The organism is Paenibacillus paeoniae (genome assembly GCF_003388735.1).
GTDB classification, from domain to species: Bacteria; Bacillota; Bacilli; order Paenibacillales; family Paenibacillaceae; genus Pristimantibacillus; species Pristimantibacillus paeoniae.
The window spans coordinates 1-115,343 of record NZ_QUBQ01000008.1; the positions used below are offsets into that span (position 1 = coordinate 1).

Consider the following 115,343-nt stretch of genomic DNA (forward strand, 5'->3'; position numbering starts at 1 on the left):
AGACCCCTTGAAGACGACGAGGTTGATAGGTTCGGGGTGGAAGCACAGCAATGTGTGGAGCTGACGAATACTAATCGGTCGAGGGCTTATCCTAATCGTTTGTGGTTCATACAAGCCACGGACAAGCTAAAGTGAAAAAACAGCTACTTTCGTATCCAGTTTTCAAGGTGCAACACATCTTGTGAACATCCATATTCCCTGATAGCTCAGTTGGTAGAGCACTCGACTGTTAATCGAGTTGTCACAGGTTCGAGTCCTGTTCGGGGAGCCATTATCTGGAGAAGTACCCAAGTGGCTCAAGGGGACCCTCTGCTAAGGGGTTAGACTGCGTAAGTGGTGCGAGGGTTCGAATCCCTCCTTCTCCGTATGAACTTTTTCTACATATGTAAGGCCCGTTGGTCAAGGGGTTAAGACACCTCCCTTTCACGGAGGTAACAGGGGTTCGAATCCCCTACGGGTCACCAATTTTTATTAACGACGCGGGGTGGAGCAGCCCGGTAGCTCGTCGGGCTCATAACCCGAAGGCCGCAGGTTCAAATCCTGCCCCCGCAACCAATTCACACTTGTGGATATCAATCATTAATGTCTCGTTGTAGCTTAACTGTTAGAACGGATCACAAATTTTTTAACGACGCGGGGTGGAGCAGCCCGGTAGCTCGTCGGGCTCATAACCCGAAGGCCGCAGGTTCAAATCCTGCCTCCGCAACCAATCCACTACTTGTGGAAATCATCCATTAATATGCCGTTGTAGCTCAACTGGTAGAGCAACTGACTTGTAATCAGTAGGTTGGGGGTTCAAGTCCTCTCGACGGCACCATTTTTTTGCGGAAGTGGCTCAGCGGTAGAGCATCGCCTTGCCAAGGCGAGGGTCGCGGGTTCGATTCCCGTCTTCCGCTCCATTTAACGGGATGTAGCTCAGCTTGGTAGAGCACCTGGTTTGGGACCAGGGGGTCGCATGTTCAAATCGTGTCATCCCGACCATTTTTATAGTTAAGGTAACCGAACTCTTTAAGAGTGTCGGTTTTTTTGTTTTTATGATAAAGAAGAAACACGCAGATAGAATAACAGCGGGAAGGCTGCTTTCTGCGTGTTTCCTTTTTTTATAGCTAGCGAAAACTCCAGAACCAAATCCAAAGCAAAATACCGATGCACCTATAAATTAAATGTCTGAAGGCTCACTTTTTCATAGATTCAAGGAGCAGTCCCCCGTTCCACTTCCCTATTTACTTCGCTCCACCATATCCGGTCGATTCGGACCTGATACGCCCCTATATTGGTATTCATCGAGATGAGATCCCCCGATGTGCACATGAGCAGTTGCTCCGCAATTGGCGAGAAAAAAGAAATACGGTTGATATCAGGTTGGGCTTCATCAGGGAGTACGATTGTAAAGGATTCGGTCATGCCGTCATCCATATACGTCACCATGACACCGCATCCGATCAGCACAATATTGCGCCATTCGCTTGGCGGACGCTCCATTAACTGTTCCAGCATGCGGGTATAGGAAGTTAGCAGCTTCTCCACTTGAATTCGTCTGCTTCCGTAATTGGGGAAATATGCGGTAAGGAACTGATTCTTCTCATCGCGCAGCGAAATAAGCTGTTGCATGAACATCTCCTTTAGCTCATCACATTCGGACCTATGGCTCATAGTAGATATCACCTCCTATATGCTTGGCACGTGCATGGAAGGTTAAGCGATTTGTCATTCTCATGTCCAATTCCTCCTGAAATAATAATAGAGGCCGCCTGCGATAGCAGAGGCCTTGTAACCAGTGTAGCAAATTAACAGTGGAATACAACCTTTCTTTGATGAAACATTCGAATAGCACAGGGGAATAAAGGAAATAGTAATCTCATGTCGATTGTACCGGCAAAAAATCGTATGGCCTTTGATCGTTCGAGGCCTGAGAGGAGAGTTATTTTGCGCAGGAAGATTATGAGGCTGACAGCCGCGGTAACGGTTTTGGCAGCCATACTTGCAAGTCCTTGCGGTGTGCAGGCACAACCAGGGACCTTTCATTTCGGGTTCAAGAAAAGTGTAGATGGCAAGCTGCCTTCGATTGACGAGGAGGGATTCAAGCCGATTATAACGAAGCATGGCGCGTTATTTTTGGGAGATACGACGCGCAAGGAGCTATTCCTAACTTTCGATAACGGGTATGAAAACGGGCTGACCGGCAAAATTTTGGATGTGCTTAAGGAGAAGCAGGTGCCGGCCACGTTTTTTGTAACAGGCCACTATATTAAGGATCAGCCGGAGCTTCTGAAACGAATGGCTTCGGAGGGACATATCATCGGCAACCACTCCTGGAGCCATCCTGATATGACTACGTTATCTGACGATGCGATCCGGATTGAGCTGGAGAAGGTAAAGGAGCAGGTTCAAGAAGTGACGGGGCAGCAGGAAATGACTTATTTGAGGCCGCCAAGAGGGATCTTTAGTGAAAAGGTGCTGGCTGCGAGCAAAAGCTCAGGCTATACCAGCGTCTTTTGGTCGATCGCATACAAGGACTGGGACGTTAGAGCGCAGAAAGGCGCTTCCTACGCCTTCCAGCAAGTAACTAAGCAATTGCATCCAGGCGCAATCCTGCTGCTCCACTCCGTATCGCAAGACAATGCAGATGCTCTTGCGAGCATTATCGATGAGGCAAGAAGGCAAGGCTATGAATTCAAGGGTTTGCCGGAGCTAAGCTCATCTGCTGAGGAGGCCCCTGCTCCTCAACCAGCATCATAACTAATTGAACAAATACAAGCCCCTGGTACCTAAGTACCGGGGGCTTGCTTGCGCAGACGGTATTGATTTAGCCGATGATCCCCTCACGCTTCCGGAAAAACGACTTCAGCGCGTTGTACACCTCGCCCTTTTCTTTGATGACGTAATACATAAAATGCTGGAGATTAATATGTTTATAGGCCGACATGAGGGTGCTGGAGCGGTTGTATTGGTTCACTTCCCCGTAGCCGAACAGATTGGACCGTTTGAGCAGCTCGCCGATCAGCTTGACGCACCGCTCGTTGTCGCTGGTCAGATTGTCACCGTCAGAGAAGTGGAACGGATAAATATTGTATAGGCTCGGACTGAATCGGCTGTCGATAACCTCCAGAGCTTTCATATACGCCGAGGAACAAATTGTCCCTCCGCTCTCTCCACGGGTGAAAAACTCTTCTTCGCTAACTTCCTTTGCTTCCGTATGATGGGCAATGAACACGATATCAACCTTCTCGTATTGATGGCGCAGAAAACGAGTCATCCAGAAGAAAAAGCTGCGGGCTACATACTTTTCGAACGAGCCCATCGATCCCGATGTATCCATCATGGCCAAAATAACGGCGTTGGACTGCGGCTTGACGATCTCCTCCCAGGTTTTGTAGCGCAGATCATCCGGGCTGATGCCGTGGATTCCGGGCTGTCCTGACGTAGCATTACGCCGTAAGTTCTCGATAATGGTTCGCTTCTTGTCGATGTTGGACATGATGCCTTTTTTGCGGATATCGTTAAACCGGATCTCTTTGGTCTCCAGTTGATCCTTGTCCTTCTGCTTTAGGAACGGAAGCTCTAATTCTTCGAAAAGCATCGTCTCTAGCTCCGCTAAGGAAATCTCCGCCTCAATGACATCCTCGCCGGGCTGATCGCCGGCGCCTTCCCCTTTGCCGCCTTTTTTCGCCGCTTGCGGATCTACCCCCAGTACGTCGCCTACCTGGCTTTCTCCGTCGCCTTGGCCCACATGCTTGTTTTTATTGTAATTATAAACAAAGCGGTATTCATCCAGGCTCCGAATTGGCACTTTGATGACTTGTTTGCCGTCAGACATGACTATGCTTTCTTCGGATACAAGATCGGGCAAATTTTGCTTAATAGCTTCTCGTACTTTTTGCTGATGGCGAGCCTGATCCTGATACCCCTTGCGGTGCAGTGACCAATCCTCGCGCGATACAATGAACATGCCGTTGTCAGCTGGACTCATTTTCGGAGCACCTCCCTCGCTTATTTGTTTGCTGTTAATCAATATATTCAAGTGGCGTGCGGTTATGTGAACGAATTGAGTCCAATCCTATGAATCTATTAGACAAGCGTGGGCATAAGAAGGGAAGCTCTAGCTACTCAGCCTACAGGGGTGATAGAATAATAGGAAGGACTGCGGCGCCATGCTGCGGGAGAGGAAGTGAAGGAATGAAGCTGTTGCATACGGCGGATTGGCATCTGGGCAAGCTGATTCAAGGTGTCTATATGACAGAGGATCAGCGCTATGTGCTGGAGCAATTAATAGAAGCGATTCGGGAAGAGAAGCCCGATGCTGTCATTATAGCCGGCGATCTCTATGACCGGGCCATCCCGCCTACGGAGGCAGTTGAGCTGCTGGATGAGACGTTGAGGCGGATCGTGATCGATTTGGCGACGCCCGTGCTCGCGATATCGGGCAATCATGACAGTCCCGACCGGATCAGCTTTGGCACCAGCATGATGGAAAGTCGAGGCTTATATCTGACAGGACAATTACGTCTGGACAGGAGTCCCGTCATTCTTCGCGATGAATATGGAGAGGTGCACTTTCACCTGATTCCATACGCTGACCCGGCTCAAATCCGACATGGGTTGGCCGATGACACCATTCGATCGCATGATGATGCGATGAGGGCAATCGTAAGTCGTTTGGAGAAGTCGATGGACCCGGCTGCCCGACATGTGCTGATTGGACATGCATTTGTTACTCCTGCCGGCGAAGCCGCTCATAACACAAGCGAGTCGGAGCGACCTCTGGCGATTGGCGGTGCGGAGCATGTGAGTGCAGCCCACTTCGGGCCCTTTCACTATGTGGCACTTGGACATCTGCATCAGTCGCACTATGTACGGCATGAACATATACGTTACGCGGGTTCACCGCTGAAATATTCCATATCGGAAGAAAAGCATAACAAAGGTTATCTCATGGTGGAGCTGGATGAGCAAGGTCATGTGACAGTGGAAAAAAGAGAGCTTCGTCCGCTGCGAAACATGAGACGGGTGGCAGCGACCTTGGAAGAGCTGGAGCAGCATAAGGTCAGCGATGACTACGTCTTCGTCACGTTGTTAAGTGATCATCCTATCTTGTTCCCGATGGAGAAGGTGCGGGCTGTATACCCCAATGCCATGCATGTGGAGCGAAAAATAAAAACGGCCGCTTCGGAGGCCGCATCTGCATTTGAAGATACGGGTATGACATCTGCTCCTAAACGAAGCGAAAGCAATCCTGTGGAACTGTTCGCCGCATTCTACGAAGAGGTGAAGAGCATTCCGTTAACGAAGGAGAAGAGAGCGCTGTTTGAACGGGAATTTGGAGCTCTTCTCCAAGAGAGCGGAGGTGACGCATGAGACCGCTTAGACTAATGATGAAGGCATTCGGTCCGTATCGGGACGAGGAAGTCATCGATTTTACCGGGCTTGGCGAACGCAGGCTGTTTGTGATATCGGGCCATACAGGAGCGGGAAAGACGTCGATTTTCGATGCGATATGTTTTGCTTTATACGGTATGGCAAGCGGCGAGGATCGATCTGATCCCAGAATGCTGCGCAGCCAATTTGCCGACGATGAGACGCATACGGCTGTGGAACTGGATTTTTCGGTGGGCGCCAAGGCGTACCGTGTTTTTCGGCAGATGAAGCATCGCAAGGGCAGCAACCGCAGCGAGACGGGAGAGAAGACGGAGCTGTATGAATTAAAGGACGGCAAAGCTACTCCGGCTACGGATCGCTTCATCACGACGGAAGTGAATGCAAAGCTGCTTGCTATCGTTGGATTGACAAAGGATCAATTCAGCCAGATTGTGATGCTTCCGCAAGGAGAATTCCGCAAGCTGCTGACATCCGATACGGACAACAAGGAAGAGATATTGCGCCGCATCTTCCGAACGGAGCTATACGAGAAGCTTGAAGCCAGATTTCAGCAGCGCAACAGGGAGCTCCAGGATCGGTTGAAGGAAGCGCGAGCGGCAACATCAGCGACGATGCGGCAAGCGCAAGAGACGCTTCCTGTGCGAGAAGGCAGCCGGCTGGCAGACACGTTCACGCAAGAGGTATACAGTGTGACGCAGGTTTTGGAAGGGCTGGCAATCGAGACAGACTACTACCGGGATCAGGCTGAGCTGGCGGGTGAAAGCAAGCTTAAGCTGTCGAGCGAGATGGATGCGAAGCAAGATCAACTTCGCGTAGCCCAGGCAATCAACGCCAAGTATGACGAGCTTGAGACCAAACGTACGCAGCTTATCGCTTACCAGGAGCAAGAGCCGGGAATAAAGGAGCAAGAGCAGAGGCTTGAGCTTGCGAAGAGGGCCGCTGTACTGATTCCTTACGAAGAGCAGGCCAATCAAACGGTGCAGGCAAAGCGGATTAAGCATGAGGCGCTCCAGAACAGGGAATTGGCGCTCCAGGCAGCAGAGGTGGAATGGAGCGCTGCGCAAGCCGTTCATCGCGAGGAAGGGGAGAGAGAGCCGCTTCGCCGGAGCGCCGAGCGCGAGCTTATTAGGCTGCAAGACCTTGAGCCAAGCGTAGCGTCATTAAGCGTACAGCAGAAGCATGTTCATGAATTCATTCAGCTGGAGTCGAAGGCTCGAGGTTATCTGAATGCCAATGAGCAATCATTAGCGAAGCTTAAAGAGCAGAGAGTGCTGTTATCTACGGAGCTTCAAGGAATCGATGCTTCTATTGCGGAGCTTCCCGACAAGCTGGATAAGCTTAGAACGATTGAACAGCAAGGGAAGACGCTTAAGCGTCTATTGGAAGTCTCGGAAGAGGGCATGCGTCTTCAAGGGCTCGAACAAGAAGGACTGCGAGCGTTGGAAACGGCAGCGGCCGAGCATGAACGGGCAGAACGATTATGGCTGGAAGGTCAGGCAAGCCTGCTGGTTGTCCATCTGCTGGCGGGTGCTCCGTGTCCGGTGTGCGGAAGTACGGATCATCCTTCCAAAGCTCATGTCGAAGGAGAGCTCCCCTCAAAGGAAAAGCTGCAGCAAACCAAAGATACGCTTACAGCCATCCAAAACGAATGGTTCGCCGCAAAGGCCCAGGCAGCTTCAGCCACAGCTACTCATGCTACATTACTAGAGGAGCTTGAAGAGCTTGGGATTACACTCGATACAGGGTTGCCAAGTGAGCAGTTGGTAAGCGCGATACGTGAACGCCAGGGGGTCTTGCGTGATCAATGGAGGCAGCATAAGGACACGGTGCAGAAGCTTCAAGGGGATGCGAAACATGCCGAACAATTAAGAGAGACGCTTGGAAACACCGAAACGGAACTGATGCGGCAGGAGCCGGAGCGGGAACGGCTTCAAGCAGAGCTGCAGCAGCTCGCAGTGAAGCGGTCGGCGGGACAAGCCTCCCTTGATAAGGAACTGGAGAGAATCCCGGAAGATTTGCGAAGCCCGGACACATTGGCAGCTCGAACGAAGGAGCAAGGCGCCGTATTCCGGGATATGGAGCAGGTATGGCTGTCAGTCCAGCAACGACTTCAGAGTGCCGCATCGAGGATGTCAGAGTGCAAGGTATATGCCGAGCAGGCTAAAAGCTCATTGGCCGAGGCGGAGGAATACGCTGGAATTGCTGCAAAACGTCTGGAGCATGAGTTGCTGCTAGGGGGCTTCTCCTCGCTTGAGGAATATCGCTCTGCTGTTATGAAGGATGAGGATAGCAGGCGTGTCCGCGAGAGAATTGAAGCTTTTCGTTCCGCAGCAGCAGCGGTACGGGAACGGCTGGCGTCGCTTGCGCAAGAGCTACAAGGCTCTCCAAGGCAAGAGACAGAGGAGCTTCTGACCGCGATAGCAGAAACGAAGACTAACTATGAGTCTATTGTTGCAAGCGAAGGACGTTCGCGGCGTTATGAGGAAGAGGCGTCTCGCCTGGCCGAATCGATAAGACTATCGGGCTCTCGTATGGCAGGCTTGGAAGAAGAGATGGAAGGCGTGCTTGATCTCTATTCCATGCTTAAGGGAGACAATGCGCTTAAAATGTCCTTCGAGCGCTATATTCTCATTGAATATTTGGAGCAAATCCTGAGCATGGCTAACGTGAGGTTGAAGGAGCTGTCGAGTGGTCAATATGAGCTTCAACGGAGCGACAGACTGGAGACTCGCGGCAAGCAGAGCGGACTAGGCCTTGATGTCTACGATGCGTATACGGGTCAATTACGAGATGTAAAGACACTGTCGGGCGGAGAAAAGTTCAATGCTTCTTTATGCCTGGCACTCGGTATGACCGACGTCATTCAGAGTCATCAGGGAGGCGTCTCGATCGAAACGATGCTTATTGATGAAGGCTTCGGTTCATTGGACGAGGAGTCGCTGCACAAAGCGGTGGCAGCACTTGTTGATTTGCAGAAGGCGGGGCGGATGATCGGAGTCATCTCTCATGTGGCGGAATTGAAAGAAGCATTCCCGGCATGCTTGGAAGTTAGCAAATCACGAGAGGGATTCAGCAGAACGACTATCGTGCTTAAATCATGAAGCTGACCTTTAAAGTATAAAACCGAGTGATAGTTAAAAAAGTCCCGCATGGGATCGCAGATAGAGCGATTCCATGCGGGACTGCATAACGGTGATTGAAAACTAGACTGCAGTCATTATGCTGATCAGAAACATAAAGAAGGATCCGATCGTAATCAATGCGTTCAATACGATGCCGATTATGCTGAATACTTTCTTGCGATTCTTCATGCAGGCTCCGATAATGCCAAGCACCAGTCCGATGAACGAGATTACGATAGACAGGATCACAAGGAGTCCACCTGCGACAACGGCCCCGAATCCTGCTCCGTTGCCATCGAGGATTTGTTGTTGGATATCTTCAGTTGAAGTACCATTCACCAAATCATACGCGTTGGCTGCAATGATAACAATCGCGAGAATAAAAGTGATCACCGATGCCAAAGCCATGATAAAGGACGTAATTCCGAGTCCCGAATGCTTCAGAATGATAGGTGCTTGACCGTATGGCCCGTTGCCTACGGATGAAAATCCGCTAAATGCCTGTCCCTGATCTACCGGCTGTCCTTGCGGTTGTTGTTGTTCTTGCTGATTTTGATTGTCGTTCATAAATAGTCCCCTTCCAGCAGTATGGCAAAATTATACACAATAAAGAGAGGATTGAAAACGCATGTTGCCAAAATATTTTATAATCGGTGCTGTCAACGCCGCATTGGCCATTATTTTAGGTGCATTTGGAGCACATGGATTGGAAGATAAGCTATCCGAGCATTACCTGGACGTATTTGAGACCGGAGTGAAATACCATATGTATAGTGCGCTCGGACTCATGCTGATCGCCCTTCTCGATAAGATGATAGGTGGAAGCAGGAAAGTGCTTATCGGAGGAAGACTGATCCTTGCGGGAACCATCATTTTCAGCGGAAGCCTGTATATTTTGTCTCTTACCGGCTTCTCTAAACTGGGCATAATTACGCCTATCGGCGGAGTAGCGATGATTGCTGGCTGGGTCTTTGTAATTGTAGGAGCAGCCAAACAAGCGTCGAAATGAGTAGAAGTGTCACATATTTGGATTATTTTCGACAAAAACCGATCATTTTTGGTTATTTTTTATAAAATGCTAGCAAATATTTCTATGCCAAATCATCCATTTCGTTTATAATGTACCTAGCTATCACTTGACCGACTTAATGAGGAAGGAAGTTTGTGTGTGGCGAAACGAATGGGAGATTGGACTGAAACGAAGAAGCGGCCGCGCACGCTGCTGATGCTGGGCGAGACATGGACGATAAGCGCTGGAATAGCGGCTATCTCTGTCATATGGATCATTGTATCCTTTCTTGTGATCTCCAATGCGATGCACAGATGGGCCTCGCTTGCCGTAGCGGCATCATTGCTGGCTACAGCTGTTATCGTCTTCATCAAGCGCAATTCAATAGGCAATTTCCATAAATACCATACTGCCATCGTGGAGACGCTCCTTCGTTCCGAAGCTGTCCCCCTCGCCGTTTTGAACCGTGCAGGCGAACTGGTGGAGATGAATGAAGCTTCCAGCCGCATGCTGGGCTATCAACGATCAGAGATGATTGGACAGCCTATTATTCGAATGGTTGATCCCTCCAGCAGAATACAGCTGCAAGAATCTATTGACATGGCGCTAAACGGAGAGACAACTCAAAATAATATTCATATTACGCATCGATCAGGATTTCCTTTGGAGCTTCAGGTAGTCTATTCACCCATGATACAAGAGGATGAAGTGATCGGGACGGTTATGATCAGTCAGGATCTCAGTGATCGGAAGCGCAACGTTGAGCGTATCCGATACATGGCTTATTATGACGATATGACAGGCTTGCCGAATCGTACGCTTTTCCAGATGAAGCTGACCGAGAGTCTCACCAGGGCGCAGGAAGATGAGCAAATTGTAGGAATCTGCTACTTGGATCTTGATCGGTTTAAGCTAGTGAATGCGTCTTTTGGTCGAGAGTTTGGAGACATGCTCCTGATGCAAGTCGCCGAACGTCTGAATAGAGGTTTATCGGAGCAAGACTTTGTAGCCCGAATGGAAGGCGACGAATTCGCCTTACTTATTACTTCCATTCAGTCCGAGGAAGAGCTGCTGGATTATTCCAAGCGCATATTGAAATCAATTGAAGAGCCTTATGAATTAAAGGGATTCCCTCTACATATTACGGCCAGCATCGGTCTGGTCACGAGTCTTAACAATCAGGATGACGGATATACCCTGTTCAAGAAAGCAGATATGGCGCTTGTCAAAGCGAAGGAAAGCGGTAAAAATGATTGTCTTCTCTATTCTGATAGCTGGAGCAATTCTTCCTTCGAACGTCTCAAGCTGCAGCATGAGATGTATAGAGCCATTCAGCGGAGTGAATTTGTGCTTCACTATCAGCCGCAATATGATCTGGTCAGCGGACGAATGGTTGGTGTCGAAGCATTGGTTCGCTGGAAGCATCCCGTACAGGGACTTCTTTCACCGGGAGCGTTCATACCGCTTGCTGAAGAAAGCGGTATGATCGTTCAGATCGGCGATTGGGTGCTGGAAGAAGCCTGTCGTCAGAACAAGGCATGGCAGGACGCCGGATTTGCACCAATGCCTGTTGCGGTCAATCTATCTATACGCCAATTTCTGCAGCATGATCTCGCAAGCCGCATTGCGGAGGTGCTAGAGAAGACGGGACTTGAGCCCAAATATCTGGACCTGGAAATAACGGAGTCGATGACCATCGATGTGGGACTTGTATCGCGTTGTTTGCTTGCTATTACGGATTTGGGTGTGGGTATTAGCGTAGACGACTTCGGGACGGGCTACAGCTCGTTCCACTACTTGAAGAACTTCCCGATTGACCGTCTGAAGATCGACCGCTCCTTCGTGAGGGATATCCAACAAGACCCTAGCGATGCCGAGATCGTAGCCGCCATCATTGCGATGGCGCATAACTTGAATATTCAGGTCATTGCCGAAGGTGTGGAAACAGAGGAGCAGATGGAATTTCTGAAGAAGCATCAATGTGATGAAATGCAGGGCTTCTATTGGAGCCCGCCTGTCTCCAGCGACAATATCGAAGAAATGCTTAAAGCAGGTTGATGAATAAGGGACTATCTCGCCGACAGAGCGCTGTCGGCGGGATAGTCTCTTTTCTTCTCTATGAAATGAAAGGCATGCTAGGCAATCCGGAACATGCAAAAAGCCCGTTGCCCCAGAAGGAGGAACAAGTGCATCCTGGGACAGCGGGCTATTGGTTAGCCGGCTATGAAATCTTCAATTTCATTCAATCTGAACGTATAGACTTGCTTCTCGTCGACATGATAGACGGTAATCAAGTTTTCTCGTTCGTCCATATTGATAATACGGCAAGGAATGTTCAACTTGATGCCCAGACCTCTGTTCACGATTAAGCGAATCAGGGTGTTCGACTTCATAAAGTTGCGAATAGGTTCAAAACCATCTGACGCCTCTGGCTCTAGGCCCGCGCTGATTGGTTCGACCGGTACCGTTTCTTTATCGGGAATAGGAAGCGGGATGGTAGCAGCAGCTTCCGCAAGCTTCTGGTCGATCAGACTTCCTAATTGAATGCCGGAGGTGACGCGGTAGTCTCTCCATTCGGAACGATTCAAGCCTTGAATCAGCTTCTCTAATGCGTCGGCATGATGTCCATCTTCGACCATAATTTCAACGTTGAAGATGAAGGTTTGATTTTGCTTGTGTAATTGCTTTTTTGTCATATGCTTGCCTCCGCGCTAATGGTGATAGTCTAACTATACCACTATTTTGAATAGTGATATAGACCTATATCTGAGCGTATGACCACACTGGGAGAGATTAGCTGCATATACTAGTTGTGCGGCGGATTAGCCACGATTATCGTGTGGAAAGGAGGTAGGTGCCACTTGATCAGGATGGTTCCATTCGTGCTGGAAAGCGGGGAGACCGTTCTAGGAGTAGAGGTGAAGTTGCCCAAAACCACTCTCCTCTCCCTATCGACCGACCGAGGTTATATCATGTGCGGAGCTTTGGACGTGTCACTGTTGAACGAGCGGCTGCGAGATCGCGAGATTATTGCAGGACGCGCTGTCGGCGTACGAACCTTGGAGGAACTCTTCGAAGCGCCTTTGGAGTCGATTACGCATAAGGCAGAATTGCTAGGAGTCACAGTCGGTATGAAGGGCTCGGAAGCTCTTCGACTGATGGTATAATACGTTATCATTATATTTAAAGCCCCAAGCACTGAATGCTTGGGGCTTTCGTTGTTAATCTTGAAACAGCTTGCGCAGGTTTTCTTCGAAAGGCGCGGTAATGATGCCTTTCTCCGTAATAATGGCCGTAACGTATTCATGAGGCGTAACGTCGAAGGCAGGATTGTATACTTTTACACCTTGCGGCGCAGTACGTTTTCCAAAGCCCTCCGTAATTTCTTCGGCATTGCGTTCCTCAATCGGAATCTCTGCTCCCGTAGGCGTAGAGAGATCGATAGTGGAGAGCGGACATGCTACATAGAAAGGAATGCCATGCGCCTTGGCTAGAACAGCTACGCTGTAGGTGCCGATTTTGTTCGCCACGTCGCCGTTAGCCGCTACGCGATCCGTTCCGACGATGACGGCATCTATCCAGCCCTTGGACATAACCATACCGGCCATGTTGTCACAGATGAGCGTAACATCGATACCAGCTTGCTGAAGCTCGAATGCGGTTAGGCGAGCACCTTGCAGTACAGGACGCGTCTCATCGGCGAATACACGAATATTCATGCCTTGCTCCTTTGCCAGATAGAACGGCGCCAGTGCGGTGCCGTACTTGGCGGTTGCAAGACCACCAGCATTGCAATGCGTTAAGACGCCCATGTCATCCTTGAACAATCCCAGCGCATGCTCGCCGATCAAGCGATTGGTTTCTTCATCTTCGCTTTGAATGGCGATCGCTTCTTTGGTTAATGCTTCTTTGAGCTGATGAAGGGAGAAGCCCTCATTAGCGAAGCGGTCAGCTGCAGCTTTCATCCGATCCAGTGCCCAGAACAGATTAACGGCAGTCGGTCTGGATGTAGCCAAATATTGTGCGTGCTTCTTCACGCTTGCAATCCAATCCTCCGCGGTTACCGCATCGCGGCTGCCTAGCACAACGCCATAAGCTGCGGCAATGCCGATAGCCGGAGCGCCCCGAACTTTAAGATGTCTGATCGCTTCCCATACATCCTCGGATGTAGTAAGCGGCAAATATACGATTTCTTCCGGCAGCAGCCGTTGGTCCAGCAAATCCAGCTTGTCGCCGGTCCAGATAACGGATTGCAAGCCTGCGTAATTTTCGGTCATGATGTTAGTTCCTCCCTGCGTAAATTGCAAAGCCCGAGGGCTGTTATTGCATCGCTGTTTCTGTAATATCAATCAGTTCTTGAATCGATTGCGCGTTGCGGTGACGACGGATCAGCTCGGTGCCGATGGTGAGGGCGCCTCTTTGAGCATGCTCTCGGATGTCGTCATTCGGGATCTTATCGATGTCTGCTACATGGGCAAGCCCAACGATACGGCGAATGATTTTGCAACCGGTGAATCCAATTGTATCCTGCAGCAATCTTTTCATGTAAAAATCTTGATAGGCTGGCGTGGCATTAGCCAGTCGATCGATTCCGTACTCATTCCAGAGCACGCGGAACTTCCGGTCGAATTGGTTCCACACATCTTCAATGGTATCCAGCAGATAACGGCGGAAATCTTTGCGGGCCGCATCGTCGCTGATCCAATACTGCTGACCGGCGTAGTTCAAGATTAAATTCGCAAAGACGGCGCCGACATCGAAGCCCATCGGTCCGAAATATGCAAATTCGGGATCGATTACTTTAGTAGAAGCTGGCGTTGCGAAGATGCTTCCCGTATGCAAATCTCCGTGCAGCAGAGCCTGAGCGTTCGTCAAGAACTTGTCGCGCAATATGGCGACTTCGAGATGCAACTGGGTGTCATTGCGAAGCGCTTCTGCGGCATCTTCAATGGCTGGCGGTACGTTATTGTTAGCCGATACGGTATACGGATCGTCGAAAATAAGATCTTCCGTTATTTTGCACAGATCGGGATTAATGAAGTTCTTGACCTGCAGCTTCTTGTCCTGTTGGTTCATGCCGAGATCGGATGTATAGAACAGGGTGTTGGCCATGAACGTCGAGATATGATCCGCAAAGAGCGGATATCTCGTGCCGTTGATCAGGCCTTGCCTCATAATGACGTGATCGCTTAAATCCTCCATGACGGTGAGCGACAGCTCCGGATCGTATTTGTAGACGACCGGCACTAGTCCAGGAGCCATGGTTCCTTCCAAAATCAGTTTCTCACTCTCGATGCGCGCACGGTCTAGCGACAGAGGCCACGACTCGCCTACGACTTTGGCATAGGGAAGCGCCTGCTTCATGATCAGGCTTTTGCCGCTAGCGCTATCCGTAATATGAAAGACGAGATTCAGGTTGCCGTCTCCAATTTCCCGGCAAGCCAAAGGAGCGCCGGCAGGGAAAAATCCTTCAATTCCGCGCGCGATTTCAGTTGCTTCTTGTTCGTTCAAGGCATGATACGTGGTCAACTCGTCCACCTCCGATTTCTCTATTCGTTCCATTACCATGCCTATTAGTATAATGGATATTATTTCGCCATGGAATACCTTTGGGCGCCAATGATTGACTTCGCGGGCTGTTTTTTTCAAAATAGAGAGAGAGGAAGGCGGCATTCAGGAAATAACCGCCAGATGGAGGGGGAGCGAGGATGACAGAAGGATTGACACGACAGGCAATCGCATTGAAGGAATGGGCTGTTTCTGTAAAGGCGCTATATGATGGAGAGCAAATTATCGTCATGCGCAAGGGCGGCATAATTGAGGAAACGAGAGATTTTCAACTTTTGAGCCAAAGCTTCTACTTAATGCCCGCTTATGAGCATCAGCGGAAGGAGCTGCTGAAGGAGGAATATCGCGACGGGATGGATGAAACGCTGCGGGAGTGGTCGCCTGAAGCGGATACGATCAAGCTGTCGGCTTATGCAGAAGTAGAGCGGGATATTGAGATTACGGATCAAGAGACGCTGGACAAGCTGCGCGATACGCATATTTGGACCGATACATTCGCCGAGGAGCGCCTCAAGTGGAAGAAGAAGAATCCGCTTCACCTATTATTGCTGAGAGTGTACAAGCTCGAACAACCAGTCTATGCTCCCATGAGGCCTACATACTCCGGATGCAAATCTTGGGTAAGAATAGAGGACGAGATTGCCGAGCCGGCTATGAAGCCTGTTCTGACGCAAGAGCAGTTCGACATAGAAGTCGATCGAATCTTGTCGGCACTCGGAAGATAAGGACGTAAATTCTCGCTTGAAGAGGGCCTTTCCTCAACACGTACATTGATTTATAACTAAAGTTATATTAAAATGATTATTGAGAATCATTGAGAATCACCTAATCTACGATTAAACCAACCTTGGAGGGATCAGTATAATATGGCAACACAATTTGTCATCGACGGCCTGAAAGCCGAGATCGAAGGAAAAGAGATTTTGAAGGGCATCAACCTTGAAATCAAAGGCGGCGAAATCCATGCTATCATGGGCCCGAACGGCACAGGTAAAAGTACGCTTGCTTCGGCTCTGATGGGACATCCGAAATATGAAGTAACGGCTGGCAGCGCATCGCTTAACGGCGAAGATCTGTTGGAGATGGAAGTAGACGAGAGAGCTCGCGCAGGTCTGTTCCTCGCTATGCAATATCCAAGCGAAATTCCTGGCGTTACGAACTCTGACTTCTTGCGCAGCGCAATCAATGCCCGTCGCGAGGAAGGCAACGAAATCTCCTTGATCAAGTTCATTCGCCAAATGGAAGGCAAAATGAAAGAGTTGGAGATGAACCCTGAGTTCGCTCACCGTTACTTGAACGAAGGTTTCTCCGGCGGCGAGAAAAAGCGTAACGAAATTCTTCAAATGTTGCTGCTTGATCCGAAAATCGTCGTACTGGACGAGATTGACTCCGGTCTTGACATCGATGCTCTTCGCATTGTTGCGAACGGTGTGAACGCGATGCGTTCCGAAGAGCGCGGCTTCCTGATCATTACACACTACCAGCGTTTGCTGAACTATATTACTCCTGACTTCGTTCACGTTATGATGCAAGGTCGTATCGTGAAGTCGGGCGGACCTGAGCTTGCTCAGCGCCTCGAGAACGAAGGTTATGATTGGGTGAAGGAAGAACTAGGCATTACAGACGAAACCGTAGGCCAAGCTTAATCGGAGAAGGGGGACATATACTATGAGTACACAACTAACCACTCCGACTGACCGCGGTTCTGCCGAGACGCTTGCTCGCGGCAAGGGCGAGCCGGAATGGCTGGTCGCGCTTCGCGGAGAAGCAGCGGAGCTTGCTGGCACGCTTCCGTGGCCGAAGCCGGAGAAGGTTCGCATTGAGCGTTGGAACCTGACAGCTGTAGGCGGATACGAGACGCCTGCATCGGCGTCGTCGCTAGGGGATCTTCCTGCTGATGTGCAGGAGCTGATTGCAGAAGGTACGGAGAATCTGCTTGTGCAGCACAATTCCGGTGTTGTATGGAAGCAATTGTCGGCTGAACTGGCTGCCAAAGGCGTTATATTCACAGATTTGGAGACGGCATGCAAGGAGCATGGCGATCTCGTTCAGCAATATTTGTTCCAGGCTGTGAAGAAGGATGAAGACAAGCTGACCGCTCTTCATGCAGCACTATGGAACGGCGGCGTATTCGTATACGTACCGAAAAACGTAGAAGTGGAGCTTCCGCTTCAAGCCGTACTGTTCAATGACAAGGCGGAAGCGACTTTTGCTCCGCATGTGCTGATCGTTGCAGACAGCAACAGCCGTGTATCTTATGTAGATACGGTTGTATCTGACAAAGGCTCGATCAACGGTGAATTCGTTCATCCATCTGTCGTGGAAGTATTCGTTAAACCTGGCGCTTTGGTACGCTTCGGTTCGGTTCATTCTCTTGGCGAAAAGGGTGTGGACTTGACGCTGCGCCGCGCCATTGTCGAGAATGACGGACGTGTAGAGTGGGTTATCGGCGACTTGAACGACGGTCACACGTTATCCGACACGAAGTCGATCATGCAGGGCCAAGGCTCCACTTCCGAAGTTAAGGTCATCAGCGTGGGCAAGAATGCTCAGCAAATGAGCTTGACGACGCAAGCGGTACACTTCGGCAAGAGCTCCGACAGCAACATGATTACACGCGCAGTTATGAAGGACTCCGCATCGGCAATCATTAACGGCATCACGAAAATCGAGCATGGCGCGACTAAGGCGAACGGCGTACAGACTGAAAAAGTTCTGATGCTTAGTCCTAAAGCGCGCGGTGACGCGAATCCGATTCTGTTGATCGACGAGGACGACGTAACGGCGGGTCACGCGGCAAGCGTAGGCCAAGTCAACCCTGAGCAAGTCTACTACCTGATGTCCAGAGGAATAAGCAGGCAAGACGCTGAGCGGTTAATTATTTACGGATTCCTGGCTCCGGTCGTATCCGAAATTTCGGTCGAGGCGGTACGGACGCAGCTCCAGCGCTTGCTCGAAAGGAAGCTAGAGGGATGAATATACATGCGATACGGGAAGAGTTCCCGATATTGCATCAAGAGATAAACGGGCATCCGCTCGTTTACCTGGATAGCGCGGCGTCTTCTCAGAAGCCGCGCTCCGTCATTGATGCGGTCAAACGTTACTACGAGCTGGATAATGCGAACGTCCATCGTGGCGTTCATACGCTTGGCTCCAGGGCGACGGACGCTTATGAAGGCGCCCGTGCGAAGGTTGCCGCATTTTTGAACGCGGAGACGCCGGAGCAAATCATTTTTACAAGAGGTACGACAACAGCGCTTAATCTTGTAGCATCGGGTTATGCTAGAACCGTCTGTGGAGAAGGCGATGAGATCGTCATCACGCCGATGGAGCATCACAGTAACCTGATTCCATGGCAGCAGGCTGCCAAAGCGACAGGCGCTACGCTCAAATATATTCCGCTGCAGCCGGATGGCACGATCTCGCTTGCCGATGTGGAGAATACGATTACGCCGAATACGAAGGTTGTATCGGTCACTTACGTATCGAACGTGCTGGGTGTCGTTAACCCGATCAAAGACATTGCTGCCATTGCTCATCGTAATGGTGCTATAATGGTGGTAGACGGCGCGCAGAGCACGCCGCATAAGCGAGTTGACGTACAGGAGCTGGGCGTAGACTTCTACGCATTCTCAGGCCACAAAATGTGCGGTCCGACCGGTATTGGCGCTCTATACGGCAAGAAGGACCTTCTGAACGGAATGGAGCCTATTGAATTCGGCGGCGAAATGATTGATTTCGTGGAGCTGTACGACTCGACGTGGAAGGAAATACCGTATCGCTTCGAAGGCGGAACGCCGATGATTGCGGGTGCGGTAGGACTGGGTGCCGCTATCGACTTTCTGGAGAGCATCGGAATGGATGAGATTGACCGTCATGAGAAGCAGCTTGCGGCATATGCTTACGATAAGCTGTCGACGATTGACGGGATTACCATCTTCGGGCCTAAAGAAAATCGGGTAGGACTCGTTACGTTCAATCTGGACGATGTACATCCGCATGATGTTGCTACCGTGTTGGATTCGAAGGGCATTGCTGTAAGAGCGGGCCATCATTGCTGCCAGCCGCTGATGAGATGGTTGAATGTATCATCGACGGCTAGAGCAAGCTTCTATCTATACAATACCGAAGAGGATATCGATCGGTTAACCGACGGCCTAATTCAAACAAAGGAGTTCTTCGGTCATGCAATTGGATGATTTGTATCGCAGAGTTATAATGGACCATTATAAAAATCCTCGCAATCGCGGAACGCTGGAGGATGAGGCCGTTACGATTAACTTGAACAACCCGACCTGCGGAGATCGCATATCGCTGCAGCTTCAGGTTGTGGACGGCAAGGTCGTAGACGCCAAGTTCACGGGCGAAGGCTGCTCCATTAGCATGAGCTCCGCATCGATGATGACGGAAGCTGTGAAAGGACAGTCGTTCGATTCGGCTATTCAAATGGCGGAGAAGTTTTCCGCTCTGATGAAAGGCGAGCCGGTCGAGTTCGAAGAAAATGAGGATATTGAGGCGCTGTCTGGCGTAAATAAATTTCCTGCACGCATCAAATGCGCGACGCTTGCGTGGAACGCATTGCGCAAAGGAATCGAAAATCAAAACAAGGAGTGAGATGAATGGCTAAATCGATGCCGGAAATGGAAGAATATAAATACGGTTTTCGCGACGAGCATAAGGCGATTTTCCAATCGGGTAAAGGTCTGACTCCGGAAATCGTCCGCACGATCTCCGAGATGAAGAACGAGCCGGAATGGATGCTGGAATTCCGTCTGAAGTCGCTTGAGCAGTTCTACAAAATGCCAACGCCGCGTTGGGGCGGGGATTTGGATGATCTGGATTTTAACGAAATCCAGTACTATGTCAAGCCTTCCGAGAAGCAAGGCAAGACATGGGAAGAGGTTCCGCAAGAAATTAAGGAAACGTTCGACAAGCTGGGCATTCCTGAAGCGGAGCAAAAATTTCTGGCAGGCGTATCGGCTCAATACGAGTCCGAGGTTGTCTACCACAGCATGCAGGAGGATCTGGAGAAGCAAGGTGTTATCTTTACGGATACGGACACGGCTCTTCGCGAGTATCCTGAACTGATGAAAGAATATTTCGGTACCATCATTCCTCCGAATGACAACAAGTTCGCGGCGCTGAACAGCGCGGTATGGTCGGGCGGCAGCTTTATCTATGTGCCAAAGGGCGTACAGTGTGATATCCCGCTGCAAGCTTACTTCCGTATCAATTCCGAGAACATGGGTCAGTTCGAGCGTACGCTGATCATTGCGGACGAAGGCAGCTCCGTTCACTACGTAGAGGGCTGTACGGCCCCGGTTTACAGCACGAACTCGCTGCATAGCGCAGTTGTAGAAATTCTTTGCAAAAAGGATTCCCGCGTTCGTTATACAACTATTCAGAACTGGGCGCCGAACATCTACAACCTCGTTACAAAGCGTGCAGTTGCGGATGAGAATGCGCAAATGGAATGGATTGACGGCAACATCGGCTCCAAGCTGACGATGAAATACCCGGCTGTTGTACTTCGCGGTCGTGGTGCAAAAGGTATGGTACTGTCGATTGCGGTTGCAGGCAAAGGCCAGCATCAGGACGCAGGCGCGAAAATGACGCATCTGGCGCCTGACACAAGCTCCACTATCGTATCCAAGTCGATCAGTAAGCATGGCGGCAAAGTAACGTACCGCGGCCTTGCATCGTTCGGACGCAACTCCGATGGCGCGAAGGCGAACATCAAATGCGATACGCTTATTCTGGATAACGAGTCGACGTCAGATACGATTCCGTACAACGAGATTCTGAACGACAACATTACGCTGGAGCATGAAGCTACTGTATCGAAAGTGTCTGAGGACCAATTGTTCTACCTGATGAGCCGCGGCTTGTCGGAGGATGAAGCGACTCAAATGATCGTTATGGGCTTCATCGAGCCATTCACCAAAGAATTGCCAATGGAATACGCCGTAGAGATGAACCGTCTCATCAAGTTTGAGATGGAAGGTAGTATAGGTTAAGCCTTATATTACGGGGTTTTCGAGGATTTTAAGACGCCGTTGCCCATGTTTTGCCCACACTATTTTACGTATTGGGCATACAAGGCAAGGGCGTCTTGTTCTATTTTACGAGTTACATGTAAATACTTTTCTGTCGTTTTAATTGATGCGTGTCCTAGCCGACTAGCAACATATCTTATGGTTGCGCCTGCCTCAAGTAGATGGACGGCGTGGCTATGCCTTAGTGCGTGAGGAGACAACTGTGGCAAACCGATTCTTTTGCAAACTTCTTTCATGTATTCACGTACAACATTGATACGAAGCCATCTCCCGTCTTGTTGGTGAAAAACAAGATCCTTATCGGATTTTTTGTACCTGTACATAAGCAAAGTTTCCTTTTGATTAAGTTTATAGGATTTCATTAACTTTAGTGTTTGATCGTCCAATTTGATGGTTCGAATGCTTGATTTTGTCTTAGGTGACGTTATGCGTGGTGTAGAATTCAAGGGGTAGATCAATGTTTTATTAATCGATAGTGTGCTTGATGCAAAGTCGAAATCACCCCAAGTTAGTGCAAGCGCTTCTCCAATTCTTACGCCAGTTCTTGCAAGTAAAGTGAATAGAGCCTGGTAATGGCGCGAGTGTTGATACTTCGAGTTTTTAATTGGAACACTTGATGTGAGTAATTTTTCCAAGTCTTCTGTGGTAAAAAACTTAATCTTTCCTGTATTTTCACTCTCATCCTTTATGATCTTTATTTTTTTTAAAGGACTATCACGTAAAATCCCGAATTCATACACTGCATCATTAATGGCACTTGCAAAAATGCTATGAATTCTTCTGGTGGTTCCTTCACTATAATGATTGCGTAACTCGTTTACCCATTTCTGGTATTCAGAGCGAGTTATGTCTTTAAGACGATAATTTCCCCATCTAGGCAGTATGTTAAGCCGTACATTTCTTTCTTGAAGAAGATAAGTATTAAGTTTAACTGCAGGTCTCTTATATGTTTCCAACCACTTCTCAATATACGTGGCGATGGATTCATTTCCGTTCTCTGCAAATCCTCGTTCTTCAATGTTTAATTCCTCAGCGGCTGCCGCTAATTGGGCTTCTTTCTTAGCTGCAAACCCTCCCTTGGTCTTCTCCCGTCGTTTACCTGTCCTGCGATCTGTGTATGTGATTCTATATTCCCATTTTCCTCCACGCTTTCGAAATGAAGCCATCTCACCATCTCCTATAAGAATGTACGTTCTGTTAAATGCTATGTATAAACAGCCTTGCGGCTGGGATTCGCAAGAACTAAAAAGGGTATAAATTGGTCTAGAAGACTTCTATAACTCCGAGCGGGTCGAACATTACAATATGCCGGCCATCAGCTCTGACGGAAAGTCCGTGCTTTCCGGTAAAGCGATCAATTGCTGCTTGTAAAAACTCCTCAGGCACACCAAGATATTCGGCTAAATCGTAGCGCCCAGATATCCGTGCGTGGTGTGCTTGTACGATTCGATCCAGTGGGAGCATACATTGGTAAGCCCATTGTCTAGCGCGCAGTTCCTGCTTACGATTCATTAAATCAGTCTGATCGAGTATGTTGCCATCACTCGTAAAGTAGTGTCCGAGTTCTTCCGCAAGAATGGCGGTTTTTTCGGTTAAGGGCATTCGTTTATTGATCCATATAACTTTGTCCGCATAAAGTCCTTTTATTCCACGAGGCATTAGCTTTTCATAAGTGCAAATTCCTTGATTCTCAGCAACTTGTAGTAACGCCTCATACTCCATGTATTAATTCTCCTTTTGTCTTTTCATGCGAACAAACTTTTTGAACTGATCAATTTCGGCTAGTTCTTCCTCAGTCCATTCCTCTCCGTTGTGATGTGCGGCAATAGTGTCTGGCTCATTAATGCCAAGTAGCTCATCAAGTGAAATATTAAATATTTGGACCAAATATCTAGCATTCTCCAAAGTTGGTTCAGATGATCCGTTTTCCCATTTAGAAATCATACTTTTATTAATATTTATGTTAAATTGGCGGTTCATCTTATCGACAAGTTCATCTTGGGTCCAACCTTTTTTGTTTCTCAAGTCTCTTAATTTCCTACCCAATGAGTACACGTTAATTCCTCCAATTTTACCTCTGTTTAGATTAGTCTAAACAAATACTATCATATATGTTTCGATAACGCAACAAAAATTGGTCTAAATCATATAAAATGTTGTTGACATCGAAACAAGCGGGGTCTATAATCGGGGTACGGCGTTTCGAAAAAGAAATACGGAGGTGAGTGCATGAAGGAATTAAAACGTCGACACACCCCATACACTAAGTTCAAAGCGTACTTATTTGAAAATGGGTGTTCGCAGCAAGAATTGGCCACAATGCTTGGGAAGTCAAGGTATGCAGTAAATCAAAACCTAAATGGTACCGGTGGTGACTTTTCGCTGAAAGAAGTGCGAAAAATGTGTGCAATATTCAGTATTCCTGCGGATGACTTTTTTATTTACCCTCAAGTTTCGAAAACGAAACAAAGCGAGGAGGTAACCCATGAACAGTTCGTTGTCCATTCAAATTGACGAATCGATTGTTATGGATCAGATCCGAAAACAGATTAATGAAATGGTCAAGGAAGCAGATGCTGAGTACATCTATTGGGATGCCAAGGAGTTAATGCGGCGGACATGCATGAGCTGGAATTTCATTCAAGAGCAATTCTTTTTTAATCCAGGTTTCCCAAAACATAAGATCGGAAAGAAGTGGTACTTCCCGGCAAGGGAAACAAGATCTTTTCTTGAGGACTGGATACGTAAACAACCATCTTAATTGAGGAGGTTAGCCAGATGTCCTATCTGCAGGATCGATTAGAGCCCGGTGACCACTACTACAACCGCTACAAACGTGCGACGTTGCCATGTGACAGCTTGCTGGACAAGCCGGACGAGTTGGCTGCCTTATCTGGTCCAGTCAAGGTATATAACGTCCGAGACTCTAAGGGGGAGGTGGCAAAGGGTGCCGATACCGGACGAGCTGCTGGACCATCTAGCCGATCGTTATAATCGAGCTTGCATTGATTCAAACAGGTTTCCATTCTTGACCTGGGCGGTGATCGAGGCTGAAAAGCTTGGATGGAGAATTTGAAAGTGGGTGCTTAAGCATGGAACGAATCCAACAATTGATTGACCAGGGCGCAATATTCTTTTGCTCTCACAGTGGTGGCAAAGACAGCCAAGCCATGTACGCCTATCTTCGGACTCTGGTGCCTGATCATCAAATCGTTGTCGTTCATGCTGACCTCGGCGATGTGGAATGGCAAGGCGTTCAAGAACACATCTTGACTACAACAGAACATGAAGTGTTCACAGTACGGGCTAATAAAGAATTTCTCGAAATGGTTGATGCTCGCGGTATGTGGCCGTCAGCTAAGCATCGTCAATGCACCAGTGATTTAAAACGCGGACCGATTATGAAATTCATACGCCATTATCTTAAAGATCGCGGTTTGCGAATTGGAGTTAACTGCATGGGGATACGAGCTGCGGAATCCACGGCCCGTGCCAAGAAAGAGCCTTTCCGATTCAACGCTTCCGAAAGCTGCGGTCATCGTGATGTATGGGATTGGATGCCGATTTTCGATTGGACTACCCAACAAGTATTCCAGTACATCAAGGACGCCGGGCAAGAACCATTCTGGGCATATGCGGACGGCAACGAGCGATTGAGTTGTGTGTTCTGCATCATGGGAAGTGTCAACGACCTCCGGCATGGCGCCAGGTGCAATCCGGATCTCTACCGTCGATACGTGGACCTTGAAAGGAAAATCGGGCACACGATGTTTACGAAAGGCAGAGACCCGATCACCTTAGAAGAAAGAACCGGTATTTATATTTGAAGGGAGGTGAGAAGACAATGTCCAAGGCTCAGCGCCTTCGGGTAAAAGGTAACTTACTGCAGCTGATGTGCTGCACGGACAAGCCCAGCATGCGTAGCGTCTACAAAAGTCAGTACACCAGCATGAGCTGGCGGGAAAGTAAAAAGGCTATCGCGGCTCCTAACCCGCAATAACCTGCACAGCAATAACACTATTCAGGGTCAGTGTACCCCAACAGGAGGCAAATATCAATGGTTAAAGGTGTAAAGGCATTCAAAAAGGGTCTTATCTGTCGTGGTCATCAGTTCAAAGAGGGTGAGACGTTCAGCGTGAACGGTAATCCGAAAGCTTGCAGAAACGGATACCATTTTTGCGAAAATCCGCTGGACACGCTGGAGTACTACCCGTTAATAGATGATAACGGCGACGTATCCGAGTTTGCTGCAGTTGAAGCTCTGGGTGATATCGACCGTGACGGCAATAAAGTAGCTACGAATAAAATCCATATTGGCGCAAAGCTTGGTTTGCCTGGCTTCATCAAAGCATCATTCGATTTCCTGTGGGAGAAGTGCTGGAACGATCCAAATAAGGTTACCCCGTCAGAAGGCGACGCAGACGGTTACGGTGCCCGGCTTGCCAGCAGCGGTGACAGTGCCCGGCTTGCCAGCAGCGGTTACGGTGCCCAGCTTGCCAGCAGCGGTGACAGTGCCCGGCTTGCCAGCAGCGGTGACAGTGCCCAGCTTGCCAGCAGCGGTGACAGTGCCCAGCTTGCCAGCAGCGGTTACGGTGCCCAGCTTGCCAGCAGCGGTTACGGTGCCCAGCTTGCCAGCAGCGGTGACAGTGCCCAGCTTGCCAGCAGCGGTTACGGTGCCCAGCTTGCCAGCAGCGGTTACGGTGCCCAGCTTGCCAGCAGCGGTGACAGTGCCCGGCTTGCCCTAAAAGGCGAATCTTCTGTAGGGGCTGCAATCGGGGTGGATAGCCGTATTCGCGGACAGATCGGCAACTGGATCACTTTAGCGGAGTGGACTTGGAATCGTAATTTGGGACGATACGAACCTGTTTGCGTTAAGTCGGCTCAGATTGATGGTGAAACTCTTAAGCCTGACACATGGTATGAGCTTCGCAATGGTGAGTTTGTGGGGGTGTCTAGCTAATGCCTAAAGGTATCGTGCGTAAGCTTGATGATCTATGCCGTATCGTTGTCCCTCGGGAGATCCAGCGTCAACTCGAATGGATTCCTCAGGATGAAATCGAGATCACGGTCAGCGGACAAGTCGTCTCGCTGCGGCGCTATATGCCAGGTTGCGTCCTTTGCGCGGCGGAGGACAATCTGGCCAAGGTCAACGGGAAAAACCTTTGTCTATCATGCCGTACATCTGCGGCGCGGACGGTAGCAAGGCGATGAGTCGGGTGGATATCTACTTATTGCCTCCGGTCTGCGAGATTTGCGATCAGGAAGTTCATCATCAATCTATTAATAACCAATTCATTTGCACATATTGCGAGGAGGAACTTATTCATGCCAGTTCAAATTAACATTAACGGCGCAGACGCCGCCGAAGCTTTGAAAGAATTATCATCTCTTGCCGCGGGGTTCGGCAGTACAGCTCCAGTGCTAGTTGCACAGGAAGCGAAGCAGGAGGATGCACCGAAGCGTCAGCGTTCCAAGCCTGAGCCGAAGCCGCCGAAAGAAGAACCTGCGTCGGAGCCTGAGAAAGACGACGAACAAGAGCGACAAGAGGACGACCTGGGCTTTGAAGAGGAAGAAGTGCCGACTGATGTTCAGCTGCGTGCTGCATCATTGGAAAAAGCTAAGTCCATCGGCCGTGAGAAGGTCAAAGCGTTGCTGGATAAATACGGCGTGCCGAAAGTTTCGGATATTCCAAACAATAAGCGCTTTGCTTTCCTCAAGGAGCTGGAGGCACTGACTTGACGGCCCATGCTGCTCGCGCTCATTCCTTGTTGGGTGCATCTAAGGCGGCGCAGTGGATCAACTGCCCGCCGAGTGCCCGGCTGCAGGAACATATTCCTGATACCCGCAGCGCGTTCGCTGATGAAGGTACGCTGGCGCATGAGCTCAGTGAGAACAAGCTGGAGCGTAGGCTAATGATATGTAATTCGAAGCAACGGGAGCAGCTCGACAAAGAGCTTGAGAAGATCCAAGCGAATGAGTTTTACGGTCCGGAGATGGAAAAGGCGATTTCGGAGTATTGTGAGATCGTAGAAGAGCGGTATATGGAAGCTCGGGCTCGAACTGCGGACGCAGTGATGCTGCTGGAGGAGCGTCTGGATTTCAGCGAATGGGTGCCGAACGGTTATGGTACAGGCGACGTGGTGCTGATTGCTGATGGCGTGATGGAGATCATTGACCTTAAGTACGGCAAGGGCGTGCCAGTCAGTGCGTTTGATAACTCACAAATGCGGCTATATGCTCTTGGTGCCTGGTCGGCTTATAACTTTCTGTATGACATTCGTGAAATCCGCATGACGATCGTCCAGCCGCGCCTCGACAGTGTCAGCAGTGACACGATGACGGTGGATGAGCTGCTTGCTTGGGCAGAGGATATTGTGATGCCCGCAGCTGCGCTGGCTGACGCTGGCGAAGGTGAACATAAGGCAGGCGAGCACTGCCGCTGGTGCAAGGTGAAGGGAAACTGCCGGGCGCGTGCCGATCAGAACATGGCTGCGCTGGCTTACGAGTTCAAGGAACCGGCGCTGCTTAGTTTGGAAGAAGTAGGCTCGATTCTTACGATTGCCGAACAACTTCAAGCGTGGGCAAAGGATGTCCAAGGATTCGCGTTTGATCAAGCTAAAAGTGGTCAGCGTGTACCTGGCTGGAAGCTGGTCGAGGGCCGCAGCAATCGTGTTATCACGGATAAAGAAGCGGTGAAGGTGAAACTTGAAGCCGCAGCCATAGATTCTGATTACTACCTTAAACCGCAGGAACTGTTAGGAATCGGAGACTTGGAGAAGAAAATCGGCAAGAAGGAGTTAGCTGTGCTGATTGGTGATCTAATCCTTAAGCCTCAGGGCAAGCCTGTGCTCGTTGTAGAGACGGACAAGCGGCCGGAGCTGAATAGCGTGGAAAACGATTTTGATGGAGAAGAATTTGAAACTTAAAACCAAAGGAGAAATGTTCAAATGGCAACTGACAATCAAGCAACTAAAGTAATCACGGGTAAGGTACGTCTTTCATATACGCATGTTTTCGAGCCGCAATCCGTTGATGGTGGCGATGAGAAGTACAGCACAGCTATCCTGATCCCGAAAACGGACAAGGAGACGCTTCGCAAGATCAAGGCAGCTGTTGACGCCGCAAAGGAGCTTGGCAAGAGTAAATGGGGCGGCAAAATCCCGGCCAACTGCAAAACGCCTTTGCGCGATGGAGATGAGGAACGTCCAGACGATGAGGCATATGCCGGTCATTACTTCCTGAATGCCTCTTCTAAGAACAAGCCTGGTATCGCTAAGCCAATCGGCAAAGATTCAAACGGCAAAACCAAGTTCGCAGAGATCACGGACACCACTGAGGTTTACTCCGGGTGCTACGCAAAGGTATCACTCAACTTTTACCCATTCGATGCGAAGGGGAACCGCGGCGTCGCTGCTGGGTTGAACAACATCGTTAAAGTGCAAGACGGAGACTTCCTCGGTGGCCGTACCAGCCTGAATGAGGACTTCTCGGACGAGGATTTTGATACTGACGATATGGGTGAAGACGAAGATTTCTTGAGCTAAGTAGGAGTAAGGGGGTTCGGAAGGGCCCCCTTTTCTGTCTCTAGGAGGGGTAAACGTGACCGTTTTACAGATAGATATCGAGACATTCAGTAGCATCGACTTGAAAGAATGTGGGGTTCATCGATATGTCGAAGCGCCGGATTTCGAGATTCTTCTTTTCGCCTTCGCCTTCGATGATGATCCAGTTCAGGTCGTGGACCTGACCGACTTCCAGGACATTCCGAGAGACGTATTGGACGCCATGCGGGGCGATGTCATCAAGACCGCATGGAACGCAGGATTCGAGCGCACAGCGCTTGCGAAGCAGTTCGACATTGAGTGTCTGCCGAAATACTGGCGCTGCTCTATGGCCCATTCCTTCACACTGGGGCTGCCTGGTTCACTGGATAACGCCTCGAAAGCGCTCGGTCTTGGACCGGAGGCGCTCAAGGACGCTAAGGGTAAGGCACTTATCAAGTATTTCAGCCAGCCATGCAAGGAGACGAAGGTCAACGGCCACAGGAGCCGCAATTTCCCTCATCATGACCCGGAGCGCTGGCAGCAGTACGTCGAGTACAACCGGCAGGACGTGGTCGTAGAGCGTGAAGTGCGGCGTCGCCTGGAGAGATTCCCGGTCCCAAAGCACGAGTGGCGGCTATGGGCGCTCGACCAGAGGATTAATGATTTCGGCATCCGGGTTGATCAGAATTTGATCCAACATGCCATTGTCTGCTCCGACCAGTACACTGATCGCCTATTAATAGAAGCGAAGGAGCTGACCGGAGTAGATAACCCGAACAGCCCCACACAGCTTAAGACGTGGCTGGCCGATCAAGGTATGCAAGTGGATAGCTTGAACAAAGACGTTATGACGGACCTGTTGGCGCTGGCACCAAACGAGGAGACGAAGCGAGTGCTCGAGCTGAGGCAAGAGATGGGTAAAACGTCTGTCAAGAAATATGCTGCCATGCAGCTCGGTACCTGCGACGATGGCCGTGTGCGTGGGATCCTGCAGTATTGCGGGGCGAGCAGGACATGGAGATGGGCCGGGCGGCGAGTACAGATGCACAACCTGCCGCAGAATCACCTGGACGATCTGGAGGCGGCAAGGACTGTGCTGGCTTCCGGTGATTACGAGCTGCTGGAGATGCTTTATGGGGCACCGCCATTTGTACTGTCAGAGCTGATCCGCACCGCGCTCATTCCTACGGAAGGTAGCCGCTTCATTGTTTCCGACTTCTCCGCTATCGAAGCGAGAGTTATAGCGTGGCTTGCGGATGAACAGTGGGTGCTGGACGTCTTCCAGGGGCACGGGAAGATATATGAGGCCACCGCGTCACGTATGTTCGGCATCCCGTTCGATACCATCGTTAAAGGCCACGAGAACTACAAGTACCGCGCATCCGGTAAGGTGGCGACGCTTGCCTGCGGATTCGGCGGCGGTGCAGCAGCGATGGAGAAGATGGACAAAAAGAAGGAAATCGCCTCCAACCAGTACGATCCGCTCGTCAAGCAGTGGCGGGAAGCAAATCCGAAGATCAAGCGGCTATGGTACCGGACGCAAGACGCTGCCATGGAAGCCTTACGAACTAAGGGGACGGTTAAACTGGCACATGGCGTACAGTACCGCTATTCTGGCGGCGTCTTGTTCGCGGATCTCCCAAGCGGCCATAGCCTTGCGTATCCGTCGCCAGAGATCAAGAGGGATCCAAAATTCGAACGTGACGGTTTGACTTTTAAAGCCCCGGACGACTCCGGCAAGATGGTTCGCCAAAGGACTTGGGGAGGAACGCTTGTCGAGAATCTGGTGCAGGCTATCGCTCGCGACTGTCTGGCGGAGAGCTTGCTTCGGTTAGATGCTGCAGGCTTCGCCATACCACTCCATGTACACGATGAGGTGGTGCTGGACGTGCCTGTGGGTATTGGTAGCGTTGATGAAGTAACAGAAATTATGGGCCGACCCATTGATTGGGCGCCAGGTTTGCCGCTCCAGGCTGCTGGCTTTGAATGCCAATTCTATCAAAAGGACTGATATAGATGAGCTTCGCATCTGGAGGTAGGACACGTATACCAATTCGCGACTCGGCAAGAGAGGCGGTTTCCCGAGGAAGCGGCCCGGTCACTTCGTGGAAAATGAGCCCGGAAGAGTTGGAGGATTACCGCGCACGGACGGGACATAAGGCGCCGCGTAATTGGGACGGCGAGAAGATCAGTCCGTCAGTGCAGCAAAGAAGTGTAAGGCCAAATATAGGCTCAGAAGAGCAGACAGAGAGGGAGAAAATGAAACAGACTAAAGAACCGGATAAGCAGAAGTTCTTGGGGCTGATCGCTGCAAGGAAGTCTATAGCTTACGCAGAAAGAGAGCTTGGTGTAAGGCAGAACGGAATGTACTACTGGCTAAAAAAGTGGGACCTCATTGGTATTAATCCAGACAAAGCAAGCGAGCTGCTGGCAAAGTCCGCAGATCCTACGTTGCTACGGTCCACCTCACCAGTAGCGGAAGCAGTCGAGGAAAGGGCAAGAGGGCTTGTCAGCTTTAATGCTCAACAGGAAATCGATCGGCTGGGAAAGTCCATTGCGAAGCTGAAAGAGGAATTGAAGGCTACCCGAGAGCAGGCTTTGGGTTATGAGGGTGAGTTGTCGCGTTGGGCTCAGATCGACAATGAGAAGACGCTGCAGCTCACAGAGCTGGCCGAGGAACGGGACAACTGGAAGGCGGTTGCTGAGAACCGGAAAGAGGAAATTATGGAGCTGTCAGAGTTTCTGGGAGAAGCCAAGCGGCGCATTCGTGAGATTGAGGTGACCGGCATCTACCAGATTCCGAAAGAGTTCGCCATTGCCCATGACATGGTGAACAGCCCAAGCCACTACACACAGGGCGGCATCGAGACTATCGAATTTATCCGTGCCAAGCTGACGCCGGAAGAGTTTGCAGGCTACTGCAAGGGAAACGTCTTGAAGTACGTAGCGCGGGCGACGCATAAAGGCGGCATCGAGGATCTGCGCAAAGCTGGCAAGTATATCGAGTTCGCTACAGGAGGTGAGCGGTAATGTTTAAATCTATCAATGAATTGGTGAAGGAAGCCCATAGTAATGCCGTAGCAAAAGGCTGGTGGGAAGAGGATCGTAGCTTTGGCGAACTGATCGCACTGATGCACAGTGAGCTGTCCGAGGCACTGGAGGACTATCGAGACGGTAAGCCTATTGACCGGAATTGGTACGAGAAGAACGGTGTTCGGGACAATATCCAGCATGCCAGTGACTGGAAGCCTTGCGGTGTACCATCTGAGCTGGCCGATGTTCTCATCCGGGTGTTTGATGCATGCGGGCGTCATGGTATCGACCTGGAGGCAGCTATCACAGAAAAGATGGCTTTTAATGCAACACGGCCGCAACGTCATGGCGGGAAAGTCATATGATCGGCATTATTCTTTCAATTTATATCCTAATTGGGGCTGCCACTGCGCGGTGGCTTCATAAGGACTATATCCGTATAGCTGCAGAAATTGAAGCCGAAAAGCCTCTCTGTCCAGAAGACGAGGACGCGGCACGGGATGCCGATGTGGTGCAGCGAATGACTGGCGGCAGAATTGTTTCGCTTACCTATGCAATGCTTATGCTGTTCTGGTTGCCAGGGATGGTATGGGCTCTGATTGATAGGAGTGATGATTCGTGAACCCCTATGATTTCTACATCACGCCGGAGGAGTACGCGCAGGCAGCCGAAGTAGGGATAAGTGCATTCAGCCTTGAACGCCGGATCCGATTGCTAGGATGGTCAAAACAGCGTGCGATGACTATGCCGATGCGAACGCAAAAACCGCGAGGATATTACGATGAGTGGGCAAAAACCGCGCAGCAGAACGGAATTAAGTATGAATCATTTATGACTCGTATTCGTCAAGGGTGGACTCCAGAGCGAGCGGCCACAAAGTCACTCCAATCTGCAGATGAAGCCCGGAGACTTGCTCTAAGGGCAACTGATCATGTTCGAGTTCATCCAGAAAAGTATCTTCGGTTAGCTGAGCAAAACGGGATCCCATATGCAACATTTCATCGCCGCGTTAAGGTATCCAAATGGAATTATGAACGCGCAGCAACAGAGCCGATTTGGACACGGCAGCAAATTGGAAGGCTGGGAGCTCAGCGGCTAAGGAAGCGTGAGGGGGGCTAGGCTTCTCAGATATTCGGTAACGGGAGGAAATATGGAGCGAGCAAGCGCGGTACGTTGCATCAGTAAATTGCTTGATACTCAATGTTCTGGCTGTCAAAAGCGCGATGAACTGATAAAGCAATACGGCAGTACATTTTCTCGAATCGATGGATATTGCAATAAAAATTGCCCGATAGGTCAGGATCTCCAGTCATTAGGGGGCCTGCTAAGGAGGGATTACACTGCGAAGACTCATTTACGTAGCAGGAGTGAATCGCAAGCATCTGGCTGCAGCAACTCAGTCGGTTCCAGCGTGGCTATTGTCGGCAACGTTGCTCCGCAAGTATCCGGGGTGGGTTGAACAGTACATGACTCGGCATCGTGCTGTCAGATGGGATCCCGGCACATTTTCAAATGATGCAATCAGCTACCGGAGTTACCGCGACTATATCCACCAGCACGCAAAACCGTGGCATGACTATCTTCAATATGACGAGATCGGAGACCCGGAAGCTACAGCATGGTATCTGCAAGATATGCGAAGACGCGGGATGCACCCTATACCAATCCTGCAAGGCAACGCGTTTCATCTACTCCATTCAGAACGTCATATTGCTATAGGTGGACTGGTAGGAATGCCAGAGGCGCGGCGAGTTGATTATTTAGACGAAGTGTTCTACGAGCATAAGCCAGTCGGACGTATCCACCTATTGGGAATGGTGCAACACAAATGGTTTTCGCCTTATACAGCCGTTGAGGGAGACAATACGAGTTGGATACCGCGTGACGAATGGAACCGACGTAAAACGATTGCCGAATGGCTCGCAGAATACGGCGAACAGTGGGTACCTTTTCAACCTCGTGAAATGTTTCAAATGAAATTTTTTGCATAATGCAGAGACAGACGATATTTATCAATTGAGGTGACAGTATGAGAGCACTCACAGCATTGGAGAAGGTCGCCAGTGAAGCGGCGCGCAAGCGAGTGAATAAGGTTTTTGGCGCCAAGCGGACGGAGATCGGGGTGCAACTGAGGAAACTACCGATTACAGCTGAACGGAGACGCAAAGAGCTTTGGGCTCAGTGCGAATCGGTTCGAGATATTAAAGGTTTGCCTGTGAAGTTGCGTGTGAATGACGTGGAGATCGTAGTCAATTACGAGTTGTATCGGCGGATGATGCGGACGCTGAAAGGCCGGAGATGGTGCGCTTTCATTACCGTTACGCCAATTACTGGTGCACGGGCACTGATTATTGACCATAAAGATTGGCACAGCTCGAGTAATGGAACAATTACGTTCAATGAACTGCCGCAGTATCAACGAGACTTATTATCGGATTTACCCATTATTGAATCGACAGAGTAGGTGACAAAGATGCACGAACTGGATATAAGCCTTGGCAAGCACCGTGCCGACGCGAACTGGAAGCCGGAATACTGGTCATGGGATGAGCTGATTGAGCGGCTGCGGAAGGTGCGGCGGACGCCGGAGAACATGGCGCAGTACGACAAGATGAGTGTACCAGATAAGGGGAAGGCGAAGGACGGGCCCTCGTTTGTTGGGGGGCTTGTCCGGGGTGGTCGTCGGAAGAAGGAGAGCATCGATACGCGGAGCTTGATTACATTGGACGCTGACTTCGCGGATGATGGATTTCTTTTCGCGGTGGAGCTTATCTTGGGTGGCCTGGCATACGCGATCTACTCAACACATAGCCACAGGCCGAATAAGCCTAAATACCGTCTCATCGTACCGACTGATCGCTCCATGCTGCCGGACGAGTACGCTGCTGTTTGCCGCAAGCTGGCTGACCAGATCGGCATCACGTACTTTGACCGCACCACGTTCGATGTGCATCGCCTCATGTACTTCCCAAGCTGTAGCAAGGACGCTGAGCCAGTATTGGAAGTAGGCGAGGGTGGAGGGCTTGGCGTGGATGACATGCTGGGGCTATACGATAACTGGCAGGACGTCATGCAGTGGCCGCGGCACCCAGATGAAGAGAAGGCTGTTCAGCGGATCGGGCAGCGTGCGCAGGACCCAAGAGAGAAGCACGGCACCATTGGACTGTTATGTCGGGCATACAACATTGAGGAGGGGATCGACACGTTTCTCTCCGATATCTACAGCACCGGCACGATGCCTAACCGCTATACCTACACACGCGGCTCGAGCGCAAACGGGCTGGAGATTTACCCGGATCAGGATCTCGCATTCTCGCATCAGGACAGTGACCCTGTGGCAGATGGTCGGACATACAACTTGTTCGACCTCATCCGGGTCCATAAATTCAACCATCTGGATGAGCGCGTAAAGGACCATACACCGGACGCTAAGAAGCCAAGTCACCTCGCCATGGAGCACTGGGCGACTGCACTGCCAGAGGTCAAAAAGCTGGCGTTCGCAGAGCGGCAGGCGGACTTTTCGGAGATGGCCGATACATTCGATGAGGACTCCAGCGAAGACGAAGAGGATGACACCTGGCAAGAGAAACTAGAGGTTCATCACAAGTCCGGCGCGGTGTTGCCGACTGCCGGAAACGTGGAGCTGCTGCTTTCCCATGGCGCATGGCGTAACGTGCTTGCCTATGACGCGTTTGGTAATTCGGAGGTTATCCGGCGGGTGCTACCCTGGCGAGGGTTAGAACGTTCCCGGCGATCGTATGAGCCGTGGCTAGGCGCCGACGATAAGCGACTGCAGCATTGGTTTGATAAAATTCACGGCATTGGGTCCGCGAAAACCATTTCCAACGCTTTTACAGAAGTGGTCCATCGTAATACCTTTCATCCAATCAAGACTTATATAGAAGAAACACGTTGGGACGGTGTGCCGAGGGCTGAGCATTTGTTTACCGTTTACCTGGGCGCGGCCGACTCGCACTACGTTCGTCAGGTGACCCGGAAAATGCTACTGGCTGCCGTTATGCGACTCTTTCAACCTGGTTGCAAGTTCGATCAAATGCTTGTTCTTGTTGGCCCCCAAGGAGCTGGCAAGAGTTCGTTGCTGGCTAAGCTGGGCAAGGAGTGGTTCAGTGATTCACTGCGGACGTTTGAAAATAAGGAAGCTGGGGAGCATCTACAGAGCGGCTGGATATTCGAAATAGGCGAGTTATCGGCCATGAAGAAGACAGAAGTCGAGGAGGTCAAGGCGTTTTTGTCCAAGACGGAAGACCGTTATCGGGTTGCTTATGATCGCCAGGTTTCGGAGTTTCCGCGCAAGTGTGTTTTCTTCGGGACAACGAACACCCGTGGATTCCTGAGGGATATGACAGGAAACCGCCGCTTTTGGCCTGTAGAGGTATTTCCGGATCGGGCGGAACTGAGTCACTGGGACCATCTAACGGAGGAGGTCGTGAGCCAAATCTGGGCGGAGGTATTGAGCTGGTATAAGGCGGGGGAATCCTTACAGCTTGATGACGAGGCCCGCATGGAAGCTGAGCGACAACAAGCTGCACATATGGAGAGTGATCCGCGAGAGGGACTTATCCAGGAGTGGCTGGAGTCCGAGGAGCTTGACGAGTTGGACAGGCCGACAGGGGAGGTCCGACAGCGTGTATGTGCAGCCCAGATATGGGTGGAGTGTCTCAGTAAAAGAAAAGGCGACATGAAGCCTTGGGAAGCGAAAGAGATATGCGATATCTTACGTCGCATTCCAGACTGGACCGAGCGAAACGGGCGCGCCAAAGTACCGGGATATGGACTACAAACCGTTTTTATTCGTATCGAGTAAGGTATCAGTAACTGGTATCAGTAAGGTAACAGTAAACGGTTTACTGTTACCTCTCAAGTATCAGTAGTAACAGTGGCGTAACAGTAAAAAATTGATCACTGTTACGGAGCAAACCTGGACAGTATAAGGGTTTGAGGGATGCTGTAACAGTAGTAACAGTAAATTTCCTATTAAGTATAAAGTAGTAATTTAACTATATATAGCGGCACCCCTATATATAGTTAACATGCACATATAAACGCATACGCGTATAGAGTGTGACAACTGTTACACGAGATTGGAGGTTGAAATGAGAGAGTCAACACTGGAACGTAAACTGGTCCGCGAGGTGAAATCTATCGGAGGTCTGGCGCCGAAGTGGACGAGCCCGGGTAATCGAGGCGTACCGGACAGGTTGGTGATTCTGCCGAACGGTCAGACCATTTACGTCGAGATGAAGGCACCAGGAAAACCGCTTGAGCCGCTGCAGCGGAAATGGCAGAAGGATCTTCTGGCGCTGGGGCACCGACATTACAAAATCGATAGTGAAGCCGACATTGATCGGTTTATACAGGAGGTGATGCCGAAATGAAGTTCATCCCGCACCAGTATCAAGAATATGCAACCTCCCGCATACTGGACACGCCGTACATCGGCCTGTTCTTGGAGATGGGCTTAGGTTAGCAAAACGGTATCGACGTTGACAGCCGTTGACAAGCTGTTGAACGACTATTTTGAAGCAGGCAGAGTGCTGGTCATCGCACCCCTTCGGGTGGCTGACGACACGTGGGCCCGAGAGATTCATAAATGGGATCATCTGTCTCATCTTCGCATCAGCAAGGTGTTAGGTAGTGCAGACCAGCGCCGTAAATCACTGAAAGCTGATGCGGATATTTGGATCATCAACCGTGAAAATGTGGAATGGCTTGTAGGAGAGTATGGAAGTCAATGGCCGTTTGATACGGTTGTCATTGACGAAGTATCCAGCTTTAAGAATCACCAGTCTAAACGCTTCAAGGCATTACGCCGTGTCAGACCTTTTATCAAGCGCCTTGTTGGATTGACTGGCACGCCAGCACCAAATAGCTTGATGGACCTGTGGGCGCCTGTGTACTTACTTGATCAGGGTGAGCGACTAGGGAAGACAATAGCAGGTTACCGTGAGCGCTACTTTGTGCCAGGTGCCAGTAGTGGACATGTTGTCTATGACTGGAAAGCGAAGAAAGAAGCAGAGGAACGGGTTTACGAAGCGATCAGCGATATAGCCGTGAGCATGAAAGCCGAGGATTGGCTGGAGCTTCCTGAGCGGATTGACCGGAACGTGCCAGTTAAACTGTCACCAAAGGCCGGCGAACTTTATAAAAAGCTGGAGAAGGAGCTTTTGATCGAATACGCGGACGCCGATGTGGTCGCGCAGACAGCTGCTGTCCTGAGCAACAAGCTGCTGCAGATGGCATCCGGGGCCGTGTATGACGAAGAACGTGGTGTAAAGGAGATCCATGATGCCAAGTTGGATGCACTGGAGGACATCCTAGAGGCAGCAAATGGCAATCCTGTAATGGTGTTTTATAACTTCAAGCACAGTTTAGCACGCATTCAGAAACGATTCCCTCAAGCCCGCATATTGCGAAAGGGCAAGGATGGCAACGAGGATATCCGAGCTTGGAACAATGACGAGATCCCGCTGCTGTTGCTTCACCCGAAGTCAGCTGGGCATGGTCTGAACCTACAGGAGTCAAGCTGTCGGACGGTTGTCTGGTTCGACCAAATCTGGAGTTTGGAGGAGGACCAGCAGGCTAATGCCCGCGTGTACAGGCAAGGTGTCCGACACAATATTATCATCCTGCGTCTAGTAGCCGAAGGGACTATGGACGAAGATGCCGTTGCGGCTCTTGAACGAAAGGCATCAGGACAGGAAGCGCTTATGCAGGCAGTTAAAGCAAGGATTGAGAAGGTTATAGCGGCATAAAAAAAAGATAACTATAGACGTTAAAAACATTATTTACTATAATTACTAAAAATGACTGAGAGAGGGTGGCAGCATGACAGAACAACAAGTAATAGAGCAGTTGAGCCGATATCGCCAGATAAAAGCCCGTATACTGGTCCTGAGCACATATAATGTCGGCGCAGGAATTACAGTAAGTCGGCTGAATCAAGATGACCAGCTACAGGATCTGCACCGCAGGCTTCGTGGTCTGCCAAGCTATATGTATTTGACCGAGCGAGAGCAGCGTCTTGAGACGACAGCGCATGCATACTTGACCAGGTATCCGGCAGGAGTCAAGAGTCAGCAGAGAGCGATTCCGGCAAAAGGGGCCGATGCGGAGGACGACAAGCTGCTGCAGGAACTGCGGTACAAAATTCAAAAGGTGATTGAGGCTAGGGGGTATGACGTTCGCAGCGATCTGGATGAGGTGTTGAACCGGGTTGCCGAATTGCAGGAGCTATTGGACGAAGTTAACCGCATTGATACAGTGCTAGAGGCACTGGAGAAGTATAAGCCGGAATATGCAAAATTGCTGCGATTGAGATACGTGGAAGGTAAGCAGACTTTTGAGGTTGCATCGGAGCTGCACATCGTTCGCCAGACTCTTTATCGCTGGGAGCCTAAAGCTATTAAAGCGTATATCAAATTGGCGGTGTAAATTTTGGAGCGACATTATTGCGACATAATTGAGAACAAAAGCCCTGTCAACCCGTGTTATTATGATAGTGTCGAGCGAAATGCAAGCACGACCAATACGATATGAGTCGATCTGTAGTTGCTGACACGTCGACGTGATGAGTCGTCCAGAGATGGGCGACTTCTTCTATTTTCCGAGAGGAGCGAAATCTATGAACATAGCCCATCAAGATCAACTGGTTGAAGCAATCAAAGACTTAGCTTTCTTGACGCGAACGCACTACGATAATTTAATCAAGGCGGGTTTTACGCCTAGCGAAGCCTTGCAGTTAACAATTGCATTTCAACGTGATTCTATAAGCAAGTAATATTCTTGATTGGAGAGAGGGGCTATGAAACTTGAAAGAGAAATACGGCTAGACCGACACGCTTATGAGCGGTATTGCCAGCGAGTAGAGGCGATCGGATGGCAAGAGCTTGAAGGACTTATTGCAAAGCTGTTGCGCAACTTCGGTTATCGCCACAAAGATGGATATGTACAGATTGGCGGAATCTGGTGGCGAGGCAAAGTTACTTACGAGACCGTTAAGCTATATACATGTTACGGCAAGACGCACATTGATGTTCCCGAAGCGATTCGGTGGGCTGAGAGGATGAACGATAGATTAAGACTGTGAGGTGAGAGCTATGGCGTTGAATGCCAAACAACAGAAATTTGCAGACGAGTACCTGATTGACCTCAACGCCACGCAAGCGGCGATCCGAGCAGGTTACAGTGTGAAGACAGCTAAAGAGCAAGGAGCAAGGCTGTTGACGAATGCTAACATTCGCGGATACGTCGACGCGAGGATGGCTGAGCATTCAAGACGAACAGGAGTCAACCAAGAACGTATTATCCGGGAATTGGCACGTGTTGCCTTTTTGGATCCTACAAAGTTGGTCAATATGGGCGATGCTACAGTATTTGAGGATGCCTCAGAGGACGACACAGCCGCGATAGCAAGCGTCAAGGTTAAAGAGGTCTCCGGCGACGTTGACAGCATAGAACGCGAAGTGCGTTTCGCCGACAAGCTCAAAGCGTTAGAGCTGCTTGGCAAGCGTTTCGGCATGTGGATTGACAAGCAGCAGGTCCATAACGTTGAGGGGCCTGTCCAGATCGTTGACGATGTGCCGAAGGAGTCGAATAGCGGATGACAGCGGTTAGGCTAACGGAGCTGATCGCACCGAGCTTCTATGGCGTCCACCAGGCTATCAAGTCAGATGCAGCGACACATTTCCTGCTTAGCGGTGGCCGGGGCTCAACTAAGTCATCTTTTACGCCGACTGAGATCATCCTGGGCATGGTGCAGGATCCTGACGCAAATGCTATTGCGCTGCGTAAGGTCAAGGAGACATTGCGGGAGTCAGTCTATGAGTCCTTTGTATGGGCCATCGACAAGCTTAAGCTATCGCACGTGTTTGATTGTCGCGTATCGCCCATGCAGATCATCTATAAGCCTACAGGCCAAAAGATCATATTCCGAGGTGCTGATAACCCGATCAAGATTAAGTCTTTGCGACTCCGCAAGGGCTTTTTTAAATACGTTTGGTACGAAGAGGCTGACGAGTTTGGTATCGAGGATATACGGTCCATTAATCAGACGTTGTTGCGAGGCGGAGATGGATATAAGGTGTTCTACTCGTACAACCCTCCAAAGAGCCGTAAACGGTGGGTGCATGATTACAAGAAGAACCCGCCAGAAAGCTGGTATGCGCATCATACCGACTATCGCAGTGTACCGCGAGAGTGGTTGGGTGAACAGTTTTTCATTGAGGCCAAAAGCCTGGAGCAGCGTAATGAATTGGCCTATCGTCATGAGTATCTTGGTGAGGATGTAGGTACTGGCGGCGAGGTGTTCCGTAATTTGACGCTGCGGGCAATAAGTGATGAGGAAATAGCGGCGTTTGACCGGACTAAGCGCGGTCTTGACTTTGGCTTTGCGGCTCACCCATCTCATTACGGCGTTATGCACTTCGACAAGACACGGAAACGCCTATTCATTTTTTATGAGTTGCATAAAGCAGGGATGGGCAATGGCGCTCTCGCAACAGCCATCAAGGTTGAGAATAAGTCCAATCGAACAGTGACAGCGGATAGTGCGGAGCCGAGGACCATCAGTGAGTTGCGTAATCATGGGTTGAATATCATCGGGGCCAAAAAAGGCCCGGACAGCGTCGATCATGGCATGAAGTACCTGGAAGACTTGGACGAGATCATTATTGATCCGGTCCGCTGTCCGAATACGGCTCGGGAGTTTGATGGCTATGAGCTTGCACCTGACGGCAACGGAGGCTGGAAGGCTGGCTATCCAGATAAGGACAATCACTCCATAGACGCGGTGCGTTATGCGCTAGAGGACGATATGAGAAACGCGAAAGTTAAGGTAGGCGATAAGAGCCGATTGGGGGTGAGGTAAACAGATGGCGATTATACGAGACAGAGCATTTATGCCAGATCCAAATGAAGTCTCATTGGAGTTGTTAGCAAGCTGCGTGAAGGAACACCAAACAGGAATTGCACGAATGGAAAAGCTGGACGAGTACTATCGTGGCAAGCATGAGATTCTTAAGCGTCCGGAGAGCACCACAGGGCTGCCTAATAACAAGCTTGTTGCTAACCATGCCAAGTACATTACTGACATAGCGGTGGGGTACGTGCTGGGCAACAGCGTAAAGTATGACGGCAAGCAGATCGAGCCAGTCACCGACCTATACAAGACGCTGGACATCAGCAGTCACGATTCGGAGATTGGCAAGGATTTGTCTATTTACGGCATCGGACGTGAGCTTTATTACTTTAGCAGCGACGAGGTTCCGATTCCGAAGTTGACGTGCATAGATCCTCGTAAACTCTTTTTGGTCGTTGACGATAGTGTTGAGTACAAGTCTTTGTTTGGCGTCCATTACTACCCGCAAACGGACATTGACGGCAAAGCTGATGGGTTTAAAGTCATCGTTTACACGGCCAACAACACGATTGAGTACAACACCAAGTCACTTACAAATGCAGGTGACTATGTACAAGTGAGCGTCAAACCACACTATTGGGACGCTGTGCCGGTCGTGGAGTTCTGGAACAACGAGGAGCAGATGGGGGACTTCGAGGGTGTAATAACGTTAATTGATGCTTATAATACGCTTGCTTCGGATCGGGTAAATGATAAGGAGCAACTTGTTGATGCGATTCTAAAGGTCAAGGGTATGTCTCTTGGCGACGATAAGGCAGAAGCTAGCAAAACCATTCAGCTGCTTAAAGAGTTAAAGGTGCTTGAGATGCCATCGCAGGACGCGGATGCTGAGTGGCTGATCAAACAGCTGAACGAGCAACAGGTCGAAGTGCTTCGGAACGCGATCAAATCAGACATTCATGAGTTTTCCATGGTTCCCGATCTGACCGACGAAAACTTTGCGTCTAATGCATCGGGAGTCGCCATGAAGTATAAGCTATTTGGCTTGGAGCAGTTGGCCGTTACGAAGGAACGCTACTTTAAACAGGGCTTGAGAGAACGCCTAGCGATGTTTGGTAGAGCGCTCCATATCAAAGGCCAAAAGGTTGATACTGCCGATGCCAAAATCACGATGACCCGCAATCTGCCGGCGAATGACCTGGAGATTGCGCAGTTGATCAACTTGCTTATCGATAGAGTAAGTGATGAGACATTGATAAGCCTGCTGTCATTTGTCGAGGATCCAGCAGAAGAGATTAAAAAGGTCAGACAGCAGCGAGAGGAAGCAATGAAGCTGCAGCAACAAGCATTCGGCATGTCAATGGGTGAACAAGACGATCCGGATGACGAGGATGTAGACGATGGCGCGTCCGAGTAACGCCTATTGGGATCGGCGAGCTCAGCAGCGAATGGCCCGTTATCATCGGGGCTCTGACAGCGTCATTGCGCAGATCAGCACGGCCTACGACAAAGGCCAGGTCAATATCGAGGCATCCATAGACAGGATCCTCGGCAAGTTTGCCCGAGAGGGCGGCATGACGGTAGAGGAAGCAACCAAGCTGTTGAACGAACCAATCAGTCGCAGAGAATGGGCTGCCATCAAGGCTCAATATGCCAAGGTCCGGGACCCAGATATACGGCGGCAACTCCTTGCCCGCTTAAATGCCCCTGCCTACGCTGCTCGCATTACCCGTCAACAGGCGTTGCAAGCTGACATGTACGTTCAGAGCAAACTTATTGCAGACGCTGAGCTTGCGCTTAGTACGCATGGCTATGTTAACACGATTAACGAGGCCTATTATCGGACCATGTTTGATATGCAGCGCGGCACAGGGCTAGGATTTGACTTTGCTCGCATACCGACCAAGACCATCCAGACTATCCTTAAGCGGCCATGGAGTGGTCAGCACTATAGTAATCGGATATGGGGTAATACGGACGTACTGGCTGCTATGTTGTCTGAGGTTGTGACGGGTGGGCTTAAGAGTGGAGCCAGCTTACAAGCTATGCGTAAGGAGATCGAGGAGCGGCTGGATGTTGGCAAGCATGCTGCTAACCGGTTGCTTCGGACGGAAACGACTTACATGGCTAATGCGGCCGAGATGGAGAGCTACGAGGAGGCTGAGATTGAGCGTTATCAGTTTGTGGCGACTCTCGATAATCGGACGTCTGAACAATGCCAGGCACAGGACCTTAAGATTTACAATGTCAAGGATGCCAAGCCTAACGTCAATATGCCTCCTATGCATCCATACTGCAGATCAACGACCATTGCTGTGATCGGTGTCAAAGAAGAGTCAAATTTGATGCGTCGTGCGCGAGATCCGGTGACAGGCAAGACATCTCTTGTGCCAGCAAGTATGCCTTATCCAGAATGGTACAAACATTACGTTGAAAGAGCTGCTTAATAGCAGTTCTTTTTCTTTTGTCCTGCCAAATGACTATAAACTGGGTAAAAAATGAACCTTGCGGGCATTGAACGTGAGGGGCAAAGGGGCTATTAAACCAATGACCAGATACAGAAAGTATGCACTTCCACTAAACCTGCAGTTATTCGCAGACCCGCCAGCGGATCCCCCGGCTGACCCGCCTGCAGATCCTCCTATCTCATTCGATGATTTGCTAAAGGACAAGGCACATCAGAGTGAGTTTGACAAGAGGATTGCCAAGGCGCTAGAGACGGCTAAGACGAAGTGGGATGCCGAATCTGCTGCGAAACTGGAAGAGGCAAAGACGGAGGCAGGGAAACTTGCCAAGATGAATGCAGATCAGAAAGCGGAGTACGAACGGCAGCAACGAGAGACAAAGCTGAGCGAACGTGAGGCAGAGATTACCCGCCGTGAGCTGAGAGCCCAAGCTCTTGAGACGTTGGCCGAAAAGGGGCTACCGAAGCAGCTTGCTGATCTGTTGGATTACACGGATGCAGACAAGACCAATGCCAGCATTGCGGCGGCAGAAACGGCATTTCGCGCAGCCGTCGAGGCTGGAGTCAATGAGCGCCTTAAAGGTGAACCACCTAAAGCTGGCAACAAAGGTCCAGGCACGTCTAGTGTCGGAGAAAACTTCGCTAAAGCGGCAAATGACAGCGGTAAAGCCCCCGCTGCTGCTTTGAATCCATGGGCGCAGTAATGAAAGGAGTAGTTAAACATGCCATTTGTAACGAATAGCGTAAAAGTTGAACAAATCAATTTCTTGGCAAGCGCCAAGTTTACGTCCTTTACGTACCAAGTCAGCGATGCGGGCGTAACGGCTAACGCGCAGGGTCGTAAGATTGTACCTGCTGGGAGCATTTATCCTAAAAACGATGAAACTGCTGTCGGCATCCTATTGACGGATGTAGACGTGACGGAGGGGCCACAGCCGGGCTCAGTCCTAGTTGACGCTTGGATCTTGGAGGCAAGATTGCCGGTTGCTCCTGCAGCAACCGCTAAAACTGCCATGAAAGCAATCAAATTTAAACAGGTCGTTTAAGAGCGAACCGAAGGAGGTAATCGAATAATGCCCAACATTCTAGAATTATTCAAACAGCCCGAAGTGCTGACCTATCAATTAAATCGTCAATACCCACCGATGCTTGGGGAGACTTTGTTTCCGGAAGTAAAACGCGAATCTTTGGAGTTTGACATGATCATGGGGGCGCGTAGGATCCCTGTCGTTGCATCCGTACACGCGTTTGATACTGAGGCCGAAATCGGAAGCCGTGAAGCCAGCAAGCAGGCAATGGAACTGGCCCTAATTAAGCGTAAGTTGCCTTTGAGCGAGAAGGAAATTGTTGCTCTTGAAAACCCTCGCACACCTGCTGAACAACAGTATTTGATGGCTAACGTTTACAACGACATCGATACGCTGACCATCGGAGTTAAAGCACGTGCGGAAGTAATGCGCATGGAAGCAGCGGCTAATGGAACGATCACACTGGATGAAAACGGTTTGAACGCAACAATCGACTATCATGTTCCGGCTAACCACAAAGAGGTGTTGTCCGGGACAGACATTTGGACAGACCCAAACAGTGACCCGATTACAATGATTCAAGACTGGGTAACGACATTGGGATCAAATCCGCAACGCGTATTGACTTCTGGCCCCATCCTTATGGCGCTGCTTCGTCACCCTAAAGTCATCAGTGCGCTGTATGGTATCGGTTCCGGCCGCATTGTTACGAAAGGTGATCTCAACGCGTGGCTAGTATCAGCTGGCCTTCCTGCGATTGCGACTTATGACAACCAGTACCGCAAGCAAAAGGCTGACGGCACCTATGAGCTTAAGCGGTATTTCCCACAAGACAAATTTGTGTTACTCCCAGATGGGCCTCTTGGCGAAACCATCTACGGACCTACAGCCGAAGAAATTCGTCTGATGCGTGACCCGTCCATTGATATTACAAAAGTAGGAAATATCTTGGCAATGGTCTATGAAGAAAACCTTGACCCAGTATCCACATGGACGAAAGCTGTTGCAACGGCACTGCCAAGCTTCCCGACTGCCGGCGAAGTGTTCCAGGCAAAAGTTATCTAATAACACTATCTGAGAGGGGCCATATGGGCTCCTCTTTCATTTGAGGAGGATTACTATGATCGTTAAAGTAAATGAAATCCCGGTGCGCCATAACGGGACCCGATACGTAAAAGGTGAGGAGTTCGAGGTCAGCAAGAAGGATTATGCACGTTTGGAGAAACACGTCAAAGTCATTTCCGAGGACGATTCCGAAGATGGCAGCGAGGAGACCATTGAGGGCCTTGATTTTAAGGAGTTGAGGCGTGTGGCCAAATCCCTGAACATCGAGGGGTATGGAAAGATGGGGTCGGAGCAGTTGGCTGCAGCCATCACGGCAGCACGCGAGGCAGGTGCTGGCGGTGACCCAGCTTAATAAGCTTAAGTTGATGCTTGACATTGCTGCAGATGACGCGTCAGAAGACACAGGTCTCACTCTCCTGCTGGATGACGCGGAGTCTGATATTTTGATCTGGACAAATCGGAGGGTGTTACCATCAGCCCTTGAGTCCGCACAGCGGCAAGTGGCCGTTATCCGGTACAACAAACAAGGCGTAGAGGGGCAGACAAGCCATAGCGAGGGAGGCATTAGCCGGTCATTTGATGACTTGCCGACCGGACTGCAAAACGTCATCCTCGGGCAGCGTCTAGCTAAGTTGGTGGGTTATGCGTCTACTTAAGCGAGATCAGCGGTCCGTCGCCTTTAAAGAGCGGGTCGAGGCTAAGGAACTGGACGGCACATCATACACCACTTACAGCGACGTAGCATTGACCATCAAAGGTAACGTGCAACCTGCAGGCGGAAAAGTTATGGCCGAACAATATGGCGAGCGACTGGCCTATATGCTCGTGATGTACGTCGAGGGTAATCCTGGTGTCAAGGAGAGTGCAGGAGCTTGGGTTAATGTTGCTGGAGACTCAACAGAGCCTGATTACAAGGTTGTAGCAATACGTCCATGGCGCAGGCATGCCATCATTGAGATGGAGAAGGTGACGCCCTAATGGCTCGATCTATGCAAGGTCTTGATAAACTCATGCGTAAACTGGATCAACTGGGCGGCAATACGGGCAACGCATTAAAGGTCGGCATAGCACAGGCCACAAAAGAGGTACAACGCAAAGCCAAGTTGCTTGCGCCGTCTAATGACGGATATCTCCGCACTAGCATCCATGCTGACGTTGAGGTAAAGGGAGAACTCATCATAGGCCGAGTGTTTACCAATCTGGAGTATGCCCCATACGTGGAGTTTGGTACTGGACCGGTCGGCGAATCGAGCGACAAGGGGGATATGCCAGCCGAGGTCCTTAATCAACTTGCTTACAAGCAAAATGGATGGTGGATCCATGAGAGTCAGATCGACTCTGATGTGGCTGAAAAGTATCACTTTTATAAAATAGAAACGAATCAGGGCATTTTTTACTACACTGAGGGTCAGCCAGCGCAGCCGTTTTTGCATCCTGCATTAGTGGAGAGCGAGAAACGGATTGGCACAATCGTGCGTGCAGCATTACGTAAGGAAATCGAGAAACTAGGGGGCAAAAGCTGATGATTGACATAAAACCAGTGGTCAATGCGTTGCTGTCCTCTATCCCCGGTGTAACGGTTTCAGATGCCTTTCCAACGAAAGATGCAAAGTTACCGTACATCAGCTTTTACGAGCTGGTAAACCAAGATCCGCTGACGATTGCTAGCAGTCCGCTTAGTGACATCAGCGTCCAAATAGATGTATGGCATAACCGATCAACGGGAGCCATTGCAGCACAGGTAGACAGCTTGTTAAACAGCATTGGTATGAGGCGCAAGATGGCAAACGACATACCGGATCCGTCCGGACTTAAGCGTAAAACAATGCGGTATCGCGGTGTAGTGGATAAACGCACTGGTCGCATATCGCAATAACAAAGGAGAGGATTACATGCCTCAAGGTGTTTTGACAAAGGACACAACGCTGTCCTATCGAGACGGCGGGACAACATGGAAGGAAATTGAACTCTTGATGGAAGTCCCAGAACTCGGCGGAGATCCTGAGCAGATCGACGTAACTACGCTTAAGGATGGTGTGCGTAAGTACATCCCTGGTGTTAAGGATTTGGGTGACCTATCGTTCCAGTTCCTATATGATAATTCAGGACCAACGTCCAATTTTCGCGTACTTAAGGGTTTCCAGGACGAAGGTACAGCAGTGCCGTTTAAAGTGGAGTATCCTGACGGTACTGCGCATGAGTTTAGCGCTATGGTTAATGTCAAGATGGACTCGTCTGCAGTCAACGCAGCACTGCAATTCACGGCATCATTTTTCCTGCAGTCAGATATTACCGTAACAAATCCAACATAATTCAGAGGGCGCCCCTAACAGGAGGCGTCCTTTTTAATCCAAGGAGGAAATGACATGTATGCAACTTTAACAATCGGCGGCACTGACTACAAGATGCGCCTGGGTGCAGCCCACATTATGGAGCTCGAGAAACACCTCGGCGGGCGCAACCCGCTGGACATCCTCATGAACGTTGAGAAGGGCGCATTGCCCCCGCTGACTGACACTCTGCGGATTTTACATGCATCGATGCAGCAATTTCAGCACGGCGTAAGTTTTGCGGATGCTATGCGGCTCTATGACCAATACGTCGCGGATGGGGGCTCTTACATCGAGCTGATCCCATCTCTGATTGAAGTATTTAGAGTTTCGGGTTTTTTCAGGGAAGCTCCGGCAGCAGCTCCAGCGGAGAAGGCCAAGAAGGCGAACAAGTAACCTCGTTGACGGAGCTTTTTGAACAGCTCTATCCGGTTGCCTGTAGCTGTGGCGTGGACTCTGTGCGCTTTTGGAACATGTCTTATGGCGAGATACTGGCAGCGATTAATGGTTATCAGGAGCGCCAGAAGTACGACATGCAGATGCAGGCTGTTATGGGCTATCGCCAAGCACAACTTATAGGGTCACTAGTCTCCAAGCTTATGGGCGGTAAGCACAAGGCGCCTACTTTGCAGGACGCTTACCCAGGTGTATTCCCAGAAGAAGTGCTACAGCGTAAGCAACAGGACTGGAGAGTCATGAAAGAGCGCATCGCAGCCCACGGCGACCAGTATAAACGAAAGCGGGGTGAGCGACGTGACGCTGGAGGAACTACAGATACTGATCACGGCAGAAACTGGCCAACTACGTAAGGACCTTGAAGGCGTCAAGAGGCAAATGGGGGACGCTGAAAAAGAGGTCTCCAAGTCAGTAGGTAAAATAGGGTCAACTCTTAAGAGGTTGGGCGCATTGTTTGCTGGCATTTTTGCAATCAGCCAGGTTATCAACTTTGGTCGGCAGTCTGTCCAAGCATTTAACGCGGTGAGTGTTGAGGCAGCTAAGCTTGAGCGGGTCATGAGAAACACCATGGGAGCTACAACTGCCCAGGTAAATAGCATAAAGGATTTGGCAGCCGCGCAAGAGCGTATTGGCGTTGTCGGTGCGGACATACAGCTTAGCGGTGCGCAGGAGTTAGGGACGTACCTCAGTGATGTGAGATCCCTGCAAACCTTGATGCCTACACTCAACGACATGCTTGCCCAGCAGTACGGTATGGACGCTACGTCATCAGCTGCTGTCAACATCGGCAGCATGATCGGTAAGGTCATGGAGGGGCAGTTAGGTGCATTAAGTCGCTATGGCTATAGCTGGGACGAAGCACAGGAGAAAGTGCTGAAACACGGCAATGAGCTGGAGCGCGCTGCCATGTTGGCTGAGGTCATCGGCCAGTCTGTCGGCGGCATGAATGAGCAGCTTGCGAGAACGCCAGTTGGTATGATGCGTCAACTGGCTTTTACGTTTGGAGCTATTAAAGAAGAGCTGGGCCGTGGGCTTATGCCTGTGCTACAGCGAGTCCTACCGTACTTGCAAGCTGCAGCCCAATGGTTGCTGCGTATCACTCAGTACGTCAGCGCATTTTTGCAGGCTCTGTTTGGCTCAAGTCAAGCTACCAACGCCATAAGCGACCAAGCTGGAGCGGTGTCGGATCTCGGAGATGCATACGAAGAAGCAGGTAAAAAAGCCCGGAAGTCAGTAGGTGGCTTCGACCAGCTAAACACGGTTGGTAGCACTAGCGGATCCGGGGACGAGGACACTAGTTATGGTGGAATAAACCTTGGAACTGTGGATACGTCGTCACTTGACGAGGTAGGCAGCGCCATGACAGCAGTACAGGAAAAAGCTCAGGCCATGGCAGCAAAGGTAAAGGGCGCTTATAAAAGTGTGTCAGGTTTTATCAAGGAGCATTCGGACATTATCATCGCCGCACTCGCGGGTGTAGGGGTTGCTATGGCTCTCGCTTTTGGTGTTGCAAAGTGGGCCACTATTATTGAGGTGTTAAAAAAGATAGGCATGGGCATCCTGGCTGCGTTTAGAGTAACACCGGTTGGATTACTCATTACGGCTGTTGCCGCGTTAGTGACCGGCATCGTCTACCTGTGGCGGACAAACGACGACTTTCGCAATGCAATGACTGAGGCATGGGGATCCATCACAGATGCGATTAAGCAGTTTTGGGATAACGTCATGGTCCCATTTGGTGCTTGGCTCATGGACGTCATGCCGATCGCTTGGCAAGCAGTCAAGGAGGCGGCTCTCGATGTATGGGAGCGAGCTTTGGTGCCCCTCGGTAACTTCTTACAGTGGGTATGGGATAACGTGTTCATACCATTCGGTGCTTGGCTGGCAGACGTTATGCCTAAGGCATGGGATGCCGTTAAGGTCGCAGCTATGTGGTTATGGCAAAATGTCCTTGTCCCGTTCGGGAATTTTCTCAAATGGCTTTGGAAAGAAGTCCTTGTACCGATTGGCAAGGTTATCGGTGAGGCACTAGCGATTGCGTTTAGTAAAGTGTCAGAAGTCGCTAAATCGTTTTGGCATGACGTTTTGGTGCCGCTTGGTAAGGCGCTGGCTGAGATGTTTGGACCAGCGGTTGAAGCGGTATCGGCGGTCCTGACGTGGTTGTGGCTCAACGTACTCAAGCCGCTTGGTGCTTTTATAGCTGCAACAATCATGCCGATTATCGAGGGCTTGGTTGCTATCTTTACTTGGCTTTGGCAAAACGTGCTTAAACCTCTTGTCAGCTTTGTGGGTAGTGTACTAGTCTCCGTATTTACAAATGCGTTCAAGAGCATCGGCGGCATTATCGGCGGCGTTAAGGACGTATTTGTCGGGCTCATGAAATTCATAACGGGAGTCTTTACGGGAGATTGGAAAAAAGCATGGGAGGGCGTAAAGCAGATATTCAAAGGTATATTTGACACGCTTTGGTCGATCATCAAATTCCCACTTAACCTCATTATCGACGGGATTAATGCCTTAATCGGAGGGCTGAATAAAATCAGCTTTGACATACCAGATTGGGTGCCCGGATCTCTTGGGGGCAAGACTTTCGGGGTCAATATCCCAAAAATACCAAAACTCGCTGTCGGTACAAACTATGTCGCGGATGAAGGATTGGCCTATCTGCATGAGGGCGAGGCGGTCGTACCTAAAAAGTACAATCCTGCAGCTGGCGGCGCGGCTCCAGGGCAAGACAACCGGGAAGTCGTATCCGTGCTTAAACTGATCCATCAGGCTGTTAAGGCTGGCAGTAATGTGCAGGTTAATCTATCGCGCACAGCAATTGGACAGATTGCAATAGGGGCTATCCAAGACGAGCATCGGCGGACTGGCCGGTTGCCGTTTCAAGCGTAAAGGGGTGGGCTAATGCTACTTAAAATCAACACGGTAGAGATCGCGGCCTACCCTGCTGAGTTTAGTTGTACGGTCTTAGACTTGGACGATGCAGAATCTACCGAGCGTACAGCTAACGGAAGTTTAAACAGGGATAGGGTTGCGGTTAAACGGCAAGTCGAGATGACATTCCCGCCTCTACCATGGCCCAAAATGTCGAAGCTATTGACGCAGATGCGCGATAGCTTTTTTGATTTTTATTATCCTGACCCAATGACAGGCAAGTATGAAACCAAAAATATGTATGTGGGCAATCGGCCCGCCCCGGTTGCCCTTGATGGGGATGATGGAGAGCTGTGGTGGGGGCAACTCTCCATTACATTAACAGAGAGGTGATGCAATGTACCCAATATCCCCTCTCTACGAGAGTTTTTTAAAACGACCAGACCGCGAGTTTATGGTCAAAGTAATGGTCGGGGACACTGAGTATGATATGGCAAATATCGTTGACTTTATTATCGACAGTAGCCTGATACCCGACACGAGTTTTACAATTGGAACCGTCATTTTATCCAAGCTTACCCTTAGGCTGCGGCTGAAAGCAGAGGTGCCGGAAAATGTAAGTATCCGTCCTTATGTAGCGTTTGACTCAAACGGGATGACATGGACACAGGCTGAGATTGCGTGGCAAGAGGCTAATATCTATTGGGCCGGAGGAGCTGCGGAGTGGCTGCCGCTCGGAGAGTTTTATGTGGATAGCCGGGAGCGCACAGGCGACATCTGGACCTTTGATTGTTTGGATAAGTTGATATGGACTGAGCAACCCTTTATCTCGTCTCTGACGTACCCGGCGAGCATGCAGGCTGTATGGGCAGAGATGTGCCAGCGGTTAGGTTACACCTACGACAGCACAGTGCAGATAAAGCCTGGCTACACGATCAAGACAAAGCCAGCAGGATACACTTGCCGTCAGGTCATGGGCTGGATTGCTGGGTCCAACTCTGCTAGTGTGCGAGCTGGCAAAGACGGGCAAATCCAATTCAAACACTTCACAGGGGCTATGACTCCAGATATCGACATGACGCCATCCGACTATATCCGGACCAAGCAAACAAATGCGGTCAAGACGATTAAAAAAGTCGTAGTCACTTACGATGCCGAGGAGCAGGCTGCTTACACGGCTGGCACTGGGACTGAGGACGAAACACTATACATCGATAACCCGCTGATGACGCAGTCTATGGTCAATGACCTGCATGCGACGATAAACGGCTTTGCCTATCAACCTATGGAGATGGATGCAAGAGGCTATCCACACTTGGATGTGGGCGACGTGATCGGATATGAGGTCTACGAAGGTAATAGTTGGCTCGATACCATTACGCCGTGGCAAAACACGCATGTACCCTGGTCCGGAATGGTAGGATACCAGTCGCTTGTACTGACGATGGTGCTGCAGTATAAAGGCGGCTTTAGGATGACACTTGATGCGCCGTCCACCTCGGAGCAACAAAGTCAGTATGTCGTAAAGGGTCCGCTAACAGAGCAGGTGGAAAAGCTCAATAAGGATACTGTCAAGCTGGATCGCAACTATTACGGCGTTCGGACAAGCCGGGAAGAGGGACTTGTCGTTGAGACTGAGGGCGGGAGCGGTAAGGCTGTCTTCAATGCCGATGAATTGTCATTTTGGGCGAATGGGCAACGGTCCCTGTGGTTCGACATTCCGAATAAAAAGTTCAAGTTCAAGGGGACACTTGAGGGCGCTGATGGGACGTTTAGCGGGACTTTGCAAGCAGGAACGATCATCGGCGGGAGTATATCCGGTGCCACGATATCAGGCGGCTCCATTTATGGCTCTTACTTTGCGACCGGTTTAGGCACCTATCCTTTCGTTGAGTTGTCAAGCAATAATAACTTGATAGCAGCGTATGGGGACGCGAATAAGTACGTAAAAATAGAGTCTAACCTCAATAACTTAGGGGCTCCAATGATTCGATTCGGGTTTAATGGTAACGAGACTCATCTTATGCAGGTTGGCAGTGGTTTTTATGCATTCGGACCAAGTAGTAACATGTCATTCAATTTTAATGATCTAAGTCTAGGTGGAAACGTTCGCGTTAGTGGCGGTGCGAGTAAGTTGGGGTCGCACAGTGTATCCCCACCTAGCGATCCTGATAGCGCAGTAACGAAATTAAGTATACTTATTGCAGCGCTTCGAGATATGGGCATATTGGCATAATTCGACAAGTAACTTATAATAGAATAAAACCTATTATGAGGTGATGAGATGAAAAAGATTATTGCCGGATTTATTGCGGGTATGATATTTGCTACTGCTGGCACCGCTTTGGCTCAAACTGCTATCGAGAAAATTACGGCTTCTGTTAGAACGGATTACTCGGTTGAAGTGGACGGCAAGAAAGTAACATTAACAAATTCGCCACTCGCTTACAATGGCTCCTCGTATCTCCCGGTCCGCGAGGTTAGCGAGATGCTGGGTAAAGAAGTAGACTTTAAGGACGGGGTGATCAAACTGACAACACCTGAAATAAAATTCAATATTAAGATACCAGATGGACTGACACCTCAAGAATACTATAATAAATTGATCGCAGAAAAAGAAAAGCTTGTAGAAGAATTAAACGAGACCAAAGCAACATACGAAGAGTCTAAGAATGACCCGCGGTTTACAGAAAAAGATGATGAACTTGCAGTAATCTTCTTCAAAAATAGTGAGGAGAGAATTGAGGGCATTGACAAAATGATCTCGTATTTGTTGGAACAGTATCCTCAACTATCTAAAAAATAGAATTTGAAGCACTAGAGTCCGCTAAATAGCGGGCTTTTTATTTTGACCACGGGAGGATGATGAAAGTGGATGTAACCATTAAAACAGATGGATTTGCGCCTGCTACGGAGGAATTGATCCGTCAGAGCGTGAGAGAGGAAATAGCCGCTGTCCGTGAAGAGGAACAGCGGCCGGAGTCCAACACACAAAAATCCATTTGTGGAGGATCAATTAAAAGTTCTTTGGTATGATGTTGACCGTGTTTAAAAGGGCATCTACAGTGAACTTTCTGTTAACCCACAACGTTGGCTGTTTTCCATCTTGCATAATTTGAATGAGAACAGTGTCATCAGAATACTGAAAAATGTTTACAGCCCCGCCTTGAACCGGATAAGAGAATGAATCTTTTACTGGTAATGGGTGTCGTATTTGAAGGTTATTACCTTCTGCGTAATGTTTGCTATCTCTATCTTCCATAGTACAACCTCCCTTCTCTGAATTTTTAGGTCCAACAACCTATTCATTCGACACGATGGGAGGTTTTCCTTTTTAATCCAACAAAGGGGGCTTACACCATGGCGAAATTTGAAGCAGTTATCAAGGCAGAGCTTGACCCACATCAGCCTGTGGTCGAGGTCATGGCCGTAATTAGCGCGATGTTACAAAACAACAAGGGCCATGAGGGTCCGATCCTCCTCGCTGTGTATGAGCAAGTAGGGACAACATTAGACCGCATAACCAAGCAAGGAGGCCGCACCGATGCCAAATAAGTACGCAAATCTCGTAGGCACTAATCGCATCAGCGACGAGTATGACAAGATTAACGAGGGCTTTGATAAAGTAGAGCAGGACATGGACAGCAAGGCTCCTATCGATAGTCCTACCTTTACAAACCAACCTAAAGCTCCAACGCCTCCGGAGGCTGACAACTCAACTCGGATAGCAACTACGGAGGCTGTTAATCGTGCAGCTGGCAAGGTGCAGACTGACCTTAACAGCCACAAGGCCGATGACGTTAGGCACATGACGACAGCCGACCGTAACAAGCTGGCGGGTATCCAGACGGGCGCCCAGGTTAACACGGTGACTAGCGTAGCAGGTCGCACAGGGGCTGTGACAGTCGGTTGGGAGGACGTGCAAAGTAAGCCTGCGTCTACTCCATCAGCAATCGACGGGGCTGTCACTAAGGTTGGCGGCATTCAAACAGGCGCACAGGTTAACCAAAATGCTGTTGCCAAGGTTAACGACATTCCAGCTGGCAACCCATCGGATGCGGTAACTATTGCAGGCGGTACCGGTATTGCCATTACGACCAACCCTGCTACCAAGACGGTCATCATCACGGCAACAGGTGACTCGACGCCAGGCGCGCATGCATCTAGCCATTTGTCTGACGGCTCCGACCCCATACCAGCAGCGACAGAGACTAGGGGAGGCCTAATGTCCCCAACAGACAAGCAAGACCTTGGCCAACTTAAGGTTAAGGTAGCAGAGGGCCAGACGATCCCGGCCCCTATCAATCGCGGCCCTAACATCATCAACACATCGCAGGCGAGCGGGGCGACGGTACAAGTTAAGGGGCGAACGCTGGCCAATATATTGGGCAATGCTGGCGGGTGTGAAAGTTTAACGGATTGGTTTACTGTAGGGGATGCGATATTGTCTACTACAGTCAAAAGATCAGGTAATAACTCGTTGAAGTTTTCAGCTACAAATACCGCAACTTATGCATTAAAAGATTTTAACTACAAACTCGATGTTAATAAACAATATGTTATGGGTGCATGGGTATTCATTGAATCTTTTACAACGGGAATTATCCCGTTACGCGTCTACGAACCTGGTGGGACTACTACTCAACGATATACCGTTAACGCTAATACATCAGTAATCGGAAGTTGGCAATTCGTGTACATTAAAATCCCTGCCGCTAATACTGTTGTTGGTGAAGGGTTTAGAATATACTTCGGACTGACTAGCAACGCCACAGCGGTTGCCTACTTCGACGAGATCCGTCTATATGAGGTATCCGCCGTCGACTTTACTGCAATTGGCACAACGATAACTGGAGATGCTATTGACGCCTATCTGCCATATGTAGACGGGGTTAAGCATACGCGCGGGCTGACGGTGATGATGCAGGGGAAAAATATGCTGCCGCCATTGCCCCAATGGACCGCTATTAATGCGAATCTCACAATTCAGGGTCCGTATAAGGCGGTGTTGGTAGCACCGTCAACTACAAATCAGATTACATCCATTGATATCCCGGTTGTCGCTGGTCAAACGTATCATGTACACCATAAAGGGACGGGACGAGTATTGGTCCATAAGGGTAAGGGTACTGGTGGAGCAATCATATCTACACCGACATTTACCGTTGATGCATCGTTTAACGGATATGCTTGTATCCGGCTCGACAACGCGATAACAGCAGGAACATTCACGTTCGAAGACGTCCAACTCGAACTCGGAACGATTGCAACCGCTTTTGCGCCTTACAATCCATCTTACGCCCACGCTGACACAATCCTAGCCAGCAACGTTGACCGTAGCATAGCGGACAGTTACGACAGCGCGACGCGGCAGGTGTTTAGGCGGATAAGGTCAGATTACAAGTTGGATCGGTCAATGAGTTGGGTCTTTCATTCAAGCTTCACAGGCTACAAGCGCATCGTAAGAAATGTCCCGGCTGACTACGTTAACGATAGCGGGATAGCTGTAAGGTATGATGGCCTTGTATTAAGGCAAGACGTTGTAAATAATGCCCAAAACGCACCGAATGAGTTTAGGCTAAGCACTGCTTACGGCGGTGTAGTGTTGTCTGTGGCAAATACTGATAGCGGCTGGGTCGATGGAGTAAACCCAAATAACAACGCAGTCGCAGCGCTAAGTAACGGATGGCGGGCGAACGGTAATAACGGCAGCACATATACTAGTTGGGTATCGATCCTGACAGGCGCGGCCCCAGCAACAAATTCCGAGGCATATGTATCCAATAATAAAGCTCCTGGCTGGGACGCGTGGGCAACGCTTGATTACGTCCTTGCCAAACCCGAGACGGAGCAGCTATTGGGCGATCTCGGTGGGCTGTCACTTGATGCTGGCGGCAATACGGTCGAGCTGATAGAAGGCGTCATCGTCCGCGAAAAGGTCAATCCTGTACTTGTCGGCGGGTACTACCAGGTCAATCGCCCCGGTACGCCGGAAAGTCATATGAAAAATCGGGTCAGGTCGTTTTTAAATATCTATAAAGACAAGGAAGTAGATACACAAAGATGGGTTAGGGATTCGAGTGCCTCAGAGCCTAAAATGTCGATACTACCGTCTGACTACGATTCCACCAAACCCTATTTTGCTGACTACATCGTACTGGACAAGTACGCCTATACGGTTAACTCCATCGACGCCGTGCTGACGTACCAATCGTCACTAGGCGGCGCTGTCGCTAAATCTACGCAGGATATAGCGGCGTTACAACGACATGAGGGTGTGCAGGACTTTGCGCTCGATTATATCCAAGCAGCAGCCGAAAATGCTAACAGGGATATCGCCGCTGCTACATCAACACCTACGCCGGGCGCACTGGTGGAGTATGACGCCAGTGGTCGTATTAAAGTTAACCTGCCAGTCGCCAATAATGACGCTGCTAACAAGCAGATGGTCGACGGAGCGCAGACGGCAGCCGAGACATTTACAAACGGTAAGGTCGGTAATCTAGTGACTTTGCTAACGTCAGCCAAGGGCAACACCGTTGCCGCAATAAATGAGCTTTTTCAATCTGTCGGTAATGGTAAGATGTTGCTTTCCGAGGCGCTTATCGACAGAGGATTAAAAGCCGCCTCGGCATCCGACACATTTGCAAAGCAAGCCGCTGACATAAAAGACTTTATGATAGCGCGGTCCGGTATCGTTTGGACTCGCATTACCGACCCTCCGGCTCCTTCATTCGTTGTAGACTTGGCTTATGGCTTAGGAATGTTTATGATCATGTGCTTGTCGGGAAATAACAACACTATTTCGTTTTATACATCTGCTAATGGAGGCGACACTTGGGTAAGTCGTTCGTTTGCTGTATCTGGTGGAGAAACTGTAGAAAATCTAACATTTGTTAATAACAGATTCATAACGACTTCCGGAACAAGAGTTTTCAGCTCAACGTCTGGAACGAGTTTTTCCCTTAACGGCACTTTGCCTTCCGGGGCATATGCACGTAGGGTTCCACTATACGCGGCTTCTCCCGGCTATATCGCAGTAGGTGGATATTACGGGATACACACATCAACCAATTTGAGTTCGTGGACTCAGCGATACTCCGATTCGTCTGCTTCTACAGATAAGTTTAATGACGCCGCGTTTGGTAACGGTAGATTTGTGGTTGTAGGCGATAAAGGTCGATGCGTACACTCATCTGACGGCATTAACTGGAGCGCCGGATCGGGGCTGGGTAATAGGGATTACTACAGTGTAGCTTTTGGTAATGGCAAGTTTATCGCAACAGGGATTAACGGGTACACCGCGACCTCAACGGACGGCATCACGTGGACAGAGACCCCTTCGACTAACGGATTAACTATTAGATTGGACAGGATCGTTTTTGCCGGAGGTCTCTTCATCGCTGTATCCCAACAAAACACCCCGTTTGGACTGGCATCAAGGGATGGGGTGAACTGGACGAGCATCTCTTTTGACAATGCTATTAGTAGGGTAGGAGTGGCCTACAACGACACATTGGATAGATATATGGTCGTATCTCATAATGCGACGGCGCACATCTCAGATAAAGTTGTACCAAAATAAACAAGCAGGCTCCGAGTAATCGGGGCCTTTACTATTTTACTATTTTACTTGGGAGGTAAAAAATCAATGATCAAACAATTACTATCAACTGCTATAACAGCAGCAGCCGGAGCATCCGGCAAAGAGGCAGCATTTGGTGGAGTGATTGCCGCAGTCGGAACAACAATCGCTGCCGCGCTTGGAGGGTGGGACGTTGCATTGAAAATCTTGCTATTTGCTATGGTATTTGATTATGTAACAGGCGTCCTCGCAGCTGTGAGGGATAAGCGACTGGATAGCGACATCATGTTATGGGGAGGCATCAGAAAACTAGTTGTAGGCGGCGTTATCGCTTTTGCGGTCTTGCTGGATCAGTTTTTTGGCAATGATGCACCTGTGATAAGGACAATCGCTTTTTACTTTTATCTAGGTCGCGAAGGCTTAAGCATCGTGGAAAATCTCGGCAAGCTAAATATCCTTGTGCCGCCTGGTATTAAAGATAAACTGCAGCAGCTCAAGGGTAAGGAGGATGTGCGCAATGACGTTTAAAATTATTGGAGATCCCAAGCCAGAGTTATTAATTGATCCAGGTCATGGCGGCAAAGATCCGGGCGCTAGTGGAAACGGTATCATCGAGAAACTGCTAACTCTTGCCATATCTCTTTACCAGTACAATCGGTTTAAAGAGTTGGGTGTCAGGGTGGCTTTGACAAGGGATAGCGATGTCACTTTGGACTCAAATGCCAGGGCTCTACTAGTCAAAAACAGTGGTGCCAAGTATTGCATCAGCAATCATATTAACGCTGCTGCATCAGCAAGCGCCGCTGGAGTGGAGACCATCCATAGCATTCATAACAATGGTAAACTGGCAACAGCTTTGATGCAGGCTATTGCTGATGCAGGTCAGCTTAAGCGTTCAAGGCCAGTGTTCAGCAAGCCTAATACTTCTGGAGGGGATTACTACTACATGCATCGCTTGACGGGCAATGCATCCACGGTCATTGTGGAGTACGGATTTTGCAGCAACCCTGCTGACGCGGCACGTCTCCTGGCTAACTGGCAAGCGTATGCCGAGTCTGTGGTTAAAGCGTACTGTCTGTTTGTAGGACATAAGTACACGCCTCCTGCCGGTATGACACAGCCGCCAGTTACGCCACCAACGACTCAGCCGGCACAACCCTTAGCCCCGGCAGCACCAGTAAGCGACCAGGTTAACATCCACGTAAATGGTAAGCTACTGGATCAAAAAGGTACGCTTAAAAATGGGGTGACTACTGTACCAGTACGCGCCGTAGCGGAGGCGCTGGGAGCCAAGGTGACTTGGGACGCAGCAACACGGACAGTAAATATTGATAAATAAACAAGACAAAGCCCGCTATCCAATAGGACGGCGGGCTTTCGTTTAGCATCCACAATATTTTTCATTAAGTCGATCAACGACCTCTCCAAATGATTCGGACGTGTCCAGAAAGTGAACAGTCCTACCACACTCATAGCACTTGATTTCTGGCTTAAGCCCTTTAAACTGCATCTGGAATTCGATGTCAGAGATGGTACGCACGTTTCGTACATCATCGAGAGAAGGTTGTCTATTGAATATGTGAAGTTCGATGTTATAGTCATCAATGTTGGTTTGATACGATAACTCTGCACAGTATCGTGCATCTCCATTTGGAGCAGCATATTTATAGATATCTATGGGGGACGCGTTAACGTAGACATTTTCGTACGATCCAATTTTCTTCGGTGTTATACCTTGCTTTTCGCTAATTTCTTCTAATCCTTCTTTGGAATTAATAGTGCGAATGAGTCCGACATCTTTTAAGACATCCTCGAAATATTCTTTCGTCCGATCATCAATTTTAATCATGTTCATTCCTCCTCCTAATTAGGACAGCGTGCTTATTCATCATTCCACGCAAGCAGCCTCCAACCCTTCCATTGGGTGGATTTCCTCTTACGTTTTCCTTGAGCGGAATATTTAATTTTCATAATGCCGTCTGCAGCTTGCTTTAAAGTTCCTTCGTATAGGTGTTCATTATCTCGTAACCATTTTTTTAGGTTTCTGCACTTATAAACCTCACCAGAAGGGGATTGGATCACCCACTCCTTGGCATGCATATGGGTTTCGAATCTACCGGTCAGAGGATGAGAAGGAAGCCGTTCATGGGCGATGGAAAGGCTATCTATGAGACTTGTTTTACGTCTTCTATTCACTGCCGAGCATACTGGACTACAAGTAAGGGTGTCACTGCTTGGAGGAGCTTGAAATTCATTGCGGCAAATAATGCATTCCTTATAGTGCTTTCTCAACTCACTGTAACATGTCCTGGAGCAAGTTTTTTTGTTACGTCCTAACTGTTGACCGCATATTGGGCAAGTCACACTCAAAAAGCACACCTCCATATACCAGCATGTGCCTATTTTATTATCAATGTGCAATATATGTAAAGGCCAGTCATGCACGACCAGCTCGTGGCGGATTTCCGCGAACGCGGCGTTTCACAACGCGGCGGTTTCGACCGGTTTCCCTCCGGCAGCTCATCAGGCGGATTACTTATCGTTGCTTATAGTTTTATTTATTGCTTCTTTGTAAACTGCTAGCCGTTCGGATCTCAATGATCCAGGCATTCTCTTCGGGTACGGTTTTGCTATATGCTGGGCGACTTTGTGGGCGTAATATCGAATCCTATCCCGGTGCTGCTTCATTAGCGCCTCCTGTTCCGCCGCCAACGTACCGCAGCCGCAACCATTACCGCCGCAGCCAGTGCGGTTATTATCATGGATGCCGTTTGCATGGTGATCACCTCCGTTAGCGTATTTTTATAGCGTCGGGGTTGTCGGGAACTTGTGCAATACTGACCGATCCTGTATATGTGTCTAATGACACTTCGTAAATAATCTCGTCCTCTTCGATCCCGTAACCTTCCGCACAAAAGGACATCGGGCATTTATCGTACTCTTCCGCGTCCTCTCCTACAAAGAATACCGTTTGGCAATCTAGACATTTCATTTTAAAAACCGAATATTGCATACGCTCCATCTCCCGGAAGACCGCGAAGGGCCTGTATTATTGTGATGCTCTATTAGCTTGACCCAGTGTCTTGTGTCCGCTGTCGATTTTGCCATCTCGAATAACTACCCAACGCACCCAATCCATCAGAACAGCTTCTCGTTGCCATTGAGGTATTTCGCTAACTGGAATTACTTTTGTCATCCCCGTTACCTCCCCGCGTAAGCTCGCCAGCATATTGTAGGAGGGAGCGCTAGGCCCCCAATGATTTGCGGCGCAGCGGCGATACAACGCCCACTACGTAAGCTAAGTTGTGTGTGGCTGCCAATAATACATCCCCGAACCAGTCTCCCTGCGATGGGTGGAGATTATGAAATATACGCAATCGCCAACATGCGACTGGAGGGAGTGGATCATCCTCATACACATGACCCCACACGTCAAGGGCCATACCCTTATCGTCCACCGCTTGGAGTACATATGTCCCGCGCTCCCTGTTATGCAGCGCGTGTCTAATGAGGTCGGAAAACCTCTCGTCGTGAACATGCTCGGCGGTAAATTTGCCGCGATAGGCCAAATAGTTGATGACGTGCGCAGTAAGCGACCGATCCTCTGGAGCCATCGAGAGGTAAGTCCGTAATCAACCTCGTCAATCTTGGTGAGGATCACGGATAGCTGTTTTGCCGTTAGTTTTCGGCAATCTTCCCACTGCTGGATGATGCTGGCCTGAAATTTAACCAGCCACTCCGACCGATACATCAAGCCGGAAAAGACGGCCATTGCAGCGGAACATTTAAGCGCATGCTCGGCGTTCCTTTCCTCCTGCGCCGCCAGTTCGGCGGCTGCGCGGATCTCTGTCAGCTTAAGCCGATAGCAATCGTAACCGTAAGGCTTGCCTGCGATGCGATATTTGCCCGAGATCGCCTTACTGCACGTAGTGCATTTCATCGATTTACCTCCTCCTTTGTAGGAGGGGCCGTAGCCCCTGTGTTAATGAAATACAACTTCATTAGGCGCATCCCAATTTGCCACCATATCAGATTCGTCTTCGATATCCTGCCAGTTCTCGACAACTTCCCACTTTACAAGGTACCCATTGCCGGAACCGTCTTGCCCGCGTGCTTTGTATAGAGGGCGCTCTCCCATTGGTCCATCGATAAATGGTAGTTGAGTCAAAGTAATTCCGATTCCGTTGTATTTAATAGTCATTTCAACATCTCCTTTAGTTTTTTATTGAATATTGTGGGAGGGGCCGCAGCCCCACCATTAGATTACAATTTCAGCGTTACAGAGAGCCTCTTTCGCCAGCTCAAGCGCTTTTAGTTCCGCCGCATACGTCTTACGCCATTGTTCACTTGTAAGGTGCTTGAGATAGCCCTGTACCGTTCTCTGCCGATCCGCTATCGCCATTCCTAATGCACTAACAACATCCTCATTCATAGTTACGTTTAAATTCATGTTCATTGATGACTACCTCCCGTTTATTATTCTCTTGCTTTATGGTAAGATTGGGAGGAAGGCCGGGTCGTGACCGACCTTCCAATGGAACCTTTTAACGTTTGCCCCTACGGCGATGTTTGGTTCCTTTTTTCTTTTGCTCTCGTCCAGCGGCTAAGTAGATCATGATTGCGGCTAGTAGTTGGATGATGCTGGATAAGAGCGTTACCCAATCTTGCATGTGCTTGTCTCACCTCCTTACAACTTAATTATACAGCATTTAAAATGCTCTGTAAATGGTTATTTGGCATGTTGCTAAAATATTTTAAATGCTGTAAAATTATTTTAAAGGAGTTGAGCGCTATGGCTGGAAGACCACCGAAAGCGGATAAGAAGATACGAGAGGCGATTTATTTTGAGCCGCATTTGTTGGAGTGGCTGAAAGATAGAGCAGATGAACAGAAGACAACAGTTAGCGTAGTCATTAACCTATTAACCGAAGAGAAAATGAAAAATTTCGGCCAATAAGCTGGAATTTTTTTATGTCTTGCAATAGGAACGTATGTTCTGTATATAATAGAGCATATAACTTATTCGAGGTGAGTTACAATGCGTAAAAAGTTAGAGGGAAATGGACTATGGGAATCCAGCAGAATAATATTGCCGGAACTCAGAGAGCGAACCAACGAGTACAATGCCAACAAGGATAACAGGCAACGGATAAACCTTGACGACCAAGAGTTGGAGCAGATCGGGAGGAAGCTGACTGAGTCTCTCAATCGACGTATCTTGATTACTGTGAGGCTTTTTGATCCTAAGGAGCAACTGCAGGTTGTCGGGATGGTTGACCGCATCAGCAAGCAGCGAGGGCAGTTTATGATTAACGGGGACTGGTACCCGCTTGCTGATATCGAGGGTGTAGACGATGTTGACTGATCGGCAGCGTAAAGTATTAACAATCCTCTGGCACACATATAGACATGATTGGGCCGACTACGTCGCTGGACTACAGGTATTATGTCAACGTAGCCAGCTTACTGAACGACAGGTACGCGATACCCTTAATGAGTTAGTTAAGAGCGGGCATTTGGAGCATGCCAGAGGGCTGACTAGAGTCTTGTTGCCCTCGAAGTTAAATAGGTAGCGACGTAGATCTCTGTCTTGTCTTAAATGTAAAGTAGTGGTAAAATAGGCATGAGCCGAGGGAAAGCATCCCTACGGCTCTTTTGCTGTTTATGGAGTCATTTTGGCGGCAATGATGTAGCTGAGGTGATATCATGCCAAGGCGTAAAGTGCAGATACCCATTATTCGGGTACAAAATAGAAGAATCATATTGGAAAACCATACAGGGACAATCAACGGATCGATTATGAGTCAACTAGAAATGCTTCTAACGCGGCACGGCTACGTTAAGATCAATCAAAACGATCTGGTACACCTGGCTAGCGCAAAATCTTTCTGTGACGGAGACTTAGTTTTCGGCAAATCAGATCGTCTTAAATGCAAAGTGTCCAGACGCAATATAAGTAAGATTATGGATGCATTCGACAAGATTGTCGAAAGAAAATAGCTAAAAATCAAAAATAATACCAGATGTGTATACAGATCTGGTATTGACAACCGCATAATTCGACAACAAATTATGACAAGCTGTGTTACTATTAAATTAATAAATATTAATAATAGTTACATTATTTGAACGGGGGTGGTTATAAAACTTGCCATATAGGCAAGTTTCGTAGAGGGAGGGCCGAACCCTCATTCATCAGACGGATCTTTTGGGGCTACATACTCAAAATCATACAAATCCTCAGCATGGCAATTAAGTACGTTTGCTACTTCTACTGCGTGTTCGTATGTCATATCTCGTTCTCTACTGATCCAACGAGACACAGTTGACTCATTCACGCCCAGACGCCTTGCGAGTTGTGCTGGAGACATGTCGCCCAAATAATCACGAAGTCGGCACCTCCCTCTAATGAGGGGCATATCTAACTCCTTTTTTACGTTTTACATTCGTACTTATTATACATCATAAAATGGAGGTCAGTACATGGCGTGTACATTCCTAGAAATTCGCATTTCAAAAGGCATTGAACTAGAATTTATTGCGAAGAGAATCGGTATCGCCGTCGACAAACTAGATGGGTATGAACAGAATACCAAAACTATGCCATGCAGCATTGCAGTTAAGCTTTGCAAGGTATACAAAATAGCATCTTTTGACCAAATCAAATTCTAATTATTATATGCCCATGTTTTGCCCATATATAATAGAAGAAACACGAAAAACTATGACGCGTGAAAACGCTAAAACCCCATAACATAAAGGGTAAGTACCTATCATGATCCACCATGATTTTATTATTCAATCAAGTTTGAGATGGAAGGCTCCATCGGCTAATTGATATAATCGAGGAATACGTGTCCGGGAAATCGGGCACGTATTTTTTGTAAGTTAGAAAAAAATTCGGTAAATCGACAAAATTGTATGGAAAGCTACAAATTAATCTGCTATATTAGTAAAGCATACATAAGTGGTACTATTTTCCTTGGGAGGTGAGAACTATATGACTGGATCTAGAGTAATGAAATGGGTTACGGGTTCCTTTGAAATTTTGCTGGGTATTCCACTTATCGGTGGAGCTTTCATTCTCAGCACGGCTTATGTCCCACTAGGCATTATGCTGATTCTTCACATCGTAACTTTAGTACTTTCGGCTAGTAACAAAGAACCTAAATACGGATCTATCTTAGGTATCGTTACTTCCGTTGTAGCATGGATTCCATTCGTAGGTATGGCCCTACATATTATTACGGGTATCTTGTTGATGGTTACAGCAGCTCAGAAGCCTGCTCCTGCGAACTATCCTCATCCGCCACACGTATCGAATCTGTAATAAAGAAAGCGCCCCTTGGCGCTTTTTTTTAATGCAAAGAAATCCCTGCTCCCTTGATAGGGTAGCAGGGATTTCTTGTATGTAAGGAATTAAATATAAACGTGCTTGATCTCGTAGTCACGCTCGATCGTAAGGTCAAGGAACTGCTCCCCGATTTGTACGAGCGGCCGGAAAAATTCTGTCGGGTGCGTCATGACGATAATACCCAGTTCATCCTGGCCTGAATCTTCATTGCTCAGCTGAACATGCTTGCCGATGAAGTTCGGAATCATATGTTTGATGAAGGTATGGGTAGTCTCAGGGTCAAGCTGAGAGAAGCTCAATCTATGCAGCTCTCTTAACACGTATAACAGATCGCGTTCCTTCTGATAGACTCTAGCGGAGATCATCGCGCTATAAATGTCGACAACCGCTATAATCTTCGAGATCGGGTGAATGTCCTCCCCCTTCAAGCCGTGCGGATAACCGCTGCCGTCCATTCGCTCATGATGCTGCAGAGCGCCTACAGCCAGCGTAGAGTCATCGAAGGATTGGAGAATAATGGTATGACCGTATTCGGTATGACGCTTCACTTCGTTGAACTCTTCTGCGGATAGCTTGCCAGGCTTGTTCAGGATGGCATCGTCAATCTTGCATTTGCCGATGTCGTGAAGGAAGCCGGCTTTGCCGATCATAGCTGCATCAGCAGCCGAATAACCGAGCCAAGAGGCCAGATAATACGAAAGCATGCCGACTTGGACGGAGTGTTGATACGTGTAATTATCCGATGTATTCAACAGCAGCAGCATCGACACGACATCCCGTTCCAATTGCAAATTATTGAGGAGGGGTTGCAGCACAGCCGATACTTCGTCATTATCGATCTTGCCTGTACTTACTGCGGTTGAGAAAAAGTTCTCGAAGCTTTTGACTGCGTTTTCATAGATAGGCTGCACTTTAGGGAGCCACTTGGGATTAACCGTTGACTCGATTGTTCGTCCGGACCTCTTATTGGCTTGGAGGGGTGCCGTGCGCTCATCAATATCGACATAATCAATTTGATGCTGCAGCAGGCGAGAAATTTCCGCTTTCGTTACGATTGTTCCCTTGGAGAGCACATGCAGCCCGTAATTATTAAAGATATCGTGGCTAAGTTGGTCTCCGTCTACCAAATCCGTTACATGAATCCTCATAGAGACACCTCTAATAATTAGTATCAATTAAACAATAGTATGTTAGCCCTATGCAGCATAATTACTTTTTATAGTAGCAATCAATTCACGCAATGGCAATATGAGGGACTGACAAATGCAACTAAATACCTAATAATTCGGCATAAATCGACCTTGCTCTTGCCGAATCTTCGGTCCCTTGGACGATAGCGCGTCCATCGGGAAATAAAACAAAGGTCACGTCACCTGCTAATTGAAGTTTGAGAAGATAGGGATTTTGATAGACTTGACCCATTACGGACAGCCTGCCCGCCATGTCATCCAGGTTCAGATGAGCGGATACACCGGGAGTTAGCTGGACGGATTGGCGACCACATAGAGCGGTTGCGACCGTCTCGCGATCTTGCCGATTCAGGAACTCGTATCGATGATGATCTCCGCAGGCAGGGCAATCGCTTCTCCTTGCCTGGTCAATGTTGATTGGCAGCCAGGCATGATTCCACAGATCTACCTGAAAAAGCGTACGATGGAGCGCATCCCGATTGCCGGACAATAGCTTGATTGCATCAGTCGCTTGGACTGATGCGATAATGTCGACGATCGGGGAGATGACGCCTGCTGTCTCACAGCTGTCTGTTGCACCCGGAGCGGGAGGTTCAGGAAACAAGCAGCGATAACAGGCGGTCTCATGCGGGATAACCGTCATCGTCATGCCGCTCGCGCCAACTGCCCCGCCATATATCCACGGGGTGCCAGATTGCAAACTAAAATCATTGATTAAGTAACGAACAGAGAAGTTGTCTGTACCGTCCAAAATGAGATCGACGCCTTCGAGCCATTGGGACGCATTGGCGGAACTCAAATCGGTCATTACAGGCTCCACAGTAACGGAACTGTTAATGGCTCTTAAACGGCTGGCTGCTGCTGCTGCTTTCGGCAGCATCTCATTGGCATCCTGCTCGGTGTATAGCATCTGCCGCTGCAGGTTGCTCCACTCCACAATATCCCGATCAATAAGACGGGTATAGCCGACGCCTGCCCGTACCAAGTGCTGGGCAAGCACAGACCCAAGAGCGCCCATACCGACGATAGCAATTCGGGATCGCTCAAGCTGGTTTTGCCCCTCTAGCCCAATGTGGCTGTACCGAATTTGCCTCGAATAACGATCCCCAATGGAGGAGCGTCCGAGGGTTGTATGTTGGATATGTGTATCCGATGGTTGTGAGTGATTTGTCATGAACGCGCCTCCTGCTATTCCGGCAGTGGAACGGTCGGATTCCAGGGCCCTAGCTGATGGCCCTTCCACTCGGAGCCATCCGCCCAAATTTCTTTTTTCCAGATGGGCACAATCTGCTTGAGACGTTCGATGGCATAGCGGCTTGCCTCATAACAGTCCTCTCTGTGAGGTGCGGATACAGCAATGACAACGCTGATTTCGGCTAGGCTAACGACGCCGGTACGGTGGCTTATCGCACAGCGTGATCCTGGCCAACGCACACCAATTTCATCACCGATCTGGCGCATCATGGCGACGGCCATAGGTTCATAAGCTTCGTACTCCAGCCGGACGGTTTGTTGGCCTTGCGTCCATTCTCTAGTTGTGCCCACGAACACGATGGAGGCGCCATGATCCTTCGTAATGACTTTGCGCAGCACCTCTTCGGAATGCAGCGGTTCTCCGGTTACCAGGTAGAGCTCGACGCCCTCTGTCTTGGCGCTTTCATGCATCGTCCCTCCGCCGCCGGAGACAGGAGGGAGCAGCGCAAGCTCGTCCTCGGCACGTACCGTTGTCTCATCCGCTGCATAGGCGTGGTTCCGGGCGACGAATGAGATGCCAAGGATGCTGGAATGCTCAGGATAGGCGGCAGCCAATCGTTCCTTGAGCTCCTTGGCGGTCAGCTCGGCAACAGGCAGGTTCAGCGTCAGCCGGGAGGTTGCAAGACGCTCCTGGAGACCGGCAAAAAGATTTATTTTCCAATGAAAATCCATGTATGTAAACCTCTCGAATGTATGACGTTCAGTTGTCTCTAGAATACCATATAACCGAAAAAAATGTTATGCTTGTAGGTACGAATAGAAGGGGGGGAGCAGCATGAAAGCACTTAAGGACCGTTTTGGTCGTACGCATAATTATTTGCGGATTTCGGTAACGGATCGTTGCAATCTGCGCTGCGTCTATTGCATGCCGGAGGAAGGCGTGGCATTCACGGAAGCTTCCCATCTGCTTACGTACGATCAGATCGCTGAAGTCGTAGAGGTCGGTGCTTCGCTCGGTATTACGAAGCTCCGGATTACAGGGGGCGAGCCGCTTGTTCGTCCGGACCTGCATACATTGATAGCTAGATTGTCGGGCATTCCCGGCATTGAAGATATAGCACTTACCACGAACGGGGTATTCCTGGCAAAGCAGGCGCAAGCCTTAAAGGATGCGGGACTCACTCGTGTCAACATTAGTCTCGATACTCTCGACCCGAGCAGGTTCGCTTTCATTGCGCGACGCGCTGAGCTGCGCAGGGTACTTGAAGGCATAGAGGCGGCTGCGGTGGCAGGCTTCCATCCCATCAAGCTGAATTGTGTGCTGCTGAAAAATGTGAATGAAGACGAAATTGCGGAATTTTTGAGAATGGCGTACGAGAAGCCGCTTCATGTACGGTTCATTGAATATATGCCGATAGGTCATGCGGATGATAATTGGAGAAATCATTACTTGCCGTTGTCACGGGTTCTGGATATTGCCAACGAACGGTATGTGATCGCAAGGCGCGAAGATGTGAAAGGAAACGGACCGTCGGAAGATTGGGAAATCGAGGGCGGTGTCGGCTCCTTCGGGTTAATTCATCCTATCAGCGATCACTTCTGCAAGAGCTGCAACCGGCTGCGATTGACGGCTGATGGCGGCTTGAAGCCATGTCTATATTGGATGGATGAGCTTAATGTGAAGGGTGCTTTGGGCGATACTGCTGCGATGAGAGAGATCTTCGCGAAGGCTATGGATATTAAGCCGGAAAATCATGAGATGGCGGCCAAGCTGGCCGATACAGCCTTGTCGCATGTGCCGACGGAACGGCGTATGTCGCAAATTGGCGGCTGACGACTAGCTGTACCTGACCCCGTATGTATTTTCGCCAACAGCGAATAAGAAGTAAGAAACGTGAACAGATGGATGCGACAGGGAGGCTGGTTGAAGTTGACGGAAGCCATGCATGCACAGTTGGTGCTTCTGCACAGCAATGATATTCATAGCCGGCTGGAGAACGCCGCCCGTATCGCCTCCATCATCGCGGATGAGCGAAGAGTAATGGGTGCTCACCGCGTGCTTGCCGTCGATATCGGCGATCATATGGATCGCATGAGAATGGAGACGGAGGGCAGCGAAGGCAAGGTGAATCTGGCGCTGCTGCAGGAGGCGGGTTATGAAGCGATTACACTGGGCAATAACGAAGGGCTGACGTATACAAGCGCAGCGCTGGATGAATTGTACAGCTCTCCTTCTCCGTTTGCGGTCGTATGCGCCAATATGAAGCTCGATAGCACGGGGGAGAGGCCGGAGTGGATGCAGCCCGGTATTGTGCTGGAGAAAAACGGCCTAACCATCGGTTTGGTTGGAGCCACTGCGAACTTTGCTCCTTTCTACAAGCTGCTTGGCTGGACGACGACTCCGCCTCTTGAAGCGATCCGGGAGCAGGTTAATCGGCTTCGGAGTCGCTGTGACGTCATGGTCGTGATGTCTCATCTTGGTTTGCCGCTTGACCGCCAGATGGCGGAAGAGGTGCCAGGCATTGATCTGATCTTGGGCGCTCATACCCACCATCTGCTTGAGGAGCCGATTGTGATAGGCGAGACGACGATATGTGCGGCTGGAAAGTTCGGCGATTATGTCGGACGTGTGGAAATTGGGCTGGACCAGAGGAGCGGTCGCCCGATCTTCAATGCCTGTTGCCTGCCGACAGGAGCCTACGCGGAGCGGCCGGAAGCGGCATCCATTATTCATACGCATGGTATGGAAGCGAAGCTGCGGCTTGGCCAAGTGCTGGCCACGCTTAACCATCCGCTGCCTGCGCGTGTGGACCGTGAATCGGCGCTTCCCAACTTGCTTGCTGCGGGGCTGCGCCGACTGGCGAAAGCGGAAATCGGTATCGTCAATGCCGGTCAAGTGCTCGGAGGCTTGGCTATTGGCGATGTATCGGCAGGGGAGCTTCACGCGCTTTGCCCGTCGCCTATTAATCCTTGTCGAATGATGATAGCAGGGATCCATTTGCGCGAAGCACTGGAGCAGTCGCTGCTGGACGATTATGTATTCAAGCCGATTAGAGGCTTTGGCTTTAGAGGCGAGGTGCTGGGCATGCTTGCGGTAGACGGGTTGTCGATTACTTACGATGCCAGCCGTCCTCCCATGTACCGGATTGTACATATGGAAGTGAACGGCGAGCCGTTCCGGGATGAGCAGGTGTATGCGGTTGGCTCCATCGATATGTTCAGCTTTCGGGCTGGCTATGAATCACTCGCCAACGCTGAGAGCTACAGCTTTTTTTTGCCGGAGTTTATTCGGGATATTATTGCAGGCGAGCTCTTGTCCGAGAGTGCTTTGGCTAGCTGCCATGGGCTCAGATGGCAGTCCTTGGCGTAATAATGTCGCAATAAAAAGATATATTGGCGTTTTCTGTCGAAAAATTAGGATAAAATGGTTGAAAAATTACGCATTTTCACGTAAATTAAAAATAAAAGCGGTTTACTCCGATAAATATTGTATTGACGACATAGAGGGGAAGGACCGAGAAAATGCGTTTGCTACCGATTTCGCAGTGTGCGCCTGGAATGAAACTGGCCAAGAAGATTTTTTCCGCAGACGGTATAGTCCTTCTTAGCAATCATATGGAATTAACGACGCGTCTCATTGTGCGGCTTGAGCAATGCGGCGTTCAATATGTATATATTGAAGATCCAAGAACGGCAGATGTGGAATTCGAACCTATTATTAGCGAGGATACGTTCCGGATGGCCATCAAGGAAATTCGTACGAACTTCCGCGAGATGATGGATCGTCCCAAGCGGCGAAAGGGAGCGACGTATCCTTATATCGCTCAGCCGTTCAAAAATTTGATGAATTCCATTATGGACGATTTGTCGAATCATAAAGATGCCATGATTATGCTGATGAACATGGGAACTGTCGATCACTATCTGTTCCAGCATTCGTTGAATGTATGTGTTTATACAACGCTGCTTGGCTTGTCGAACGGTTACTCGCGAGATGAAGTGATGACGCTTGGCATGGGAGCGTTGCTTCATGATATCGGCAAAACACAAATTTCGACGAACGTGCTCACGAAGCCGGGAACGCTCAGCGTGGACGAGTTCGAGATGATGAAGCGGCACGCCCAGTTCGGCTACGAGCTGCTTAAGGATGAGCCCAACCTGCCGCTCCTGGTTGCGCATTGCGCGTTTCAGCATCATGAGCGCCTGGACGGAAGCGGATATCCAAGAGGAATCAAAGGCGATGAAATCCATGACTATGCGAAGTGGATCGGTCTTGTCGACTCCTATGATGCAATGACGACCAATCGGGTTTATCGAGAACCAATGCTCCCTCATCACGCGATGGAGAGGCTGTATGCCGGCACAGGAACGCTATACGAGCAGCGTATGCTCCAGTTGTTCCGCGATAAAGTGGCGATCTATCCCATCGGCATTTCCGTCAAGCTGCATACAGGCGAGAGTGGCGTAGTCGTCGACCTGAATAATAGTTACCCGCACCGGCCTATCGTACGCGTCTTGTACAATGAAGCTGGCGAGGAGCTGAAAGTTCCATATGAGGTGGACTTGTCGAAGCAATTGACCGTCATGATTGTTGGCGTGAACGACGAGGAAAAGAACGTGCCGCTTGTATCCGGCATTTAACACATTAAGATTGAAATTAGAGGGAGCCGAGAGGCTCCTTTTTCTTCATTTGCTTCCTGTACCGTCTGACATTACAATGGTAGAGATGCGTTATTACGAGATTAAGAAGTCAGGTGTTGAACAGATGAACATGCTACATACACAAAACAACCAATATCGAGGCAATACTGCCATTCAGCTTGCCCCGCTATCCCCCGTGAACGATCCATGGGATCCCATTGGCTCCCTTAGCCGGTACGGCGGTCATCGCTTGACCAGTGTCGAGATGACGGTCACCAATCTGTGCAATATGCGATGCGAGCATTGTGCGGTCGGCGATACGCTTGTGATGGCCGAACCGGATAAAATTCCGATAGGAGAGATGATTCGCAGGCTTGAAGAAGTGGAGCATCTGGAGACGATCAGCATTACAGGCGGCGAGCCTACATTCTCGAACCGTACGGTGAAGGAGTACATGGTTCCTTTGCTCCAATACGCCCGCAGCAGAGGCGTTCGGTCACAGATCAACTCCAATGTAACGCTGCCTTATAGCCGATATGAGCAGCTTGCTCCGTTTCTGGATGTGATGCATATCTCCTTTAATTATACGAGTGCGGAAGACTTTCATCAGATCGGATTTGCCAAAGCCGGCCACAGTGTTTCACTAGAGGCGGCAGCCAAATTATATGATCGGATGATTGACAATGCTCAGCGGCTAAGCGATGCGGGTGTACTTGTATCTGCCGAATCGATGATCAATTATCGCACGCATGACAAAATCGACGAAATTCATCAGTTGATTGTGGATATGGGCTGCCAGCGTCATGAAGTCCATCCGATGTATCCAAGCTCGTTCGCCAAGGATCTGCCGGTCATTACGAGGGAGCAGATGCGGCGCTCAATCGAGCTGCTTCTCAACAGTCGTGATTCCAATGTATGGATGCTGTTCGGGACGCTGCCCTTCTACCAATGCAGCGACAATAAACAGGAGCGCGATCTGCTGACGCGGTTGGCCAATGAGCGGAACGTTACGGTACGGAACGATCCTGACGGACGTAACCGGCTGAATGTCAACTTATTTTCCGGTGACGTGTTCGTAACCGACTTCTCTGATGTTCCTTCCTTCGGCAATATCGCCGATTCGAGGCTTGATGAGTTGTTCGACAGATGGCTGAAGCATCCGCTGGCTCAAGGCGTAAATTGCCATTGTCCGGCTGCTTCGTGCTGTGGTCCGAATCTGCTTGTCAAAGATATGTATTACAAGGATGTTAATTTCCACATGAGAAGCGCCATATTGGAATAGAACTTAAGAAAGGAGGGGTACGGTATGTCCATTCGAGCGATTGTGTCAATCGCAGTCGGTCTGCTCCTGATTTACTTGATGTTTACGGTTGGAGCTCCGTTCTTGCTGGCGCTCGTTGTTGCGATATTTCTTGAGCCGCTGAACGGGCTGCTTATGAAGCGCCTTAAAGTAAATAGGCTTGTCGCAGCGATCATATCAAGTACGTTGTTCACAATCATCCTGCTTGGGCTCATCGTCTTGCTTGGCATCAAAATTATTGCAGAGCTGATCGCTTTCCTGGAGAGGGTGCCGCATTACTTCGAGAATGCGAGTCAGTACGTGGATCAGCTTCTGGTCGATGCAAGAGGAATGTATCAGAACATGCCGCCGGATGTGATAGCTACATTGGAAAACTACTTGCTGAAGCTGACGGATACGATTACGTCGGTGGTTGGCAAGCTGTCCTCTACCGTTGTCGCGTTTGCGTCTACGCTTCCGGGTATGTTTATTTTCTTCATCGTGTTCCTTGTGGCCGTCTATATGTTCAGCTTTAGTCTGAATACGCTGAAAGTATCGTTTCTATCATTCTTTGATGAATCGTCCCGTTCACAAGTCGATCAGGTGCTTAATAATTTGAGAAAGTCGATCTTCGGCTTCCTTCGTTCGCAAATTATTTTGAGCGGACTGACGTACATCATTTCACTGGCGGGCTTGTTGATCCTGGGTGTGAAGTATCCGATGGCGATCGCGCTCCTTATCATTGTGGTTGATATCTTGCCAATTCTGGGAACAGGCTCTGTCTTGGTTCCATGGGCGACGTATCTGCTCTTGACTGGCGATATGTATACCGGTGTTGGCCTCATTGTACTGTTCCTGTTCATTACCGTATTCCGCCGTATTATCGAGCCGAAAGTATTGGGTGACTCCATCGGGATCGGCGCTCTGCCCGCACTGGTCAGCTTGTATGTCGGCTTCAAGTTGGTCGGCGTGATTGGCGTATTTATCGGTCCTTTGGTCGTTATTATTTACATGGCGGCAAGGCAAGCGGGATTGTTCCAGCAAAAAATCAAACTGTAAGAAGAGGTTGACACCCGTTGTCAATCGGCGTTATAGTCTAACAAGGAAATCCACTAGGGGCGCCGAAAGGCTGAGATAAAGCATTTGCTTTGGTCCCTTTGAACCTGATCTGGGTCATGCCAGCGTAGGAAAGTGGGACAATCGGCTAAGCTTATGTCAGCCGAATATAACACGCGCGGAACTGTGTATGATGCGCCATGAATGTATGCTTCACACCTACTCTGGCTGTGCAGCAAGCTTCATTGGCCGAGTCCGCTGCGGCGTCCTCTAACTTTCTTATATGTCTGTGTATGCCTCCAGGTGGAATTCCAATTCCATTTAGGAGGTTTTTTGTTATGTTGACTACACCACTGCCGGGAAGCCGGAAAATTTATGTTCAAGGCGCGAATCCTTCAATCGCCGTGCCGATGAGGGAAATTGCGTTAACGCCAAGCCAAGGCAGGAACGGTGAAGAGCAGCCGAATGAGCCGGTGTTGGTCTATGACGCAAGCGGTCCCTATACGGATACGGCTTATGCAGCGGATGTGCGAGCAGGCTTGCCGAAGCTGCGCGAGGCCTGGATTACAGGACGTCATGACGTCGAGCCATACGAGGGGCGCGAGGTTCGTCCTGAAGATAATGGCTTCTCGTCCGAGAAGAGAGCACGAGAGAGAGGGGCGGAATTATTCCCTAATCTGACGTATAGACCTTATCGTGCCAAGGGAGGCCGCAACGTCACGCAGTTGCATTACGCCCGACAAGGCATCATAACGCCGGAGATGGAGTATATCGCGATTCGCGAGGGGATGTCCCCGACATTCGTAAGGGATGAGGTAGCGGCTGGCCGTGCGATTATACCGGCGAATATTAATCATCCCGAGAGCGAGCCGATGATTATCGGCAGAGCCTTTCATGTGAAGATCAATGCGAATATCGGCAATTCCGCTGTAGCCTCCTCCATCGAGGAGGAAGTGGAGAAGATGACTTGGGCGACCCGCTGGGGCGCCGATACCATTATGGACTTGTCTACTGGCAAGAACATACATACGACGAGGGAGTGGATCGTCAGGAACTCGCCTGTTCCGGTCGGAACAGTGCCTATCTATCAGGCGCTGGAGAAAGTAAATGGCAAAGCGGAAGACCTCAGTTGGGAAGTGTTCCGGGATACGCTGATCGAGCAGGCAGAGCAAGGTGTGGATTACTTTACGATTCATGCGGGCGTGCTACTGCGTTATATCCCGCTTACGGCGAAGCGGGTGACCGGCATTGTATCGCGGGGAGGCTCCATTATGGCGGCCTGGTGTCTGGCGCATCACAAGGAAAACTTCCTGTATACGCACTTCGAGGACATTTGCGAGATTATGAAGCAATACGATGTGTCGTTCTCCCTTGGCGACGGACTACGTCCCGGATCGATTGCAGATGCCAACGACGAGGCGCAATTTGGGGAGCTGGATACGCTTGGCGAGCTGACGAAGATCGCTTGGAAGCATGATGTGCAGGTCATGATCGAAGGTCCGGGCCATGTGCCGATGCATCTTATCCAGGAAAATATGACCCGGCAGCTTGAGGTTTGCGATGAGGCGCCTTTCTACACGCTAGGCCCGCTGACGACGGATATTGCCCCTGGCTATGATCATATTACGTCTGCGATCGGTGCGGCAATGATCGGCTGGTTCGGCACCGCAATGCTCTGTTATGTCACACCGAAGGAGCATCTGGGACTGCCGAACAAGGAGGACGTAAAGGAAGGCGTTATTACGTATAAAATCGCTGCGCATGCGGCCGATCTGGCCAAAGGGCATCCGCGCGCGAAAGTGCGGGACGATGCTTTGTCCAAAGCACGCTTCGAGTTCCGCTGGCGTGACCAGTTCCATCTGTCGCTCGATCCGGAACGCGCTATGGCGTATCACGATGAGACACTGCCTGCGGAAGCGGCGAAGTCCGCACACTTCTGCTCGATGTGCGGCCCCAAGTTTTGCAGTATGCGCATTACCCAGGACATTCGGGAATATGCGGCGCAGAATGGAATGGAGACGACGGAAGCGATTGAAGCCGGGATGAAAGAAAAGTCAGAAGCGTTCAAGGCGGCTGGCAGTTCCATCTATGCATGAGCAGACGGAAGACATTTGGGCGGATCGATATGACAGGCAAATCCGCTTCGCGCCAATCGGAGCGAAGGGGCAAGCACGGCTGGCGAATATGCGGGCGCTTATTGTCGGCTGTGGTGCGCTCGGCGCTTCGCTGGCCCAGCATTTGACCAGGGCTGGCGTAGGCAAGGTGCGGATAGCCGATCGGGACTTTGTAGAGCCAAGCAATCTTCAGCGGCAAATGCTTTTCCATGAGGCCGATGCGCTGGCCGTGCTACCCAAGGCAGTAGCGGCGGCAGAGAAGCTGCGTGCTATCAACGGGAGCATAGAGATCGAGGCACTGGTCACAGATGTGAACAGCATGACGATTACAGCTGCAATGGAAAATGTGGATCTTGTCCTGGACGGAACGGACAATGCCGCAACGAGGCTGTTGCTGAGTGAAGCATGCTTTGCGAGGAACATTCCGTTTATCTATGGGGGCGTGGCTGGAGCGGAAGGAATGAGCGCTATGCTAATCCCGGGACAGACCGCATGCCTGCGTTGCTTGATAGGTGACGAAGCGAGTGTTGAGGAAGAGTTGAACTGCGATACTGCCGGTGTTTTATCCGCCGCTGTCGATTTTATAGCGTCGCTGCAAGCGGTAGAAGCGATCAAATGGTTGAGCGGCAATCGGAATGCCGTTCGCAAAAGCTGGGTCGTCGCAGACTTGTGGCGTTTCTCTGTACGTGAATTTACATTGCCTGGCTGTACGCCGGGATGCCATATTTGCGGCGGTCTTGCCGATGAAAACATCGTTCAATTGAACTTACCAAGGAGCGAGTCCATTGCTCGATCGGATGTACTCGCACACCGTGAGGAGAGGAAACACCGTCTGCAAGCGGGGACAGACGAGACTCCACCTGCTCACGCTTGGAGTCAAACACTAGCTGTCGCGCTTTGCGGCAGAGATTCCGTTCAGGTGACGCTCCCAAGGACATTCCAATTGGAACAGTGGCAAGTTGTCTTCGAGCGGCTGGGATATGAGATCAAAGCGAATCGGTATTTGCTAAAGATTGGGCTGCCTGACGGCGAGAGGTTGGTTTTGTTTCCGGATGGACGTGTGCTAGTGCAAGGGATTATTGATGCCGATAAGGCGCTGCGTATATGCGTTCGCTACTTGACCGATCCCCTTGAGATGCAGGCAGAAGAGGAGGCAAGGACGTGAAAGAGAGAGCATGGAGCGATTTTGAACTGTACGTCATTACAGCTTCCACACATCATCCCGGCAGGGAATTGGTCGATGTTATGGAGCAGACGCTGATTGGCGGAGCAGGCATGTTGCAGCTTCGCAACAAGACAGGTTCCAGAGAAGACGTGCTGCGTGAAGCGGCAGCGCTGCGTAAGCTTACTAGAGCGTACAACGTTCCTTTTATTGTGAATGATTATGTTGATATCGCGATTCAGGTTGAAGCTGATGGCGTTCATATCGGTCAAGACGATATACCGTTTGAAGAGGCGCGCAGGCTGCTGGGTCCTGATAAGCTGATTGGCGTGTCGACGCACAGCTTGGAGCAAGCGTTGAAGGCGGAGCGGGACGGAGCAGATTATATTGGTGTAGGTCCTGTTTATCCGACGAATACGAAGCCGGGAAAAGCAGCGGTTACGACCGCTTATGTAACGGAGGCTGCAGCGCAGATACATATTCCGTTCGTAGCCATTGGCGGTATAACGCTGGACAATGCCGATTCTGTGCTGGAAGCGGGCGCGCGCCGCTTGTGCGCGGTATCTGCTATTGTCGGAAGCGAAGATCCGGCTGCCGTGTGCCGTTCTTTTTTAAATAAGATAGGTCAATATTCCGGTTATGCTCCTCAGTCGGTAACAATCATGCTCAACGGAGAGCAACGCAATACTTCAGCACGCAATTTGGAGGAGCTGGTACGGGAGCTTGGTCAAAGTCATAAGCGGATGGTTGCTGAATTGGATGGGGTTATCGTCTCCAGAGGCATGTGGAGAAATACGGTCATCCAACCGCGTGCAGACATCGAGCTGATACAGTTTGTTGGAGGGGGGTAGCCACATGAAGGCAAGTTATGAAACGGCTGCTCTTCGTCTTGGCGGAAAGGAGTTGCGTTCCCGGTTTTTTCTGGGCACGGGACGTTTCCCGAGTCCAGCTGTCATGCAGCTAGCATTGGATGCATCCGGAGCGGAAGTCATCACTTTTGCAGTGCGGCGTGTAGATCTGGAGAGCTATGAGGATGATTCGATCTTGCAGCATCTTGGAGAGAGAGGGCTTACTTATTTGCCGAATACTTCAGGAGCCAGCACTGCGGAAGAGGCCGTGCGAATCGCGAGATTGGCACGGGCTGCGGGTCTTGGCAATTGGATCAAAATCGAAATTAGCGGAAGTCCTGTGACGCTTCTGCCCGATCCGATCGAGACACTTAAAGCTACAGATATATTGGCCAACGAAGGATTTGTTGTGCTGCCTTATACGTCCGACGATCCTATTCTTTGCAAACGGCTTGAAGAAGCGGGAGCGGCAGCTGTGATGCCAGGGGCTTCACCGATCGGTACGGGACTCGGCCTGCTTAATCCCTATTATTTGGGACTGATTATGGAAGGCGCGAAGGTTCCCGTCATTATAGACGCTGGGATTGGATCGCCTAAGGACGCCGCGGAAGCAATGGAGCTAGGCGCTGCAGCTATTCTAGCTAATACGCCTATCGCCAAAGCGAAGGACCCGGTCAAGATGGCGCAAGCCTTCGCGATGGCAATTGAGGCCGGACGGCTGGCAAGCGAAGCGGGCAGAGTACCGAAGAAACGCTATGCTTCGGCAAGCAGCGATCCCGCCGGCTCATTGTTCCTGCAGCCTGCTTCTGTAAGCCATGGTGGGGAGGGCTATTAGTGCCGCAATCAGTCATCATGCTTGGCGGCGGCATTATTGGCTTGTCATGCGCATTCGAAGCCGCTCTTAGAGGCTACCAGGTCACCGTGCTGGAGTCCGGGAAGTTCGGTGGCCAAGCATCGGGCGCAGCGGCTGGCATGTTGGCTCCCTATTCAGAAAATATCGAACAACCGGATCCATTCTTCCGACTATGTCTCCAAAGCTTGCGGCTCTATGAGCAATGGGTCGAGAAGGTAGAATCCATCTCCGGCATGTCGACCGACTGGGTCAGGAGCGGGAGCTTGAATGTCTATCGCCACGAAGCGGACCTGCTCCCACTGCAATCCAGAATGAGATGGCATAACGAGTGGGGAGCCAAGGCAGAACGGATCGAGGGAGAAGCATTGCGGGCGTTGGAGCCGGGTCTGTCGCATGACATCGAAGTTGCCCTATATTGTCCCGAAGAGAGTCATATCTACGCTCCGGGTCTCGTAACCGCGCTGGAGACGGCTTGCCGCAAGCTTGGCGTCAAGCTGAACGATCATGCCGGAGAGCTGCTTGATATTTCGTTCCATGAGAGTGCCGGTGTATCCGTGCAGATGTCCGGGCTGTCAAAGCTATCGGGGGATCGTATCGTCATTTGCTCCGGCGCATGGTCGGGCGCCTTGGAGCGCTGGCTGGACATCCACATTCCAATTCACCCTATTCGCGGGCAAATCTGCTCTTATGAGAGTAAGGCCGATGACTTGCGGCATATGGTGTTCTCCAGTGGGGCCTATTGGGTGAACAAGCCGATAGGCCGCATCGTCTGCGGAGCTTCTGAGGATGTCTCGGGATTTGATTCCTCGGTTACTGATCGTGGCATCCAACGACTGATCCGGGCAAGCGACCGCTGGATGCCAAGGCTGGCTGGCCGTGAAACGGCTTATCGCTGGGCCGGACTTCGGCCGGCTACGATGGATGGACTGCCGCTGATCGGCAATGTGGTCGGCAAGCCTTCCGCTATGATGGCGTCTGGACACTATCGCAATGGGATTCTGCTCAGTCCAGTTACCGCCATGCTGATATGTGATCTGTTGGATGGAGGGGGAGATTCTTCGCTACTAGAAGCGATATCTCCGAATCGTTTCACGAATCTGTGAACATATAGAAATAGAGGATGGTCACGTTAGTATAACGGCGTGGCCATCCTCTATTCTTTAAGACAAATTCCAACGCAGTACGACGCCAGCTTGAGTCAGACCGCCACCGAAACCATGAAGCAAAAGGATGTGGCCGGTCTTCACTCGGCCGTCTCGTACTGCATCGTCTAGCGCAAGTGGGATGGATGCGGCAGATGTATTGCCATACTTCGCAATGCTGGATAACGCCTGATCTTCACGAAAGCCAATTCTTTCGCATAAAGCGTCTATAATTCGTTGATTCGCATTATGTGGGACGAACCAGTCGATATCTTCCGGCTTCATATTGCATTGCTGAAGTAATTCTCGTATGCCTTCCGAAACACGGCTGACGGCCCAACGATACACCTCTCTACCGTTCTGTACAAGCTTTCCGTTTGTCTGAATGGCGAAATTCCCGATGGCTGGAGACAAGTTGCTCAAATAAACATGTTTGCCTCCATCTCCCTCTGTATTGGAGTATGCCCCCAGCATAGCCCCGATGCCATCCGAAGAACGTTCCACCAATACAGCTCCGGCTCCATCTCCGAACAAGATGCAGGTCGTACGATCGTTATAATCTGTAATTTTCGTCAAGGCATCAGCAGCCAGAACAAGCACTTTTCGATACATGCCTGACAGCAGCAATCCGTTCGCCAGTTGCAGGGCCGCTGTAAAGCCTGCGCAAGCGGCTTGAATATCAATGGAACCGCATTGCTTGATGTTGAATTTGGCCTGAATCATTGCGGCAACGCTTGGGAAGATCGTGTCCGGCGTAGAAGTCGCTGTAACAATATAATCAACGTCGCTCAGCTCTGAGCCGTATCGTTCCACCATATTATCGATGGCTTTAGCGATGAGGTCGGATGTAAATTCGTTTTCGCCCGCTACATGCCGCTCTTTGATACCCGTTCGTTGAACGATCCATTCATCGTTTGTTTCGACCATAGCGGCGAGATCGTTATTGGTAAGCTTGCGTGCCGGCACGTAAGAGCCAATAGCGGTTATTGTACTATTGGAGAGCAAGGACGGAGTAGGTTTTGCCTCATTTTGAACGGAAGATAACATTAGATACACCTCTTTCGCTATAATTTAGTACCAGATACTAATACTTGATACTAAAAATATAAACGCTGAATTGCCAATTGTCAACGGGCGAATAGCGGCAGACTGAATGACAAACGCTATAGTGGAGTCTGAATCAGGCTAAGTAACTACAGGAACGGGAGGTTGGCTAATGAGAAAAAAAATGATAACGACGTTGACGGCAGGCGTAATGCTCACTGCTTTAGTAAGCGGCTGCGGGATGGAGTATCAAGGCGACTTGGGCAACAAAAACATTCGGAAACATTCCATCAGATACGATTCCAGCGGTTCCTTAATTAAGGATAAGCGCTTTTCGGACGATGGTATGAATGAACGCAACCGCGTGAACGGCAGACCATTAAGGAGCAATAATCTGGTTGGATCTCATAAAAATTATCGTCTTGAAGCGAGCCGGGCTATCGCTGATCAATTAACCCAAATGAAACCCATTCACTCATCCTCCGTCATGCTGGCTGACGATAATGCCTATGTTGCAGTATCTTTGGATGGGAATAGCATGAATGTGCAAGCTCAAGGATTAAGTCGGACGCATATTGGACTGTTCAGCAAAGACGGCGGGCTAAGGGGCAAGCGCATGAGCAGCTTGTCAACGGGGGAAGATAAACTGACGGAAGAGCTGAAAGCACAAATTACAAGTGCTGTGAAAGAACTGAGGCCGGACGTCGTGCATGTGTATGTGTCCGCCAATCCTGAATTTGTCGGCAGAATGGACGCCTACATGAAGGACGATGAGTTGGGATATCCTGTTCAGAATTATATTATGGAGTTTAACGGACTTGTGGAGCGTGTATTCCCGGTCGTCAAGCCGCAAGTGACTAATAAGGACTTGTTGAAAACAACAAGCGTGTCGAAGAAATACAGACTCCTTGATTAAAAACATAGTTAATGGTTATGAAGGCTGACCGCCGTATAGGCAGGTCGGCTTTTTTGCGCGTGTGGAAACAACCGTCGATTACAGCTCATACATCCCGACTGGGCAAATCGGGCTTGAGGGCAATGGCAAAAGAATACAAGCATGCGCCCGAAGTCTGTACGAGGCTGGTATCCAGAGGCGGCCAAAAGCATGTATTTTTTGTTATTTTCATTGACCTTGCCAGATGCATTCGATAAAGTGGTTATGAGTTTGTATAATAATAGGCAACGGATGGATAAGGAAAGGAAACGTGATAAAGATGAGCAAAGGCTTTTCCCGAATACTCGCTATGATGCTCCTGCTCTTCTTGCTGGTGCCAGGCATTGCAGTGAACGCAGCCGGAAACTTGCTAATAAACGGTGATTTTGAAGCTGCAGCCAGCGAGATGCCGGATGGTTGGAAGACGGAAGCATGGATCGACGACAGTGGCGTAACCCAATACGGAATCGATCGGAACGTGTTTTATTCAGGGAAACAGTCTGCGTATATACATAACAGCGGGGACAATCATGCACGCCTGCTGCAACAGGTTAAAGTGAAATCCAAAACGACGTATCGGATCTCCGGTTATGTAAAGACGGAGGGGGTAGGCAATCAAGCGACAGGCGCTCATCTGTATGTTGAGGGCGTGGCGGTGCATTATCCTGAATTCCGCGATACGAACGGGACATGGGCACATCTGGAATTTTACGGAAAGACGGGCAAGGATCAGAAGGAGATACTGGTTGGCGCAAGTCTTGGAGGCTATGGAAGTCTCCATACAGGCAAGGCCTGGTTCGATGATCTCAAGGTCGAAAAGGTATCAGAAGCGCCTGACGGCGTCGAGGTCTTCTCGTTGGAGCAGACTGCTTCGGTCGGCGAAGAATCGGATGGACCGCAGAAGGTGTCTATTCTGGGGATGTTGATTTATACGGGACTCTTCTCTCTATTGTACGCATTCGTGTCCACCAAGCTATTCCGTGACCGGAATTTGCTAGAACCGCGTAGAAGTAGTGTATCGACTCTGCTGTGGATTTCCTTTGCTGCGGCTTTGGCTATGCGTATTGTGCTGGCTCTTCGTCATGAAGGATACGCTAATGATATTGCCCTGTTCATGTTCTGGTCGGAGCAGGCTGTTCGTGAAGGGCTGGCAGGTTTCTACCATACAGAGATGTTCGTCGATTATCCTCCGGGTTACATATACGTCTTGTTTGCCCTGGGTCATATTAAAAGCTGGCTTGGCATAACGGGCGAAGCTGCTGCGTTGCTGTTGTACAAGCTGCCAGCTATTGCGGCGGATTTGGGCGCGGCGGTTGTTATCTTCCGGGCCGCAGCCAGAAAGCTGGGCGCTCCTGTGGCGACGGGCCTGGCGATGTTGTGGCTGTTCAATCCGGCCGTCATTTTGGACTCCGCCGCATGGGGGCAAGTCGATTCGGTGTTTGCGCTCGTTCTCTCCTTGTCACTGCTTGGGATTGCGGAGAAGCGCTTTGGCAAAGCAGCCGTTTGGTATGCGATTGCTGCCTTGATCAAGCCGCAAGCTTTCATCTTTATGCCAGTGCTGCTGCTTGCCTTGCTGGCACGCAAGAAATGGAAGAACGTTGCGGTTACTGCTTATTACGGGTTTGGCACGTTTATTCTGCTTGCCTTGCCTTTCTTCTGGTCGAGCGGAGGACTGAAGGCGTTGTACGAGCTGTATAAGGGGACATTGTCCTCTTATCCTTATGCGACGTTGAATGCCTTTAATGTATATGCATTAAATGGTGCCAACTGGAAGCCGCTTACGGAAAGCTGGCTGTTCCTGAACTATCAGCTCTGGGGTACTCTTTTTGTAGTAGTTGCGGTGGCTCTGGCCGTCTGGTTCAGCCTGGCAGGCAAGCGCCGGGAAGGCGAAGACCGGAGCTTCTTCATCGCGATGACGCTCATTGCTGTCGTGTTCATCCTTGTGACAAAGATGCATGAAAGATACATGTTCCCGATTCTGCTGCTAAGCTTGTTTGCCTTTATTCAAATGCGGGATCGCCGAATACTGCATATATTCTACGGATTTACAGTTACGAATTTCTTCAATATGAGCTATGTGCTGGAGTACAGCAAGACGACAACAAATGTCGTTATGGATGGTGTTGTTTTGCTGGTTTCGATAAGCAACATCGGTTTGCTGCTCTATATGCTTTATGTTGGCTATGACCATTACAAGCGGGGACGTACGCTTGAGCTCCTTCCGGTAACGGCAGAAGATAAGAAGGAAGCGGATCAGCGTCTACTGACGAGTGTGATACAAGAGCGGGTGACGGGTGACAAGAATAAGCGGCTCCTGACGCGCATGGATTGGATCTGGATAGGAGCATTGACGGCTGTTTATGCCGCAGTCGCACTCATCGGTCTCGGTTCTATGAAGGGGCCGGAGACGCCTTGGCAGCCGTCAAGCAGCGGACAAAGCTTCTATATCGATCTGGGCGAGGAGAAGCATCTGGAGCGGGTTACGACCTTTGGCGGCGTCGGAACAGGCAAGTTCCGATTGGAGTTCGGACTTCAGCCGGATGAGTGGACGAGTCCGATTGAGGTGGACAATAACCATGTGGCGGTGTTCGCATGGCGCAGTCAGACCGTTGATCTGACTGCACGCTATGTGAAGCTGACCGCTACGACAACGGGGTTTTCCCTGCACGAGATGGGCATTTATGAAGCGGGAAGCAAAGTGCCGCTTGAGATCGCCTCGATTCATGACGAACAAGCAGGAGAGCCTAGGAGAGGCAATGTAGCTCAACTATTCGATGAGCAAGACTTGATGATATATGGGCATAATTATATGAAGGGCAGCTATTTCGACGAGATTTATCATGCTAGAACGGCCTATGAGAATCTGGAAGGCATCGTCGCTTATGAGAATACCCATCCACCGCTTGGCAAAATCATCATTGCGCTTGGCATCAAGCTGTTCGGCCTCAATCCGTTCGGATGGCGCATCGCAGGGACACTAATCGGGGTCGCGATGGTTCCTATTATCTATATGACGGCCAAGCGGCTGTTCGGTCGAACAGCGTACGCTGCTCTTGCAGCGGGTTTGCTAGCCGTGGACTTTATGCACTTCACGCAGACGAGAATTTCGACGATTGATGTATATGGTGTTTTCTTTATCATGCTGATGTTCCACTTTATGAACAAATATATGGCACTGAGCTTCTATAGAACTAAGTTGCTTGCGACGATGGTGCCGCTCGGTCTCGCTGGCTTGTTCTTCGGGCTTGGCGTTGCGTCGAAATGGATCGTTCTCTACGGTGGAGCAGGTCTGGCCGTTATGCTGGGCCTATCACTGTGGGATCGGTACAAGGAATATGCGGCGGCGAAGCGCATGCTTCGACGGAAGGATGATGCCGCTGCGACGTTGGATTCAGATGCGTTGGGGCGGATCGTATCCGTATTTCCAGTCTATACAATCTGGACGCTGGCTGCTTGTCTGATCTTCTATATCGCGATTCCTGCCGGTATCTACGCTCTCTCTTACATTCCGGTGTTAACGGTTATGAGCGAGGGATACACGCTTAAGTCGCTGATCGATTACCAAGTGCATATGTACAGCTATCACAGCCATCTGGTGTCGTCGCATCCTTTCTCCTCCTCTTGGTGGGAGTGGCCGTTCATGAAGCGTCCGGTCTGGTATTATTCTGGCGGCGAGCTGGCGGCGGGAATGAAGTCGACGATCGTGGCAATGGGCAATCCGCTGATTTGGTGGACGGGCATTGCGGCGATGCTGGCGACGATGTGGATTAGCATCAAACGCCGCGACAAGCACGTCTATATGTTATGGATCGCCTTCCTGGCACAATATGTACCGTGGATGCTCGTACCGCGTGAGACGTTCCTGTATCATTATTTCGCTATGGTGCCGTTCGTCATTTTAAGTATCGTTTACTTATTTCAATTGGCGGAGGAGCGCAACCCGAGAATCAAGAAGATTCGGAACGGATTTGTGATTGCCGCTGCTATATTGTTTGTTCTGTACTACCCTGCGCTATCCGGATTGACAGTACCGATCTGGTATATTGATTTGTTGCGCTGGTTCCCTAGCTGGGTATTTTAATATGGAGATTAGATGAGGAGCATCGTCATGGAGAACAAGGTCAAGTATAGCGTTATTGTGCCAATGTATAACGAAGAAGAAGTGATCGAGCATACGTACGGCAGGCTGAAGGAAGTGATGGACCGTGCGGACGGGAGATACGAGCTGATCTTCGTTAACGACGGGAGCAAGGATCGCTCCGTAGAGCTGGTGAAATCGTTCAGCGCGAACGACCAGAACGTAAGGTTGATTGATTTCTCTCGAAACTTCGGTCATCAAATCGCGATTACGGCCGGCATGGACTATGCGAAGGGCGATGCGGTTGTTGTTATCGATGCGGACCTGCAGGACCCGCCTGAAGTGATTCTGGACATGATCGCAAAGTGGAAGGATGGCTATGAGGTGGTGTACGGCCGCAGGCTGAAGCGTAAAGGGGAGACGCTGTTCAAGAAGCTGACCGCGCTTGCCTTCTACAGGCTCCTGCGCAGCATGACCAATGTGGACATTCCGCTGGATACGGGAGACTTCAGACTTATCGACCGCAAAGTATGCGACGTGCTGCGCGGCTTGAAGGAGAAAAACCGCTTTGTCCGGGGCTTGATCAGTTGGATCGGTTTCAAGCAGACAAGCGTCGAATATGTGCGCGAGGAGCGGTTCGCGGGAGAAACAAAATATCCGCTGAAAAAAATGATCAGCTTTGCACTGGACGGTATTACAAGCTTCTCCTACAAGCCGCTGAAAATTGCTACCTATCTCGGTTTTTTCCTGTCGCTAGGGAGCTTCATCTATTTGCTAGTTGTGCTGTACCAGCGCTTGTTCACCGATACGACAGAGACGGGATGGACAACAATCGTTGCTCTCAACTTGCTATTCAACGGCATTATCTTGCTCTTGCTCGGCGTGATTGGGGAGTACATTGGTCGTATCTACGATGAATCCAAGAACCGCCCGCTTTATATTGTTAGGGAAGTCGAGGGATACTCGGAGCAAGCATCAGAAGAAGCAAGGGTCAAAGCCGATGCGGAACGTGCCAAGCAGTATGTCTGATCGAGCCGGAAATCGTTCCATTAAGCAATTTCTTACGTTCAGCATAATCGGCGGACTAAACACACTTATCGATATGGCGGTGTTCACGCTGCTGATTGTTGTGCATACGCATTATTCAATTGCACAGATAGCGGCTTACGCGGCAGGCATGTTGAATAGTTATATGATGAACAGTATATTTACTTTTCGAAACGAAACGGCGGCTAGCGACAAGCGTGGAGGGGTGAGCCGAATGCTTAGGTTCCTTCTTTGGAATTTATGCATGCTGGCTGTATCCTTGCTGCTGCTTGTGTTTGCAACGGAATGGATCGGGTTGCATGAGCTGGCCGGGAAGGCCATTGTAACCGTGCTTATTGTGGCGTTGAACTTCTACGGAAGCAAGAAGTGGGTGTTTGCCGGCCGCAAGCCGGTGGAGAGAGGAGGCATGTCATGAAGAGACTGCTATCTTATGGACTCATTATTATCGGTCTGCTTATTATTGTATATCCCCGGGCTAGCGCATGGCTCGATGACAGGCAGCAGGAGAAGCTGATGGCGCAGTGGGAAGAGAGTGCGGATGACGAGGAGGCGCTGCAGGAAGCTATCGATCAGTACGACCGTCTTTCGGCTTTGTTTGCCGAAGCGGAGTCTGATGAGGACAACGCCAGCGCAACACCAGATGCGGTGGAGACGGAGGAGCCAACGGACACGCCGGAACCTTCCAAGGAGCCACCGAAGCTGAATGCCATTGCTACGATACGGATTCCGAGCATTAAGGTGAACCTGCCCGTACTGGAGGGCGCCACGCAAAAAAACATGAAATACGCCGCCGCACATTTGACAGAGACGGCCCCAATCGGAGAAGTCGGCAATGCGGCAATTGCTGCGCACCGCATGAGAGCGAAGGGCAAGCTGTTCAATCGTCTGAATGAGGTGAAGAAAGGCGACAAGATCGTGGTCGAGACAAAAGGCGAGACGTATACCTATGTGGTGACAGGCACGTCTATTGTGGTGCCTACCGATGTATCTGTCCTCAATTACAATAAGACAGACCGAAGACTGACGTTAATCACTTGCGATCCCGTTGTCGATCCGACTCACCGGCTCATTGTTCATGCTGAGATGGCATAAGCCGAAGTTCTAACGCGCCCATTTTACTCCTATACAGCACCATCGCTATCCCCCCTTCATATGATAAGTTGACTGTATCCCTTGCCCTTGTTATACCATAAAAACCCGAGCAAGGAGGGGTGACAAATCTTGAAGGGAAGCGACCATAAGAGCAAGTTTTTATTGACACATCGTGAACGAGAGGTATTCGAGCTGTTGGTGCAGGACAAAACGACACGAGACATTGCGCAGCAATTATTCATCAGCGAGAAAACCGTCCGCAATCATATTTCGAATGTTATGCAGAAATTGAATGTCAAAGGTCGTTCGCAAGCGGTTGTCGAGCTGATTAAGCTTGGGGAGTTACAAATTTAACATAGCCAGGTCTCTCCATTCTCGTTTGTCAGGGCTTTTGCCCTTTCTACATGCTAACTATATGATTGTTTTGAAGACAGCATAGCGATATGTTGTCTTTTTTTTGCGTGTTTGAAATGATATGAGGATGGTTATGAGGTTGCTGAAGTGTGGAAAAGGAGATTAGTAAGAGAACAATAATTGAAAGTTAATACCCATAATGAATTTGCATGGTACCAAAGTCGATTTTACATTTCGTTTTTATCATAAAGTCAACGCCCAGTATGCCGTCAAAACCGTAAGGTTCTTGTATAGAACCCAGCTGAATCGGAAAATCATTTAATACAAAATGTTCGATTTGAAGCGTAGGGAGCATCTGTTCATAGCAAATTTCACTTGTCCCGCCTACCCCATACATTCGTTTTGCTGTTCCGTTTATAAAATCTATGTAAATACCGATCCTGGAGAGTACATCGGTATCAAATACAGTTGCGGCACAGCCCGTATCGAACAGGACGTTTGGTAATATAATCGATTGATTATAGTGAGTTAATGTCAAAGAGACGATAGGTAAACCATGTTGGAGATGTATGTTCATGTGCGTTGCCGAACGCCAGAAAAAAATTCTTCGACTACTTCTACATCACTTCGGCTGGTATGAAATACATAGAGTTCGCGTGTTGGATGCATCTTATGAAAATGTTTGTAACCGCTCCATGCTTCTTGAGGATTTTCATAATCCTGAATAACTGACATGTCCTCCAATTGACGTATACGGTTACTTGAGCTTGCTTTAATCGCCTCTACTAGAACAAAACGGCTTGGATGCAGTTCAGTAATTTCTTCCCATTTCATTAGCCTCACCTCATTTGGAATGTAGTACTTCTATTATAGCATAGTTGTCCAAATTAGACGGAAGCTAGCACACTCAGCTCTATAAGACTCTTTAGGACGGCATATCCACATGCCGTCTTTTTGAGTATTTCCATACAAGTTTAATCGTTTTTATGACTTTGATAACTATCCGCTACCTCTCATCTTGTCTTTCTAACAGTTTCCATATTTTACGACAATCGACCTTGTTTTTGTATCAAATTCCGCAAAAAAAGTAACTTCTGTAGTGTAAAAAATCGCGTTCCTCTTATATCGTTTCGTTCGCAGGCCAGCAGTAGAATGTACATAAGCCGGAAGGAAGCAATCGCCTTCCACTACTACATTCCAGAGGAGGATACCATGTCGGGAACAACGACGAACAAGCCGCACCCTTCATCTTCGCCAGGGCTGAAATCGCTGAAAAAAACCAATCCCTTTCGCCGCTTTTGGAAGCAGATCGACGTTCAGCTTATGGTTTTTCCGGGGATATTGTTGGTTTTCGTATTCTCCTATATACCGATGTACGGCGTTCTGACTGCATTTATGGATTACAACGTGTTCACCGCGCATCGGATATTCGAGAACCCTTGGGTCGGATTCAAACACTTTGAAGCGTTTTTCAACGCTCCTAACTTTGATCAGATTATGCGGAACACGATTGTGATCAGTTTACTGAAGTTTTTTATTGGTTTTCCGGCTCCCATCGTGCTGGCGCTCATGTTGAATGAAGTCCGCCACATGGTATTTAAACGAATTGTACAAACGATTACCTATTTGCCGCACTTTATGTCATGGGTCATTGTAGGCGGTCTGGTGATGTCTCTGTTGTCTACTGACAATGGCAGCGTCAACATCCTGTTGAAAGGAATAGGCGCTATTGATGAACCAATCAACTTCCTTTCCTTAAAGGAGTATTTCTGGACCATCCTCATCTCCACAAATGTATGGAAGGAGATCGGCTTCGCTTCCATCGTCTATCTGGCCGCTATTGCCGGAGTCGATCCTCATATGTACGAGGCAGCGGAAATTGATGGGGCGAGCAAGCTGAAGCAAATTTTCCACATTACCATACCAAGCATTATGCCGGTCATTATCATCTTTATGATACTGGCGATGGGCAGCCTGCTGAATGCTGGCTTTGAGGATATCCTCATTTTGGCCTCCAATCCGATTCTGAGACCTGTGTCCGATGTCCTTGATGTATATGTCTATCGAATTGGGTTGCAGAATCAACGCTATTCATTTGCGGTTGCCATCGGGTTGTTCAAAGCCGTAATTAGTGTCGGCTTGCTGACGATGGCCAATTATTTGGCGAGAAAAGCTGGCAGCAGCCTATGGTAGTGCAATTGATAAATGATCGGGAGGTCGACGGGCCATGCGGTTAAAACGAGTCAGTTTTGGCGACCGGCTATTACTGTACTTCATCTATGCGTTTCTCATCCTGCTATCCTTCTCAGCCCTGTACCCGTTCTGGAATGCTTTCGTTGTTTCTTTCAATGAAGGGATGGATACATCAAGGGGCGGGATAACGTTCTGGCCAAGAGTTTTCACTTGGGATAACTATGATGTCGTGTTTCAGGACAATAAGTTGATCAATGGATTTCTGATTTCCTTCTACCGAACCATAGTGGGTACGGTATCCGCTACCTTGATGACGGCGATTTTGGCTTATGGCATGACCCGATCCTTTTTGATGGGCCGCAAGTTTTACATGATTTTCTTTATCTTCACTATGTACTTTGGCGGCGGATTGATCCCGAACTTCTTGCTCATTCGTTCGCTTGGGCTGATGGACAACTTTCTAGTATTCATTATTCCTGGCTTGATTAGCGTGTGGAATATGATTATATTCCGAACGTTTTTCAAAGGGTTGCCGGCTGGCCTGGAAGAATCTGCGCAAGTGGACGGCTGCAGCACATGGGGAATCTTTTTCCGAATCATATTGCCGTTATCAGGTCCGGTCATCGCTACGCTTGGCCTGTTCACCGCTATCGCGCATTGGAACGACTGGTTCGTGCCGAGCATCTACATTACGAATCCGGACCTGCTGCCCGTACAGACGATACTTCGAAGACTGCTGAACTCCAACATTATTGAATTGTCGGGACTGCCCAATGATGTGATCTCCAAAATCAATAGCGCCAGAACCTTCACCTCCAAGTCGCTTACAAGCGCAACAATGATGGTCGTCACACTTCCTATCATTATTGTGTATCCATTCGTGCAGAAATACTTTGTCAAAGGCGTGTTGATAGGTTCATTGAAAGAATAGCATCCGATTTCTTCCTAACGGTTTAAGGCGAGTTTCGCTTTGGACATAGACAATAAATATGAGAGGGGCAATAACCATGAGGAAAAGAAAGTCGTTGCTGCTCGTTGTCTCAGCGGTTCTGCTGCTGACGACGGTACTGGCAGCTTGCAGCAAGTCCGAACCGGGCAATAACAAGCCATCGCCTTCACCTGCGGCAACCAATCAGACGGGCACTGAAACAGATTCTCCGGGGGCAAATGCAGCATGGGAATTCGGATCGGAACCACTGGAATTTTCATTGTTCTTCCATTATGGTTGGACCAATTACTTGGGGATGGACGATTACCCGGCAACCAAATGGTTGAAAGAAAACAAAGGGCTCAACATCAAAGCGATTCAGGCGAATGGCAGCAATGATGAAATGATGACGACGATGATGACCGGCGGTACTTTGCCTGATGTCATCTGGATGAACCGATTCCATCCGGATATGGATCGTATGGAAGGGAACGGCCAGCTTGTCGCTTTCGATGATTACTTGGATAAATATCCGAATTTGAAGAAATGGCTCGGTGAAGAAAGAATTGATCTTCTTCGCTCCAAGGACGGAAAGCTGTATAAGTTCCCGAACTGGTATACCAATCAGTCGACCAATACGGCTGGCTATGCAGTCAACAAAAAAATATACAGAGAGCTTGGCGAGCCGAAGCTGGAGACGACAGACGAACTATATGACTATCTGGTAAAAGTGAAAGAGAAGTACGGCTCTGAGGTTGTGCCGTATGAGCCTGGTCGGGCGCAAGATGGCCAAGGCGTAGCTCTGCTGTATACGGCATTCAAAGAAGGCGCTCTATATGATTCCTTGGGCAGCCAGCTCCTCGCTGTACCTAATGGCGACAAGCTGACATCGATTTTTACAGATCCTGCTTTCCGTGAGTCGCAAAAATTCGTTTCTAAATTGTATACTGAAAAATTGATGACACAAGACGCATTCACCCAATCAGACGATCTAATTACGGAGAAGCTGGTGAATAACCGCGTCGCAGTCTATGGCAGCGCAGACGTTACAAACAAGGCCAATCAAGCTCATCTTCAAATTACGAGCACTCATCCGGAAGACGGTTACTTCGTGATCTGGCCATTCCACAAAGAAGGACTGGACAAGAACAAAATTCATCCAGGCGGTTATGACAAGCTTGGCTGGAACGTAGCGGTCATTACTAAAAATGCCAAAGACCCCGAAAAGATTTTCGCATTCCTGGATTGGTATACAGGTCCTGAGGGGATGAATCTTCAGTTCTTCGGTCCGGAGGGGAAAAACTGGAATGGATTTGACAATGAGGGATTTCCAAACTTCACAGATCAGTATAACAAAGAAGAAGTGGCCCAGCTTCAAACGGACAATTTGCCGGTCATGATCGTAGGCAATTCCGCATACATTGACCCTGCCAAGAACAAATATGAATTGTCCCAGCCAGTAGACCAACAAAACTGGCAAGCTCGATACCAGCGCGAAGTGACCTGGCCAACGGGTATCGATACAACCGAGTTCAGAAACCTGACTCCAAGGGCCGAATCGGAAGAGGCTGGTATCCAGCAGTTGTTGGCCGATATGTTCCTGCAAGTATTTGCCGACTCCTCGCAAGCGAAGAGCCCAGAGGATGTAGACCGTATTCTCGACAAGGCTGAGGCGGATGCCCAATCGCTGGGCTACAACAAGCTGCTGGAATGGCGTACGGCTCAGTGGCAAGAAAAGCGTAAAATTCTTGGACTCAGCTAGTCCCGCATAGCAAGATCAAGCATCCCAACAGGTTTGTCAGAACCCGTTGGGATGTCTGTGCATTCTGTTATATTGATCTTTTCTATATAATGTTAGTGGTGTTTTTGGTATCATTAGACTATTAACAGTCGAATTTACCATTCTTTCAAGGGGGCGCAAGGTCAGTGAACAAGAAGAGAGAAATGTTCATGCGACTTCTGCTTACAGTTCTGACATTAAGTTTGATCTGGGGCTGCAGCAATGCCGGAAGCACGGTAAGAGAACAAGAGGTAGAAGAACATACGACCCAAGAAGGCGGGCTGTATGAAAATGGCTTGTACGTCTTGGGGAGTGAGCGGCTGGATATCTCGTTTTACGCTCACTATAGCTATTATTCCATGCCTTCATGGGGCTCGGACCCTGCATCGAAGTGGATCAGGGATCAGTTCAACATTCATGTCACTCCTATTAGTTCAGATGGAAAGGCAAGGCAGAAGCTGCAGAAAATGATTGCCGGCAATCATTTGCCCAATATTGTATGGGGTGATCGCGGCTCCGATCTGGAGCAGATGAGGGAAGCGGGCTTGCTGGTGCCGCTCGATGCTTATATCGATAAGTATCCGAACCTGAAGCATTGGGCAGGAGACAAAATATTGGAATTACTTCGTTCCTCGGACGGTCACATCTATTATTTTCCCAACTACTATACGAACAGACCCTATGGCAATTCGGGATATGTCATTAACAAAAAGATATACCGGGAGTTAGGATTCCCGCCGCTTGAAACGACGGAGGATCTGTATCATTATCTGCAAATGGTGAAGGAAAGTTATCCGAATGTCATTCCATTCGAGACAGGGCAGACCAAGGAAGGGCATGGCATCGATCAGCTTTTTTCGGCGTTTAAAGAAGAAAATTTAGGTTTTACCAGATTGTATGCTGTAACGGAAGGCGACCGGATGTCGTCTATCTACAAGGATGAAGCGTTCCGCGAGTCGGCTGTATACGTGGCCAGGCTGATGCGCGAGGGATTGATACCGACGGATGCGATGACGCAGACAGAGGATCAAATTGCCGAAAAGCTGATGCTAGGAAGAGTGGCTGTCTATGCCAGCGCAAATCCGATGATCAATGCAATGGTGGGCGATGCGGAGCTGCGCAAGGTTAATCCGGACGATGGTTATATGTTCATCGAGCCGATCTATAAGCAAGGCTTAGACCGCACCAAGATTTATCCTGGCACCTACAACATCCTGGGCTGGAATGTTGCGTCCATTACGACTAGCGCAAGAAATCCGGAAGCGATATTCGCTATGCTGGATTGGATGACGGGTCCGGAGGGCTCGGCCGTCCAGATGTGGGGACCGCCAGGACCTGCGGGCTATTGGAACGGATTTTTGGATGACGGAATTACGCCTAATTTTACAGCCAGATACGGAACTGATCCGAAAGGCTTGGCGGAAATTCAAGCCATCTCCGGCGATCTCATATGGGTAGGCAATACGGTGTACCTCGATAAAACAAAAAGCGAGTTTGAGCAGACGCTGCCGGAAGAGCAGCAGAATTGGTCGACCTATTGGCAGCAGAAAATTACCTGGAAATCGCAAGGAGACGCGACGGAATTCATTAATGTGCAGCCGGCCCCAAACTCGGAGGAAGGCCAAATTATGAGCTATTTAAGAGAGATATGGCTCGATGCGCGCAGGGACGCTCTATTTGGCAAATCCGACGAGGAAGTGCTGTCCATACTGGATGATGCGCATCGTGCTTCCATGGAGGCGGGGTTTCAGCAATATTTAAATGACATCACGACGAGATGGCAAGACAATGTGAAAGTTCTGAATAACAAATAGCAGCTTACATTCATCATTGATGCTTCATGGGGGGAAGAGACGATGTACAACGTGCTGTTGGTAGATGATGAAGAACTGGATTTGGAAGGGATGAAGCAATTTATTCCTTGGACCGAGCTGGGGATGGAAGTCAAGGGCTCTGTGAACAATGCACTGTCCGCCTGCGAGGTGCTGGATCAGCATGTCATTGATATACTCGTAAGTGATGTGAATATGCCCTATATGTCAGGGCTTGAGCTGGCTCGGATTGCGCTGCAGAGGAAGCCCAATATACGGATTATCTTTGTGAGCGGATTTCAGGAGTTTAGTTTTGTGCAGCAAGCCCTCTCACTGAAGGCTTACAATTACGTTCTAAAGCCGATGGACGATAATGAACTGATTGCTTCGCTTATGAAGGTGAAGCGCGACTTGGACGAGGAGCTGAAGCATCGGGAGGTCGAGGAAGCCTACCAGGATATGATTCCTATTGCCAAAAGCGATCTGCTTCTGCGTCTCTTCGAAGGGGAAGATCCTTCGGATCGCGAGTTTATGGCGAAGTTGATGAAGTCTCATGAACTTCACCGACTGAAGTGGCCCGTTCGGGTAGCGGTGATGGAGCTGGATCTGCTCTCTCGAACGGAAGACAACGCCTCATCACGGCTGGAAGTGTCCAGAGTGTTCATGAAGCAGCTGCATGAAGCGGTAAGCGCAGGAGGAACTATTCCTTACTGTAAGCTGAATTCCCAGCGGTTCGCTCTGCTGCTGGAGGCAGATAGCATTGAAGATAGAATTGATAAGCTGCTGGATCGGGCGCAGCGCAGATTGACCGTTACGATAACGACCGGTCTCGGGGCGCCTGTACATTCGCTGGATAGGCTTCATAATTCATATGGGCAAGCCATTCAGGCGGTTGAAGGGAAAATGTTTCTCGGAAAAGGCGGCATTATTAATTTCGAGGAAGTAAGCACGGAGCCGGGCATGTTGGATTCCCGCATGCTGGACAATCATATGAATGCAATGATGAAAGCGGTTAAAGAGTATGAGCTTGTGCAAATTTATGACGAATTTGAAGCGTTATTCCGATCGTTGACAAGCCTGCGTTCCAAGTTCACCGTTCATAATCTGACCAACTATATTATTTGGAAGCTGGATCAGCACTTGAGCGCGATGAACGAGGATTTGTTCGAGCTGCTTGGCATTGATATCCGCAATCTCGATATATTGCTGCAGTTCGAGACGGTTAATGATATCCGCAGATGGCTGCTCTATCGCGTTTTTGAAATATCGGAGAAGCTGCATCAGAAGAACAGCACAAAGGACAGTAAGTTTATTCGCAATGTGATGAAGACGATCAAAGAGCGGATGAGCGAAAATATTACGCTAAAGGATATCGCACAGCATTTCTCATTCTCCCCTAGCTACTTAGGATTTCTGATTAAAGAGAAGTCGGGGCATACCTTTAATGAATTATTGGTCCAGCTGCGCATGGAACGGGCTTGCGAGCTGCTCAAAATGCCTGGCATGAAAATCTATGAGATTGCCGATCAGGTTGGCTATCGCTACTTGCCGTATTTCAGCAGGCAATTCAAAGAGAAGTTTGGCATGACGCCGCTAGAATACCGCAAAAGAGAACAATAGCCTATGGAGGGAAAGATGAAATCGGCCTGGGAGAAACGAAGACGCTTGGGTTATATGCCAATCGGCTATAAGCTTATGCTCTCGTACCTTGTATTTATCATTATTCTGATCACAGTGAATGGTTATGTCTCCCACTCCATGTACGATGCATCGATGCGGAAGCAAACCAGCGATAATATTAAAAACACGTTGGTGCAAATCAGGGACAATGTCGCCTACAAAACGGATGATATGATCCGAATTTCTTCCACCCTTTACGAGGACGATAAATTTGTGGAAAGCCTCAAGCTTATACCGGAGGACAGCAGGGAGAAGCATCTCAGACATGAACAGACGCTGCTGCCTAAGCTCGATAGCGCGTCCAAGTCCATCGGTATGAATTTAAGGATGTTCATTTACTTTAAAAATGACACTATTGACGAAGTGTACAATATCTATGATCAGCACGATACGCAATCCAATGAAAAGGTAATCAACATGCTGAAGCATCGGCGTATTTCGAATACGCCTTGGTATTTTCTATTCCCGGAAGAGGAATATGGCGTCACGATGGTTTGGGAGCAAGTCGAGGATGATAGATTAAGCAATCGAATCTCGATGATTCGCCGAATTGTGGATTTGTCTATTCCTACGAATGTGAAAGAAATTGGCATGATGAGGTTCAGCGTCTTAATCGACGAACTGTTCGAAAGTGTATATTTCCGCAACCTGGGAGACGGTGCCGTCTTGCTTGTGAAGGACAAGACGGGGGAAATTATTTATGCCTCCGACGAACAATTGGACGAAGCAAGGGCATCCAGTGGGCGAGCGCCGATTACGCTGGCTTCGATGGCGGAGTCTCACCCGCCGGGCGAATTTCTGACGCTTGAGGAGTATATGCCCCTGCAGGAGTGGACAATAGTCGCTTATGTGCCGCTGACCATTATTAAGCAAGAGGCTGAGCGCGTGCAGACCTATATCCTCTTGATATGTCTGCTTTGTTTCGTCTTATTCACATTTACCGGCATATTCATGTCGCGGTACTTCTCCAAGCGAATTACAAAGTTCGTCTCTGTGCTGAATGCGTTTCGTGAGGGAGACTTGCACAAGCGGATCTCTTATCGGGGAAGGGATGAGTTTTCGCAAATCGCAACGGCGCTGAACGGTATGGGCGAAGATGTGGAAGCGCTGATCAACAAGGTGTACTTGACTCAGCTGCAGAAGAAGGAAGCGGAGCTTGAGATGCTGCAGACGCAGATCAATCCGCATTTTCTGTACAATACGCTTTCGTCTATTAACCGACTGGCCAAATTCGGCGAGAACGAGAAGCTTCAGAAGATGGTGGTGCAACTGGCGAAGTTTTACCGGCTGACGCTTAATTCCGGCAAAACGCTTATTCCCGTTTCTTCCGAAGTCGAGCAAGCTAACGCCTATCTGGACATTCAGAAGGTCAAGTACGGACGCAGACTTGAAGCGACATTCGATGTTGACGTTAACGTGTGGCAATACGAGACCATTAAGCTCATTCTGCAGCCTTTTGTAGAAAATGTATTGAAGCACGCATGGAGCGGCGATCGCATTCATATTCGCATTGTGGCCAAGCTGGAGGGCGATGATATCCTATATCGGGTTATTGATGACGGGATGGGCGTGAGGCAAGAGCGGATCGCAGAAATTATGAGTCTCTCCAACGACAGCGAGACGGGCTTCGGTATCCGCAATATACATCAGCGCGTTCAGCTTCAATATGGCGAGCAGTATGGCGTGTCGATTTTCAGCCGAAGAGGCGCAGGCACCTCGGTTGATATTCGTATCCCCGCCCGGAAGCGGAAGCTGTTTCTGGAGGACGATCAGGCAAGCGGGTAAGGCTACGCAGTATATCACTCAGTGGACACAAGAAGGGCAGTGCTTGAAGACCTCGGCACTGCCCTGTATATTTGCCATCTTTTCTAGCGAGCTCCATCTGTTGAGAGAATTCGCATTTGAGACATCTAGGTCTTTAAAATTCAATATCCGTCTGTAGAATGCCCTAGCTCCGTAGATAGCTCCATGCCTTCGTTGGCGGGATGAGTGCCGACATGCCCCTCTGGACCTTTGGCAGATTTCAGGCCGTCTGCAACTCTTCTGCCGTATTCGGCATCCGCTTCTGTAAAGTGATGAACCATGGTCTCCTGAATATAGGTCGTGCATGTGCTGAGCGCATCAACCAGATTGGAGATGAGATCATCTCGTTCCCATGACTCCAAGCTGCGATAGGTGTCGCCCGCTTGCTTGAAGTTATTTTGTCGATCTATTGGTTCGCGGGTAAGCTTGTCATGGTATTCCGGTTCATGCGGCTCTCCCGGACGTTCCGCTTCCTTCAGTCCGCCGAGCGAGGAGGGCTCATAGTTCACATGAGGATTTTGACCCGGTGAAACGTCTACATAGAAGGACATTTGTCCGTCTCGTTGGTTGGTCGCGACCCGTTTCTTCGGAGCATTGATCGGGAGCTGCAAGTAATTGCTGCCTACCCGGTAACGCTGTGTGTCCGAGTAGGAGAATGTACGGCCTTGAAGCATCTTGTCGTCCGAGAAGTCCAGACCATCGACGAGCACACCTGTACCGAACGCAGCTTGCTCGACCTCGGCGAAGTAGTTGTCCGGATTGCGGTTCAGCACCATCTTGCCGACGGGAAGCATGGGGAATTGATTATCGTCCCAGAGCTTGGTGTCATCAAGCGGATCGAAGTCCAGCTCTGGATGTTCGTCATCGCTCATCCACTGCACCTTAAGCTCCCATTCCGGATATTCACCGTGTTCGATTGCCTCGTACAGATCTTGGGTCGCATGATTGAAGTTTTTGGCCTGCAGCTCCTCGGCATCCTTCTGCGTCAAGTTGCGTATCCCCTGCAACGGCTCCCAATGATATTTCACAATAACAGCCTTACCCTCGGCATTGATCCACTTGTAAGTGTTGACGCCAGAGCCCTGCATTTGACGATAATTGGCCGGAATGCCCCATGGAGAGAACAGAAAGGTGATCATATGGGTCGATTCGGGCGATTGCGATACAAAATCGAAGAAACGCTCCATACTCTGCACGTTCGTGACGGGGTCGGGCTTGAAGGCATGCACCATATCGGGGAACTTCATGGCATCGCGAATAAAGAAGATTTTCAAATTGTTTCCAACCAGATCCCAATTGCCGTCTTCCGTATAAAATTTGGTGGCGAATCCTCTTGGATCGCGCAGTGTCTCGGGCGAGTGTCCTCCATGGATAACAGTCGAGAAGCGGACGAATACCGGCGTACGCTTGCCGGACTCCTGAAACAGCTTCGCTCGCGTGTACTTGGAGATGGGCTCGTCCCCCAGCTTTCCGTAGGCTTCGAAATACCCGTGAGCGCCGGCGCCGCGTCCGTGCACGACTCGCTCCGGCACGCGCTCACGGTCGAAATGCGATATTTTTTCGATAAAATGATAGTTTTCCAGTGTAGATGGGCCGCGATTGCCTATTGTACGAATATTTTGGTTGTCCGTAATAGGATGTCCTTGCCGATTCGTTAAGGTTTCCTTCGTCTCTCCGGGTGCAAGCTCCTGGCTGGCAGCGCTGGATTCCGTCTTGCTGTTGTTATGCCCTGTCATAGAATGTTCTTCCACCTTCGCTTCAATTTGGGAATCGTTCCAACGTAGTATAGGGATGGGTGACTTTTTTTATGCGACGTTTTAGGGGAGAAATTCGTATCAAAGAGATCATCAGAACGTGGTTTATGATATGATTGAACTATAATGGGTTTCATAAATATTGGGTATTGCGGAGGATAGCATGATAAAATTTACATTTTTATTCCTGTGGCTGAGCTGGCTGCTGGGAAATCCCATAATTGCAGTAGTGGTACTGCTCTTAATTCTGTATGCGCTAGACCGCCGATTCATCGGGCTAACACCCAGTCTGTGGAAACCGTTCAAGCGAAGAAGCCGCATCTCCAAGCTGCGACAGCATATCGCTTCCTCGCCAAGCGATGTTTCTTCCAAGCATGATCTTGCGCGATTGCTTATCGAGAGCAAGAAATTCAAGGAAGCCTCCACAGTGCTTGAGCCGCTGCAAGGTACGCTCGCGGATTCGGCGGAATACTGGGATGATTTGGGACACTCCTACTTGCAGCAGGGGAACATAGAGAAGGGAGAAGCTTATACGCTGCAATCGTTGAAGCTGAATCCGAAAGTCAAGTACGGTGCTCCCTATTTACGTCTGGCAGCCGCGCGAATGAAGAAAAATCCGGAGCAAGCCTTGCATGCTCTACAAGCTTTCCAAAACATCCATTCTTCTTCATGCGAGGCGTATTACAAGCTGGCGACCATCTATAAGGAAATGAACCGTATCGAGGAGTCAAAGCTGGCAGCCCAGGAAGGCCTTCGTTTGTACAAAGCCCTGCCGCGATACAGGAAACGATCGGAGCGCAAGTGGGCGGTTCGATTACTGCTCAAAAAATGATCATAAAGGGGCAAGAGTGGACAGATGCAGCGCAATGTATGGCTTATGGCAATCAGCGTGATCGCCGCGTTGATATTAACGAACAATACGGTCTATTACTTCTTGACGAAAAAAACGCTGGAAGACGGCCATAAGCAAGAGATGCTCCGGCTCGCGAAGCAAATCGAGCTATCTGTGGAACAAACCCGTAAAGGTGCGGAGTTCTACGAGCAGCAGATCGGCAGAGAGCTGAGGACGGCATCAATCGCCGCTCAATATGCACTTGATCCGGACATCGAGAAAGTAACGAGCGATCAGCTTCAGGAGCTTAGCGAGAAGCTCGATATTGCTCATATCAGTTTGCTCAAGCGAACTGAGGATGACATTGTGTTGTACCAATCTTCCGACCCCACGCAACTGGGAGCAAGTACGAAGGCATGGAAGCCATGGCATGAAATTTTCCAGCAGCTATTCAAACAGGAAGCCGTGTCGAGCAACTGGCTAGGCCAGCAGATGACGAATTTTTGGAGCGGACCGTTCGAATCCTCGTCTACGGAGAAGAAGAAAATTTACAAATGGGGCTACTATTACGACGGAACGACGAACTATATCATCGATCCTTATGTTGACTTCAAGAGCAGTCAAGAGACTTATATGCAGATCGCCGGAGTGGAGCGGCTGCTGATGGATTTGGTGGACAAGGATGAATCATTGCTGGAAATTGCAGTGTTCAATCCGCGAACGTTCCCTGATGGCATTCAATCGACGGATAGGGAGGGCGAACCGAAGGAACATGTTGTTCAGCGATCACTTCTGTTCGGCACGTATGGGATAAAGTCAGGCATTGATGTAAGCTCTGTCCAACAGGCCTATCATACGAATGGGATTGTGACGAATACAGATAAAGTAGATGGACGTCATATCTATAAGATGTTTATTCCTGTATCGATGAGCGAACGCGATAGAAGCGCCGTAGATGAGTACGGCAATCCGCTCAACAACTATGTGCTTTCGATTATATCCGATTACGGCATTATTCAGGAAAAGCTGAACAAGCAATTTTTGAACCTGGGACTCATTATTTCGTTATTGACGCTGGCGAGCTTGGCTATCGCCATTATTGCGATGAGATACGTTAAGCAATTTAGAGATAAGGCGGTTGCGGTGACGCAGGAGACGTATGCCGAGGAGATCAATAGCTTGTTCCATTCTATACGTGCCCAGAGACATGACTTTATTAATCATGTACAGACCATTCACTCGCTGGCTGAGCTGAATAAGCATAAGGAACTAGTCGCTTATACGAAAGAGCTGACCGGTGAAATCAAGGTCATGAACGATATTATTAACATCGGCAACCCCGCAATCGCAGCGTTGATCCGGTCCAAGATTTCACAAGCGGAGGGACATAGAATCAACTTCCAATGCCGCTTCAATGGACTCAGATTGCAAGGGATGGGCGGCACGACGCTTGATATTAACCGGATATTGGGCAATCTGATCGACAATGCGTTCGACGAGGTGCTGAAGTATGATGAGGAGCAGCGTAATGTGCTTTTGATCGGCAACCAAACGGACCAAATTCTTGAATTTATGATTACGAATGAATGCCATCGAGCGAAGGCACAGGTGGCGAAGCCGCTGTTCGAAGCAGGCTATTCCACAAAGCAAAATCAACATCAGGGGCTTGGACTGGCCATTGTTAAAGGTATTGTCGATCGCTATAAAGGGGAAGTAAACGTCATAGCTGAGGGACAGAATCAACTAACCTTTATCATTCGTCTACCGTTATGACAGCGGGATAAGCACATCATGGAATGAACGTCATCGGCGGAACGCATTCGTCGCTATGACGTTTTTTCTGTTATAATAGTAAGAATGCATTGTACGGGAAAGAAAGAGGGTGACGAACTCCTATGCGCCTCGACGAGAAGCTGCAGGCTGCCCTCGAGCAGCAGCTTGGCAACCATGTATCCGGCACCATCATTAAACGGGGCTGGAGTTATTATAAAGGCGGTTATGTACAGAACGCAAAAGAAACGGTTCATCATACGTTGACCGGAATTGTACGCGGCACGGACCTTTATGCTGTCGTTATGGATGCGGAGCATTTTGGCTACAGTACGTGTACTTGTCCGTTTAATGACTATTGCAAACATATGGTCGCTGTATATTTTCAATATTACGCTGAAGTTGGCGGAGGAGAGGCGGCTGCGGAGCGGTCTTACTTCCGCATGCTTGGATTGGTTCCGGCGAGCGAAGTCGCTAAGCGGGAAGAGCCTGCTCCAGATCAGACCGGCATACAAATTTTTCCCGGGAAAGAGGGGACAGCTTTGGAATGGCTTGGCTGGATGGAGAAGGAGTACGGCGAGAGCTGGAAGAAGTGCCGCCACTCTCTCCATGCCCTGCAGCCTGTTCTCTCCAGCCTAAAGGGATTGTCCAAGGATTGGGAGCCGCCACAGCGGCGACTGCACTGGGCGACTGCGATTATGTTCGTATTGGAACAGGCGGAGCTTGCGATTAACACGGTCGATAGCTTCAGCCGGTATTATCATGAGATGTCGTTCCTGAGAATGGCAGAGCCTTGGGTTGAGCATCTGAATACGCTTGCCGGGGAACTCGACCCACTCGATATGGGCGATGGTGAGCAAGCCTGGAGCGATGACCTGGTTGAACGGATGAGACAGCGCGCGCTTGATACGGATCGCCAGCTGTTTGAGTGGGGTAATATGTACCTGGCCTTCTGTGAGAAGCTCTCGGTTGATCCGAACTGGCATCAGCGGGAGCTGGAATCATTGCTTGCAGAACTGGATAAGGCGCCTGAAGGTGAACGCAATGAGTCGTTTCTGCATGCTGCCATTGGCATGTTGTATTTTGTAAAAGGCGAGGATGAGAAATCAATCCATTCTTTCTCTCAAGGAGCCTTTGAACGTATTCAGAAGCTGATTTATCCTTGCGTCGCCCAGCGTATGGAAGCGAAGCAGTGGGATCTAGTAGATCGCTGGATGAGCTTCCTCTATGAATGCGTGTATCAGAACCGGAATGCGCGCAACATCGGACCTTTTATGGCGCTATGCCGCAGGGCGGACGAGGATCGTCCGGAACTTCCGACATGGTTCAGTTATATGACAGAGCTGCTGCCGTATTCGTACTCGGAGTTGTCGGAACATTGGCTTAGCTTGCAAAGGTATGAGGATTGGGCGGATCTGCAAATGTTCATTGGCGTGAAGGCTGAGGAGATTGATGCAGCAGCCGCCAGAGAGGTGGCCAAGGGGGCTCCGCAAGTGCTGCTGCCGCTCTACCATCAATCAGTAGACAGTGCGATTGCTTCGCGGAACAGGCAGGGCTACCGGCTGGCAGTCAAGCAGCTTAAGAAGCTGGAGAAGCTGTACAAATCCATGAAGGAAACGGCGAAGTGGGAGAGCTACTTGTTGGAGTTGGTTACAAAAAATCAACGTCTGCGAGCGTTGCAGGAAGAGCTGTGGAAAGGGAAGATCATCACATGAGAACGCTGACCAGCTCGAGAGAATGGACAATTGACGGATTATGGAGCGGAGAACCTAGCGAAGGCGGTATCCTGCTAACCGGCATTGAACGTAAAGATATTGCTGAAGGGAAGCATAGGACGCTGTTATTCGGCTGGCATAAGGCGTCATGGTACGGGGCCAAAATTGAAGAACAGCGTATTGGCGCGCAATTGTTTCTGAAACTGTCTCCTCTTCTTGCTATCGATTACTTATCGGCACCCGCGCCTGTGCGTCTGATGCGTATTTCTTGGTCCCCGCGAATGACCATCATAATGGAGATAGCGGCCTTGATCAGGGAAGCTCTCATACACGGCTGGTATAAGCCGGATTGGAGTCAGTGGTCGGAGGAAAAAAGGGCCTGGGCTGTATCCATTCCGGATGAGCGTGTGGACTTAAGAGAGCAGTGGGAGCAATTGCTTCAGCAAGCAGCCCAATACGGGGACGCTGACATTCACAGTTGGCTTGGAGAAGCGCTGGATGAAATGATAGAGGGAGATCAGGAGGCTGGCGCTCTCTGGCGTTCGATCGCTGCGTCTGCAGGGGAGAGCGTCTTGAAGCGGAAGGGACCAGACGAATCTGAATGGCTGGTTGCGATCGGCCTCGAGAAGGATATGCTGCCGTTCCGCGTAGCGCTGCAATTGGCTGAGCCAGCGGAAGGGAGAAGCTGGCGTTTGCGGCCGGCCTTGCAGCATCGAGAGGGCGGAGAGTGGATTCCGCTTGAGACGGATGCCCCTGGCTATCCTCCTGCCCCCGAATTGCCGGAAGAGTGGGAGCCTTATTTGGCATTAAAGCTCGAGAAAGAAGAAGCGAAATGGGCTGGCGTGCTGACTCATCTGGATGAGGAGACGTCCGGGACGATTCGAAAGTTTCTTAGCGAGCAAGAGGCATGGACATTCCTGGAGCATGAGAGCATCGCCCTTCTGGAGGCGGGCATACCAGTGCTGCTGCCTGCATGGTGGGAAGCGGTACGCTCCAGAAAGCTTCGGCTAAAGGCCAAGATGAAGTCTTCGGTAGGTTCTTCTGCCCAGTCGCTGTTCGGGCTGGATCAGATCGTCCAATTTGACTGGAAGCTGGCGCTGGGCGATGTCCAATTGACGGAAGGCGAATTTCTCCGAATGGCGGAGGAGAACAAACGGTTGTTCCAGATCGGGAATGAATGGGTTCATCTGGATCCGCAAGATGTCGCGGAAATCCGTCAGTGGATGAAGCGAGTCGGTAAACGAAAAGGATTGTCGTTCCGAGATGTGCTGGAGATGCATTTGCGCGGTGGCGCTGACCTGGATATGGACACAGAGGATTCCCATGACTTGAAGACAGAGGTGGAGCTGAACGAGCATTTGGCAGCTTGGCTGGAGCAACTCCAACAGGTGAATAAGCTGCCTGCAGTTGAACCTCCATCCTGGTTCAAGGGCGAGCTTCGCCCTTACCAGCAACAAGGTGTCTCTTGGCTGCTGTTTCTCCGCAAATATGGATTTGGGGGCATATTGGCTGATGACATGGGCCTCGGCAAGACGATCCAGTTCATGGCTTATCTGGCAACGGTGAAAGAGTATGAAGTAGGAGCAGGCGGGCCGTCGCTGCTTATTTGTCCAACCTCCGTTATCGGCAACTGGGAGAAGGAGATCGCCAGATTCGCCCCAACCCTGCGAACCGTACTTCATTACGGAAGCAAGCGGCCCAAGGGCGAAGAACTGGAGGAGTCCGTTCGCGGAGCGGATCTCGTTCTAACCTCTTACTCGCTGGCTCAGCTTGACGAAGAAGAGCTGGCGCGTGTGCATTGGAACGCCTTATGCCTGGACGAAGCACAGAACATCAAGAATGTGTACACGAAGCAATCGGGGGCTATTCGAAGGCTTCAGTCCCGTCATCGAATTGCACTGACGGGTACACCGATGGAGAATCGTCTGACGGAGCTGTGGTCCATCTATGATTTCGTTAACCCGGGCTATCTTGGCAGCCTTCACGATTTCCGGAAAGCGGTTGTCGCGCCAATCGAGCGGTCCAGGGACAAGGAGATGATCGATGGGCTGCAGCGGTGGGTTAAGCCGTTCATGCTTCGACGTGTCAAAAAAGATCCGCTTATTCAATTGTCCTTGCCGGACAAGATTGAATCCAAGAGCTATATGACATTGACGACAGAGCAAGGCACGCTGTATGAGAACATCGTATCGGACTTGATGGAGAAGCTGAATACGCTGGATGCCATGCAGCGTCGCGGCATTATTTTATCGAGTCTGACCAAGCTGAAGCAGCTTTGCGACCATCCTTCGTTATTGCTCAAGGAGAGTGGTGATACTGCCTGGGAAGTCGGTCGTTCGGCCAAAATGGCCCGCTTGCTGGAGATGTGTGAGGAGATCGCAGCTGAAGGGGAGCGCTGTCTTATTTTCACGCAATATGTTGAGATGGGTCAGCATATTCAGGCCATGCTTGAGAAGGGATTGGGTGTTCCTGTGCCTTACTTGCACGGAGGCGTGCCGAAGGCAAAGCGTGACGAAATGATCACTGAGTTCCAATCTGACGATGAGCCTCGTTGCGCATTTGTGCTGTCGCTCAAAGCCGGCGGGACTGGACTGAACTTGACAGCGGCCAATCATGTTTTCCATTTCGACCGCTGGTGGAATCCGGCAGTCGAGAATCAGGCTACGGATCGCGCGTTCCGTATTGGACAGACCAAGCAGGTGCAGGTTCATAAATTTATTACGCTTGGTACGCTGGAAGAGAAGATCGATGAGATGATCGATAGCAAGCAATCGCTGAGCGAACAGGTTGTGAGCGGTTCGGAGAATTGGATTACCGAGCTTAATACCGACGAGCTGCGAGAATTGTTCGCGCTTCGCGAGGGCTGGCTGAAAGGGTGATAGCAATGGCTGGAGAGGGATTGCAGGATCGAATCAATCGTCTGAAGCTTGAGGGCAAGGTGGCGGATCGGGAGGAACAAGCTGAGGGGCAATCGGGCTCCGGGCAGGCTGCCGATCCAGGTCCAGTCCATGCGAATGAGCATTGGCGGGCATTATACGCACGGGTACGAGCGGTCACGGAAGGACTTCGTCGGTAACAATAGAATTATATCCCTTTCTGTCGGTTTTTTTAGCCTCGTTCCCGTATGGGCAGTAAGGCTATAATAGAAATACGATCGGGGAACATGTATCTCTGCGAGGAGGATTTCCTACGTTGAAGAAAAGCTATATTCTAATTGCTGTTCTTCTTGTCATCATGACGAATGCGGCTGCATGCAGCGCTGATAAGCCTAAGGACCCCCATGATCAGGAAGACACTTACCGAGAAGTAACGCTGTCGTTGCGACATACGCAGATTAAGGAAACGAGCAAGACCCGTCTGAGATTGCTGGAGGACGTTGTCGCCAAGACGATGGCTGAGAACAAAGGCGTTACGTTCAAGATGGAAGGCATCGAGGAGATCGTCAATCGCGATACAAAGCTGAAGCAGGAGATGGCTGCCGGCAATCCGCCCGACATATTCGAAGTGTTCGGCGGCGCTGATCTGAAGCTGTACGTCAAAGCTAACCGTATGCTGGATTTGACGCCGATCCTCAAGGAGCTTGATCTCATGGACAAATTCCGCAGTCTGGATGAATTCACGATTGACGGCAAAGTATACGGCGTTCCGTATGGCGGGTATAGCGAAGGATTGTTCTATAACAAAAAAATATTCAGCAGCCTGAACTTGGACATTCCTGAGACCTGGGATGAGCTGATGGAGACGGCGGAAACGATCAAGAAAGCAGGTTATGTACCTTTCGGACTGGCGGCCAAGGACGCCTGGATGACGGGCATGATGTGGAATACAATCATGGAGAGATACGTCGGCATCGAAGCGTTCAACAAGCTGGTAACGGGCGAGACGAAGTGGTCGGACCCGCAGTTCATCAAAGGCTTCGAGGCCTATGCTGAGATCGTAAACAAGGACTACTTTACAAGAGGCGCTCTCGGCCTGCTGACCCCGGCGCAAGGCTCGCAGCTTCTGCGGGGCCAGGCAGCGATGGTCTTCACAGGCACATGGGATGCCGTCCACTTCACGAGTCAGGATGCCGGAGGACTACAGGGGCAAATCGGCTTCTTCGCTTTCCCTTCCATACCGGGCGGACTGGGTGATCAGCATTCCATTAATGCTTCTTATTCCAATGGATTCGGGTTTTCATCAACGTTGTCGAAGGAACAGATGGACATTGTCAAAAAGTTTATCGCCAACTTCTTCAATGAAGAGGTGCAGAAGCGGGCTCTCAAGGAAGACAAGCTGCTTCCTTCAATGAAATTATCTGACCTTTCCGACATCGATCCGCTAATGAGCGAAGTGTTGACTGTCATGACGAATGCTTCCAGCTCGTGGCCGGCTTTTGATGCGATTGTACAGCCTGTCGTAACCGCCGAGATCGGCATTCGACTGCAGGAGCTGCTCGGCGGTCTGAGCACATCAGAGGAAGTGGCCGCCAATATTCAAGCCGCCCAGGACAAGGCGAATGCCGCGCAAGTGAAGTCGTCCGGACTCGGCACTCCCCCCGCGTGGGAAAGCAAATAGGGGGCCATAGCTTACATGAACCTTAGACCAAAGCTGATGCTTGCCTTTATATCGCTCATTATTATTCCGATGATTGGTCTTGGCATTTTCTCTTTCGTAACTTCGGAGTCGCTGCTCGAGAAAAAGTACAGCGATCAATCGGAGATTACCCTGAGGGCGATCGGGGGCAACATATCGTACTTCTTCCGGGAGCTTGATCAGTTGTCCAATGGCAACGTGATCAGCTCGGAAGTGCAGGACCCTCTGAGGCTGAGCGAGCTTCCGATGGACGATCCCGGTACGCTTATCCGATTCACTCAGGCGGAAAAGGAGATGAGCCGGATTCTGTTCCAGCATCCGGCAGTGAGCTACGTTGTGCTCTATGCGAAGAATGGTATGATGTTCCGTTCCTATCGCAACGATCCAATGAGTTTCAAGCCGATTTCCTTCAACGAGCTGCAGCACCATTCGCTGTATGACGATGTCATTAAGCTTGGAGGCAAGCCGCTGTGGATCGGTCCGCATGAGCAGCGCGACTTGACCGGTGTCAATCCTCCGCTCTTCACGATGATGAGAGTCGTCAAAGACCTGGAATCGTTCAATGATTTGGGGATCATCGTCACCCAATTCAAGATGGAGGAAGTCATCAGCATGCTGAAGGCTTTCCAAAACCCGGATGCGGATTCACCAGGCGCCCGTTATTTCATTCTGAATAGCCGAGGACTTGTCATGCTGGACAGCAACAAGCGTTATGATGGGCACAGCATCGACAATTACACCAACTCCACACCGCAATCAACCGAAACGTATAAAAGCTCACGGATGAAATTCGACGGCGTAGACAGTCTGGTATCCTCCTATCAGCTCGACCGCAACGGGTGGGTTCTTCTTTCGGTTCAGCCGTGGAATTCTTTAACAAATGAAAATATCCGATTCGTGCAATGGATCGGCATGATTACTATACTAGGTCTGCTATCTGCCGTATTGTTTAACGTGTTTTTCGTAAACCGGGTGGCCAAATCAATTATTAAAGTCGTCCGCAAAATGAGACTGGTAGAGCAAGGCTTGCTGGATATCCGTGTATCCGCTCAAGGCAAGGACGAGACGGTGTTGCTCGCCAACAGCTTCAACAGCATGGTGGAGCGGATAGGAGATTTGCTCAGCGAAGTTAGAAGGGAACAGGAACGTAAGCAGCACGCGGAAATGATGCTGATGCAGGCGCAGATCAAGCCGCATTTTCTGTTCAATACATTGGAGTCGATCAACGCACTAGCCGCGCAGAACGAAGGCGGAAAAATTATGCTGATGGTCCGGCGTCTAAGCAATTTGCTCCGGACAAGCATGCATCACTCCGAGGAAATTGGTGTCATGCAAGAGGTGGAGCATGTCCGCAGCTATCTGGAAATTCAGAAATATCGATTCGAGGAACTATTCTCCTACCAGCTTAACGTACCGGAAGAAGCTTTTGAATTTTCGATATTGAAGCTGACGCTGCAGCCGCTTGTTGAGAACAGCATTCAGCATGGATTCGACGGCTATGAAGATGGACAAGGATTAATCACGATTGATGTGACGGTGGAGCTGCAGCACCTGATCATTATGGTTAGCGACAACGGCATCGGCATGAACCATGAGGTTCTCCACAAGCTGTCCGACGGCTACAGTCCATCCCGCAAATCGCATAATGAAGCGGAGATGGGCGAGCGAAGAGGGCTCGGTATCCGTAATGTCGCAGATCGGCTCCGCATACATTACGGAGCAGGCTACGGCATGATGATATGCAGCTCCGAAGGTTACGGAACGACGATCCGGTGCATCATTCCGAAGAGCAGAGGTGAGGGACAATGATAGGCAGAGTACTCCTGGTCGATGACGAAGCGCACATTACGCGAAATTTGGAGAAGGTTATACCTTGGGAGATGCTTGGTCTGACCGTGGCAGGCGTTGCAAAAAATGGCGTTGAGGCGTTGCAGCTAATCGAGCTGGAGTCGATCAATTTGCTCCTGTGCGATATTCGGATGCCCGTCATGGACGGTCTGGAGCTAGTGCGGCAAATCCGGGAACGGGAAATCCCTTGCGATATTATTATGTTGTCCGGTTATCAGGACTTTGCCTATACACGGGCTGCGATTCAGTACGGCGTAAACGATTATGTGCTGAAGCCCATTCCGTATGACGAATTGACAGGCGTGATCGCGCGCGTGATGTCCAATCAAAGGAACAAGCAAAAGCAGCTTTTTGAAGAGCAGCAGAAAATCGGTCGCATGATTGATCTTGCCAGCGAGAAGATTTTATATGATATTATAATGGACTATACCGATTTTTCTGGAAGTCATTGGTTATTCTCTGGCGATGAGCACCAGCTCCGATTGCAGCAATTTGTAATGATCGTGCTCGATCTGGATGTCAGCTCCGAGAAGACGAAGGATTGGCGCGATTGGTCGGATAAGGAACGCAAGCTGTGGAACTTTGCCGTCTGCAACGTCCTGCGGGAGAAGCTGCAGAGCAACGGGCTTCATCATGCCGTTATCCAGACGAGAGATGGCGAATGGTGTGTTCTGATTGAGACCGATAAAGCAATGGTGTTCGATTCGGCAGTGATCCGGGTATGGGCGGAGATGCTGCTTACTTCAGTGCGCAATCATATCAAGCTTTCGCTTAATGCTGGCATCTACCGGCAGTTTGCCCGTGTCGAGGAGCTGTCGGATGCTTTCAAGCTCGTACAGATGGGCATGCAGCTTACACCTGCCGCTAATACGATTATGTATTATCCATTGGAACAGGAGCGCGCAGCGGGAGCCGATCAAGCCTTCTGGGTGACGGCGGAGAAGCTGATCAGCGCCGTGAAGCGGGGAGACGCCGCATCAGTGGGCTCGGAGGCGGACAATATCTCGCAACAGCTGCAGCTGTTGAACGAGAACAACAGTGCTAGAGTCAAGCCGCTGCTACATTTCTTTGTCCTGCACTTGATGAGGGAAATGAAGGAGATGTCGGTCTTCTCCCGCGAGCAGGAGGAGCTGCTATGGCGCAGGTTGGATCTTCGGTTCGGAATTAAGGATCTGCTTACCTTTATCCAGCAGGTGACCAGTGCAGTATCCGAGCGCTCCATGGATAAGAAGAAGCAGTCCGAAAGCTCCATGTCGGAAGCCAAAATCTTTTTGGACCGAAACCTGTACCGGGATATTAGCGTAGAAGAAGCCGCGACCCATGTTGGTCTAAGCACGTCTTACTTCAGTCTGCTGTTCAAGCAGACCTATGGAGAGACCTTTATCGAATACGTGACCAGACAACGCATGGAGCGCGCCAAGGGCTTGCTCGCCGAATCTCAAAGGAGCGTTGCGCAAATTGCCAAGGAAGTGGGCTATGCGGAACGCCGGTACTTTACGAAAGTATTTATGAAGTATACGGGAGACAACCCGACTGACTATCGAAGCAAGTTTCAGTCGCAGGAGAAGGAATTTGAGATGGAAGTTGAGGAAGAAAGCAGTTAATAACGGATGGAACATGTAGGAGGATGACGGGAATGACACTTTATGGGGATTGGAAAAACTGGGATTTGAAACAAAAGATCGGGCAGCTGTTCGTATTCGGCTTTAACGGCTTCGAGCCTACGGAAGAGATCAAAGGATTGATCGAGTCTTACGGTATCGGCGGTACAATCTACTTCACGCGCAACGTGGAGAGCGCGCAGCAAGTACACGGTTTGTCCGTGAAGCTGCAGAAGATTGCCAAAGATGCAGGCAAACCTCCGATCTTCATTGCGATTGAT

General features: G+C 49.8%; 116 protein-coding genes, 8 tRNA genes, 1 rRNA gene, 1 pseudogene and 1 riboswitch (1 of these 127 running past the window's edge). Of the genes and pseudogenes, 102 read left to right on the forward strand and 24 right to left on the reverse strand.

The annotated features are described in order from the left end of the window. The 9 genes from DX130_RS24270 to DX130_RS24310 all read left to right on the forward strand — a co-directional run. Positions 1-94: ribosomal RNA gene (locus DX130_RS24270) — 23S ribosomal RNA — on the forward strand; the annotation flags it as partial. Positions 95-195: 101 nt separating this feature from the next. Further along, positions 196-271: transfer RNA gene (locus DX130_RS24275), tRNA-Asn, on the forward strand. Between the two features lie 6 nt (positions 272-277). Further along, positions 278-365 (forward strand) — tRNA-Ser (locus tag DX130_RS24280). Positions 366-389: 24 nt separating this feature from the next. After that, a tRNA-Glu gene (locus DX130_RS24285) sits at positions 390-464 on the forward strand. A gap of 14 nt (positions 465-478) precedes the next feature. Next, positions 479-555 (forward strand) — tRNA-Met (locus DX130_RS24290). A 77-nt stretch (positions 556-632) separates the two neighbouring features. Continuing rightward, positions 633-709 (forward strand) — tRNA-Met (locus DX130_RS24295). 32 nt (positions 710-741) lie between these two features. Beyond that, a tRNA-Thr gene (locus tag DX130_RS24300) sits at positions 742-817 on the forward strand. 7 nt (positions 818-824) lie between these two features. After that, positions 825-899, forward strand: a tRNA-Gly gene (locus DX130_RS24305). Positions 900-904: 5 nt separating this feature from the next. Then, positions 905-981, forward strand: a tRNA-Pro gene (locus DX130_RS24310). A 210-nt stretch (positions 982-1,191) separates the two neighbouring features. On the opposite strand, the gene DX130_RS24315 is transcribed toward DX130_RS24310, so the two are convergent. Next, a complete protein-coding gene (locus DX130_RS24315; RefSeq protein WP_165861444.1) occupies positions 1,192-1,611 on the reverse strand; it encodes a GreA/GreB family elongation factor in 420 nt (139 codons plus the stop codon). Positions 1,612-1,887: 276 nt separating this feature from the next. Between DX130_RS24315 and pdaA the strand changes: the two genes are divergently transcribed. Then, positions 1,888-2,739 (forward strand): delta-lactam-biosynthetic de-N-acetylase, encoded by an 852-nt coding sequence (pdaA, locus tag DX130_RS24320; protein WP_420818556.1) that lies wholly within the window; start codon positions 1,888-1,890, stop codon positions 2,737-2,739. Between the two features lie 67 nt (positions 2,740-2,806). Here the strand turns inward: pdaA and yhbH are convergent, their stop codons facing one another. Beyond that, on the reverse strand, positions 2,807-3,970 hold the full coding sequence (gene yhbH, locus DX130_RS24325; RefSeq protein ID WP_116049807.1) for a sporulation protein YhbH: 1,164 nt from the start codon (positions 3,968-3,970) through the stop codon (positions 2,807-2,809). Between the two features lie 206 nt (positions 3,971-4,176). Here yhbH and DX130_RS24330 point away from each other — a divergent pair, with 206 nt between their 5' ends. Further along, positions 4,177-5,355 carry an exonuclease SbcCD subunit D gene (locus DX130_RS24330; RefSeq protein WP_116049809.1) on the forward strand — a complete coding sequence of 393 codons (1,179 nt, stop codon included), beginning with the start codon at positions 4,177-4,179 and terminating at the stop codon, positions 5,353-5,355. Further along, positions 5,352-8,477, forward strand: a complete 3,126-nt coding sequence (locus DX130_RS24335) for an AAA family ATPase (protein ID WP_116049811.1) — start codon at positions 5,352-5,354, stop codon at positions 8,475-8,477. Before DX130_RS24330 ends, DX130_RS24335 begins: the two co-directional genes overlap by 4 nt. 102 nt (positions 8,478-8,579) lie before the next feature. Here DX130_RS24335 and DX130_RS24340 read toward each other — a convergent pair whose 3' ends face one another. Next, entirely contained in the window at positions 8,580-9,065 is a 486-nt protein-coding gene (locus tag DX130_RS24340) for a hypothetical protein (protein WP_116049812.1), read from the reverse strand. 61 nt (positions 9,066-9,126) lie between these two features. On the opposite strand from DX130_RS24340, the gene DX130_RS24345 reads away from it, so the two are divergent. Then, on the forward strand, positions 9,127-9,507 hold the full coding sequence (locus DX130_RS24345) for a DUF423 domain-containing protein (RefSeq protein WP_116049814.1): 381 nt from the start codon (positions 9,127-9,129) through the stop codon (positions 9,505-9,507). 159 nt (positions 9,508-9,666) lie between these two features. Further along, positions 9,667-11,565, forward strand: a complete 1,899-nt coding sequence (locus DX130_RS24350; RefSeq protein WP_240644690.1) for a putative bifunctional diguanylate cyclase/phosphodiesterase — start codon at positions 9,667-9,669, stop codon at positions 11,563-11,565. A 155-nt stretch (positions 11,566-11,720) separates the two neighbouring features. On the opposite strand, the gene DX130_RS24355 is transcribed toward DX130_RS24350, so the two are convergent. After that, entirely contained in the window at positions 11,721-12,203 is a 483-nt protein-coding gene (locus tag DX130_RS24355) for a hypothetical protein (RefSeq protein WP_116049816.1), read from the reverse strand. 165 nt (positions 12,204-12,368) lie between these two features. Between DX130_RS24355 and DX130_RS24360 the strand changes: the two genes are divergently transcribed. Beyond that, positions 12,369-12,674: a YunC family protein gene (locus DX130_RS24360; protein ID WP_116049818.1), complete on the forward strand. Its 306-nt coding sequence runs from the start codon at positions 12,369-12,371 to the stop codon at positions 12,672-12,674. 54 nt (positions 12,675-12,728) lie between these two features. On the opposite strand, the gene mtnA is transcribed toward DX130_RS24360, so the two are convergent. Both mtnA and mtnK read right to left on the reverse strand, forming a co-directional pair. Continuing rightward, positions 12,729-13,784, reverse strand: coding sequence for an S-methyl-5-thioribose-1-phosphate isomerase (gene mtnA / locus DX130_RS24365; RefSeq protein ID WP_116049820.1), 1,056 nt, complete (start codon positions 13,782-13,784; stop codon positions 12,729-12,731). 43 nt (positions 13,785-13,827) lie between these two features. Next, positions 13,828-15,036, reverse strand: coding sequence for an S-methyl-5-thioribose kinase (gene mtnK / locus DX130_RS24370; RefSeq protein ID WP_116049822.1), 1,209 nt, complete (start codon positions 15,034-15,036; stop codon positions 13,828-13,830). Between the two features lie 179 nt (positions 15,037-15,215). Here mtnK and DX130_RS24375 point away from each other — a divergent pair, with 179 nt between their 5' ends. The 6 genes from DX130_RS24375 (at position 15,216) to sufB (ending at position 21,092) form a co-directional block, all read left to right on the forward strand. Beyond that, positions 15,216-15,800 carry a DUF1802 family protein gene (locus tag DX130_RS24375; RefSeq protein WP_116049824.1) on the forward strand — a complete coding sequence of 195 codons (585 nt, stop codon included), beginning with the start codon at positions 15,216-15,218 and terminating at the stop codon, positions 15,798-15,800. Between the two features lie 141 nt (positions 15,801-15,941). Then, positions 15,942-16,721 carry a Fe-S cluster assembly ATPase SufC gene (gene sufC, locus DX130_RS24380; protein ID WP_116049826.1) on the forward strand — a complete coding sequence of 260 codons (780 nt, stop codon included), beginning with the start codon at positions 15,942-15,944 and terminating at the stop codon, positions 16,719-16,721. A 22-nt stretch (positions 16,722-16,743) separates the two neighbouring features. Beyond that, on the forward strand, positions 16,744-18,051 hold the full coding sequence (sufD, locus tag DX130_RS24385) for a Fe-S cluster assembly protein SufD (protein ID WP_116049828.1): 1,308 nt from the start codon (positions 16,744-16,746) through the stop codon (positions 18,049-18,051). Next, the gene (locus DX130_RS24390; protein WP_116049830.1) at positions 18,048-19,274 is read left to right on the forward strand and encodes a cysteine desulfurase; all 1,227 of its coding nucleotides are present in this window, start codon (positions 18,048-18,050) and stop codon (positions 19,272-19,274) included. Before sufD ends, DX130_RS24390 begins: the two co-directional genes overlap by 4 nt. Then, entirely contained in the window at positions 19,261-19,689 is a 429-nt protein-coding gene (gene sufU / locus DX130_RS24395; RefSeq protein ID WP_116049832.1) for a Fe-S cluster assembly sulfur transfer protein SufU, read from the forward strand. The genes DX130_RS24390 and sufU overlap by 14 nt, the downstream gene beginning before the upstream one ends. A 5-nt stretch (positions 19,690-19,694) precedes the next feature. Then, positions 19,695-21,092: a Fe-S cluster assembly protein SufB gene (sufB, locus tag DX130_RS24400; RefSeq protein ID WP_116049834.1), complete on the forward strand. Its 1,398-nt coding sequence runs from the start codon at positions 19,695-19,697 to the stop codon at positions 21,090-21,092. A 59-nt stretch (positions 21,093-21,151) separates the two neighbouring features. Here sufB and DX130_RS24405 read toward each other — a convergent pair whose 3' ends face one another. The 3 genes from DX130_RS24405 to DX130_RS24415 all read right to left on the reverse strand — a co-directional run bounded on the left by DX130_RS24405 (position 21,152) and on the right by DX130_RS24415 (position 23,186). Next, the gene (locus tag DX130_RS24405; RefSeq protein ID WP_116049836.1) at positions 21,152-22,297 is read right to left on the reverse strand and encodes a tyrosine-type recombinase/integrase; all 1,146 of its coding nucleotides are present in this window, start codon (positions 22,295-22,297) and stop codon (positions 21,152-21,154) included. A gap of 97 nt (positions 22,298-22,394) precedes the next feature. Further along, positions 22,395-22,853: an ImmA/IrrE family metallo-endopeptidase gene (locus tag DX130_RS24410; RefSeq protein ID WP_116049838.1), complete on the reverse strand. Its 459-nt coding sequence runs from the start codon at positions 22,851-22,853 to the stop codon at positions 22,395-22,397. A 3-nt stretch (positions 22,854-22,856) separates the two neighbouring features. Next, the gene (locus DX130_RS24415) at positions 22,857-23,186 is read right to left on the reverse strand and encodes a helix-turn-helix domain-containing protein (protein ID WP_276310913.1); all 330 of its coding nucleotides are present in this window, start codon (positions 23,184-23,186) and stop codon (positions 22,857-22,859) included. 174 nt (positions 23,187-23,360) lie between these two features. Between DX130_RS24415 and DX130_RS24420 the strand changes: the two genes are divergently transcribed. From DX130_RS24420 to DX130_RS26650, 43 genes and pseudogenes are all read left to right on the forward strand, one after another. After that, the gene (locus DX130_RS24420; RefSeq protein WP_116049842.1) at positions 23,361-23,645 is read left to right on the forward strand and encodes a helix-turn-helix transcriptional regulator; all 285 of its coding nucleotides are present in this window, start codon (positions 23,361-23,363) and stop codon (positions 23,643-23,645) included. Beyond that, positions 23,617-23,892, forward strand: coding sequence for a group-specific protein (locus DX130_RS24425; protein WP_165861445.1), 276 nt, complete (start codon positions 23,617-23,619; stop codon positions 23,890-23,892). The genes DX130_RS24420 and DX130_RS24425 overlap by 29 nt, the downstream gene beginning before the upstream one ends. Positions 23,893-23,909: 17 nt before the next feature. Next, positions 23,910-24,125, forward strand: a complete 216-nt coding sequence (locus tag DX130_RS26265; protein ID WP_133297971.1) for a hypothetical protein — start codon at positions 23,910-23,912, stop codon at positions 24,123-24,125. A 98-nt stretch (positions 24,126-24,223) separates the two neighbouring features. After that, entirely contained in the window at positions 24,224-24,958 is a 735-nt protein-coding gene (locus DX130_RS24430; RefSeq protein ID WP_116049844.1) for a phosphoadenosine phosphosulfate reductase domain-containing protein, read from the forward strand. Positions 24,959-25,188: 230 nt separating this feature from the next. After that, positions 25,189-26,091, forward strand: a complete 903-nt coding sequence (locus DX130_RS24435) for a DUF7666 domain-containing protein (RefSeq protein ID WP_116049847.1) — start codon at positions 25,189-25,191, stop codon at positions 26,089-26,091. Then, positions 26,091-26,342 (forward strand): AbrB/MazE/SpoVT family DNA-binding domain-containing protein, encoded by a 252-nt coding sequence (locus DX130_RS26640; RefSeq protein WP_165861443.1) that lies wholly within the window; start codon positions 26,091-26,093, stop codon positions 26,340-26,342. The genes DX130_RS24435 and DX130_RS26640 overlap by 1 nt, the downstream gene beginning before the upstream one ends. Positions 26,343-26,456: 114 nt before the next feature. Then, positions 26,457-26,870 (forward strand): hypothetical protein, encoded by a 414-nt coding sequence (locus DX130_RS24445; RefSeq protein WP_116049851.1) that lies wholly within the window; start codon positions 26,457-26,459, stop codon positions 26,868-26,870. After that, positions 26,867-28,057: a DUF2800 domain-containing protein gene (locus tag DX130_RS24450; protein WP_116049852.1), complete on the forward strand. Its 1,191-nt coding sequence runs from the start codon at positions 26,867-26,869 to the stop codon at positions 28,055-28,057. The genes DX130_RS24445 and DX130_RS24450 overlap by 4 nt, the downstream gene beginning before the upstream one ends. Before the next feature lie 21 nt (positions 28,058-28,078). After that, on the forward strand, positions 28,079-28,675 hold the full coding sequence (locus tag DX130_RS24455; RefSeq protein WP_116049854.1) for a DUF2815 family protein: 597 nt from the start codon (positions 28,079-28,081) through the stop codon (positions 28,673-28,675). A 55-nt stretch (positions 28,676-28,730) separates the two neighbouring features. Continuing rightward, the gene (locus tag DX130_RS24460) at positions 28,731-30,686 is read left to right on the forward strand and encodes a DNA polymerase (protein WP_116049856.1); all 1,956 of its coding nucleotides are present in this window, start codon (positions 28,731-28,733) and stop codon (positions 30,684-30,686) included. A 5-nt stretch (positions 30,687-30,691) separates the two neighbouring features. Continuing rightward, complete coding sequence (locus DX130_RS27150; RefSeq protein ID WP_240644692.1) at positions 30,692-31,705, forward strand: DUF3310 domain-containing protein; 1,014 nt, start codon at positions 30,692-30,694, stop codon at positions 31,703-31,705. Continuing rightward, the gene (locus tag DX130_RS24470) at positions 31,705-32,073 is read left to right on the forward strand and encodes a nucleoside triphosphate pyrophosphohydrolase family protein (protein ID WP_116049858.1); all 369 of its coding nucleotides are present in this window, start codon (positions 31,705-31,707) and stop codon (positions 32,071-32,073) included. The genes DX130_RS27150 and DX130_RS24470 overlap by 1 nt, the downstream gene beginning before the upstream one ends. Next, positions 32,070-32,330 (forward strand): hypothetical protein, encoded by a 261-nt coding sequence (locus tag DX130_RS24475; protein ID WP_116049860.1) that lies wholly within the window; start codon positions 32,070-32,072, stop codon positions 32,328-32,330. Before DX130_RS24470 ends, DX130_RS24475 begins: the two co-directional genes overlap by 4 nt. Then, entirely contained in the window at positions 32,327-32,827 is a 501-nt protein-coding gene (locus tag DX130_RS24480; RefSeq protein ID WP_116049862.1) for a hypothetical protein, read from the forward strand. The genes DX130_RS24475 and DX130_RS24480 overlap by 4 nt, the downstream gene beginning before the upstream one ends. Positions 32,828-32,858: 31 nt before the next feature. Continuing rightward, entirely contained in the window at positions 32,859-33,167 is a 309-nt protein-coding gene (locus DX130_RS27500) for a zinc-finger domain-containing protein (RefSeq protein ID WP_116049863.1), read from the forward strand. 7 nt (positions 33,168-33,174) lie between these two features. After that, a complete protein-coding gene (locus DX130_RS24490) occupies positions 33,175-33,699 on the forward strand; it encodes a hypothetical protein (protein WP_240644693.1) in 525 nt (174 codons plus the stop codon). Positions 33,700-33,737: 38 nt separating this feature from the next. Next, the gene (locus tag DX130_RS24495) at positions 33,738-34,172 is read left to right on the forward strand and encodes a hypothetical protein (protein ID WP_116049865.1); all 435 of its coding nucleotides are present in this window, start codon (positions 33,738-33,740) and stop codon (positions 34,170-34,172) included. 9 nt (positions 34,173-34,181) lie between these two features. Beyond that, the gene (locus DX130_RS24500) at positions 34,182-36,533 is read left to right on the forward strand and encodes a virulence-associated E family protein (RefSeq protein ID WP_116049866.1); all 2,352 of its coding nucleotides are present in this window, start codon (positions 34,182-34,184) and stop codon (positions 36,531-36,533) included. A gap of 289 nt (positions 36,534-36,822) precedes the next feature. Beyond that, a complete protein-coding gene (locus DX130_RS24505) occupies positions 36,823-37,104 on the forward strand; it encodes a VRR-NUC domain-containing protein (RefSeq protein ID WP_116049868.1) in 282 nt (93 codons plus the stop codon). Next, positions 37,101-38,481, forward strand: a pseudogene (locus DX130_RS24510) (DEAD/DEAH box helicase). The gene DX130_RS24505 and the pseudogene DX130_RS24510 overlap by 4 nt, the downstream one beginning before the upstream one ends. A gap of 73 nt (positions 38,482-38,554) precedes the next feature. Next, positions 38,555-39,160 (forward strand): ECF-type sigma factor, encoded by a 606-nt coding sequence (locus DX130_RS24515; protein WP_116049870.1) that lies wholly within the window; start codon positions 38,555-38,557, stop codon positions 39,158-39,160. A 190-nt stretch (positions 39,161-39,350) separates the two neighbouring features. Beyond that, on the forward strand, positions 39,351-39,506 hold the full coding sequence (locus tag DX130_RS26645; protein ID WP_165861446.1) for a hypothetical protein: 156 nt from the start codon (positions 39,351-39,353) through the stop codon (positions 39,504-39,506). 24 nt (positions 39,507-39,530) lie between these two features. Next, the gene (locus DX130_RS24520; RefSeq protein ID WP_116049871.1) at positions 39,531-39,815 is read left to right on the forward strand and encodes a hypothetical protein; all 285 of its coding nucleotides are present in this window, start codon (positions 39,531-39,533) and stop codon (positions 39,813-39,815) included. A 10-nt stretch (positions 39,816-39,825) separates the two neighbouring features. Continuing rightward, on the forward strand, positions 39,826-40,332 hold the full coding sequence (locus tag DX130_RS24525; RefSeq protein ID WP_116049873.1) for a terminase small subunit: 507 nt from the start codon (positions 39,826-39,828) through the stop codon (positions 40,330-40,332). Continuing rightward, positions 40,329-41,594 carry a PBSX family phage terminase large subunit gene (locus DX130_RS24530; RefSeq protein ID WP_116049875.1) on the forward strand — a complete coding sequence of 422 codons (1,266 nt, stop codon included), beginning with the start codon at positions 40,329-40,331 and terminating at the stop codon, positions 41,592-41,594. The genes DX130_RS24525 and DX130_RS24530 overlap by 4 nt, the downstream gene beginning before the upstream one ends. A 4-nt stretch (positions 41,595-41,598) precedes the next feature. Then, a complete protein-coding gene (locus tag DX130_RS24535) occupies positions 41,599-43,002 on the forward strand; it encodes a phage portal protein (protein ID WP_116049876.1) in 1,404 nt (467 codons plus the stop codon). Continuing rightward, on the forward strand, positions 42,986-44,032 hold the full coding sequence (locus DX130_RS24540; RefSeq protein ID WP_116049878.1) for a minor capsid protein: 1,047 nt from the start codon (positions 42,986-42,988) through the stop codon (positions 44,030-44,032). Before DX130_RS24535 ends, DX130_RS24540 begins: the two co-directional genes overlap by 17 nt. A 100-nt stretch (positions 44,033-44,132) precedes the next feature. After that, a complete protein-coding gene (locus tag DX130_RS24545) occupies positions 44,133-44,753 on the forward strand; it encodes a DUF4355 domain-containing protein (protein WP_116049880.1) in 621 nt (206 codons plus the stop codon). A gap of 18 nt (positions 44,754-44,771) precedes the next feature. Continuing rightward, a complete protein-coding gene (locus DX130_RS24550) occupies positions 44,772-45,095 on the forward strand; it encodes a hypothetical protein (protein WP_116049881.1) in 324 nt (107 codons plus the stop codon). 27 nt (positions 45,096-45,122) lie between these two features. Next, positions 45,123-46,142, forward strand: a complete 1,020-nt coding sequence (locus DX130_RS24555) for a major capsid protein (RefSeq protein ID WP_116049883.1) — start codon at positions 45,123-45,125, stop codon at positions 46,140-46,142. 55 nt (positions 46,143-46,197) lie between these two features. Beyond that, positions 46,198-46,494: a DUF7210 family protein gene (locus tag DX130_RS24560; protein WP_116049884.1), complete on the forward strand. Its 297-nt coding sequence runs from the start codon at positions 46,198-46,200 to the stop codon at positions 46,492-46,494. Then, on the forward strand, positions 46,481-46,798 hold the full coding sequence (locus DX130_RS24565; RefSeq protein WP_116049886.1) for a phage head-tail connector protein: 318 nt from the start codon (positions 46,481-46,483) through the stop codon (positions 46,796-46,798). The genes DX130_RS24560 and DX130_RS24565 overlap by 14 nt, the downstream gene beginning before the upstream one ends. Beyond that, positions 46,785-47,120 (forward strand): hypothetical protein, encoded by a 336-nt coding sequence (locus tag DX130_RS24570; protein ID WP_116049887.1) that lies wholly within the window; start codon positions 46,785-46,787, stop codon positions 47,118-47,120. The genes DX130_RS24565 and DX130_RS24570 overlap by 14 nt, the downstream gene beginning before the upstream one ends. Further along, on the forward strand, positions 47,120-47,665 hold the full coding sequence (locus DX130_RS24575) for an HK97-gp10 family putative phage morphogenesis protein (RefSeq protein WP_116049889.1): 546 nt from the start codon (positions 47,120-47,122) through the stop codon (positions 47,663-47,665). The genes DX130_RS24570 and DX130_RS24575 overlap by 1 nt, the downstream gene beginning before the upstream one ends. Then, the gene (gene gp17 / locus DX130_RS24580) at positions 47,665-48,018 is read left to right on the forward strand and encodes a tail completion protein gp17 (RefSeq protein ID WP_116049891.1); all 354 of its coding nucleotides are present in this window, start codon (positions 47,665-47,667) and stop codon (positions 48,016-48,018) included. The genes DX130_RS24575 and gp17 overlap by 1 nt, the downstream gene beginning before the upstream one ends. 16 nt (positions 48,019-48,034) lie before the next feature. Then, the gene (locus tag DX130_RS24585; RefSeq protein ID WP_116049892.1) at positions 48,035-48,454 is read left to right on the forward strand and encodes a phage tail tube protein; all 420 of its coding nucleotides are present in this window, start codon (positions 48,035-48,037) and stop codon (positions 48,452-48,454) included. Between the two features lie 54 nt (positions 48,455-48,508). After that, positions 48,509-48,868 (forward strand): DUF6096 family protein, encoded by a 360-nt coding sequence (locus DX130_RS24590; RefSeq protein WP_116049894.1) that lies wholly within the window; start codon positions 48,509-48,511, stop codon positions 48,866-48,868. Positions 48,869-48,930: 62 nt separating this feature from the next. Next, entirely contained in the window at positions 48,931-49,281 is a 351-nt protein-coding gene (locus DX130_RS24595) for a hypothetical protein (RefSeq protein WP_133297973.1), read from the forward strand. Positions 49,282-49,639: 358 nt separating this feature from the next. After that, the gene (locus tag DX130_RS24600) at positions 49,640-51,823 is read left to right on the forward strand and encodes a phage tail protein (protein WP_133297974.1); all 2,184 of its coding nucleotides are present in this window, start codon (positions 49,640-49,642) and stop codon (positions 51,821-51,823) included. Between the two features lie 12 nt (positions 51,824-51,835). After that, a complete protein-coding gene (locus DX130_RS24605) occupies positions 51,836-52,198 on the forward strand; it encodes a DUF6711 family protein (protein ID WP_116049899.1) in 363 nt (120 codons plus the stop codon). A 4-nt stretch (positions 52,199-52,202) separates the two neighbouring features. Then, a complete protein-coding gene (locus DX130_RS24610; protein ID WP_116049901.1) occupies positions 52,203-54,041 on the forward strand; it encodes a hypothetical protein in 1,839 nt (612 codons plus the stop codon). Between the two features lie 48 nt (positions 54,042-54,089). After that, positions 54,090-54,611 (forward strand): stalk domain-containing protein, encoded by a 522-nt coding sequence (locus DX130_RS24615; protein WP_116049902.1) that lies wholly within the window; start codon positions 54,090-54,092, stop codon positions 54,609-54,611. A 56-nt stretch (positions 54,612-54,667) separates the two neighbouring features. Next, complete coding sequence (locus tag DX130_RS26650; RefSeq protein WP_165861448.1) at positions 54,668-54,841, forward strand: hypothetical protein; 174 nt, start codon at positions 54,668-54,670, stop codon at positions 54,839-54,841. Here the strand turns inward: DX130_RS26650 and DX130_RS24620 are convergent. Beyond that, positions 54,822-55,067, reverse strand: coding sequence for a hypothetical protein (locus DX130_RS24620; protein WP_116049904.1), 246 nt, complete (start codon positions 55,065-55,067; stop codon positions 54,822-54,824). The two genes, DX130_RS26650 and DX130_RS24620, sit on opposite strands and share 20 nt — an antisense overlap. Positions 55,068-55,165: 98 nt before the next feature. Here DX130_RS24620 and DX130_RS24625 point away from each other — a divergent pair, with 98 nt between their 5' ends. From DX130_RS24625 to DX130_RS24640, 4 genes are all read left to right on the forward strand, one after another. Beyond that, positions 55,166-55,360 (forward strand): hypothetical protein, encoded by a 195-nt coding sequence (locus DX130_RS24625; RefSeq protein ID WP_116049905.1) that lies wholly within the window; start codon positions 55,166-55,168, stop codon positions 55,358-55,360. Further along, positions 55,350-59,390, forward strand: a complete 4,041-nt coding sequence (locus DX130_RS24630) for a WD40/YVTN/BNR-like repeat-containing protein (protein ID WP_116049907.1) — start codon at positions 55,350-55,352, stop codon at positions 59,388-59,390. The genes DX130_RS24625 and DX130_RS24630 overlap by 11 nt, the downstream gene beginning before the upstream one ends. A 66-nt stretch (positions 59,391-59,456) precedes the next feature. Continuing rightward, positions 59,457-59,918, forward strand: coding sequence for a phage holin family protein (locus DX130_RS24635; RefSeq protein ID WP_116049909.1), 462 nt, complete (start codon positions 59,457-59,459; stop codon positions 59,916-59,918). Further along, positions 59,908-60,729: an N-acetylmuramoyl-L-alanine amidase gene (locus tag DX130_RS24640; RefSeq protein WP_165861449.1), complete on the forward strand. Its 822-nt coding sequence runs from the start codon at positions 59,908-59,910 to the stop codon at positions 60,727-60,729. The genes DX130_RS24635 and DX130_RS24640 overlap by 11 nt, the downstream gene beginning before the upstream one ends. Before the next feature lie 42 nt (positions 60,730-60,771). Here DX130_RS24640 and DX130_RS24645 read toward each other — a convergent pair whose 3' ends face one another. The 6 genes from DX130_RS24645 to DX130_RS27305 form a co-directional block, all read right to left on the reverse strand. Next, positions 60,772-61,239 (reverse strand): hypothetical protein, encoded by a 468-nt coding sequence (locus tag DX130_RS24645; protein ID WP_116049912.1) that lies wholly within the window; start codon positions 61,237-61,239, stop codon positions 60,772-60,774. Positions 61,240-62,439: 1,200 nt separating this feature from the next. Further along, positions 62,440-62,586: a hypothetical protein gene (locus tag DX130_RS26655; RefSeq protein ID WP_165861450.1), complete on the reverse strand. Its 147-nt coding sequence runs from the start codon at positions 62,584-62,586 to the stop codon at positions 62,440-62,442. 49 nt (positions 62,587-62,635) lie between these two features. Continuing rightward, positions 62,636-63,004: a hypothetical protein gene (locus tag DX130_RS26270; RefSeq protein WP_133297976.1), complete on the reverse strand. Its 369-nt coding sequence runs from the start codon at positions 63,002-63,004 to the stop codon at positions 62,636-62,638. Between the two features lie 368 nt (positions 63,005-63,372). Next, entirely contained in the window at positions 63,373-63,591 is a 219-nt protein-coding gene (locus DX130_RS24665; RefSeq protein WP_116049918.1) for a hypothetical protein, read from the reverse strand. Positions 63,592-63,648: 57 nt separating this feature from the next. After that, a complete protein-coding gene (locus DX130_RS24670) occupies positions 63,649-63,846 on the reverse strand; it encodes a hypothetical protein (RefSeq protein WP_116049920.1) in 198 nt (65 codons plus the stop codon). 88 nt (positions 63,847-63,934) lie between these two features. Continuing rightward, the gene (locus tag DX130_RS27305) at positions 63,935-64,060 is read right to left on the reverse strand and encodes a hypothetical protein (RefSeq protein ID WP_276310914.1); all 126 of its coding nucleotides are present in this window, start codon (positions 64,058-64,060) and stop codon (positions 63,935-63,937) included. Between the two features lie 122 nt (positions 64,061-64,182). Between DX130_RS27305 and DX130_RS26660 the strand changes: the two genes are divergently transcribed. Together DX130_RS26660 and DX130_RS24675 are read left to right on the forward strand one after the other, a co-directional pair. Continuing rightward, on the forward strand, positions 64,183-64,347 hold the full coding sequence (locus tag DX130_RS26660) for a hypothetical protein (RefSeq protein WP_165861451.1): 165 nt from the start codon (positions 64,183-64,185) through the stop codon (positions 64,345-64,347). An 81-nt stretch (positions 64,348-64,428) separates the two neighbouring features. Further along, entirely contained in the window at positions 64,429-64,755 is a 327-nt protein-coding gene (locus DX130_RS24675; protein WP_116049921.1) for a YolD-like family protein, read from the forward strand. Positions 64,756-65,578: 823 nt separating this feature from the next. Here DX130_RS24675 and DX130_RS27505 read toward each other — a convergent pair. After that, a complete protein-coding gene (locus DX130_RS27505; RefSeq protein WP_116049925.1) occupies positions 65,579-65,809 on the reverse strand; it encodes a helix-turn-helix transcriptional regulator in 231 nt (76 codons plus the stop codon). 581 nt (positions 65,810-66,390) lie between these two features. Between DX130_RS27505 and DX130_RS24695 the strand changes: the two genes are divergently transcribed. Beyond that, positions 66,391-66,720, forward strand: coding sequence for a hypothetical protein (locus tag DX130_RS24695; RefSeq protein ID WP_116049928.1), 330 nt, complete (start codon positions 66,391-66,393; stop codon positions 66,718-66,720). Between the two features lie 89 nt (positions 66,721-66,809). On the opposite strand, the gene DX130_RS24700 is transcribed toward DX130_RS24695, so the two are convergent. The 3 genes from DX130_RS24700 to DX130_RS27310 all read right to left on the reverse strand — a co-directional run bounded on the left by DX130_RS24700 (position 66,810) and on the right by DX130_RS27310 (position 69,860). Then, the gene (locus DX130_RS24700) at positions 66,810-67,892 is read right to left on the reverse strand and encodes an HD-GYP domain-containing protein (protein WP_116049930.1); all 1,083 of its coding nucleotides are present in this window, start codon (positions 67,890-67,892) and stop codon (positions 66,810-66,812) included. A gap of 121 nt (positions 67,893-68,013) precedes the next feature. Further along, the gene (locus DX130_RS24705) at positions 68,014-69,108 is read right to left on the reverse strand and encodes a ThiF family adenylyltransferase (RefSeq protein WP_116049931.1); all 1,095 of its coding nucleotides are present in this window, start codon (positions 69,106-69,108) and stop codon (positions 68,014-68,016) included. Between the two features lie 14 nt (positions 69,109-69,122). Next, positions 69,123-69,860 (reverse strand): molybdenum cofactor biosynthesis protein, encoded by a 738-nt coding sequence (locus tag DX130_RS27310; protein ID WP_116049933.1) that lies wholly within the window; start codon positions 69,858-69,860, stop codon positions 69,123-69,125. A gap of 103 nt (positions 69,861-69,963) precedes the next feature. Between DX130_RS27310 and moaA the strand changes: the two genes are divergently transcribed. The 10 genes from moaA to thiO all read left to right on the forward strand — a co-directional run bounded on the left by moaA (position 69,964) and on the right by thiO (position 82,184). Then, complete coding sequence (moaA, locus tag DX130_RS24715) at positions 69,964-70,962, forward strand: GTP 3',8-cyclase MoaA (protein WP_116049935.1); 999 nt, start codon at positions 69,964-69,966, stop codon at positions 70,960-70,962. 60 nt (positions 70,963-71,022) lie between these two features. Then, positions 71,023-72,498, forward strand: a complete 1,476-nt coding sequence (locus tag DX130_RS24720) for a bifunctional metallophosphatase/5'-nucleotidase (protein ID WP_240644694.1) — start codon at positions 71,023-71,025, stop codon at positions 72,496-72,498. A 152-nt stretch (positions 72,499-72,650) separates the two neighbouring features. After that, positions 72,651-73,769, forward strand: a complete 1,119-nt coding sequence (locus DX130_RS24725; protein WP_116049936.1) for an HD-GYP domain-containing protein — start codon at positions 72,651-72,653, stop codon at positions 73,767-73,769. 124 nt (positions 73,770-73,893) lie between these two features. After that, entirely contained in the window at positions 73,894-75,051 is a 1,158-nt protein-coding gene (gene yfkAB / locus DX130_RS24730) for a radical SAM/CxCxxxxC motif protein YfkAB (protein ID WP_116050041.1), read from the forward strand. 24 nt (positions 75,052-75,075) lie between these two features. Then, a complete protein-coding gene (gene ytvI, locus DX130_RS24735) occupies positions 75,076-76,107 on the forward strand; it encodes a sporulation integral membrane protein YtvI (RefSeq protein WP_116049938.1) in 1,032 nt (343 codons plus the stop codon). Between the two features lie 45 nt (positions 76,108-76,152). Next, positions 76,153-76,255: riboswitch (TPP riboswitch) on the forward strand. Positions 76,256-76,442: 187 nt separating this feature from the next. Beyond that, a complete protein-coding gene (gene thiC, locus DX130_RS24740) occupies positions 76,443-78,200 on the forward strand; it encodes a phosphomethylpyrimidine synthase ThiC (RefSeq protein ID WP_240644695.1) in 1,758 nt (585 codons plus the stop codon). After that, entirely contained in the window at positions 78,193-79,383 is a 1,191-nt protein-coding gene (locus tag DX130_RS24745; RefSeq protein WP_116049940.1) for a ThiF family adenylyltransferase, read from the forward strand. Before thiC ends, DX130_RS24745 begins: the two co-directional genes overlap by 8 nt. Continuing rightward, entirely contained in the window at positions 79,380-80,231 is an 852-nt protein-coding gene (thiE, locus tag DX130_RS24750) for a thiamine phosphate synthase (protein ID WP_338068660.1), read from the forward strand. The genes DX130_RS24745 and thiE overlap by 4 nt, the downstream gene beginning before the upstream one ends. Positions 80,232-80,235: 4 nt before the next feature. After that, a complete protein-coding gene (locus tag DX130_RS24755; RefSeq protein WP_116049942.1) occupies positions 80,236-81,063 on the forward strand; it encodes a thiazole synthase in 828 nt (275 codons plus the stop codon). Beyond that, positions 81,063-82,184 carry a glycine oxidase ThiO gene (gene thiO, locus DX130_RS24760; protein ID WP_116049943.1) on the forward strand — a complete coding sequence of 374 codons (1,122 nt, stop codon included), beginning with the start codon at positions 81,063-81,065 and terminating at the stop codon, positions 82,182-82,184. Before DX130_RS24755 ends, thiO begins: the two co-directional genes overlap by 1 nt. A 57-nt stretch (positions 82,185-82,241) precedes the next feature. Here thiO and DX130_RS24765 read toward each other — a convergent pair whose 3' ends face one another. Then, positions 82,242-83,270 (reverse strand): ketoacyl-ACP synthase III, encoded by a 1,029-nt coding sequence (locus DX130_RS24765; protein ID WP_116049945.1) that lies wholly within the window; start codon positions 83,268-83,270, stop codon positions 82,242-82,244. Positions 83,271-83,439: 169 nt separating this feature from the next. Here DX130_RS24765 and DX130_RS24770 point away from each other — a divergent pair, with 169 nt between their 5' ends. From DX130_RS24770 to DX130_RS24795, 6 genes are all read left to right on the forward strand, one after another. Continuing rightward, complete coding sequence (locus DX130_RS24770; protein WP_116049947.1) at positions 83,440-84,183, forward strand: YhcN/YlaJ family sporulation lipoprotein; 744 nt, start codon at positions 83,440-83,442, stop codon at positions 84,181-84,183. A 298-nt stretch (positions 84,184-84,481) separates the two neighbouring features. Further along, the gene (locus tag DX130_RS24775) at positions 84,482-88,282 is read left to right on the forward strand and encodes a phospholipid carrier-dependent glycosyltransferase (RefSeq protein WP_240644696.1); all 3,801 of its coding nucleotides are present in this window, start codon (positions 84,482-84,484) and stop codon (positions 88,280-88,282) included. 27 nt (positions 88,283-88,309) lie between these two features. Beyond that, positions 88,310-89,308, forward strand: a complete 999-nt coding sequence (locus DX130_RS24780; RefSeq protein ID WP_116049950.1) for a glycosyltransferase family 2 protein — start codon at positions 88,310-88,312, stop codon at positions 89,306-89,308. Beyond that, positions 89,280-89,741 carry a GtrA family protein gene (locus DX130_RS24785; RefSeq protein ID WP_165861453.1) on the forward strand — a complete coding sequence of 154 codons (462 nt, stop codon included), beginning with the start codon at positions 89,280-89,282 and terminating at the stop codon, positions 89,739-89,741. Before DX130_RS24780 ends, DX130_RS24785 begins: the two co-directional genes overlap by 29 nt. Continuing rightward, positions 89,738-90,418 (forward strand): class D sortase, encoded by a 681-nt coding sequence (locus tag DX130_RS24790; protein WP_116049953.1) that lies wholly within the window; start codon positions 89,738-89,740, stop codon positions 90,416-90,418. Before DX130_RS24785 ends, DX130_RS24790 begins: the two co-directional genes overlap by 4 nt. Before the next feature lie 129 nt (positions 90,419-90,547). Next, positions 90,548-90,772, forward strand: a complete 225-nt coding sequence (locus DX130_RS24795; protein ID WP_006040330.1) for a helix-turn-helix domain-containing protein — start codon at positions 90,548-90,550, stop codon at positions 90,770-90,772. Between the two features lie 187 nt (positions 90,773-90,959). Here DX130_RS24795 and DX130_RS24800 read toward each other — a convergent pair whose 3' ends face one another. Both DX130_RS24800 and DX130_RS24805 read right to left on the reverse strand, forming a co-directional pair. Beyond that, positions 90,960-91,349, reverse strand: a complete 390-nt coding sequence (locus DX130_RS24800) for a retropepsin-like aspartic protease (RefSeq protein ID WP_116049955.1) — start codon at positions 91,347-91,349, stop codon at positions 90,960-90,962. After that, positions 91,346-91,606: a hypothetical protein gene (locus DX130_RS24805; protein ID WP_116049956.1), complete on the reverse strand. Its 261-nt coding sequence runs from the start codon at positions 91,604-91,606 to the stop codon at positions 91,346-91,348. The genes DX130_RS24800 and DX130_RS24805 overlap by 4 nt, the downstream gene beginning before the upstream one ends. 378 nt (positions 91,607-91,984) lie before the next feature. Between DX130_RS24805 and DX130_RS24810 the strand changes: the two genes are divergently transcribed. From DX130_RS24810 to DX130_RS24835, 6 genes are all read left to right on the forward strand, one after another. Continuing rightward, complete coding sequence (locus tag DX130_RS24810) at positions 91,985-92,965, forward strand: ABC transporter permease (RefSeq protein ID WP_116049958.1); 981 nt, start codon at positions 91,985-91,987, stop codon at positions 92,963-92,965. Between the two features lie 34 nt (positions 92,966-92,999). Then, on the forward strand, positions 93,000-93,896 hold the full coding sequence (locus DX130_RS24815; protein WP_116049959.1) for a carbohydrate ABC transporter permease: 897 nt from the start codon (positions 93,000-93,002) through the stop codon (positions 93,894-93,896). Between the two features lie 76 nt (positions 93,897-93,972). Continuing rightward, positions 93,973-95,655, forward strand: a complete 1,683-nt coding sequence (locus DX130_RS24820) for an extracellular solute-binding protein (RefSeq protein WP_116049961.1) — start codon at positions 93,973-93,975, stop codon at positions 95,653-95,655. Between the two features lie 164 nt (positions 95,656-95,819). Beyond that, on the forward strand, positions 95,820-97,487 hold the full coding sequence (locus tag DX130_RS24825) for an extracellular solute-binding protein (protein WP_116049963.1): 1,668 nt from the start codon (positions 95,820-95,822) through the stop codon (positions 97,485-97,487). A gap of 42 nt (positions 97,488-97,529) precedes the next feature. After that, complete coding sequence (locus DX130_RS24830; protein WP_116049964.1) at positions 97,530-99,104, forward strand: response regulator; 1,575 nt, start codon at positions 97,530-97,532, stop codon at positions 99,102-99,104. A 15-nt stretch (positions 99,105-99,119) separates the two neighbouring features. Then, on the forward strand, positions 99,120-100,949 hold the full coding sequence (locus tag DX130_RS24835) for a cache domain-containing sensor histidine kinase (protein ID WP_116050044.1): 1,830 nt from the start codon (positions 99,120-99,122) through the stop codon (positions 100,947-100,949). A 140-nt stretch (positions 100,950-101,089) separates the two neighbouring features. On the opposite strand, the gene DX130_RS24840 is transcribed toward DX130_RS24835, so the two are convergent. After that, positions 101,090-102,703: a catalase gene (locus DX130_RS24840; protein ID WP_116049966.1), complete on the reverse strand. Its 1,614-nt coding sequence runs from the start codon at positions 102,701-102,703 to the stop codon at positions 101,090-101,092. A 181-nt stretch (positions 102,704-102,884) separates the two neighbouring features. On the opposite strand from DX130_RS24840, the gene DX130_RS24845 reads away from it, so the two are divergent. The 9 genes from DX130_RS24845 to DX130_RS24885 form a co-directional block, all read left to right on the forward strand. Further along, positions 102,885-103,553 (forward strand): tetratricopeptide repeat protein, encoded by a 669-nt coding sequence (locus DX130_RS24845; protein ID WP_116049967.1) that lies wholly within the window; start codon positions 102,885-102,887, stop codon positions 103,551-103,553. A 24-nt stretch (positions 103,554-103,577) separates the two neighbouring features. Then, positions 103,578-105,326, forward strand: a complete 1,749-nt coding sequence (locus tag DX130_RS24850) for a sensor histidine kinase (RefSeq protein WP_116049969.1) — start codon at positions 103,578-103,580, stop codon at positions 105,324-105,326. 122 nt (positions 105,327-105,448) lie between these two features. Next, positions 105,449-107,038: an SWIM zinc finger family protein gene (locus DX130_RS24855; RefSeq protein ID WP_116049971.1), complete on the forward strand. Its 1,590-nt coding sequence runs from the start codon at positions 105,449-105,451 to the stop codon at positions 107,036-107,038. Beyond that, the gene (locus DX130_RS24860) at positions 107,035-109,917 is read left to right on the forward strand and encodes a DEAD/DEAH box helicase (protein ID WP_116049972.1); all 2,883 of its coding nucleotides are present in this window, start codon (positions 107,035-107,037) and stop codon (positions 109,915-109,917) included. The genes DX130_RS24855 and DX130_RS24860 overlap by 4 nt, the downstream gene beginning before the upstream one ends. Positions 109,918-109,922: 5 nt before the next feature. Next, positions 109,923-110,114, forward strand: a complete 192-nt coding sequence (locus DX130_RS24865) for a hypothetical protein (protein WP_116049974.1) — start codon at positions 109,923-109,925, stop codon at positions 110,112-110,114. Positions 110,115-110,230: 116 nt separating this feature from the next. Further along, on the forward strand, positions 110,231-111,595 hold the full coding sequence (locus DX130_RS24870) for an extracellular solute-binding protein (protein ID WP_116049976.1): 1,365 nt from the start codon (positions 110,231-110,233) through the stop codon (positions 111,593-111,595). A gap of 15 nt (positions 111,596-111,610) precedes the next feature. Further along, positions 111,611-113,422: a cache domain-containing sensor histidine kinase gene (locus DX130_RS24875; protein WP_116049977.1), complete on the forward strand. Its 1,812-nt coding sequence runs from the start codon at positions 111,611-111,613 to the stop codon at positions 113,420-113,422. Then, positions 113,419-115,065 carry a response regulator transcription factor gene (locus DX130_RS24880; protein ID WP_116049979.1) on the forward strand — a complete coding sequence of 549 codons (1,647 nt, stop codon included), beginning with the start codon at positions 113,419-113,421 and terminating at the stop codon, positions 115,063-115,065. Before DX130_RS24875 ends, DX130_RS24880 begins: the two co-directional genes overlap by 4 nt. A gap of 32 nt (positions 115,066-115,097) precedes the next feature. Then, positions 115,098-115,343: the 5' end (the start) of a glycoside hydrolase family 3 protein gene (locus DX130_RS24885; RefSeq protein WP_116049981.1), read on the forward strand. Its footprint extends 1,365 nt past the window's final position; only the first 246 of its 1,611 coding nucleotides appear in the window; the start codon lies at positions 115,098-115,100; its stop codon lies beyond the right edge, outside the window.

Excerpts from the sequence above, each read along its gene's own strand:
- DX130_RS24850 (WP_116049969.1), top strand. The coding sequence starts at position 103,578 with ATGCAGCGCAATGTATGGCTTATGGCAATCAGCGTGATCGCCGCGTTG.
- DX130_RS24445 (WP_116049851.1), top strand. The coding sequence starts at position 26,457 with ATGCCAGTTCAAATTAACATTAACGGCGCAGACGCCGCCGAAGCTTTG.
- DX130_RS24665 (WP_116049918.1), bottom strand. The coding sequence starts at position 63,591 with ATGACTATTAAATACAACGGAATCGGAATTACTTTGACTCAACTACCA.
- DX130_RS24625 (WP_116049905.1), top strand. The coding sequence starts at position 55,166 with ATGGCGAAATTTGAAGCAGTTATCAAGGCAGAGCTTGACCCACATCAG.
- pdaA (WP_420818556.1), top strand. The coding sequence starts at position 1,888 with ATGGCCTTTGATCGTTCGAGGCCTGAGAGGAGAGTTATTTTGCGCAGG.
- DX130_RS24455 (WP_116049854.1), top strand. The coding sequence starts at position 28,079 with ATGGCAACTGACAATCAAGCAACTAAAGTAATCACGGGTAAGGTACGT.
- DX130_RS24530 (WP_116049875.1), top strand. The coding sequence starts at position 40,329 with ATGACAGCGGTTAGGCTAACGGAGCTGATCGCACCGAGCTTCTATGGC.
- DX130_RS24470 (WP_116049858.1), top strand. The coding sequence starts at position 31,705 with ATGTTTAAATCTATCAATGAATTGGTGAAGGAAGCCCATAGTAATGCC.
- DX130_RS26650 (WP_165861448.1), top strand. The coding sequence starts at position 54,668 with ATGATGAAAGTGGATGTAACCATTAAAACAGATGGATTTGCGCCTGCT.
- DX130_RS24550 (WP_116049881.1), top strand. The coding sequence starts at position 44,772 with ATGCCATTTGTAACGAATAGCGTAAAAGTTGAACAAATCAATTTCTTG.
- DX130_RS24610 (WP_116049901.1), top strand. The coding sequence starts at position 52,203 with ATGTACCCAATATCCCCTCTCTACGAGAGTTTTTTAAAACGACCAGAC.
- DX130_RS24475 (WP_116049860.1), top strand. The coding sequence starts at position 32,070 with ATGATCGGCATTATTCTTTCAATTTATATCCTAATTGGGGCTGCCACT.
- DX130_RS24815 (WP_116049959.1), top strand. The coding sequence starts at position 93,000 with ATGCGGTTAAAACGAGTCAGTTTTGGCGACCGGCTATTACTGTACTTC.
- sufB (WP_116049834.1), top strand. The coding sequence starts at position 19,695 with ATGGCTAAATCGATGCCGGAAATGGAAGAATATAAATACGGTTTTCGC.
- DX130_RS24640 (WP_165861449.1), top strand. The coding sequence starts at position 59,908 with ATGACGTTTAAAATTATTGGAGATCCCAAGCCAGAGTTATTAATTGAT.
- DX130_RS24810 (WP_116049958.1), top strand. The coding sequence starts at position 91,985 with ATGTCGGGAACAACGACGAACAAGCCGCACCCTTCATCTTCGCCAGGG.
- DX130_RS24515 (WP_116049870.1), top strand. The coding sequence starts at position 38,555 with ATGACAGAACAACAAGTAATAGAGCAGTTGAGCCGATATCGCCAGATA.
- DX130_RS24355 (WP_116049816.1), bottom strand. The coding sequence starts at position 12,203 with ATGACAAAAAAGCAATTACACAAGCAAAATCAAACCTTCATCTTCAAC.
- DX130_RS24315 (WP_165861444.1), bottom strand. The coding sequence starts at position 1,611 with ATGCAACAGCTTATTTCGCTGCGCGATGAGAAGAATCAGTTCCTTACC.
- DX130_RS24695 (WP_116049928.1), top strand. The coding sequence starts at position 66,391 with ATGACTGGATCTAGAGTAATGAAATGGGTTACGGGTTCCTTTGAAATT.
- DX130_RS24765 (WP_116049945.1), bottom strand. The coding sequence starts at position 83,270 with ATGTTATCTTCCGTTCAAAATGAGGCAAAACCTACTCCGTCCTTGCTC.
- DX130_RS24775 (WP_240644696.1), top strand. The coding sequence starts at position 84,482 with ATGAGCAAAGGCTTTTCCCGAATACTCGCTATGATGCTCCTGCTCTTC.
- DX130_RS24520 (WP_116049871.1), top strand. The coding sequence starts at position 39,531 with ATGAAACTTGAAAGAGAAATACGGCTAGACCGACACGCTTATGAGCGG.
- DX130_RS27305 (WP_276310914.1), bottom strand. The coding sequence starts at position 64,060 with ATGCAAGATTGGGTAACGCTCTTATCCAGCATCATCCAACTACTAGCC.
- DX130_RS24700 (WP_116049930.1), bottom strand. The coding sequence starts at position 67,892 with ATGAGGATTCATGTAACGGATTTGGTAGACGGAGACCAACTTAGCCAC.
- DX130_RS24505 (WP_116049868.1), top strand. The coding sequence starts at position 36,823 with ATGAGAGAGTCAACACTGGAACGTAAACTGGTCCGCGAGGTGAAATCT.
- DX130_RS24560 (WP_116049884.1), top strand. The coding sequence starts at position 46,198 with ATGATCGTTAAAGTAAATGAAATCCCGGTGCGCCATAACGGGACCCGA.
- DX130_RS24800 (WP_116049955.1), bottom strand. The coding sequence starts at position 91,349 with ATGAACATACATCTCCAACATGGTTTACCTATCGTCTCTTTGACATTA.
- DX130_RS24410 (WP_116049838.1), bottom strand. The coding sequence starts at position 22,853 with ATGGAGTATGAGGCGTTACTACAAGTTGCTGAGAATCAAGGAATTTGC.
- DX130_RS24860 (WP_116049972.1), top strand. The coding sequence starts at position 107,035 with ATGAGAACGCTGACCAGCTCGAGAGAATGGACAATTGACGGATTATGG.
- DX130_RS26270 (WP_133297976.1), bottom strand. The coding sequence starts at position 63,004 with ATGGCTCCAGAGGATCGGTCGCTTACTGCGCACGTCATCAACTATTTG.
- yfkAB (WP_116050041.1), top strand. The coding sequence starts at position 73,894 with ATGAACATGCTACATACACAAAACAACCAATATCGAGGCAATACTGCC.
- DX130_RS27150 (WP_240644692.1), top strand. The coding sequence starts at position 30,692 with ATGAGCTTCGCATCTGGAGGTAGGACACGTATACCAATTCGCGACTCG.
- DX130_RS24345 (WP_116049814.1), top strand. The coding sequence starts at position 9,127 with ATGTTGCCAAAATATTTTATAATCGGTGCTGTCAACGCCGCATTGGCC.
- DX130_RS27310 (WP_116049933.1), bottom strand. The coding sequence starts at position 69,860 with ATGGATTTTCATTGGAAAATAAATCTTTTTGCCGGTCTCCAGGAGCGT.
- DX130_RS24525 (WP_116049873.1), top strand. The coding sequence starts at position 39,826 with ATGGCGTTGAATGCCAAACAACAGAAATTTGCAGACGAGTACCTGATT.
- DX130_RS24805 (WP_116049956.1), bottom strand. The coding sequence starts at position 91,606 with ATGAAATGGGAAGAAATTACTGAACTGCATCCAAGCCGTTTTGTTCTA.
- DX130_RS24705 (WP_116049931.1), bottom strand. The coding sequence starts at position 69,108 with ATGACAAATCACTCACAACCATCGGATACACATATCCAACATACAACC.
- sufU (WP_116049832.1), top strand. The coding sequence starts at position 19,261 with ATGCAATTGGATGATTTGTATCGCAGAGTTATAATGGACCATTATAAA.
- DX130_RS24725 (WP_116049936.1), top strand. The coding sequence starts at position 72,651 with ATGCGTTTGCTACCGATTTCGCAGTGTGCGCCTGGAATGAAACTGGCC.
- DX130_RS24645 (WP_116049912.1), bottom strand. The coding sequence starts at position 61,239 with ATGATTAAAATTGATGATCGGACGAAAGAATATTTCGAGGATGTCTTA.
- DX130_RS24375 (WP_116049824.1), top strand. The coding sequence starts at position 15,216 with ATGACAGAAGGATTGACACGACAGGCAATCGCATTGAAGGAATGGGCT.
- DX130_RS26655 (WP_165861450.1), bottom strand. The coding sequence starts at position 62,586 with ATGACAAAAGTAATTCCAGTTAGCGAAATACCTCAATGGCAACGAGAA.
- DX130_RS24495 (WP_116049865.1), top strand. The coding sequence starts at position 33,738 with ATGAGAGCACTCACAGCATTGGAGAAGGTCGCCAGTGAAGCGGCGCGC.
- DX130_RS24875 (WP_116049977.1), top strand. The coding sequence starts at position 111,611 with ATGAACCTTAGACCAAAGCTGATGCTTGCCTTTATATCGCTCATTATT.
- DX130_RS24585 (WP_116049892.1), top strand. The coding sequence starts at position 48,035 with ATGCCTCAAGGTGTTTTGACAAAGGACACAACGCTGTCCTATCGAGAC.
- DX130_RS24420 (WP_116049842.1), top strand. The coding sequence starts at position 23,361 with ATGAAGGAATTAAAACGTCGACACACCCCATACACTAAGTTCAAAGCG.
- DX130_RS24340 (WP_116049812.1), bottom strand. The coding sequence starts at position 9,065 with ATGAACGACAATCAAAATCAGCAAGAACAACAACAACCGCAAGGACAG.
- DX130_RS26660 (WP_165861451.1), top strand. The coding sequence starts at position 64,183 with ATGGCTGGAAGACCACCGAAAGCGGATAAGAAGATACGAGAGGCGATT.
- DX130_RS24535 (WP_116049876.1), top strand. The coding sequence starts at position 41,599 with ATGGCGATTATACGAGACAGAGCATTTATGCCAGATCCAAATGAAGTC.
- DX130_RS24540 (WP_116049878.1), top strand. The coding sequence starts at position 42,986 with ATGGCGCGTCCGAGTAACGCCTATTGGGATCGGCGAGCTCAGCAGCGA.
- DX130_RS24330 (WP_116049809.1), top strand. The coding sequence starts at position 4,177 with ATGAAGCTGTTGCATACGGCGGATTGGCATCTGGGCAAGCTGATTCAA.
- DX130_RS24880 (WP_116049979.1), top strand. The coding sequence starts at position 113,419 with ATGATAGGCAGAGTACTCCTGGTCGATGACGAAGCGCACATTACGCGA.
- DX130_RS24425 (WP_165861445.1), top strand. The coding sequence starts at position 23,617 with ATGAACAGTTCGTTGTCCATTCAAATTGACGAATCGATTGTTATGGAT.
- ytvI (WP_116049938.1), top strand. The coding sequence starts at position 75,076 with ATGTCCATTCGAGCGATTGTGTCAATCGCAGTCGGTCTGCTCCTGATT.
- DX130_RS24490 (WP_240644693.1), top strand. The coding sequence starts at position 33,175 with ATGACTCGGCATCGTGCTGTCAGATGGGATCCCGGCACATTTTCAAAT.
- DX130_RS27500 (WP_116049863.1), top strand. The coding sequence starts at position 32,859 with ATGGAGCGAGCAAGCGCGGTACGTTGCATCAGTAAATTGCTTGATACT.
- DX130_RS24770 (WP_116049947.1), top strand. The coding sequence starts at position 83,440 with ATGAGAAAAAAAATGATAACGACGTTGACGGCAGGCGTAATGCTCACT.
- DX130_RS24500 (WP_116049866.1), top strand. The coding sequence starts at position 34,182 with ATGCACGAACTGGATATAAGCCTTGGCAAGCACCGTGCCGACGCGAAC.
- DX130_RS24575 (WP_116049889.1), top strand. The coding sequence starts at position 47,120 with ATGGCTCGATCTATGCAAGGTCTTGATAAACTCATGCGTAAACTGGAT.
- DX130_RS24785 (WP_165861453.1), top strand. The coding sequence starts at position 89,280 with ATGCGGAACGTGCCAAGCAGTATGTCTGATCGAGCCGGAAATCGTTCC.
- DX130_RS24620 (WP_116049904.1), bottom strand. The coding sequence starts at position 55,067 with ATGGAAGATAGAGATAGCAAACATTACGCAGAAGGTAATAACCTTCAA.
- DX130_RS26640 (WP_165861443.1), top strand. The coding sequence starts at position 26,091 with ATGCCTAAAGGTATCGTGCGTAAGCTTGATGATCTATGCCGTATCGTT.
- DX130_RS27505 (WP_116049925.1), bottom strand. The coding sequence starts at position 65,809 with ATGCCCCTCATTAGAGGGAGGTGCCGACTTCGTGATTATTTGGGCGAC.
- DX130_RS24780 (WP_116049950.1), top strand. The coding sequence starts at position 88,310 with ATGGAGAACAAGGTCAAGTATAGCGTTATTGTGCCAATGTATAACGAA.
- DX130_RS24555 (WP_116049883.1), top strand. The coding sequence starts at position 45,123 with ATGCCCAACATTCTAGAATTATTCAAACAGCCCGAAGTGCTGACCTAT.
- DX130_RS24790 (WP_116049953.1), top strand. The coding sequence starts at position 89,738 with ATGAAGAGACTGCTATCTTATGGACTCATTATTATCGGTCTGCTTATT.
- DX130_RS24545 (WP_116049880.1), top strand. The coding sequence starts at position 44,133 with ATGACCAGATACAGAAAGTATGCACTTCCACTAAACCTGCAGTTATTC.
- DX130_RS24430 (WP_116049844.1), top strand. The coding sequence starts at position 24,224 with ATGGAACGAATCCAACAATTGATTGACCAGGGCGCAATATTCTTTTGC.
- DX130_RS24820 (WP_116049961.1), top strand. The coding sequence starts at position 93,973 with ATGAGGAAAAGAAAGTCGTTGCTGCTCGTTGTCTCAGCGGTTCTGCTG.
- DX130_RS24830 (WP_116049964.1), top strand. The coding sequence starts at position 97,530 with ATGTACAACGTGCTGTTGGTAGATGATGAAGAACTGGATTTGGAAGGG.
- DX130_RS24755 (WP_116049942.1), top strand. The coding sequence starts at position 80,236 with ATGAAGGCAAGTTATGAAACGGCTGCTCTTCGTCTTGGCGGAAAGGAG.
- yhbH (WP_116049807.1), bottom strand. The coding sequence starts at position 3,970 with ATGAGTCCAGCTGACAACGGCATGTTCATTGTATCGCGCGAGGATTGG.
- DX130_RS24840 (WP_116049966.1), bottom strand. The coding sequence starts at position 102,703 with ATGACAGGGCATAACAACAGCAAGACGGAATCCAGCGCTGCCAGCCAG.
- DX130_RS24605 (WP_116049899.1), top strand. The coding sequence starts at position 51,836 with ATGCTACTTAAAATCAACACGGTAGAGATCGCGGCCTACCCTGCTGAG.
- DX130_RS24675 (WP_116049921.1), top strand. The coding sequence starts at position 64,429 with ATGCGTAAAAAGTTAGAGGGAAATGGACTATGGGAATCCAGCAGAATA.
- DX130_RS24835 (WP_116050044.1), top strand. The coding sequence starts at position 99,120 with ATGAAATCGGCCTGGGAGAAACGAAGACGCTTGGGTTATATGCCAATC.
- DX130_RS26265 (WP_133297971.1), top strand. The coding sequence starts at position 23,910 with ATGTCCTATCTGCAGGATCGATTAGAGCCCGGTGACCACTACTACAAC.
- sufD (WP_116049828.1), top strand. The coding sequence starts at position 16,744 with ATGAGTACACAACTAACCACTCCGACTGACCGCGGTTCTGCCGAGACG.
- thiC (WP_240644695.1), top strand. The coding sequence starts at position 76,443 with ATGTTGACTACACCACTGCCGGGAAGCCGGAAAATTTATGTTCAAGGC.
- DX130_RS24590 (WP_116049894.1), top strand. The coding sequence starts at position 48,509 with ATGTATGCAACTTTAACAATCGGCGGCACTGACTACAAGATGCGCCTG.
- DX130_RS24390 (WP_116049830.1), top strand. The coding sequence starts at position 18,048 with ATGAATATACATGCGATACGGGAAGAGTTCCCGATATTGCATCAAGAG.
- gp17 (WP_116049891.1), top strand. The coding sequence starts at position 47,665 with ATGATTGACATAAAACCAGTGGTCAATGCGTTGCTGTCCTCTATCCCC.
- DX130_RS24405 (WP_116049836.1), bottom strand. The coding sequence starts at position 22,297 with ATGGCTTCATTTCGAAAGCGTGGAGGAAAATGGGAATATAGAATCACA.
- DX130_RS24855 (WP_116049971.1), top strand. The coding sequence starts at position 105,449 with ATGCGCCTCGACGAGAAGCTGCAGGCTGCCCTCGAGCAGCAGCTTGGC.
- DX130_RS24745 (WP_116049940.1), top strand. The coding sequence starts at position 78,193 with ATGCATGAGCAGACGGAAGACATTTGGGCGGATCGATATGACAGGCAA.
- DX130_RS26645 (WP_165861446.1), top strand. The coding sequence starts at position 39,351 with ATGAACATAGCCCATCAAGATCAACTGGTTGAAGCAATCAAAGACTTA.
- DX130_RS24435 (WP_116049847.1), top strand. The coding sequence starts at position 25,189 with ATGGTTAAAGGTGTAAAGGCATTCAAAAAGGGTCTTATCTGTCGTGGT.
- DX130_RS24335 (WP_116049811.1), top strand. The coding sequence starts at position 5,352 with ATGAGACCGCTTAGACTAATGATGAAGGCATTCGGTCCGTATCGGGAC.
- DX130_RS24865 (WP_116049974.1), top strand. The coding sequence starts at position 109,923 with ATGGCTGGAGAGGGATTGCAGGATCGAATCAATCGTCTGAAGCTTGAG.
- DX130_RS24570 (WP_116049887.1), top strand. The coding sequence starts at position 46,785 with ATGCGTCTACTTAAGCGAGATCAGCGGTCCGTCGCCTTTAAAGAGCGG.
- DX130_RS24635 (WP_116049909.1), top strand. The coding sequence starts at position 59,457 with ATGATCAAACAATTACTATCAACTGCTATAACAGCAGCAGCCGGAGCA.
- sufC (WP_116049826.1), top strand. The coding sequence starts at position 15,942 with ATGGCAACACAATTTGTCATCGACGGCCTGAAAGCCGAGATCGAAGGA.
- DX130_RS24615 (WP_116049902.1), top strand. The coding sequence starts at position 54,090 with ATGAAAAAGATTATTGCCGGATTTATTGCGGGTATGATATTTGCTACT.
- moaA (WP_116049935.1), top strand. The coding sequence starts at position 69,964 with ATGAAAGCACTTAAGGACCGTTTTGGTCGTACGCATAATTATTTGCGG.
- DX130_RS24670 (WP_116049920.1), bottom strand. The coding sequence starts at position 63,846 with ATGAACATGAATTTAAACGTAACTATGAATGAGGATGTTGTTAGTGCA.
- mtnA (WP_116049820.1), bottom strand. The coding sequence starts at position 13,784 with ATGACCGAAAATTACGCAGGCTTGCAATCCGTTATCTGGACCGGCGAC.
- DX130_RS24630 (WP_116049907.1), top strand. The coding sequence starts at position 55,350 with ATGCCAAATAAGTACGCAAATCTCGTAGGCACTAATCGCATCAGCGAC.
- DX130_RS24845 (WP_116049967.1), top strand. The coding sequence starts at position 102,885 with ATGATAAAATTTACATTTTTATTCCTGTGGCTGAGCTGGCTGCTGGGA.